Here is a 115,343-nt window from a genome sequence, read left to right on the forward strand (position 1 = left end):
TTTTTTTTTTTTTTTTTTTTTTTTCTCCCCCCCCCCCCCCCCCCCCCCCCCCCCCGAAACACAGGGAAAAGAGCTCAAACATACCGCTCAATCCGGGCTAAGAAACGACAACTAAAAAACGTCACAGGTTACAAAAACCTGTGACGTTTAACTTATAAAGTTTGTCAGAAAATGACAATCGAAACTACGAAATCACTCCGCTGCCAATTAACTCTTCGCCAATATACCACGAAGCAAATTGTCCTTCTGCAATAGCAGATTGTGGTTGGTCAAATTCCACGTAAAACCCTTCCTCAAATTGGTATAAAGTCGCTTTCTGCAACGGTTGTCTGTATCTGAATCTTGCCATTACTTCCATCGATTCTCCGTTTTGTAACTTCAGGTCTTCACGTACCCAGTGCAATTCAGAATTATCAATTTTAAGGGCTTTTTTTAGCAGTCCCGGAAACTGATGACCTTCTCCCACGAAGAGAATGTTATTTTCCATGTCTCTGGAGATGATAAAGCAGCTTTCTTTATGTCCGCCGATTCCAAGTCCTTTAGACTGTCCGATCGTGAAAAATTGGGCACCTTGATGCTTTCCTATTGTTTTTCCGTCAGATTTTTTGTAATTGATTTTTCTGCTTAGATATTCAAGTTCCTCTTGTTTTGAAGAAAAATTGGGTGCTTCTTCAGAAAAAAGTGGGGAATCTTTGAAAATCTCAACAATTTCTCCTTCTTTCGGAACCAATTGTTGCTGCAAAAATTGGGGTAAGCTCACTTTTCCGATAAAGCACAATCCCTGAGAATCTTTTTTGTCTGCGGTTACCAAACCAATTTTCTTTGCGATTTCTCTTACTTCAGGCTTCGTCAATTCACCAATCGGAAATAATGCTTTTGACAATTGATCCTGACTCAACTGACATAAAAAATATGATTGATCTTTATTATTATCTTTTCCGGCCAAAAGGTGGAAAATTTCTTTTCCGTTTTCATCGAAAGTAGAATCCACTCTTGCATAATGTCCCGTTGCCACTTTATCGGCACCCAAAGACATAGCGGTTTTCATAAAAACATCGAATTTTACTTCTCTGTTGCACAAAACATCAGGATTCGGAGTTCTTCCTTTCTGATATTCATCGAACATATAATCAACGATCCTTTCTTTGTAAAGTTCACTCATATCGATCACCTGAAAAGGAATTCCAAGCTTTTGAGCAACCATTAAAGCATCATTGCTATCTTCAATCCACGGACATTCATCTTCCAGAGTTACCGATGCATCGTTCCAGTTTCTCATAAAAAGAGCCACGACTTCATGGCCTTGCTGTTGCAGCAAATACGCTGTAACACTCGAATCTACACCTCCGGAAAGGCCTACTACTACTTTCATTATATTCAATTTTACGAAACTCTTAACGGGAGTTCTTAGTTTGACGCGGCAAAATTACGATAATCCTGTTCTCAAAAAAAATGATAATTTTAAGGATTGATAAAAACGATAGTATTAATTAATCAATATTTAAAATTAACTAAACAAAATAGATAATTATGAAAAAGCTATTTATTTCTTCCTTTATTTTAATTTCTATTCTTTCATTTTCTCAGGTTGCAGTGGGAACGCCTCCCCAAAACAACAATCGGTGGACTTTCGGTGGAGGAATCGGCTTCGGCTTTGGAAGTAATTCGATGTTCAATTTACAGGCTTCACCAAGAGTAGGTTATCGGGTAACGGATGATCTGGAAGCAGGAATAACGGGAACAGTGATGTGGCAGACTTCGGATTTTTATAATTCTACGATGTTTGGAGTTGGACCTTTCGTGAACTACTATTTCGCAAGGTCTTTTTATGTAAGCGGAAATCTCCAGCATTTTTTCATCAATTATAAAGATAAGTATTACGATTTCAAATCAAGCGATGAAGAAACAGCTCTATACTTAGGAGGTGGTTATTTACAGAGAATTGGCAATAATTCTTTTCTGCAGTTAGGTATCATGTACAATGTTTTATATAAAGAAAACAACAGTATTTTTGCAAGCGGATTGGTTCCGAGTATTGGGTTTGTCGTGGGTTTGTAAATAGAGATCAATATGATCTTCAGATTGAAATTTCTGTTTAAATATGTGATTCTATTCTCAATAATCTGTGAAAATCCGTAAGATCGGTGGGTGGTAAACAAAAAAGCATCGGGAATTTTCCCGATGCTTTTGATTTATAAAAAATTTGTTATTCTAAGATTGTGACTTTTCAGCCGATTTTTTTGGCTTTGAAGTTTTTCCAACTAATCCGTCTTTAGCTTCATTAAGGTCTAAAGTAACCGTCTCGCCTTCAGATAGCTGTTTGTTCACTAACATTTCTGCCAATAAATCTTCAATATATTTCTGAATAGCTCTCTTTAACGGTCTTGCTCCAAAATCTTTATCCCAGCCTTTTTCAGAGATGAAATCTTTAGCTTCAGTTGTTAATTCAACTTTATAACCTAATTTTTCAAGTCTTCCATAAAGCTTAGTCAGCTCAAGGTCGATAATTCTCTTAATATCGTTTTGCTCAAGAGAGTTGAAGATCACAATGTCATCAATTCTGTTTAAGAATTCCGGTGCAAAAGCTTTTTTAAGAGCATTTTCAATAGTACTTCTCGCTCTTGAATCTGCTGTTGTTTTCTTCGCTGTAGTTCCAAACCCAACACCGTCACCAAAGTCTTTAATATCTCTCGTTCCGATGTTTGATGTAAGAATAATGATGGTATTTCTAAAATCAATTTTTCTACCTAAACTGTCTGTAACATGACCTTCATCCAAAATCTGAAGCAAAATATTGAATACATCCGGATGCGCTTTTTCGATCTCATCCAGAAGTACAACAGCATAAGGTTTTCTTCTTACTGCTTCCGTTAACTGACCACCTTCTTCGTATCCAACGTATCCCGGAGGCGCCCCAACTAATCTTGAAACTGCGAATTTTTCCATATATTCACTCATATCAATTCTGATCAAAGCTTCATCAGAATCGAAGAGTTCTCTTGCCATTACTTTTGCCAATTCGGTTTTACCAACTCCGGTTGTTCCTAAGAAAATGAATGTACCAATCGGACGATTCGGATCTTTCAGCCCGGCTCTGTTTCTCTGAATTGCTTTCACAACTTTTTTTACAGCATCTTCCTGACCAATCACTTTTCCGTTCAGCAATCCATCCATTTGAGCTAATTTGTCAAGCTCGTTTTTACCCACTTTCGTTACTGGAACACCACTCATCATCGAAACAACTTCTGCTACATTTTCCTCAGAAACAGTTTCTTTTTTCTCTTTTACATCTTTATCCCATTGATCCTGAGCAGAGTTTAATTCCATCTGAAGTCTTTCTTCTTCATCTTTTAGCTTTCTCGCTTCAAGATAATCCTGAGCTTTTACCGCTTTTTGCTTTAATTCTTTGATGTCTTCGATTTTCTTTTCGAAATCAATGATCGCAGTAGGAACTTTCATGTTTTTAATATAAACACGAGAGCCTGCTTCGTCCATTGCATCAATTGCTTTGTCTGGTAAAAAACGGTCTGTAATATATCTCGATGTCAAATTGACACACGCTGCGATTGCTTCAGGCGTATAAACAACATTGTGGTGTTCTTCATACTTATCTTTAATCTGATTCAGAATCTGAATCGTTTCATCGATAGAAGTAGGCTCCACCATTACTTTCTGGAATCTTCTTTCTAAAGCACCATCTTTTTCAATATATTGACGGTACTCATCCAAAGTAGTTGCTCCGATGCATTGAATTTCACCTCTTGCCAAAGCTGGTTTGAACATATTAGAAGCGTCTAAACTTCCCGTAGAACTTCCTGCTCCAACAATAGTGTGAAGCTCGTCGATGAACAAAATTACATCACGGTTTTTTTCTAATTCCGTCATGATGGCTTTCATTCTTTCTTCAAACTGACCACGATATTTTGTTCCGGCAACCAAACTCGCCAAATCTAGAGTGATTACTCTTTTACCAAAAAGAACCCTCGAAACTTTTTTCTGCTGAATTCTTAATGCCAAACCTTCAGCAATGGCAGATTTACCAACGCCCGGTTCACCAATAAGAAGCGGATTGTTTTTCTTTCTTCTTGATAAGATCTGAGAAACTCTTTCAATTTCTTTCTCACGACCAATGACAGGATCTAATTTTCCGTCTCTTGCCAAAGAAGTTAAATCTCTACCGAAGTTATCTAAGGTAGGAGTTTTACTTTTTGCAGAACCCAGATTTCCTGTTGGTTTTCTCATCTGCTCAAATTCTTCTCTGTCGTCATCATCATCGTAAGCAGAATTCTGTGGCGCCTGTCCGGAATTTTTAAGCATCGTCTGATACTCTCTTGAAACTCCTTCATAATCGATATCATAAGCTCCCAAAATATTCGAAGTAGGATCTTCATATTTATATAGAATGCCTAAAAGCAGGTGAACGGTATTAATTTCATTGCTTTTGTATTGTCTGCATTCAAGTTCAGAACGTTTTATGGCATGATCTGCCATTTTCGTGAACGAAATATTGGTAACCTCTTCAGAAATAGGATTTAGACTTGCTGTATTTAAAGTTTCAATTTTTCTTCTGATTTGTGTTAAGTCCGCATTGAGGTTTTGAAGGATTTCTTTCGCAGAGTTTTCTGTTTTTATAATACCTAAAAGTAGATGTTCTGTATTAAGAAATTCACTTTTCAGCCTTTTAGCTTCGCTTTTGCTTTGTTTGAACACCTGGCTCAAACCTTGTGAAAACTTATAATCCATAATTTAACTCATTAGAATAAAAGCAGAATTGCTTTATATTCACAATCTAAATTACAAATATTTTACCAAAAAACAAATAATGACTTTATGGCAGAAAATAGTTTTTTATCTTATTGAAAATGACTAAGTTTGTCTTCCTCAAATATTCCTCATGAGTTCCGAGATTGTCAATTACATTGGTTATGCTGCTTCAGTTTTCATAGTTTTAAGTTTTATCCTTAAAGATTTAACCAAAATTAGAATTGTCAATTTGATTGGCTGCATCTGTTTTGTAACTTATGGTTTTTTAAACGGAATGCTTTGGCCGGTCATCATCCCGAATGCGATTATTTGTTTTGTACAGGTTTATCATTTAGTGACAGCAAAGAAAAAACAATGAGCAGGAAAAAAATCATTACTTCTGCATTCAGTAATCTTTATACAGACCAAAGAATTGAGAAAGTATGCCAAACGTTACATGAAAACGGCTACGAAGTTGAGTTGATTGGAAATAATTGGGGTGGAGCTGAAAATATGGAACGACCTTATCTGTTTTCCAGAATTCCTCTTGTTTCTAAAACTTTGAAAACCGCATACTTTGAATTTAACTGGAAATTGTATTGGGAATTATACGGAAAAGTGAAGGAAAACAAAAATGTTATTCTTCATGCCAATGATCTGGATGCGCTTTTGCCAAATTATCTGATTTCAAAAAAATATAAAATTCCTTTGGTTTTTGACAGTCACGAAATTTTTTCTGAGATGCCTGCTGTTCAGGGAAAAATGTCACAAAAATTGTGGCGTTATTTACAGGATAAGATTGTTCCGAAATTGGAATTCATGATGACAGCAAGTGGGAGTTATGCTAAATGGTTTCAGAATAAGTACGGACTTCAGCCGGTTGTGGTACAAAACGCTCCGAGAAAAATAGATTATCCTATTGAAATTCCGGATAATCAGCCAAAAATAGTATTATATCAAGGTGCGATAAATCCTTTTCGTGGAATCGATAAAGCCATTTTGGCAATGCATCATCTTGAAAATGTTATTTTTAAAATTGCAGGAGACGGACCGAGAAAAAAAGAATACGAAGATTTAGTGATTAAAGAAAATCTTCAGCATAAAGTTGAGTTTTTAGGGAAATTGTTGCCGGAAGATTTAAGAAAAATTACCGTTACCGCAGATTTAGGAATGAGCATCGAAGAAAATGGGGGTGAAAGCTATTTTTACTCGCTTCCCAACAAAGTTTTAGACTGTATTCAGGCTCGAGTTCCTTTAATTATGGCAAATTTGCCGGAAATGACGCATATTAAAAATCAGTTTGATGTAGGTGAAATTATTGAAAATCATCAACCGGAAACAATTTCTTCGGCTATTCGAAAAGTTTTAGATAAAGGCAGAAAAAATTATCAGCCGGAACTTGAAAAAGCTGCAGAGGTTCTTTGTTGGGAAAATGAAGAACTAAAATTGCTCCAAATCTTTGAAAAAGCGTCTCAGAAAATTATCAACTAAGTTTCTCTTCAAGCTTGGTTGATTTTTCTTAATTAAACTTAAAAACTTTAATACTCTTAAAGTTTCAAAATATTTCAGCAAAAAATTAAGTTTCTAAATTTAGTATCTTTGCGGAAATTAATTGTTTAGAATGACCATTAAAGAAAAACAGCAGGAAATAATTGACGAATTTGCCTTTTTGGAAGATTGGGAACAGAAATATGAATATATTATTGATCTTGGTAAAGAATTAAAAGGGCTTTCTGACGACAAAAAAACCGATGAAAATTTAATTAAAGGTTGCCAAAGTAAAGTTTGGATCGATGCTGAATTTAAAGATGGAAAACTGTTTTTCAATGCCGATTCAGACGGGATCTTACCAAAAGGAATCGTTTCTCTTTTAGTAAGTATTTACAGCGGTCATTCCACAAAAGAAATTCTTGATTCTGATTTCGAATTCATTTCAGAAATTGGGCTCCAGGAGTTTTTATCGCCTTCCAGAGCCAATGGTTTAATGGCGATGACCAAGCAAATCAAATTTTACGCTGTTGCATACCAACTGAAATCTTAGTGGTGACCAGAATTTTAGCATACCGTTTTTCCGCTTTCGGTGACGTCGCTATGACAGTGCCGGTTTTTCGTGAGTTTTTGGAACAAAATCCCAATGTAGAAATTGTAATGGTTTCACGAAATAATTTTGAGAGCTTATTCGCTGATATTCCGAACGTTATATTCCATGGAATTGATCTTGATGAATATAAAGGATTTTTGGGAATCAGAAGATTAGGGAAAGAACTTCTTAAAAAATATAACCCTGACTATGTTGCTGATTTGCATGATGTTATCCGTTCTAAGATCTTAGATAAAATCTATGTAAGAAAAGGGTTGAAAGTTTTCAAAATAAATAAAGGCAAAGAAGAAAAAGAAAATCTGACGAATGTCTGGAATCTTGAAAAATTTCAATTAAAAAAAACGGTAGAACGCTATGCGGATGTTTTCCGTGATATGGGTTTTAAAGTTGACCTTTCGCATCAATTACGACCTCAAGCGATTCAGAAGTCAGGAATTGGTTTTGCGCCATTTGCTCAACATAAAGGAAAAATGCTTCCTCTCGAAAAGTCTTTCGAGCTCGTAAAAATTTTAGCACAAAAAAACACAATCTACTTTTTTGGAGGTGGAAAAAAAGAAACAGAAACCCTTGAAAGTTGGGAGCAACAAATTCCAAATACCAAAAGCTTAGCTGGAAAACTTAATCTTTCTGAGGAGCTTAATAGAATTGCTCAACTTGAAGTAATGATTTCGATGGATTCGGCTAATATGCATTTAGCCAGTATTGTAGGAACAAGATGTGTTTCCGTTTGGGGAGCTACTCATCCGTACGCAGGATTTTTAGGATTCGGACAAAGTGAAAATGATGTGGTACAGATTAAAGATCTTACGTGCAGACCTTGCTCGGTTTTTGGCGACAAAGAATGCTATCGTGGTGATTGGGCTTGCCTTGAAGAAATCAATGTACAGCAAATCATCGATAAAATATAACAGATGAAAATTTCTGTCTGTATTCCCATTTATAATTTTGATGTAAGAGAATTGGTTGATGATCTTAAAAAAGAAATTAAAAACCAATCAATCGACGCAGAAATTGTTCTTATTGATGATGCTTCAGAAGAAAATTTCAGACAAATTAACAATGAACTTCAAAATAAAGTAGAGCAGTTTGTTTTACTTGAAAAAAATATCGGTAGATCCAGAATCAGAAACTTATTTTTAAACTATACAAAAGGCGATTTTTTGCTTTTTCTGGACTGTGATGTTAAAATAGATGATAAAAATTTTCTGGCTAATTATTTAAAGGAAATAGATCAGAATAGAGGAGTGGAGGTACTGTATGGCAATTTCAAAATAGATCCGGCTCATTCCGAAACCCTGCGAAACCGATATTCTATTGAAAAAGAAATTTTTTCTGTGGAAAGATCATCAGACTTTGCACTTTTAAAAACAGTCAATTTTATTATTAAAAGAAATGTGCTGGAGAAATTTCCATTTAATGAAGTTTTGCTAAATTACGGTTACGAAGATTTTGTTTTTGCCAAAACGCTTGAATTCTCAAAGGTGAAATTTTCTGCGATTCAAAACCCTGTGATACATTTTGATGATGCTTCTAATGAAGTTTTTTTAAATAAAACAAAAACGGCAATAGACTCTCTTTGTTTGTTGTTGCAAAAATCTGATAACGAAAAATTTATTAAAGATATTAAAGTTTATAGGGTCGCTAAAAAGATAAAGAATATAAAAATGAAAAGTACATTTTTGTTTCTTTACAGTTTGCTGGAAAAAAAGATCGTAATGAATTTACTTTCCAAAAATCCCAATCTGAAATATTTAGATCTATATAAATTGGGCCTGCTTTTAAGAAAAATGCAATAATCAGAAAAAATCTATTAACTTACTGAAATTTATTGTTTTACGATATTTCTTTACAATCTTTATTTTTTTATAAATTTTTCAGTGATGGTCGCTTTTGCTGTTTTAATTTTTATATAATAAACTCCAGTATTTAAAGAAGTTGTATTGATAGAAGATTGAGAAGAATTTAAACTGCCTCTTGTGACAAGCTGTCCCGTAGAAGAATATATTTCAAAAGCCTGAAGGTTTTCTTTGCTGTTGATGTTTAAAATTTCCTGAACCGGATTGGGATAAATCTTTATTCCTGCTTCAGCGGCTGTTTCTTCCACAGAAAGCGCACTACAGGCAGATTTTGCCAATTTTGCCACAAAAAACTGAGATTTCCCACTGTTTCCCGTTGCGGTTAAAGTATTTATTCCGTCTGCCGGATCTGTAAATTATTGATTATGGAAAAAGCCTCCGACAATATAATTACCATCGTTATCAACAGCCACGGAAGTCAATTCGTCCTGAAAACCAAAATTGCTCTGAATTTCATTGGTGCCTAATACGGTTCCATCATTTTTATTAAAACGAATCAAAAGCGGATCGGCAAGATCATTCTGGGGTCTTGTCATGGCAAAATTTCCCCAAATGTCGGATCGGCTTCCTTTTACAAAAGCTAATTCATTTCCGTTAATGACCAGATTGCCTTTCATAAAACGGTACCCAACATTATTATTCGGAGATAAGCTTTCTGCTATTTTTGCCCACTGAACGTTTCCGCCAGAACCCAATTTCATCACAAAAGGATTATATCCTGTATTCAATGGTAAAGGAAAATTATAGTTGCCAAAAGTTGCGATATCATTGGCTGTACCTCGGTAATAAAATCCGGAAAGGTAAATGTCAGAGTTGCTGTCTTTTACAAGACCAAAAATCTTGTCATCCTGAAGAGAAATGTTCGGAGTATAGAGCTCTCTTCTCCAAACTTCATTACCATTGGCTCCGTTGATGGCTAAAATAAATCCGTCATTATTAACCGGATTAGAATTGTATGAAACACTTGTAGGGGTTACTGGATTCAGGTTTTTAGATCCTGCGATATAATATTGGTTCAGGGTTTCATCATATAACATTTGTATTTTTCCTGCAGTCATTCCGGCTGTTAGATTTCCTGTGATCGGCAACAGCAAAGGATTTGCTTCCGGTGTCATGCTTCCTCCGGCAAAAGAAAATTTCACGAGGTAATACTGAAAAGTACTCACAAATGTGGAAGGCACTGTAATAAGTCCGTTTAAATGGGTACCCGCTGTAAATCCTATGATGGCGTGTATATTCTTGGCATTGTCTAGGCACCAGATTCCGTTGTCTGAAGATCTTAAAGCATAGTTTACAGCACCCTGTAAAGGTTTTTGCCATGCTAATGAACCATCTGATGTATTATATTTCAGGAGAAATGCCGTATTAATCCCCGGGTCAGGATCAGGACTATTATATCCGACTGCAACGACAGGCATTGAAATGTTGGTATCAAAGTGTATTGGCGTGTAATTTGACGGTGCGCTGACGTTAGCCTGATTTACAACATTTACCATAATATATAACCCTCCGCTGTTATCAACCTCAAGTTTCCAGGCATGTTCCAAACTTCCATAACCTCCGATCGTCTTGCTCCACCGTAGATTTCCCTGACAATCTGTTGAAAACAACACAAGATCTCTTGCATTATAGCTCGTCACGGCTTGTCCGTCTATGGTTGGGGAACCTTCGAAAACAGTGCTCAGATAGTAATGATTGTTTTGATTATCCACAACAACACTTCTTATCATTTCGTCGGTAGTATCCGTAAAGCCCGTCCCATTCGAACCACTGTTGCCGCCTCCTTGCTTGGCCCATTGCCATTGATAAGTCTGAGAAAATATGGAAAAGGGAATAAAAAGAAATAAAAGTTTAGAATAGATTTGGTTTTTCATATTAATAATTTGTTCGTGAATTTATAAAAATATAATGATTTTTCACTATGTGTTGATAAAAACTAAAGAACAGTCTTTAGAATAATTTAAAAGATTGTTTTCTGAGAAGGTTTACTTGTAATGACTTATCTGGTTGTTATGATAAAATTTATGTAATCTGTTTTAAAGATGGCTTCAATTTAATCTTGATTGGTAAATGTCTCAGCAAGGCCTTTCAAGGTTAAAATCAGGAGATTTCAGACTTCAGCTGTGTGGTATAGTAGATAATCTTTTTTCCAACAAAAATTTTGCATGGTTTCCCAAACTTTAGATCCGATCGACCCTTATGAATAGAGTGAAATAGTAAAACAAAAAAAATCTCCCTTAAAAAAGAGAGATTTTTTGTGGGTCCTGAGGGATTCGAACCCCCGACCCTCTGGGTGTAAACCAGATGCTCTGAACCAACTGAGCTAAGAACCCGAATTTTTTTGAAAGGTTTCGTCTCCTTTTTGTGGGTCCTGAGGGATTCGAACCCCCGACCCTCTGGGTGTAAACCAGATGCTCTGAACCAACTGAGCTAAGAACCCTCTATACTTGTTTTCTCGTTTAGAGTGGTGCAAATATACAACTTATTTGATTATCTCCAAATTTTTTTCTAAAAAATCTCCCACTACAAAGTTGCTTCCGCCAATAAAAATCATTTCTCCCTCTGTACATTCTTGTTTTGCAGAAAGATAGGCTTCCTGTACAGAATCGAAAATTTTATAAGAAATTTTTGCATTAATCAGCAAATCTTCGTAATCCTTGGGATGTCTTCCTCTGTTAATAGAAGGTTTTGCAAAATAAAACTCGGAATTTTCAGGAAGTAATGTAATTACTTCATCAATTTTTTTGTCATTAACAAAACCTAAAACAATATGTTTGTGCTTTTCCATAGAATTTAACTGTGAAAAAACATATTCAAGACCAGCCTGATTGTGTCCCGTGTCACAAATTGTCAAAGGATTTTGAGAAAATTCAAACCAGCGACCGATAAATCCGGTATTTTTATGAACGGTTAGAAGTCCGGTTTCAATATTGTCATCAGAAATGGGAAAATTTAATTTTTTTAATTCCTCAATTAAGCTTAAAACGACCTTAATATTTTTCTCCTGATAATTTCCTTTCAAATCGGATTTTAAATCCGTATACAATAGAGTAGCGTCAATAAAAGGAGCGTTTTCTTTATCAGCTTTGGTTTGGATGATATTTTTTACCACTTCATTTTCGTCCCCGGAAATGATCGGTATATTATTTTTAATGATTCCGGCTTTTTCTCCGGCAATTTCTTCAATGGTGTTTCCTAAAATATTTTGGTGATCCAATTGTACATTGGTAATTGCCGCTACAATAGGAGTGATAATATTGGTTGAATCTAATCTTCCGCCTAAACCAACTTCAATAATCGCAAAATCTACATTTTGTTGATGAAAATACTCAAACGCCATAATGGTGGTAAATTCAAAAAAAGAAGGACGAATATCTTCCGGCAGATTCTTTAATTTTTGAATGAAATGATAGACAAACTCTTTATCGCAATTTTTACCATTTACTTTAATTCTTTCGGTAAAATCAATAAGATGCGGAGAATTATAGAGACCGACTTTGTAGCCTGCTTCCTGAAGAATAGAAGACAACATATTGCTTGTAGAACCTTTTCCGTTGGTTCCTCCAATGTGAATGCACTTTATCTTGTCTTGTGGATTTCCGAAAAAACCGCAAAGTCGTTTTATGTTGTCTAGTCCCGGTTTATACGCTTTTTGGCCATCAATCTGATAGTTTGGAGCCTGAACGAAAAGCCATTCTACAGCTTCCTGATATTGTTCGTTTGTCATACCGCAAAATTCTCAAAACTTTCATTAAAATAAAACAATAATTTTCTAATTCTGTAACTTTTTTATAATCTCAACGTCTAATGGTGAAAAAGCAAAATTTAAATCGTACTTAATTGAAATAAGGAACGGTTTAAAATGCTTAAAAACATAAATATTTCCTTATGAAAAAAGTTTTGACGGTAGTTTTGGGATTAGCCTTTGCAGGAATCAATGCACAGGAGAAATGGTCTTTGCGGGAGTGCGTAGATTATGCGGTAAAGCACAATCTTCAGGTGATTCAGAATGAATATTCAAAACAGATTCAGGATTCTAATCTTCGAATGGCTCAGAAAAATTATCTTCCGACAGTAAGTGCAAGCATGGGAAATAACGTAAGTTTTGGGCAGGCATCTTTGGGAACGACCAGTATCCGAAACGATCAGTTCAGTAATTCGGCAAACATTGGAGCTGATATTTTAATTTACAACAATGGAAGACTTGAAAAGACTGTCAGAAAAACACAGTTTGATGTAGAAGCGAGTCAATATGATATCGAAACGATTAAAAATGATATTTCGTTACAAATCGCAAGACAATATTTAACGACTTTACTGAATAAGGAAATTGTGAAAATTGCTCAAAGTGCTGCTGAAAATGCAAAAAAGCAATTTGACAGAGCGAAAATTACAACAGATGTAGGAACAACTGCTCAAACTGTTGTGGCAGAAGCAGAAGCAGCGTGGGCGAGAGAAAAACAGAATTTAAAAACAGCGGAAATCAATGTAGACCGAAGTTTATTTGCATTGGCGCAATTGCTCCAGTTAAAAGATTATAAAAGTTTTGATGTAGAAGACGTTGAAATTTCTGAGCAACTTGCACCGCAGATGATTTCCGTAGATGAAGTTTTAAATACTGCTTACGAAAGTCAACCTCAGATAAAAGCAGCAGAAAGCAGAATAAAATCTGCAGAAGCTCAGACAGAAGTTACGAAAACAGCTTTTTGGCCTACGCTTACTGCGAGTGTAGGAGTAGGAACTTTTTATAGGAATCTATTGAATACAGCCTATTCAGGATACGACCAAATGGGGAATGCTACTAAAGAACCCGGTTTTTTCCAGCAGTATAAAGATAATTTCGGTCAACAAGGCGGATTGAATTTAAACATTCCGATTTTTAATAAAGGAATTACCAAACTTCAGGTGGAACAATCGAAAATCAACGAGAATATTGCTAAAAATTCTTTAGAACAGCAACAGCAGGCGGTAAGGCAGAATGTTCAACAGGCTCAGTTTGATGTTGATGCGAATTACGAAGTGTATCTTTCTGCACTGGAAGCAGCGAAAAGCTCAAAACTGGCAATGGAATTCGCAGATAAAAGTTATGCCGCAGGACGTACTACCATTTTTGATCTGAATATTGCCCGAAACAATTACGCCAACGCTCAAGGTTCTGTGGAACAGGCAAAATATAATTATGTTTTCAGCCTTAAATTATTGAATTTCTATGCAGGAATTCCTTTAAGTTTGTAAAATGTCTATTCATTCTTTAGAAAAATATTTACCGCAAAATACACTTTCGCATTTAAAGAAATGGTTTTCAGATTACTATATTCATATAAAAGTTACTAAAAACCGCAATTCGAAGCTCGGAGATTATCGAAAACTTTGTGACAGTTCTCACGAGATTACCATTAATTCTACCTTGGTTCCGCAGCTTTTCTTTTTTGTTCTGACCCATGAGTTAGCGCATCTCATCGCTTTCGAAAAATATGGAAGGAAAATTTCTCCACATGGTAATGAATGGAAACTCACCTTCAGAGAAATGTTGCTTGAAAGCCTTGATGTCTATAAAGAAGATTTAAAACCGATTATTATTAAATTTTCGCATTCTCCAAAAGCCAATTTTATGGCGAGTCCCGATTTGGTAAAGTATTTTCATATTGAAAATCATGAAGATAATCTTCAATATATTGAAGAACTCTCAAAAGGAGATCAATTCGTTTACAGAAACCAAACGTATTTATTGGAAGGTCTAATCAAAAAAAACTATCTTTGTATGAATCTGGCTACAGGAAGGAAGTATTCTTTCAAACCTTTGGCGAGAGTGAAAAAATGCAGTTAAATATGTCAATATCAGATAAATACTGTGTAATTATGGCAGGAGGAATCGGCAGTAGATTCTGGCCTTTAAGCACGCAGAAGTTCCCAAAACAATTTCAGGATATTTTAGGTACGGGTCGCACGATGATTCAGCAAACCTATGATAGAATCAGTAAAATCATTCCCAGCGAAAATATATTTGTCATTACAAATAAAGAATATGTAGCCTTATCTCATCAGCAATTGCCGGAAATTCCTGAGCAAAATATTGTGGGAGAACCTTTGATGAAAAATACGGCAGCCTGTAATCTTTATATGGCAAATAAGATTGCAGAGATCAATCCGAATGCAACGATGATTGTGCTTCCAGCTGATCATTTGATTTTAAAAGAGGATGTTTTCTTAGAGAAGGTGGAATTGGCGTTTAGTTTGGCTTCTTCACACGATTATTTGGTAACTTTAGGAATTACCCCGACAAGACCCGATACAGGTTACGGGTATATTCAGTTTGTTGATAAGAAAGATTCTGATTATTATAAAGTTAAAACGTTTACAGAAAAACCTATTCTGGAAATTGCCAAAAGTTTCTTAGAAAGCGGTGACTTCCTTTGGAACGCCGGAATTTTTATCTGGAATGTAAATTCTATTCACAAAGCATTTGAAACTTTCCTTCCTGATATGACACAACAGTTTACGGCTTGCGAATACAATGCTGAAGCTGAAGTTAGCTGCATTGAACTAATTTATCCTAAAATTCAGAAAATTTCAATCGATAACGGAATTTTAGAAAAAGCAAAAAATGTTTACGTCATTCCTGCAGATTTAGGATGGAGTGATCTTGGCACATGGACTTCCGTTTTCGAGAACAGCGAAAGAGACGAGAACGAGAATTCCATAAATATAAAAACGGCTCTTACATACGATTCGACAGGAAATATCGTTCATGTAAAAAATAACAAGGCAGTTGTTATAGACGGCTTGAAAGATTTTATTGTTGTAGATACGGACAAAGTTCTTTTAATCTGCCCGAGAAAACACGATCAGCAGATCAAAGACTACGTTCTGGATTTAAAAAGCCTGAAAAAAGGCGAAAAGTTTATGTAAAATATTGGCAAAATTCTGCCGCATTTGAGCTATGAGAAAAAGTATGAACCCTGATTTTCTTTTTGTTTTTCTGTTTTTGGGAATTTCAGTTTTTTCCCAAGACAAGAAAAAATTCTCAAATATCGACGGTGTTATGTCTAAAATAATTCCGGACCATAAAATTGATTTCTGGGTGCTTGTTCACAACAGCTATGGCAAAAATAAAGAAGTAAAAATTTCGGGAACAAAACAGGATTATGTTCCGCAGTTTTCAGGGTTTAATCTTAGACCGGGAGAAGAAAGCTTTTATTATATTGTCTATTCTGTTGGAGGAAAGATCAGTTATATCACCGAAATTAAAGATCTTAAAGACTTCATGGGTAAAGCTGATAATGTAGAAGAAGCCGCTTTATCTGCTGTTTTGGAAGGCTATATGATCGATGAACAATTTGTAGACATTGCCGCAAATTATTACGAAGATTCTTCGAGCTATTATTTGGATCTGGGCAAGATTACTTCAAAAGAATGCCCTTATCAGAAAACACACTATACTTTAACGGTCAATAAGTCTACAGGCGTAATCTCTAATGTGAAAGACAATGGGCCGTATATGGAGGTTTATACCAAAAAATGCCCAAATAATCCGAGACTTTTAAAAATAGAAAAGAAAGAAGAACCAAAAGATGAGCCTAAAAAGCAACCTGTCAAAAAAAGAAAATAACATCTACGAAACCGAAAGACTTTTGATTCGTCCTATATCTGTGGATGATGCAGATCTTATTCTTCAGCTTTACAATATGCCTAATTTCATTAAATATATAGGCAACCGAAACATCAATTCTCTTTCTGATGCCGAAAATTATATAAAGTTTAAATTTTTACCGCAATTTGAAAAGCTGGGCTTCGGAAATTATCTGATTATTCTAAAAGAAGGAAATCAAAAGATCGGTGGTGTAGGAATCTTCGAAAGAGAAGGGCTGGATGTGGTAGACATCGGCTTTTCTGTGCTTGAAAAATTTGAAGGGAAGGGATTAATGTTTGAAGCTGCTCAAAAAATAAAGTCTGTCGGAATGGATGAATTTGGCTTAAAGAAAATTTCAGCAATCACTTCAAAAGATAATTTATCATCTCAAAAATTAATCGAAAGATTAGGCTTAAAATTCCAGAAATATGTGACTCTCCCGTATGAAAATGAAGAGTTGATGTATTACGAAACAGAATAACAAGCATAGTTCTTTGTTAATACCTAGTTTGTCATGCTGAAAGCATCTCAACAGTGCTTATTATCAGTTTAGATTCTTTCAGAATGACAAACGTATTACTTAAATAAAAATTAAACCTCAAGAATCTGCGCGGCCGCCGTTTTAGAAGTTACTTTTTCAATCACTCTCGTGCAAATACCTTTTTCGTCGAAAATAAAAGTCGTTCTTACAATTCCCATATATGTTTTTCCGAAGGTTTTTTTCTCCTGCCAGACTCCAAACTTTTCGATAATATCTCGATTTTCATCTGCAATTAAATCATACGGAAATGCAAATTTACTGTGGAAATTTTTCTGTTTTTTCACCGTATCACCACTGATTCCCAACAATTGAAATCCTGCTTTCTCCAACTGTGAATAATTGTCGCTCAGATTACAGGCTTCCACAGTACAGGTTGGTGTATTGGCTTGTGGATAAAAGAAAATAATCAGTTTTTTACCAATTAAATTTTTAGAATCAATTGTTTGTCCGTCCTGATTTGTTCCTTTAAATTGTGGCAGTTTATCTCCAACTTTCAGCATAATGACTTATTTTTGTTCAAATTTAATGGTTAAATGACAAAAAAGCAAAGAGCCGAGCTTGTTCAGACAGAATTAGAAAAATTATATCCGCAAGTTCCTATTCCTTTAGATCATACAGATCCTTATACTTTGATGGTTGCGGTTGCTCTTTCTGCACAGACAACCGATAAGAAAGTCAATCAGGTTACACCCGAGCTTTTTGCTGTCGCGGGAACACCGCAAAGAATGGCAAAACTGGAAGAATATCAAATCAAAGAGCTGATTAAAGAAATCGGGCTTTCTAATACAAAAGCCAAAAATCTGAAAAGAATGGCAGAACTTTTATTGGAAAGACATAATGGAGTAGTGCCGCAAACATACGAAGAACTCGAAGCGCTTCCTGGAGTTGGCCACAAAACAGCTTCCGTGGTCATGAGTCAGGGTTTCGGATTTCCTGCTTTTCCCGTCGATACGCACATTCACAGGTTGATGACGCAATGGAAGCTTACTTCCGGGAAAAACGTTGTAGAAACCGAGAGAGATGCTAAAATTCTTTGGAAAGAAGAGGTGTGGAATAAGCTTCATCTTCAGATAATTTTCTACGGAAGAGAATATTCTCCCGCAAGAGGAAAAGGCGAGAAAGATTTTATCACAAAAATGTTGTTCGAAGAAAAAGAAAAGTAATTTAAGGATACAAAATTCCCTCCTTTGGAGGGGGGAATTTTCTTTGAAAATTTAGAAGGGTGGTTTAAGAAATAAATGGTTTCAATTTTATTCCACATCCAACAACCTTCTGTGATAATTAATCTGTCCCAAGTGATACCCGAAATGTCCAAACAAATGAATCAGAAAATATTCTGTCGTCATTGGGTAGCCTAAAGCTTCAATAGAATATTCTTTTTTCAGATCTTCTTCTGTTAATTGATTAATGGATGAGTGTACAGTTTCAATTGTTTTTTCAATTTTCTTAATCAATTCAGCTCTCGGAATATTTTTTAATGAAAATTCAAGTTCTCTGTTTCTTACATATCCTGAATTTCCCAAAATAGATCCGATATAATGATTGATATTTCCAACTAAATGAAGCGTTAAATTTCCTCCTGAATTCAAAATGTCTTTGTCAATTTTCCAGATTGCGTCTTCGTTCCGGTAAGATTCTATTTCTTTTTTTAATTGGTTTAAATCTCTTGTAAAAAGAGATTTTATACTTTCTGTCATAATTTTAAGATTATAATTTCTTGATTAAAATTAATACGTTTTTATTTAATAACTGCTTTAAAGTATCCCCTGAAATATTTTGTGAATTTTTCTACGCTTGTATTGTAATCGATGAAAACCATAAACATCTCCGAACCAGCCAAATCTTATAAACTTTGGAAGCTTCTTATTTTCCTGTTCTTACATCAAGAATCATGAGGTTTTTACTCGGAAGTTTTTTAAATTCTTGTGATGAAATAATTGGCTGCATATTAAAATTAAATAAAAAAACGCAGAAATTTCTGCGCTGATTGTTTATTCATAAGTAAAAGTAAAAATCTGTTTCAGGTCCGGGTGCAGACTTTTTGCAACAGGGCAATTGTGCGCCGTGGCTTCAATAAACTCTTTTTCCTCTTCCGTAAACTGATCAGGAAATACAAATTCACAGAAAATTTCAGCAATTCTTCTGGGATTTGGAGCCGTTATTTTCTGAAGATTACAATAAGCCCCTTCAATGTTGATGTTTTTATCTTTTCCCAAAATCGCAATGGTTGTCAATGCACATTCAGCTAAAGAAGTTGCGCAAAGATCGGTTGGTGAAAATTTTTCACCTTTACCGTGGTTGTCTGTTGGGGCATCGCTTTCAATGATTGTTCCTGATTGTAAATGTTCAGCAGAGCATCTTAGATCTCCTATATATGTTATTTTTGAAGTCATAATTTTTAATTAAAATAAAAGAGACAGTGTCTCAAAAATGAAAAATATCTTTCGCTCTGTTATAAGAACTTTCGAAATTGAGTAAATTCAATTTGTGTTCCGCTTTTTCGACACTCATAAAATTGATGACTTGCTCAGTAGGCATATTTCCTACAAGATCATCTTTCGCCATCGGACAACCACCAATTCCTTTAATTGCAGAATCAAACCTTCTGCAACCCTGATCATAAGCTGCCTTCAATTTAGAATAAGAATCTTCGTAGCGGTTATGAAAATGAGCGCCAAAATTCATTTCAGGATAGCTTGATGGGATTTTCTCAAAAAGAAGTGTGATTTTTTCAGGAGTTGCCACGCCAGTTGTATCAGACAGAAGAATGTTTTTTATACCTATTTCCGAAAAACGGTTTGCCCAAAAATCGACATCTTCCCATTTCCATACCTCGCCATAAGGATTTCCAAATGCCATTGAAAAATAAAGGTTAAACTCTCTGTTTTCAGCTTTGGTAAGTTCTAGGATCTTTACAATATCATCGAAAGCTTGCTCCTGATTCTTATTGGTATTCCTGTGCTGAAAAGTTTCAGAAATAGAGAATGGAAACCCCAAAATATCTACTGACTGGTGTTTTAATGCTTTCTCTGCACCACGGAAATTTCCGATAATAGCTGAAACTTTCGTATTCGAAAGAGATTTATCGATATTTTCTGCCACCTCTGCAGAATCTGCCATCTGTGGAATGGCTTTCGGAGAAACAAAACTCACACAATCTAAGACATCAAAGCCTACTTCCATCAGCGAATTGATGTAATCTATTTTTTTTGCGGTAGGAATAAATTCATCCCAACCCTGCATTGCGTCTCTAGGACATTCGGTAAGAAACATTTTACTTTTTGATTTTCTCAAATATAATAAAACTAAACTATTTAGTTCTGAAGAAAACAAAGCTAATATTAAACTGACAACCAGTAGATTATTTGTGATTTAAAATTTCGATCTTTACTATTTAATAACAATAATTTACAGTCATTTCCAAAAATGAGAAGAATAAAATTTAATAATAAGAGGAAACGTATAAGCTTAAATCCTCACAAACGTAGTATGGAGGTAGTGACATTATTTATCTTTAATCATTTTTCCTGTTTTTTAAGCGTACAAAACTTTGATTAAGCCCAATACAACATATTAAATAATTTTACCGTTTTGGTGTTCTTTTAGATCCTTAAAAAAGTAATAACTAATGAAATTTTTAGCTCTATTTTTAATCTTTATACCAAGTCTATTATTCTCGCAAAAAATAGACAGCTCTTTTATTGAATGTAAATATTTAGCCAAATTTCTGGTTGATACCGCTAATACAAATACATTAAGGAAAGAACTGGTTTATTTAAGAATAGGGAAAAATTCTTCTTTGTTCAAGAGTGATTTTAAAGAAAAAGCAGATTCTATAACTTTAGCCGAAATCGATAAAAGCAACAAAAATCCCGTTAACGGTATTGCTGTTATGAAAATGGAAAATTGGGCATCTGCCAAATATGTTCCGGAAGTGTTTTCTAACAACGGTAAGACAATTTTATATGACAAAATACTAAATGTCACTTATAATTATGAAGCACAGGAAAAAGCCAAGTGGGATTTTGTAAATGAAAGCAAAATTATTCAGGGTTACACTTGCAAAAAGGCGGTTGGAAAATATCATAATAAAACAATAACTGTTTGGTATACGGAAGAAATTCCAATTTCAGAAGGACCTTATACCTTCAAAAATTTACCCGGTTTAGTTTTAGAAGCGTATGATTCTAAAGATTATTTTCATTTTACTTTAGAAAGCTTAAAAAGAATAGCAAAACCCATTCGTCCGTTCGAAGGTACAGTTAATACTGATTACGACAAGTTTTCAAAGAAAAGAGCGCAGGTTTTCAACGATCCTGTTGGAGCTTTTGTAGGAATATTTGGTAAAACACCTTCTAAGGCTGACCAGGAAACAATGATCAAAAATATACGAAGTATCAACAATTACTTAGATTAATAGGCAAGCCTTCATTTTTTGAAGGTTTTTTTGTTGGCTTCATTTAACAGATGCATCGTATATTTGTAAAAATATAAATTTAAGAATGAGTACAATAGAATTCAACGCCATGTGGAGAGAAAAACTGCTGAACCGTTTTCTCAGCTATGTAAAAATATATTCGACAAGTGATGCAGAGAGCGAAGCTACACCTTCTACCGAAAGACAATGGGATATCGCCAATTACATTGTTGAGGAGCTGAAAACGATCGGTCTGGAAAATGTGTCGATTGATGAGAATGGTTATATCATGGGGTATGTTCCTTCTAATCTGGATAATGATAATCAGCCAACGATTGGATTCATTTCGCACTATGACACTTCGCCGGACTTTAGTGGCGAAAATGTAAAGCCACAGGTTTGGGAAAATTATGATGGTAATGATCTGGTACTAAATCAGACAACAGGATTTACTTTATCTTCTTCAAAATTTGAAAGTTTAAAAAAATATATCGGTCAGACTCTCATTACAACCGACGGAAATACACTTCTAGGCGCAGATGATAAAGCAGGTTGTGCAGAAATCGTAACCGCTGCAGAATATCTGATAGCTCACCCTGAAATCAAACATGGAAGAATTGCCGTAGGATTTACTCCAGACGAAGAAATCGGAAGAGGTGCTCATAAATTTGATGTCGCAAAATTCGGTGCGGAATTCGCTTATACGATGGACGGCGGAGAAGTTGGCGAATTAGAATATGAAAACTTCAACGCAGCCGGAGCTGTTGTGAAAATCCACGGATTGAGTGTTCATCCGGGTTATGCTTTCGGAAAAATGGTGAATGCAAGTCTTTTGGCTGCAGAATTTGCGCAGTCACTTCCTGCAAACGAAACGCCATCTACAACAAAAGGTTTTGACGGATTTTATCATTTAATGGATTTAAACGCAGATGTTTCAGAAGCTAAACTTCAATACATCATCCGTGATCATGATGAAGAAAAATTTGAAGCGAGAAAGAAATTCATGGAAGAAAAAGTAGCTGAATTTAATGAAAAACATGGCGAGAAAACCGCTGAAGTTGAAATTAAAGAACAATACCGCAATATGAAGCAGCAATTTGAAGGAAAAATGCATATTGTAGATCTTGCTGCAAAAGCAATGAAAGAAGCAGGAATTGAGCCTAAAATCAAAGCCATCAGAGGAGGAACAGACGGGGCTCAGCTTTCTTACATGGGATTACCTTGTCCGAATATTTTTGCGGGCGGAATCAACTTCCACGGACCTTACGAATATGTTGCTCTGGAAAGTATGGAGAAAGCGGTTGAGGTGATTGTGAATATTGTGAAGGCATAAAGATAATTTTAAATTATATTAATATCCCCTCTGCTTTTGTAGTGGGGATTGTTTTTTCAAATAGAACTCACCTCTCATCAAATCATCCTTACCATTCATCAAATAAAATTTCAAATCATCTTTCACAGTTGTTGTTTTGCATCAGATTTTTAATAACATCTTATGAAACAACGTTTTTTAGCATTAAGCTCACTATTTGTATGTATTACTTGCTCGGTTGAAGCCAATGCACAACAAACTCCGGCTCTTCACATCGGGATCAAAGGAGGAACTAATTTTACAAAAACAACTACCGAATCTTCCGGAATAGAGGGAAAATATGGCTTGGGATATCAGGCTGGAGTGATGACGAGAGTAGATTTTAACCGTTTATATCTACAGGGAGAGGCTTTATTCAACAAAAGAAAGACTTCTTATGAAATGAAAGACGGGAGTTCTTCAAAATTAAAATGGAATTCCATTGATGTACCTGTTGTCCTTGGTTACAAAATCGTCAACAACAAAGATTTCAATATCAGAGCATTTGCAGGTGGTGTTTACAGTTATGCTTTTAATGATAATTTATCTGCAACAAAAGCTCTTCAGGAAGGATTTAAAAAAATTGATAAATTCAATGTAGGGATTACAGGAGGTGTTGGAATGGATTATAAAAACTTCACTGTTGATCTTCGTTATGAGACAGGATTATCCAATATTAGTAAGGAATTCAAGTCTAAACCTCACAGTTTTTCGCTGGGAATCGGATACTTCCTGTTCTAAAAACTTAAATTATCTTTACGTATTAGAAACTGCAGTTTTGCGGTTTCTAATTTTTTATAAATCTACCCTCCCCATCTATGACAAAACCTATAGTTTTAAAAAAACATATATTAATCATTATTTTCTGGCTTGTTTTCGGGATGGCGCTCTGGATGCAGATTCAGGTTGATGCCGGAATGTATAATGCCTTTATTCAGACTTCCATCATTCTGATAAGTTCTTTTATTTTTGCCCATTTCTTAACCGACAAGCTCCTCCCAAAAGCACTGATTTCCAAAAAAATGAATCAGTTTTTAGTAGAAGCAGCAATTGTAATTATTTTACTGAGTTGTATATTCTCTTTTGTATTTACTTATATCTATATCGACTCACAGACTCCTCTTCCAACAAGTTTCTCCGGGCATTTGGCTGTGTTATGGAAAGGTTTTTATTTATCAGTTCCGGCAGCACTTCTCATCATAGGAACTGCTTGTGGCATCAGGTTTTATCTGGAACACGGAAAAATAGAACGGGATCATATTTTACTGCAACAGGCACATTTAGAAAGTCAGCTCAAATTTTTACAGGATCAGATCAATCCGCATGTAATGTTTAATGTCTTGAATCACATTCATATTTTAATGAAAACCAATACGGAGCTTGCTTCTTTTCTATTATTGAAATTCTCTGACATTCTGCGGTATCAATTGTATCACTGCAATAAAAATCAGGTTATGATCAACCAGGAAGTTCAATACCTTCAAGATCTTGTGGAAGTTGAAAAATTGAGATGGGGAAACGAACTCGGCGTAAAAGCGACCTGGGATATCAATAATAAAAATGCTTTCATTGCACCTCTTTTACTTGTTCCATTTATAGAAAATGCTTTTAAATACGTTTGTCGCCTTCCCGGACACAGAGGTTATATCATTATTTCATGTAAAGAAGAGGATAATACGCTTTCCTTTTATGTTGAAAATTCTTATTCCAACATCTCCACTTACAAAAAGAAAGAAGACGCCCACGGAATTGGCCTTCAAAATGTAAAAAAACGCTTAAATCTTCAGTATCCGGATTCCCACATATTAAAAATTGAATCTAATAATGATATTTACAAAGTCTCTCTAACTTTAAAATTATCCCAAGAAAATGATGAACAATAGTCTTCCAAAAATGAAATGCTTAATTATAGATGACGAGCCTTTAGCAAGATTTCATCTGAAAGAAATGGCGGATCAAATTGATTTTTTAGAAGTTGTAGACACTTGTGCAACTGCTTTGGAAGCCAATTCTAAAGTACAGGAAAAACAGATCGATCTCCTTTTTCTGGATATTAATATGCCCTATTTAACAGGTCTTGAGTTTTTAGAACAATTGGAAACTCCGCCATTATGCATCCTCACAACGGCCTATTCGGAATATGCTTTGGAAGGATACAGACTTCAGGTGGTTGATTATTTGCTGAAACCTATTGCTTTTAATCGTTTTTATCAGGCGGTAAATAAAGCACAGCAACAATTCATTATGAGTGAAAAAATAAAAAAGAATACACCTTTCGATGATCCTTTTTTGTATGTACGACAATCTGATTCTTTTATCAAAGTGTCGTGGGTAGATATTTTATATATTGAAAGTATGCAGAACTATACGAAACTTCATTTTAAAGACAAATCGCTTGTCATACATCAAACAATGAAAGCTATCGAAGAATCGCTTCCTACGGAGCATTTTTTTCAGGATTCATAAGTCGTTTTTAATCAATATCACTCATATCGATATGATCTCAGGAGGGCGTTTGTTTATCAATAAAATTGAGCTTCCTATTTCCAGAACCCGAAAAGAAGAATTACTTAATCAGGTTGTATATAAGAAGCTCATCAGCAAATAGTTTAGGGTAAATTCCAACGCAGGGCTATTGCTGCATAAAATGTGCTTGAAAATCGGGGATCTTCGCCTTTTTTCATCTTAAAAATGCTTTTTATTTTGCGTTCGTTTTCATTAAAGCTTCTCAGCAAAGCTGTTCCTCCCGTTAATTTCAGGCTTAATGATTCATTGATTTTAATTTCAGGTCTTAAGCCTGCTGTGATTTGCTGATATCCCAGTAATACAGATTTTCCAGCCTTGTTTCTTTCTACGGTCATTCCGTTTAAACCAACAACAGCTTTTAATGCAAATTTATCCGTGAACTGATAGCCGGCTTCCATTCCTTCCGGGAAATTGATGTTAAACTTAATTTTATTGCCTGTTTTCCAATCAAAATAAATCCAGGGCATAATGATCGGAACTCCAAACGCAGTGGTGAGAACAGGCCCTAAACCAAGAGCCACATTAGGTTTAAAATTTTTAATAAAAAGTATCCCGCCTTGTTCCAAAACATCATCAAAATCTACATTTTCAAGATCTGTATAAACGCCGACTGATGCCGTCATCATCATGCTCCATTTTCCGCCTAAAGGTCTTAAGTGCTGTAATCCGACCTGAGCGTTCAGCATTTGATCAGGAAATAACTGGGTTTCGTAGTTTCTATGAGACATTTCAGCATAAGAGCCGTTGGCGAGCAAAGACCATGACTTTACCTTACCATCCTCATTTTTTTTCATAGACAATGGAAGATTAAAGCTTAGATCCACCCTTTTAAAATCACTCTTAGAATCCGTTTTCACACTATCTTCCGGACGAATATAGTTAGAGTGCGGAATATATTCTGTTTTAAGTTCCCCGGAAATTCCGGTCTGTGCGTTTATCCAACAACCAAAGTGAGATAAACAATAAAAAACAGTCAAAAGACCTTTCTTCATAATTAAAAAATTTATGCAAAGAGAAACCTTCGTTGCTTTTTTACAAAAAATACTTGATTAAGTGTCGAGATATTATGATGAGTTGGAATATTGGAAGGATAAGATAAAACTGATATTGCTTTTAATCTGTTTTCTTCTGAATTCTATTCTCTGGATTATTTTCAGAAATTTTGATTAGTTTTTTATAAAATATTTTAAACAAATAAAAAACTTAAGTATAAAAGAACATCAAAAATTTTTAAGAAAAACTTATTCAATATTCGTTACAGTAAATAAATTCTGCCTATTGTAAGACATACTACGAATGTACCTTTGCAAAGGCAACGGAAATCCTAATAGTATTTAGCTGGAAGGAATAGGAGGGGTACAAACGTATCACCTTTATAAAAATAATTGTAAGATGGAACAGCTTTTTTAATGAGAAAAACCACTACAAAAAAGCAGTGGTTTCATAATATTTAAAATTAAATAAAATTTTATCCGTTTGGTTGATTTCCTAAAAAAGCATCCCAACCTTGAGCTGTTAAAGCAATCAATTGGTTAGAACCTCTTGCCACCATATAATTTCCTTCCTCTTTTTCCACAGCATGACCGATAATTGTAAAATCCGGGTGATTTTTTATCTTATCAAAATCATTCGGAGAAATAGTAAATAATAGCTCGTAATCTTCGCCACCGCTTAAAGCAGCCATTACGGGATTTAAATTGAAATCATCCGCAGTTGCAATCGTCTGATTATCCATCGGAATTTTTTCTTCATATAATCTGAAACCAACTTTAGATTGGTCAGAAAGATGCAGGATTTCTGAAGCCAGACCATCAGAAATATCAATCATTGATGTCGGTTTGATATCCAATTGTTCTAAAATACCTTTAACGTCAGTTCTTGCTTCAGGTTTTAACTGTCTTTCCAGAATATAATCGAAACCTTCCATTTCAGGCTGCATATTGGGGTTGGCTAAGAAAACAGCATGCTCTCTTTCCAAAATCTGAAGTCCCATGTAAGCTCCGCCTAAATCTCCGGTTACAACCAATAAATCATTTGGTTTTGCACCGCTTCTTTTGACAATATTTTCTTCATTTTCAATTCCGATAGCTGTAATGCTCATCACTAAGCCAGCGTTGGAACTTGTTGTATCTCCGCCAATTAGGTCTACTTTGTATCTTGTGCAAGCGGTTTGAATTCCGGCATACAATTCTTCCAAGGCTTCCACCGGGAAACGGTTGGAAACCGCTAAAGAAACCAAAATCTGTGTCGGAGTGGCATTCATCGCTGCAATATCACTAAGATTCACAACAACAGCCTTATAGCCCAAATGTTTCAAGGGAACATAGCCTAAATTGAAATGAACCCCTTCCGCCAGAATATCTGTCGTTAAAACAACTCTTTTATTGTTAGGATTAATGATTGCAGCATCATCACCGACTCCCAATTCCGAGGATTCGTTGGATAAAGGGAAAAATTCTGTAAGATGTTTTATTAAGCCAAATTCTCCGAGCTTTGAGATTGGCGTTAATTCTTGTTCTTTATCTTCAAACATACGTTAAATTATAAATGATGTTTGATAATTAATAAGTGACGACCAAAATCAATCATCACTTATCAACTATCATTTATTAATTAAAAATTGCCGGGTCAATATTTTCCGGACGGAAAGGAAGGTTTTTAAAATCTTCTCTCGTCATCAATTTTGTTTCTGTCGTTTTATATTTATTCATTGCTTCAACAACATCATCTGGTGGAGAAGTCATTTTTCTTAGCATGGTGTCAATCCAGACTCCGGTTGCTTCTGAAGTTGCACAATGTGAACCATCTGGAAGATAAAATTTATGTACAAAACGATAGATTGAAGCATCTTCGGCACATCCGTCGATTTCCAGACTAACAATTACTTTTTGGTCTGCGAAAATCTCCTTGAAAAAAGAAAATCTTTCATGCATAATCACCGGACCTATTCCCCAACGGCTCATTTGGGTAACACCCATTTTTTCTTTTTTCATAAAAGCCATTCTGGTTTGTGCACAATATTGTACATAAGATGAATTGGCAAGATGTTTATTGGCATCAAGATCGCTCCAGCGAACTTCAAAAGTATGGTAGAATGTCATTTAATAATAGTTTAAAATTGAACTTATAATTAACCACAAAAGTCACAAAATAATTATTCGAAATATTCAAAGCTTAGAATATTCATATCTAAAGCTCACAAAAAATGAAATCTTATTTTCAAAAACTAATGAGCTCTTTTTATAGCGTTAATTAAAACTTAAATACCTTATGGGTTAAAAAAGCTTTTGTGACTTTTGTGGTTTAAAAATCCAAAAATTATAATCCTCAAAATTACTCAAATAAGATGGTTTATAAAAATTGTAGTTTTGTAAAAATAATCTTGAGCATAAGATTAAATTATTATGAAGCAAATTATCATTATCGGAGGTGGCGCAGCAGGATTTTTCTGTGCAGCCAATCTTGACGAAAAAAAATATAAAATTACCATTCTCGAACAGAATTCTGATGTTCTTCAGAAGGTGAAAATCTCAGGCGGTGGACGATGCAATGTAACACACGCTTGCTTTGATCCGAAAGAGTTGGTTCAGTTTTACCCTCGTGGAAATAAGGAATTATTGAGCGTTTTTACTAAATTTCAACCGGGAGATACGATGGAGTGGTTCGAAAACCGAAAAGTTTCGTTGAAGATAGAAAACGACAACAGAATATTTCCGCAAAGCAATTCTTCACAGACAATTATCAAAACTTTTCTGAGTGAGATTCAAAAGAAAAATGTTGAGGTCAAAACAAAATGTTCGGTGAAAGAAATTGAAAAATTTGATGAAAAATACGTTGTTAAAACGAGTTTAGGTGATTTTGAGGCTGATTTTATAGTTTACACTACGGGAAGTTCACCCAAGTCATTAAAAATGATTCAGAATTTAGGACATAAAATCATTGATCTTGTTCCTTCTTTATTTACTTTTAATATTAAAGATGATTTGCTGAAAGATTTATTGGGAACAAGTTTTGAAATGGCAGAGATTTCCATTCCAAAGTTAAAAACAGATGAAAGCGGACCTTTATTAATTACACATTGGGGACTTTCGGGGCCTGCAATTTTAAAAATTTCTGCTTGGGAAGCCATCAATCTGGCAAAAGTGAAGTATAATTTTGAAGTTGAGGTAAATTTTATTTCTAAAGATTTTGATGATGCAGAAGATTTATTTCAGAGTTTCAAGCAGTCCAATCCAAAGAAAACCATCGGACAATCGAAAATTTTTGAGGTGACGAATCGTTTTTGGCAGAGAATTTTAGAGGTTTCAAAAGTTGATCTGAATAAACAGGTTGCCAATATTTCGGGGAAAGAAATGCATGCGATTATTGAAAATTTATGCAAAAGGAAATTTAATGTAACCGGAAAATCGACATTCAAAGATGAGTTTGTAACGGCAGGAGGTGTTGATTTAAAAGAAATTAACTTTAAAAATATGTCTTCGAAAATTTTGCCCAACTTTTACGTTGCCGGAGAAGTTCTGAATATTGATGCGGTTACGGGAGGATTTAATTTTCAGGCTTGCTGGAGTGAAGCATGGCTGATTGCGCAGGATTTGAATTCGAAATTAAATTAACCACAAATGAAACAAATTTTTACACAAATATTCACAAACACATTGTGTGATTAGTGAAAACATTTGTGTTGTTCGTGGTTAAAAAATAAAATATAAAGATTGCTTTTAGTCAAAAAAAATATTTCGAATATTCTGAAAATCCTTTTAATCATGGGATTTGGCTATTTCTTTTGGCTCATGCTGAAAATTACATTGGAGTATGTTCCTCTCAAAACTGACGTAAGTTTTCTAATGATAAAACAAACCGAAGTAGAGCACAGACCGGAATATCTTTATTTTTTTTACACCCATGTTTACACGAGTATTTTTGTTTTATTATCGGGGTTTTTAGCGATTCTCAGAAAAGATTTTGGCTTAAAAAATTTCCATAGAAACTTAGGGAAGATCTATATTTTTCTCATTTTGTTTTTCGCTGCTCCGTCGGGAATTTACATGGGAATTTTTGCAAACGGAGGATCGTTTTCAAAAATTTCTTTCGTGATTTTAGGCTGTTTGTGGTGGTTTTCGACATTTAAAGCCTATCAGTTGGTACGACAAAAAAAAATTAATCAACACAAGCAATGGATGTGGCGGAGTTTTGCCCTCACAATTTCTGCCATTACCTTGAGAATGTGGAAGGTAATTATTGTATATTTATTCCACCCGAATCCGATGGATGTTTATCAGATCATTGCGTGGCTCGGTTGGGTACCCAATATTATTTTAATAGAATATTTAATCACAAAAAAGCACATTTAATCGATATGAAAAACTTAAAATTTATTTTACTCGTTTTGGCTGCATTGGGTTTAGCAAGCTGCAAAAAAGATGTATCAACAGAAAAAAAATCGAAAGACAGCTTAGTAGCAAAGAAAGATTCTGCCGTTGTTCCGGAAATTCATAAGGAATATTATGGAATTTATATGGGAGATTTTGCCGGAAAAGAAATGATTACTCCTGAATTTGGAGAAGAATATGAAGGAAATGTCTATAAAAAACTTTCGCTGAAGATTAACAGGATTACTAAAGACAGTGTTTACGGACAAAGCATTGTAAATGGAAACCAAAGACCTTTCCGTGGCGTTTTTAATGAATCTACACAATCTTTTATTCTTGATGAACCCGGAAATGATAAAACTGACGGAAGATTTGAAATAAAACTTAAAAACGACAGCATTACCGGAAAATGGACGGCCTTCAACAAAGCTGCGGTAAAAGCTCCTTTGAAAAATTTAAAGTTGATTAAAAAAGAATTCGCTTACAATCCGAATTTTATGCTGGATGAAAATTCTGACCTGATCGACTGGGAAAATCCGAAAGATTTTAAAGAAAAATATACCGACGAAGAAACAGGCAAAACAGAAACCTATACTGAATCGAAAAACAGAATTGCTTCTGATGCCGTTTTCAAAATCAATGCTTCCAAGCAAAAGCTGACTGAAAAAGATCTCAAAAACCTACGCAAACTCGACATGGAAATTATAAAAAATGCAGTTTTTGCAAGACATGGTTATGCATTCAAAAAGCCAACGTACAGATACTTTTTTGAGCAGACCGATTGGTACATTCCGGTTTCAAACAATGTAGACAATGAGCTTTCACCTATGGAAAAAGATAATGTTGCACTGCTAAACCGTTTCATCAAGTACGCTGAAGATAAATATGATTCTTTTGGAAGATAAACGATTATGAAAAAACACTTTGCTTTTTTACTGATCTTATTTTGTATTGTTTATATCAATGCTCAAAAAGATTCGATAAAATCTCCTGAAATAACAGCAGGATCTGATTATACAAAAAAGTCATCTTTAGATAAAATTCCTGAATTCCCAGGAGGTCACTCTGTATTTATGAATCTGATTATCAGTAATTTCAATACCACTCCATTATGGAAACAAAACATTACCAAAGCAAGAGCTATTGCTATTTTTGATGTTGATCCCGATGGAAATATGATTAATCTGAAAATAGAATCTTCTGATAACGAGCTCGTAAAAAAAGAGTTTCTAAATGCGCTTAACAAAATAAAAACAAAATGGATTCCCGGTGAACAAAACGGTGCGAAAGTTAAAACCCGAATGCGACAACCCCTCCAATTTAATTTGGAATAATTATATTACTTTTTTATTTTTATGAAAACATATAAAACTAAGCGTCCAACTGCATAACACAAAATATCAATCCACGAAAAAGAATTTCCGATCACGATATACATCAGGCTTCCTTCGCGGAAGCCTAATTTGTCTGCAATTTTAAAAAACTGGGCAAACTCTACAAGACAAGAAAAGGTTAAAATTCCGAGAATAAGTTTCGTATTATTCAAAACAAAAAAGCTTTTCATAAAAGTAAAAATCAGCATAACGACAATAACGTCTCCCAGATAAGCTCTGATAAAGAAAATATCTTTTAAAACGGTTGCAATTAAAACTTCGATCAAGAAGATCAGAATAGTTAAAAGTAAATATTTCAGGTTAAATCTAAATTTCATCAAATGATTTTGGCTAAAGCCGTTGATTTTTTGTGTTAAAATGAGCGGACTAAAGTCCGCCCAATTACTTTTCTATGCTAAAATAAAATTATTTTTTCACTTTGATCGTACAGCCAATGGCAACGGTTTTTGTCATTTTTATGGGCTCATTTTTAATTAAAGCATCCACTGCATCTTCTACGTAACGTTCAGAAACATCATTCGGATCTTCGTAATTATTATCAATTGCTCCGATGTATTTTACGATATTTTTTGAGCCTTCTTTCTGAAGAACAAATACATGCGGAGTTTTTGTAGCGCCATATTGAGGATAAATTTTCTGACCTTCATCCACCAGATAAGGAAATGTAAAACCCTTTTCTTTGGCTCTTTCGATCATTTTCTGGTAGCTGTCTTCAGGCTGTACATTCGGATCATTCGGATTGATCGCAATCACAGGATAACCCTGAGATTTATATTTCTTGTCAAGAGCCACAATTCTGTCTTCGTATTTTTTTGCATACGGACAATGGTTGCATGTAAAAACCACGATGAAACCTTTAGCTTTCTTGAAATCGCTTAAAGAAACCATTTTTCCATCGGTATTTTTCAGCTTAAAATCTGTTGCTTCATCTCCGACTTCATAGCCTTTTGAAGAAACTGTTTTAGATTTCGGGTCTTCATTTTTATCACGGTTTGTTTTTGTAAAACTCAGTAATGCGAGTCCTATAAAAAGCGCTGTTATTACAATTTTAAAATTTTTCATTGTATTTAGTTTAAATTCTTGGTAATCGTGTTTTCTAATTCCTCTTTGCTCATTTCACCATCATTGAAATGTATTTTTTCGCCGTTTTTATAGAAAATGGTTACCGGAATATTTCCGTCCCAATTTTTTTCAAATTTCGGAATCCAGGTATTCATTCTTTTAATATCGTCCAGCAAAACAACTTCTGCAGTCAGTTTTTTATTTTTAATGAACTGAATAACGCGGTCTTTGTCTTTTGCACGGTCTAAGGAAACCAAAAGCATTTTAAACTTAGGATTTGCTTTAAATTTTTTGTTGACTTCCATAAAATCGGGAAGCTCTTTTACACAAGGAGCGCAGGTTGTCGACCAGAAATTGAGCACCAGAAAAACATCTTTTTCTTCTTTGATTTTCTGTTCCAGCAGTTCGTACTTGATCATCGGAATGTCGTTTACCAAAATCATCTCTTCGTTCTGATGAGGAATTTCTTTGTAAACAGGAGAGCTCTCCTGAGAAAAACACACAGAAACACTGAAAATCAATGCAATTAAACTTAAAAAATTCTTCATACTCAAAATTAACGAATGATTTTTATGAGATTTAATATGATGCTGTTAAACTTTGTTAATTATTTACTATAATTCTATTTTATGGAAATTACCGCTTATCCTTAAGAAGGATAGTTTGCAATTGGTATTAAGTTTGCTGCCCTCAATGAATAATAATTGGTTTGAAAAGATTTTCATTCACCAATATAAAATTAAATTAATGAAAAAAGCAGTTGTATTGCTTGGTTTATTTTTCGCATCATTTGGATTTGCCCAGCAAAAAGAAGCAAAAAGTGCTGTTGAAAATTTTGTTCCCGATGTTTCAGCCTTGCCCGATTATCAGATTATTAAAAATAAATTAGACCTGAAACAGGTTGTTACAAAGGCAGATACCATTCCGGAATTTCCCGGCGGAATGATTGCTTTCAAAAAGAAATACTTCGAAAATATAGAAACATTAGACCTTAAAAACAATGAGAAAGTTGATATAAGACTTTACTTTATCGTTGAAAAAAATGGGTATGTAAGAAATGCAACAGCCGTTTCAAAAAACAAGAAACATGCTGAAGAAGCAGAGTTGGGCGTCCGAAGAATTTTTGTACGCTGGAAACCTGCAAAACTGAATGGTCAGCCGGTGCGGTACTTATTTTACTTCCCCTTAACAAGTAAAAAATACAACTAAAAAAATATAATCGATCAATGTCAGTTTTTTGGCATCGATTTTTTATTTTTGAGAAAATTTAATTATGAAAAAAATTATTGCTATTATTTCACTTGTTTTCAACGGATTTATCTTCGGACAGGTGACTACATCACCCGTTCCTCCTCCAATTGAAAAAGAACACAAAAATGTCCAAGCCGACGTTAATAAAGTTTACGAGCAACCTGATGAAATGCCTTATTTTCCTGAAGGAATTTTAGCTTTCAGAACTAAATTTCAAAATGCCATTGTTTTGGATTCTTTTCAGTCTGAAAATGGAGACAGTACGCTCAAAGGACTCATTAGTTTCGTGATCGAAAGAGACGGAAGTATGACTGATGTAAAAGTTACCGGTTCAAATGAAAAATTTAATGCTGAAGTAAAAAAAGCAGTTCGAAGCATCAAAGAAAAGTGGAATCCGGGTAAAATTAAAGGCGAAAATGTACGAACCCGTTATAGAATTCCTTTAACGATGAAAATCGGCTAATTATTATCCACCAATCATCTTTTTAATCGAATTCAGCTTTATCAACGCTTCAATCGGCGTCAAAGTATTGATGTCGATTTTCGTTAATTCTTCTCTGATATTTTCTAAAACAGGATCATCCAACTGGAAGAAAGATAACTGCATATTTTCTTCAGTCACTCTTTTAATGCTTTCAGAAGAACTGCTTTGAGAACGGCTTGCTTCCAGCGTTTTCAGAATTTCATTGGCTCTGTTCACTACTTTTGAAGGCATTCCAGCCAATTTCGCTACATGAATACCGAAACTGTGCTCACTTCCACCTGGAATTAATTTTCTTAAAAAAATAATATTTCCTTTGTTTTCCTGAATGGATACGTGGAAATTTTTCACTCTTTCAAAATTAACCGTCATTTCATTAAGTTCATGATAATGCGTAGCAAATAAAGTCTTTGCTTGAGTCGGATGCTGATGAAGATATTCAGCAATTGCCCAAGCAATAGAAACTCCGTCATAAGTGGAAGTTCCACGACCGATTTCGTCTAATAAAATTAAACTTCGGTCTGAAATATTATTCAGAATATTTGCTGCTTCATTCATTTCCACCATAAAAGTAGATTCACCCGCAGAAATATTGTCACTTGCACCGACTCTTGTAAAAATTTTATCTAAAATTCCGATTTCTGCGTGTTTTGCAGGAACAAAACTTCCGATCTGAGCCAGAAGACAGACAATCGCAGTTTGACGTAGAATCGCCGATTTACCCGCCATGTTCGGTCCGGTCACCATGATAATCTGCTGAGAATCTTTATCTAAGAAAATATCGTTCGGAATGTATTTTTCGCCTAAAGGAAGGGCGTTTTCGATGATGGGATGTCTCGCTTCTTTTAAATCAATCGCAAAAGTTTCTGTTAAAACAGGTTTCGTATAACTTTCAGAAACAGCCAATTCTGATAAACCAACCGCAACATCAAGTTGTGCGATGATATTGGAGTTTTCCTGAATTCTGTCGATGTATATCATGGTTTCAGAACAAACCTTTCTGTAGAGCTGGTTTTCCAAAACAGAGATTTTTTCTTCAGCTCCGAGAATTTGATTTTCGTATTCCTTTAATTCTTCTGTGATGTAACGTTCCGCATTTACCAACGTTTGTTTTCTCAGCCAATCAGCCGGAACTTTATCTTTATGGGTATTTCGGACTTCAATAAAATATCCGAAAACATTATTAAAATCGATTTTTAAACTGGTAATTCCTGTTCTTTCGATTTCTCTTTGGCACATTTCATCCAAAAATCCTCTACCTTTCGATTGTAATCCTCTCAATCTGTCTAATTCTTCGGAAATACTTTCTTTGATGACATTTCCTTTGGCAAGATTTACCGGAAGCTCTTCATTCAAATGAGTTTCAAGCAGAACGATTAAATCATCCAAATTATTAAGCGGTTCAATCCACGCCAAAACATCAGCATGAGGATGAAGCAATGCTTTAATTTTCTGAATATTAATCAAACTTTGACGTAGATAACCCAATTCTTTCGGGCAAATTTTTTCTGCCGCCAATTTTCCCATTAATCGGTCTAAATCTGAAATCGATTTTAATAATTCTGAAACTTCATATTTCAACTGATCGTTTTCGTTTAAAAAATCAATCAGGGAAAGTCTTCTGGAAATTTCGTCAACCGATTTTAAAGGCAAAATGATTCGTCTTCGCAACAGTCTTCCTCCCATCGGCGTGGAAGTTTTATCGATAATATCTAAAAGTGATTTCCCTTTCGGATGGCTCGGATAAACGATTTCTAAATTTCTCAGCGTAAAATGATCCATCATCAGATAATCTTCCTGCGGAATAACCTGAATTTTGGTAATATGTGCCAGTAAATTGTGATGGGTATCTTCTACAAGATAAGCGAAAATGGCTCCAGCTGCAGTAATTGCTAAATTTAACCCTTCAACGCCAAAACCTTTTAATGAATTGGTTTTAAACTGATTCGTTAATTTTTCGTAAGCAAAATTGTATTGATAAGCCCAATCTTCAAGCTTGAAAACATTTTTATTTTTAAGCTGTTCCGGAATCTGAACGCTTCGCTGATAAATAATCTCACTCGGATCAAACGTATTAACGATATGAAGAAGCTTATCGAGATTCCCTTCACTCACCAAAAACTCTCCCGTGGAAACATCCACTAAAGCAATTCCATATTTTTCTTTTTCTTTATGAAGCGAAAGAAGAAAGTTATTCTTTTTTGAACTTAAAACCTGATCGTTGAAAGTTACTCCGGGAGTCACCAGTTCGGTAACGCCACGTTTTACAATTCCCTTGACCATTTTCGGATCTTCAAGCTGATCGCAAATCGCCACCCGAAGTCCGGCTCTTACCAATTTTGGTAAATAAGAATCTACCGAATGATGCGGGAATCCCGCCAATTCGATATGACCTTCTCCGTTGGCTCTCTTTGTTAAAACAATTCCCAAAACCTGAGAAGCTCTAATGGCATCCTGCCCGAAAGTTTCATAGAAATCTCCCACTCTGAAAAGTAAAAGCGCATCAGGATATTTCGCCTTGATGGTGTTGTACTGAGTCATTAACGGGGTTTCTTTCTTCGCTGCCTTTGCCATTAAAAAATTGTCTTAAAATTGGGTTGGTAAAAATAGGGAATTTAATTTTGGAGGCAAATGGTTGATTTTAAAATCTCCCACAGATTGCACAGATTTTCACGGATGATTGGGAATAGATCTTTCATAAAAGTGCCATGAAAACACAAACTAATGTAAATGTCTTAAAAACATATAACTATAAAATTCGTGTATTCGTGGCAAAATAATCTGTGAAAATCTGTGTCGTCTGTGGGAGTTTAAATTTTTCTCTTCCTTTCATATTTCTCCAATGCTTCCGCCGCTTTTTCATACGCCCATTTTTGTTTATGGTCTACCCATTTTGCTTTAAAAAGTTTACGAAGAACTTTATCCGTATATCGCATGATAAAAACATGATACAGCATATTGGCAAAAACTTTAGGCTTATTGGGCAAAGCCCTCAAAGACATCGAAAAACCAGGCTCCAGATATCGGTTGAAATGCCAAAAAGCACCAGGGATAAATAGGGCATCGCCGTGTTCCATAAAAATTTCGTAACCTTTGGCATATTTTAAAGCAGGAAATTTTTCGTAATCTGGATTTTCATAATCTAAATCATAAATGGTATGAACCGACAGTGGAACTTTATATAAAAACTTCGACTGCTTTTGGTCAAAAAGCAGGATTCTTTTCTTTCCTTCAAAATGGAAATGCATAAAATCTCCCAAATCAACATCATAATGCATTAAAACATGAGCCTCACTTCCACCAAAAAACAAAGTGGGAAGTCTTTTGAAAAACTTAATTCCCAAATCGGGATAGGTAAAGTTTTTTAATAATTCCGGAAGGCGGTCTGTGATGATATAGAAAAAAATTCTAAGGTCCGAAGGTTTCGATTTTATCGTGTCGATATAATCTTTCATTTTCATTTTGGTGACCGGAGCGTCTGAACTTTTTTTAGAATCTGCAGGTTTGTTATCGTACAAAGGAACTTCCTGTTCACCGGCTTTTTCTTTAATAAAATCAAAATTCCACTTATCGAACGCATCCCATCGCTGAGAATAGTTTTTAATGAGAAGTGGTTTTTGTTTTTTAAAGTAATTTTTCTGAAATTCTTCCTTGCTTATATCAGTGACAACATCTACGTTTTCTAATATCATGCGTTTCTATTTTTAATGCGAAATAAAAATAGTGTTTTTTTTGAATTTTATAAAAATTTATCTTTGCAAAAGACACGCGATCCATGAGAGTTTACAATACGAAACATTTCCTGAAAATACTGGTCAGCTTACACAAAAGCGATACGCTGAAAATCCTTTTTCCAACGATGATTCTGGTGGGAATTTATTCTTTTGGAGTACAATATTTGGAAATTGAATATCTCCACCTCACTTCAAAATCAAAAGTGAGCAATGTGGGAATGATTCATTCTCTGCTTGGTTTTGTTTTGTCTTTACTGCTGGTTTTCAGAACGAATACAGCTTACGACAGATGGTGGGAAGGAAGAAAACTTTGGGGAAAACTGGTGAACGATACAAGGAATTTTGCAATAAAAATCAATATTATCCTTGCTGATGACAGACAGTCTGCCGACCAAATTGCGAGATATTTAAAATATTTCCCACACTTTTTAGCCAAACATCTTTCGCAGGAATCGACAAGACTTGCTTTAGATGAAGATTATTCTGAAATTGAAAAATCACTGAGAAGTCATGGACCGACCGATATGGTTGTTCATCTCACGCACAAACTGCATCAGCTTAAAAAAGAAGAAAAAATTTCGGATGTTGAAATGCTGTACTTAGATGCACAGATTTCAGGCTTTCTGGATGTTTGTGGTGGTTGCGAAAGAATAAAAAATACTCCTATTCCTTATTCTTATTCTTCATTTATTAAAAAATTTATCATTTTGTACGTTTTAGCATTACCGATTGCTTATGTTATCAATCTCGGATTGTTTATGATTCCACTGACGGTTTTTGTTTATTATGTTTTGATGAGTCTTGAATTGATTGCTGAAGAAATAGAAGACCCTTTTAATAATGATGAAAATGATATTCCTATGGAAACTATTGCTCAGAATATCGAGAAAAATGTGCATCAGATTATGGGTGCAAAAAAATAAATGATTCGGTTGTTTTAAAAACCGGTGTGAATCTGCATAAAATTTTGCGCCATTTGTGAAAAACATTTGTGTAATTGGTGTTAAGAATATCCCACAGATTACTCAGATTTACACAGATAAATATTTAATGGAAATCAAAATCCATAGTAAAGAAGAATTCGTAAATTATAATAAGAAATAAATTATTTTGGTACATAAATTAAAACTGGAAGAACTTAACAGAATCGATGTAGAAACATTTAAAAAAGTTGAGAAAATACCTTTGGTTGTTATTTTAGATAATATCAGAAGCATGCACAATGTGGGCGCTACATTCAGAACCGCGGATGCATTTTTGATTCAGAAAATTGTTCTTTGCGGAATTACACCTCAACCACCACATCGTGAAATTCACAAAGCGGCTTTAGGTGCAACGGAAAGTGTAGATTGGTCGCATGAAGCAGACATAAATGTTACCATTAACGATTTGAAAAGTCAGGGTTTTGAAATTTTAGGAATCGAGCAGACTTCAAATAGCAAAATGATTTCAGATTTTATGATTGATAACACAAAGAAATATGCTGTTATTTTAGGAAATGAAGTAGAAGGAATCAGCGATGAAGCATTACCGAATATTGATACATTCCTTGAAATTCCACAATTGGGAACAAAACATTCTTTAAATGTAAGTGTTTGCGGCGGAATCGTGATGTGGGAATTTGCAAAAGTTTTGGGTTTAAAATAAAAAACTGTTGTTAATAAACTCCAATTAAAAATTTTTGAGGTCTTTGCTGAGTGAAACGCCTTTGCGAACCTAAAAGCAGTTAATAGTTAAAAAAAAAGACTTTGCGAACTTTGCGTTTAAATAAAAGCAGCAAAATTCAGTTTTGAAAATAAGAATACGCTCTAAAAATAAAAAACTGCATGTGCCTAAAAGACAGTGCAGTTTGAAATAAATCTAATAAAAAGTAAAAATGAAAGGCGACAAAGGTACACTTTTTTTGTACGCCAACAAATTTTTTTGATTGAATTTTCAATTTCTTCAAAAAAAACTTGAGTTTTAAGAAAAAGATTCGTTTAATTTTTTATAAATTAGCACAATGTTTATCAAGGACTATATCTCAAAAGATTTTCCGTGTTTTCACTTGACTGACTCTGTAGAATCGGCTAGAGAGATGCTCGAAGCTTTCGGATATACACATATTTTCATTAAAAAATCACATCATTTTTATGGAGCCATCGCTAAAGATTTTCTTTACGAAGAAGAAGGCACTTTAAAAGACCTTGAACATCAGATCGAACGCTTTGCGATTTTGGAGGATAATAATATTCTCGACAGCATTCGTTTGTTTTATACATTCAACACCAATGTGATTCCAGTCATCAACAAAAACGAAAAATATTTGGGATATATCGGTTGCGATGATGTGTTTCAGAATCTTTCGCTATACCCTTTATTTTCGGAGTCGGGAGCGACTTTAACAGTGGAAGTTCCTGCAAGAAAATATTCCATGACCGAAATTGCCAATATTGTGGAGAGCAACAACTCGAAGTTTTATGGCGGGTTTATCAGTTTCATGTCGGATGAGGTGATTCAGGTTACAATAAAAATCAGCAATGAAAATCTGGCGTCTATTGATGCAACATTCGACAGATACGATTACAGAATCGTTGAAAAATACTATTCTGATGAAAAGACCGACATGTTTAAAGACCGATTTGGCTTTTTACAAAAATTTATAGAAATCTAATATGAAGGCAGCCATTTATTCTCAGAAAAAAGATCTTGATACTTTTTTATATTTAAGCAAATTTATTTCTGAACTGGAAAGCAGAGGCGTAAAATCTGTTTTGTTTGATGAAATGGCCGAAGCACTTCAATTTTCAAAAATATTTGAAACTTTTGCCAATAAACAGGATCTTGTTGAGAAAAAAGTAGACCTTTTCTTTACGTTTGGCGGCGACGGAACCATCGTAAATTCATTAACGTTTATTGAAGATTTGGAAATTCCTATCGTGGGTGTAAATACCGGAAGATTAGGATTTCTGGCAAGTTTTACCAAAGAGGAAGCTTTCAAAGAATTAGATTCTATCTTAAAAGGTGATGTAAAAACGAGCCGTCGTTCTGTAATTCAGGTGGTTTCACCTGTGTTGGAAGATTTTTTTCCTTATGCATTAAATGATGTTACTGTTTCAAGAAAAGAAACAACTTCGATGGTAACGGTAGATTCCTATATCAATGACGAATTTCTGAATGTTTTTTGGGGAGACGGTGTTATTGTTTCTACGCCGACTGGTTCAACAGCTTATTCTTTAAGTTGTGGTGGCCCGATTATTTCCCCCAACAACGAAAACTTTGTCATTACTCCGATTGCACCACATAATTTAAATGTAAGACCTTTGGTAGTAAACGATAAGGTTGAGATCAAGTTTAAAGTAGAAAGCAGGGTCTCACAATATTCTCTTTCCTTAGATTCAAGATTAATTCACATCGAAACCGATAAGGAAATCGTTATTAAAAAAGCAGATTTCCAGATTTTACTGGTGCAGCCCAACAATTTAAGTTTCTACGAAACCATTCGCCAGAAGCTGCTTTGGGGCAGAGATAAAAGAAATTAATAATTTCTCAAAAATCATTACCTTTACAAGAATTTTTAAAATATACCCTAATATTATATAAAAGCTAAAATATGAGCAGAATTTTCCCGGCAGGAGTTGCCACAGGTCAGTTAGTTACAGATATTTTCCAGTATGCAAAAGAAAACAAATTTGCATTACCTGCAGTAAACGTTATCGGTTCTAGTAACGTAAATGCTGTTATGGAAACTGCGGCGAAACTAAATTCACCGGTAATTATTCAGTTTTCTAACGGTGGAGCTTCTTTCAACGCTGGAAAAGGATTGAGTAATGATGCTCAGAAGTCTGCTATTGTAGGAGGTATCGCAGGAGCTAAACATATTCACACTTTAGCTGAAGCTTACGGAGCAACAGTAATTCTTCATACAGATCACGCTGCAAAAAAATTGTTGCCTTGGATCGACGGATTGCTTGATGCAAGTGAAGAATTCTACAAGCAGACCGGTAAATCTCTTTACTCGTCTCACATGCTTGATCTTTCTGAAGAACCATTGGAAGAAAATCTTGAGATCTCTGCAAAATATTTCGAAAGAATGGCAAAAATGCAGATGACTTTAGAAGTTGAAATCGGTGTTACAGGAGGTGAAGAAGATGGTGTAGATAATTCTGGTGTAGACAACTCTTTATTATATACTCAGCCTGAAGATGTAGCTTATACGTATGAAAAATTAAAAGCGGTTTCTGATAACTTCACGATTGCAGCTGCTTTCGGAAACGTACATGGAGTTTACAAACCGGGTAACGTAGTATTGACTCCGAAAATCTTAGATAACTCTCAGAAATTTGTTCAGGAAAAATTCGGAACTGCTGAAAAACCAATTAATTTTGTATTCCACGGTGGTTCAGGTTCTACTTTAGAAGAAATCAGAGAAGCGATTGATTATGGGGTGATTAAGATGAATATTGATACTGACCTTCAGTTTGCTTACACAGAAGGAATCAGAGATTATATGACAGAAAATATCGAATACCTGAGAACTCAGATCGGAAACCCTGAAGGAGAAGAAAAACCAAACAAAAAATTCTATGACCCAAGAGTTTGGATCAGAAAAGGAGAAGAAACTTTCTCTAAGAGATTGGTTCAGGCATTTGAAGATTTAAACAACGTAAATACTTTAAAATAAATTAATTTGAGATTTGAAGTTTGAAATTTGATCTTGTCTGAGATGAAAAATTTATACACAAATCAAAATTTCAAATCTCAAATTTATAATTTCAAATCAACAATATGGCATTCGAAAATTGGTTTAAAAGAAAAGCACAGAATATTACCACTTCTACTGACCAGAAAAAAGATGTACCAAAAGGACTTTGGCATCAGACTCCGTCAGGAAAAGTGGTAGAACACGACGAATTAAAGAAAAACAATTATGTTTCTCCTGAAGACGGATTTCACGTAAGAATCGGAAGTGCAGAGTTTTTCGACATTCTTTTCGACGAAGGAAAATTCACTGAGCTTGATGCGAATGTTGAAAGTATTGACATCCTTAATTTTAAAGATACTAAATCTTACACAGACCGTCTGAAAGAAGTAAAAGCGAAGACAAAACTTACAGATTCTATCAGAAATGCTGTAGGAACGGTAAACGGAACCGAAATGGTGGTTTCTTGTATGGATTTTGCATTCATCGGCGGATCTTTAGGGTCGGTAATGGGTGAGAAAATCAGAAGAGCAATCGATTATTGTATCGAGAAAAAACTTCCTTATATGATTATCTGCCAATCGGGTGGAGCGAGAATGCAGGAAGCTACTTATTCTTTGATGCAGTTGGCAAAAGTTCAGGCTAAATTGGCGCAGCTTTCAGAAGCTGGTCTTTTATACATCGCTTATCTTTGTGACCCTACATTTGGAGGAATTACGGCTTCTTTTGCTATGACAGCAGATGTTATCATGGCAGAACCAAAAGCTTTGATCGGTTTTGCAGGACCAAGAGTTATCCGTGAGACCATCGGCAGAGATTTACCGGAAGGATTCCAGACCTCTGAATTCCTACAGGATAAAGGTTTTGTAGATTTCATTGTAAAAAGAACAGAAATAAAAGATAAAGTATCTAAAACAGTAAATCTTTTGACTGCAAAAGCTTAAATTTTAAACTAAAATAAACAGTCTCTCTCAATTTGGGAGAGATTTTTTTATGAGAACTTTTAAAGTGATTTTCAATACGATAAAAAGCATGAGTCTGAAAAAGATCCTCAGGCTTTTATCTGCTGTTTTACCACATCCTCTTTTTTCGGTTTTAAGCTTTTATGCAACGGCAAAAGCTTTTTCTATTGCTCAGAAATTATATCCTGAAACGGCTTCAAAAAATGGTGAAGGGAATGCTTTCAGACACGCTCTTTGGTGTTGCCTGATCATGATGTATTGCTGCAAAATTTCGTCGCCTGAAAAAGCATTAAACTTCTGCAAAAAAATTACAGATCTTCACGAAGAATTATTTCCGAACGAACCTTTGGAAACCAAGATGGATCTTCACAACAACAAAATAGGAATGGATTATTTCATGGAACTTCTTTCCGGAATTCACCGTCAGTTTTTTGAGAAAAGTTTTTTTATTAAAGAATTACAAAAGAAAACAGCCAACGCCAAAATTTTGAAAAGTCTGGATGATAATTTTGAAGGAGATTTGGTTTATCTTGATGAAAAATAACAACTTTTTTTTGTCATTCCGCAGGAATCTAGATTCGAATCTTTAAATCATAAACTTAGATTCCTACTGAATGACAAACATTGTGGAAATTTATTTTCATCCTTTTTGTAATCTGAAGAATTTTTAACTAAGTTTAAACAATTAATTTAATCAAATGGTTCTCAGCAGAATTTGGTCGGCTTTCATCATCATCGCCATTACTATTGCAAGTATAAAATATATCTCGTCAAGCCATTACAAAACCATTTTCAATGATATGGTTGTAGGAAAAGGAGGTGATACTGTACAGATTGCAACACAAAAAATTGGAGATCTAGAACCCAACATTAGGTACAGCCTGATGGAAAAAAGTGAATTTAAAGATAACAGCATCCACTATGTAACTGATTCCCTAAAATATAATGCAAAAATTTATCGTATTCAGGAAGCAGACGGCGTCATTGGAACGTCAGAAACTGCAGTAAAAATCTGTCTTGGTTTAATTGGAATTATGACACTGTTCATGGGATTCATGAGTATCGCTGAAAAAGCAGGAGGAATCAATTTATTAAGCAGATTAATTCAGCCATTTTTCTCAAAATTATTTCCTGAAATTCCTAAAAATCACCCTTCTTTCGGACACATGCTGATGAATTTCAGTGCCAATCTTTTAGGTTTGGATAATGCCGCCACACCTTTTGGCCTGAAAGCCATGGAAAGTCTACAGACGTTAAATCCGAATAAAGATACCGCAAGCAATTCGCAGATTATGTTTCTCTGTCTTCACGCAGGAGGAATGACGCTGATTCCGGTTTCTATCATTGCTATCCGTGCTTCTATGGGCTCGAAAACACCCACCGATATTTTCCTTCCGTGTATGATTGCGACTTTTGCAGCGACTTTAGCGGCAATGATTATCGTTTCAGCATATCAGAAAATCAATTTGTTAAGACCCATTGTTATTGCTTATGTAGGAGGAATTTCAGCCATCATCGGACTTTTGGTAGTTTATCTGGTTCAGCTTAGTAAAAATGAACTTGATGATTTCAGCAAGATTTTAAGTAATGGATTAATCCTTTTCATTTTTTTAGCGATTGTTTTGGGAGCAGTTTATAAAAAAATCAATGTTTTTGATGCTTTTATTGAAGGTGCAAAAGAAGGTTTTACTACGTGTGTTAAAATTATACCGTATTTAGTGGGGATGTTGATTGCGATTTCACTTTTAAGAACTTCCGGTGTTTTCGAAGTCATCATTGACGGGATGAAATGGGTTGCGAATGCATCTAATCTTGACGCAAGATTTGTCGACGGACTTCCGACAGCTTTAATTAAACCATTGTCCGGTTCCGGAGCGAGAGGAATGATGGTTGATACGATGACGACTTTCGGAGCCGATAGTTTCCAAGGGAAATTGGCAGCCGTTCTTCAGGGAAGCTCAGATACGACGTTTTATGTGATAGCTGTTTATTTTGGAGCAGTAGCTGTGAAAAACACAAGATATACCGTAATTGCCATGCTTCTGGCAGATTTGGTAGGGATTATTACTTCTATTGTATTGGCGTATTTGTTTTTTGCATAAAACTAAATAATGAAAGCCTACATACAAACTGACATAACAGGGGAGTTCTATAATGTGAATGCCTTTATAGCATACGAGGGATTCAAAAACTTTGGTTATGAAATAGAAAAATTTATTGATGCAGACGAAATCTCAGATATCAATTCGGAAAATATAATTATCGGAGGAATCGGAAATGTAAGAAAGAGACTTAAAAACCTAAACATAACTCGTCCCGATAAGGAAATTGATTATCCTGAGGAATTAAAACCTTTTTTAAAAAGAAAAATTTGGGAATCAACAATAAATCAAATTTTCTCAGATAAAAACAGCTGGAATATTTTCATTAAGCCTAAAACAGAAACAAAATTGTTTGCCGGAAAAGTTATTCAAAATCAGATGGATTTTGTAGGCATTATTAATGAAGAAAAAGATATTGAAGTACTTTGTTCCGAGCTTATTGATTTTAAAACAGAATGGAGGTGTTTTATTCGATATAAAGAAATCTTAGACATTCGAAGATACAAAGGAGACTGGGATACAAAAATAGACGTAAAAATTGTTGAAGCCGCCATAAATTCATTTACATCACAACCCAATTCATTTGCTTTAGATTTTGGTGTCAATGCAAAAGGGGAAACAATATTAGTTGAAGTGAATGATGGATATTCTTTAGGAACTTATGGTCTTTCATCTATTAATTACGCGAAGTTTCTTTCCGCCAGATGGAGTGAGCTTACTCAAACAGAAGATTATTTAAACTTTTAACAAATAAAAATCAACAATGATTACAGATAAAGAATTTACATTGAGGCTAATACGTCAGTTATCTCAAGCATTAGAAAAACTGATTTTAGACAAACCGGAAGAAAGTTTGATGCAGAAAGACCTGGACTTCGATTCTTTGATGAAGGACATTTTTAAATTTGATTTTGTTGTACTTTCATCAAAATCAAAAGAAGAAATTATTGAAATTGTAAATGATAGGCAGGAAAGAGATCATAAAGATTATTACGAAATGCTTGGGAATCTTTTCTACTACAACGGAAAAGTTTTAAACAATAATGATTTCTTAGACAAAGCAAAAACATTCTATGAATTGTATCTGCAGACCAGCGGAATTTTTGCACTACCTGTGATCAACAGAGTTAATGAAATAAAAAAAGCACTTGAATAAAGTGCTTTGTATTTTTAGAATGTAATGTTATAAGTTCCTGTGGATGAGACACTGGCTTTTTCAGCTTTCACGTATTTCTTAACCCATCCAATAGAAGTAGAAACGATACACGGGTCTGAAATCCCTCCGGAACGTCTTGCAGAAACAATATTCCCTGCTTTATCTACGGTATAAGCTATCGTAATTGATCCGCTTGCTGAGCAGTTGTGGCTTGGTTGTGCGCCCCCTCTTCCCATTGTTCCGGGAATGTAGCCAATCAGTCTTCGGTCTATACCAACTTTGCTGTCACCATTTCCATCTCCGCCTAAAGGGTCACCATTATTTCCGATTCCGTCACCTGTACCTTGGCTGCCTGGTTTTGTACCACGCCCTTTAATCAGATTTCCGATTGCTGCATTTCCTTTGCCATCGCCGTTTCCGGTTTTAGAATTGGCAGTTGTTGCAGAGCTTTTTGTGCTTTTTGTAGTAGAACTTGCAGCAGATTTTTTATTTGTTTTGGAATCTTCTTTTTTAGGAGCTGTAATTTTGGTATTCGTTCCTGTAATGATTTTGTCCTTAGCTTCCGTTTTTTTAGCTTCAGGTTTAGGATCGGGAGTAATCACCGTTTTGGACTCTGAAACAACATTTTCAACCGGTTCGGGAGCGGTTTCAACAGCTTGTGCAGCTAGACTTCCTTCCTGGTTTGCAGGTTCTTCAATACCGGAGCCATTTCTGTTGTCACCAAAGTTTACAAGCATTGTAGTAATGACTTCAGGTTCTTTCGGCTGCTCAGTGGGAGACATTTTATAAATAAAAACAAACAACAAAATAGCAGACCAGATCATGATAGAAAGCGCTGCACTTTTTATCTTATCCTTATTTTCTTCGTCTCTATTTATGGAGTAACTTCTCATTCTGTTTATTCTTTAACCGTCGCAATGGCAATGTTAAATTTATGCTTTTCTGCAATCTCCATTAAAAAAACAACGTCTTTATGCATGGTGTTTTCATCTGCTCTGATGGTAAATGATTTTGCAGATTTACTTTGAAGATCACTTACAATCGTTTGTTCTACCAATTCTCTGCTTACTGGTTTATCATTTACATAATAAGACCCGTCCGGCTTTACGCTTACCGTCATCGGATTTGGAATATTATTATCTACACTTCCTGTTTGGGGAAGTTTTACATCAATTGCACTTTGATTGGCCGCTGAAGAGGTAATCATAAAGAAAATCAGCATCAGCAAGATCACGTCTGTCATCGCTGCTAAGCTGAATTCCGGGTGCGCCTTATTTCTTCTCTGTATTTTCATTGATGCAGATTATAAAGGTTTATTAATGATGTCTAAAAATTCACCGGAAATATTCTGAGCTCTTAGCACAAACTTATCAATCTTGGTTAACAGCAGGTTGTAGAAAAAGTTAGCCGGAATTGCCACTGCCAAACCAACTGCCGTTTGTCCTAGAGCCGTATAAATACCTTCAGAAAGGGTTTTGGGAGAGAAAGCTCCTTCCGCATGAGATAAATCAAAGAATGCAATAATCATCCCAATAACGGTTCCCAAAAGTCCTAACATGGGGGCAATACTCGGAACTACTGCTAAAAGATTCAGATTTTTCTCCATATTGGCAACCTCAATCTGAGCCTGAGATTCCATGGCACTTACAATGTCAGAAACGGGTCTTCCCAATCTTGAAATACCTTTTTCTAAAATTCGTGATTCCGGAGAATTCTGCGTTTTACAGTAATCTGCTGCAGCTTCAATTTTGCCGTCTCTTATGAAATCTTCAATATTGTTCATAAAATTGGAGTCGGTTTTTGAAGTCACTCTACGGATGAAGAAAAATCTTTCGAAGAAAAGATAAACAGACAAAACCCCGATCGTAAGAACGGTGATCATTACTATTTTGGCAAAAGCACCACCATGAAAAAGGATATCCCAAAAAGAAAATTCGAGTTTTTCTGCAGGTACAACAGGTACAGCTGCCTGAGCAAATAAAATCTGAGTAAGTTCCGTTAACAGCATTAATTGTTATTTTATAATGGTTTTAAACGACAAAAATAATGGAATATTATCAATCTATATCTTAAAATAAGCTTAAAAAATACATTCCAAAATTTAATAATGTCACAAAAAAGCAAATTTCTTTCCAAAAAAGATTGAAAAGAAATTAAAAGTACTATTTAAGATACGATCAGTCTTCGTCTACAATAATTTCGTCAGGCGTAAATTCGCACTTAAGTCTGAACGGAAGCGGAGTTTCTGAACCGGTGTAAAAATCATCAATCGTTCCTTTCCATACGACCTGAAGTTCATCCTGCTCATTTTTCTCAAAGCAGAGCTCATTATCATAAATGAAAGCATCTTCATCATCAAACAGGTTTACTTCGGTGTAAACCTCGTCTTCAGAATCATTGATTTCAAATGTTTTACCCTCAATTTCTGCAGAATCTATCGGAAATTCAATTACTTCAAGCGAAAGCTGAGGAAAATTATATTGTAACGAATCGTCATCCACATGGTCCAAACCGTCGTCTGTAATGACTTCTACTTCCAAAAAGTGTTTTTGATTGCTATAAACAGCCTTGCAGTAAGTGCTTTTTATATTGTATTTTAGAGTTTCGTCCGGATGGTAAATTTTTAAAATCCCTTTCATTATTTCCTAAAAAAGAACTTGTAATACTATGATTGTTAAACGTTTTAAGCAAAGATAAAAAATTGTACGAATGTGAAAACTATTTTCAAAACTATTTTTACTAAAATCTGAATTTAATACTACATTCAAAGTCTCAATATTAGTATTTTTGTTTTTTATACGATATTAAATTTAAAGTAAGTTATCAAACGATATATGAAAAATATTATTTTAAAAGGAATTCTCGGGCTCGGATTGGCCGTTAGTGTTGTATCCTGCAAGAAGACAGATTCTCCGCTCACCAAAGTTACACCTACAAATATTGATTCTATTGCTGCCAATTATTATGAGCAGTATTTAAAGCTGTATCCACTGGAAGCGACTTCACAGGGAGATTTAAGGTATAACGATCAGCTTCCCATCAATATCGATAAAGATTTTATTTCTGGTGAGATTGCCTTCTACAATTCGGTACAAAAGCAGCTTGAAAATGTAGATTACAAAAATCTCTCGGATGAAGATAAAGTTGTTTATGACGTTCTGGACTATACTTTAAAAGATAAGATTGAAGCGTATGCCTATCATCCTGAATATATTCCGTTCAGTCAGTTTACAGGATTGCCGTTGAATTTTCCTTTATACGGAAGCGGGCAGGGAAGTCAGCCTTTCAACACCGAAAAAGATTATGAAGACTGGCTCAAAAGAATGGAAAAATTTCCAGAATGGATGACTGCTGCTACAGAAAACTTCCGTGAAGGGATCAACAATAAAATGGTTCTTCCAAGAAAGTTGGTGATCAAAATGATTCCACAGATGAGAGCTGAAGAAATTACAAGTTCTGATTTTGAAAAAAATATTTTCGCAGGCCCGATAAAAAATTTCCCGAAAGATTTTTCTAAAGAGCAGAAAGAAAAATTCACGAAACTGTATAAGGAATCTATTGCGAAAAATATTATTCCTGCTTATACTAAAATGGGCGATTTTCTTGAAAAAGAATATTTGCCTAAATCCAGAGAAACAGATGGTTATAATGCTTTGCCAAATGGAAGCAGCATCTATAAGTTTTATGCTAAAAGCTGGACGACGACCAATAAAACTCCGGATGAAATCAATAAAATCGGATTGCAGCAGGTGGCAATGCTACGCTCTGAAATGGAAAAAGTAAAACAGCAGGTTGGCTTCAGCGGAACGCTTGAGCAGTTTATTAATTCTGTCAAAAGCGATCCGAAAGCAATGCCTTACAAAACATCAAAAGAGGTTCTGGATGGTTTTAACGGAATTTTAGCTAAAATAACTCCGAAGCTTAAAACCATGTTCAGTGTAACTCCGAAAACGAGGTTTGAGATCAGACAAACCGAAAAATTTCGTGAAGCGAGCGCAAGTGCGGAATATATTCAGGGAACACCGGACGGAAAAAGACCCGGAATTTTCTATATGCCAATTCCTGATCCTGCAAAATTCAACGTTACTTCCGGAATGGAATCTTTGTTCTTGCATGAAGCAATTCCGGGGCATCATTATCAGGTTTCTCTGCAACAGGAAAATATAAAACTTCCGAAATTTATGAGGTTCGGCTGGTTCGGAGCGTATGGTGAAGGTTGGGCACATTATTGTGAAACTTTAGGTCCGGAATTCGGCCTTTATACAGATCCTTATCAAAAAATGGGATATTTAAGTGATCAGATGCTGAGAGCGGTAAGATTAGTTGTAGATACAGGAATTCACTCCGGAAAAATGAGCAGGGAAGAAGCGATTGCCTATTTTTTAAGTAACATTGCTTATGATGAAGCGGGTGCAACTGCGGAAGTAGAACGATATATGGCGATGCCGGGACAGGCTTTAGGTTATAAAATTGGTTCTTTAAGAATCCGGGAATTAAGAGAGAAATACCAAAAAGATCTGGGTAAGAAATTCAGCCTTGCGAGTTTCCATGATGAGATTTTAAGTCAAGGCTGTCTTCCATTGGATGTTTTAAACAGAAAAATGGAGTTGTGGTCAGAGAAGCAGAAGTAAAATTTAAATTTTATAAAAAATTGAAACCTTCCAGATTTTGGGAGGTTTTTTTATACAAGATTGTTATAAACTATTGGCTTAAATTTCTTTCATCAAAATATTTCGATATTGATATATAATAATTAGGATGACATACGTCAACTTCTGTCGCTTTGGTGGACTACATTTGGTTTTCAGGTTAAAAATCAACAGATTATGAAAAAAATAAAGGAATTATTTGCAGTGAATTTAAAATATTTTAGATTTGCGGTATCCGACTAACACAAAATAGATGAAAAAATAGATGAAAAAAACGATTAACCTTCCAACAGATGCATTTCTCATGATGCCCAACAAACTATTCTCTCAGTCTTTAAAATCATTTTACGATTTTAAAAAGATTTCCATAAAATTTTAAACTTAATAATAAAACCAGATCATGAAACAACTCTACATGAGTGCAGTATTCCTTTATACTGCCGCAGTATTTTCTGCACAGGAAGTGGTATGGCAGAAAGATATTAAATCTTCGACACAGGATTTTCTTTCGCAGGTTACCACGACAGTAGATCAGCAATACCTAATTACCGGAAGTTCTATTCAATCGAAGAAACTTACCACCGAAAACAAACAAAACAACGGCTACGATTTCCATTTGGTCAAGCTTAATCAACAGGGTGAAGAAGTCTGGGAAAAATATTTTTCAGGACAGAACCATGATTTTCTTTCAGCAACGGTTTCCACACAGGAAGGCGCATTTTTGCTGGCTGGAACTTCGTATTCAGGAAAAGGATTGGATAAGAAAGATGATTCTAAAGGAGGATCTGATATCTGGCTGATCAGAATCAATGAATTCGGAGATGAGCTTTGGCAGAAAACATTGGGAACAGCTCAGGATGAAGAAGCAAGATCGGTGATTCAGACGGCAGACTTAGGCTTTATGGTGGCAGGAAATGTTCAGAATTCATCAAACGGTTTCGGTTCAAAAGATGTGATTATCTCGAGATTGGATAAAAACGGAAAAGTACTCTCAGAAATAATTTTAGGCGGAAAAGGTCTTGATGAAGTTGAGAAGATGATTCCTACTCCCGATGGTGGGGCTTTGCTTGGAATTTATTCGAGAAGCGGGCTTACTTATATGAATGATAAAAGATCATTAATAAATGATACGAAAAAAGCAAAGAATCCTTCGGAATCAAAAATCGATCATCAATTATCAATCATCACTCATCCAAAATCTACTGAAAACTATGGCGAGGGCGATTACTGGATCGTAAAACTCAATAAAGAAGGCAAAGTAGAATGGGAGAAGAACTTCGGCGGTAAAGGAGATGACCATGTAAGAACAATGGCGTTTACTTCTTCGGGATATATTATCGGCGGAGAATCAAGATCAGAAAGATCGGGCAATAAGACGGTAGGAATAGAGGAAGGAACAGATCTGTGGTTAGTTTCACTCAACACAAAAGGTGAAGAGCAGTGGCAGAAATCCTACAATTTTAAAAACCGCGATATTCTGATGGGAATGAATGTGATGAGCGGGATGTGGGATGCAGGAAGCGGGGTGAAAGGAGTGACTCCATCCAAAGGCATTTTACTGGGCGGATATACTCAGGCTGAAGGAAGAATTGAGGCTGATGATGAAACATTCTGGATGTTGTATATAGATAATAACGGTAATGAACAATGGAGAAAGCACGTGAAAGGAGAATCGAGAAAGAAAGAAGAAAGGTTATCTGATCTGAAGATGAATAAAGACGGTTCGATTGTTTTGGCAGGAACAAGCGCGGAAGAATTAGGCAAGGAGAACTGGAAAATCGTGAAATTAGGCGACAGCCAGATTGACCAGTTGATCGAGAAGCAGGATATGAAGATCTATCCTAATCCGGTAAGTGATTACTGTTATGTGGAGATTGGGTTTGAATTTAAGGAAGCGGATATTACGCTGTATGATATGGATGGTAGACAGCTTCAGAGTTTGAAGACGAAGAATAAAATAACGAAGATTAATACACAGAATTTGATACAGGGAGCGTATCTGATCACTATAAAAACCAATGATAACCAAACTGCTAATGCTAAACTGATTAAAAAATAAGATACATGAAGAAAAACATTATAATCATAAAGACACTATGTTTAATGAATATATTGTCCGCACAATCACAGACCCCAACTATTGATATAGGTACTCCGCAAATTGTTCCACCTTCTCCATCCGTTAGCTCATTAATGAAATTTGAAGAAGTGCCTGTAAATAACTATACAGGAATTCCCGATATTTCATTACCACTTATAAATGTTCCAACCTCGTCAAAAGATTTCAGTATAGACGTTTCATTAAAGTATCATGCATCGAGTACAGCAGTCAGTGAAATTGCAAGCGATGTGGGTTTAGGTTGGAATTTGTTTGCTGGAGGAACAATTTCAAGAACCATTAGAGGACTTGCCGATGAAGTATTCAAACTTGATGGTTCAACTGAGCCGGGTAATGTAGGTATTTACCATAATACCAATGTTAATTATCACCATAATTATTACTATGATAAAATAGCTAATTTGTCACAGTTTGCATATAATCAGCCTAATGAAGCAAATAGATATTATTGGGATACCGTAAAACGTGGTAAGTTTGATACTGAACATGATCTTTGGCAATTTAACTTTATGGGACATACAGGTCGTTTCTATATAAAAAAAAATGCTCAGGGACTATTACAGGTAGTACCACTCTCTGATCATAGACTCAAAATAATAAATCATTATTCTGCTGTAAACAATAATCCATATGTACCATCGGGATTTACAATTTATGATGAAAAAGGGTACAGATTTGAATTTAATATTAAAGAGGTATCAAACGGAATGACAGCAACACGAACCTCGGATATAGCGAATTCTAATGATGTATTTTCCCCTCAAGAAGAATATATAAGTGCATTTCAGTTAAGTTCAGTATATGATAATAATGGTAATCAGATTCTTGGATTTGAATATGAAACGCAATACAAAGAGGGGTACAGCAAAGCAACTTATACAAAAAGATATTATTCAGATCTGCAAATTGAACAGAATGCCAACTGCATGGGAGAACTGCCCAGGGAAATCATACGAAACCAAACAAATGTTACACAGGTCAGAAAGTTAAAAACTATTTCAATAACAGATAGGTAAAATATATTTTGGTTATACGCCGGGTAGAAGTGATACAAATCTTAATATCGGTAATCAGGCTCCTCGTCTCACAAGTATAAGATTGGTTGACAATGGGAATAATGAGATTAAAAAATATTCTTTTAGTCACGATTATTCTACAGGCAGTATATACTCACGAATGTTGCTTAAAAAAATAGAGTTAAGCAAAAACGGAAATTACATTAATAAATATGAATTAAGCTACAAAGCAGTTGATGGTTCTGCTATGTATAACTTTAAAAAAGATAACTGGGGGTATTTGGGCATCAGTGATGATGGAGATTGTGGTTATAAACATACAGAATCTGTAAATCCCTTCAGTGTTGCTACAACAGATGTCTTATTAGGTATAAAATATCCAACCGGAGGTGCTGCACTTTTTAATTTTGAAAGTAATACATATTCATTCGTAGGAGATCAGGAAATTACAGATTTTAGCAAAAACCATGAGAATCTTGTAAAGTTTAGAAACCTATCATATGATTTTACAAGTAATGGGTCAGTATTCCTTCCGCCAATCACGACAGAGACAACAGCAATATTTAGACCTTCAATTGTTGTTCCTTCTGATCAGACAACTGCACCTGTTCATATGATGCTTCAAGCTTATCAAAATGGACAACTTGTAGAAACTACAAATCTCTTATGTCATTACAATAATCCTATTTGTTGTGTGGAAATAACTTTAGATCCCAATAAAAGTTACAGGATCGTTAGAACAGCATTTGATCTCAACTATAATGGCATAGATGGAGTTATAATTGATTTTTATAAAAAATCGATTCCACAAAAAAAATATCTTTATGGTGGTGGTATAAGAGTAAAGGAAATTCAATATTATGAATCGCCTGTAAATATTGAATATTTTGACTTCAGTAATTTAAATTTGAATTCATATCCATCAAGAGTTAAAAGATACGACTACAATGATTTTTCTGATGAAAATAAAAGTAGTGGCGCTTTGGTTCACCAGGCTCCTATTTTTGAAACCGAGGGAACTGTTAACCTTGATACAAATTGTTTCAATATTTACGGAAACTTTGTTACCACTACAGGAGTAGCATTTTACACTGAAGTCAAAGATTTCAGTGAAATGCCTGTAATGAGTACTCAGGGAGCTCATGTTGGATATAAAAATGTTAAGGTTTTTGAAACGGATAAGGGATATAAGCAATATACATACACTTGTCCCATCGATTATCCGGAATCTGACTATAATATTGGAGTACCCTATATTCCCTCAAAGAATGTTGATTATAAAAGAGGCTTATTACTAAATGAAAAAAACTATGACAGCAGTAACAGAAAACTTTCGGAAATAACAAATTCATATAGTTTTGTGGATTATGAGGAAATATCGGGACATAAGTTCTGGCAAAGTTCCGATTATAAAGGAAATATATGGAATAATTATGATAACTATCTTATCACCTTAAACCAATATGGAATGACATTTCCGGCATGCTTTTCAATTTGTAACAGTAAGAATTATTCATCGATTCCGGGTTACCCAATCAATTTTACTTCTAATCAACAGCTTGTAGAAGCTTTTGGTTGGGCTAAACTTGATTCTACTCAAACTAAAAATTATTTTTACAAAAATGGGATTCAAACAGTTCTGCAAAAAAATGAACTGTTTGAATATAATCCGACTAATAAAAAAATATCTTCATACACTACAAATACAGAAGAAGGAACAGAATTAAAATCTCTTTATTTCTATCATTCAGGAAATTCTGTTTATTCTCAAAATAGAATTTCTGAAATAGAGAAAATTGAAAGCTTTAAAGATGGTAAATTAATAGAAGCGAAGAAAATCAATTATGCAAATAATTGGAACGGGAATTTATCCTATCTTCCAAATCAGATACAATCTTCTTTTGGGAATGCAGCTTTAGAAACAGCGGTTACCTATGACCAGTATGACGCAAAGGGCAATCTATTGCAGTATACGACTAAGGATGGGATAGTGGTCTCAATAATCTGGGGTTATAACGGTACGCAGCCTATTGCAAAGGTGGCTAATTATCCCTATTCTGCGGTGAGTGCTTTGGCATCATCGATAGTGAGTGCTTCGGATCAGGATGCTTTGAACCCTTCAAATGAAGCTAACCTGATTGCTCAGCTTAACGCCTTCAGGCAGCTTCCGGATTTATCCGAAGCTCAGATCACGACGTATACTTACGATCCCTTGATCGGGGTAACCAGCATTACGCCACCCTCAGGAATCAGGGAAGTTTACCTTTATGATACGGCAAACCGCTTAAAAGAGATCAGGGAGAACAGTGCGTCAGGTAAAATCTTAAAAGAGTTCAAGTACAACTACAAGCAATAAAACCAAACCATGAAAAAAATAATCATACCCATCAGTGCTTTGTTTGTAGCCGGGTTTTCCCATGCACAGACTTTAAATTTAAGCACGAATGAAAACTACGTTTACACTAAAACATATCTGACCGATCCAACAGGCTCTACGCCAAAAAGTGTAGAGAGCGTACAGTATCTTGACGGCTTGGGCAGACCCAAGCAGGCAGTGAACATCAAGGCTTCCCCGCTGGGAAGGGATGTCGTTACGCACTTTGTATATGACCAGTACGGGAGGCAGGCTATGGATTACCTTCCTGTGCCCCAAAGCGGGACAGCTAACGGAGCCATAGTAACGAGTCCTTTGACCAATGCCACTCAGGCAGATATTTACGGATCAGAAATAATATTTTCCAAGAAAGAATTTGAAGCTTCTCCTTTGGACAGGGTCTTGGAGCAAAGACAGGTTGGTACGGCCTGGAGCAGTAAACCTGTAAAGTTTGGCTATGAAGCCAATGAAAACGGAGAAGTCAAAAAATATGTGGCAACATTTGATTACGCCAGCTTCAGTTCTGAGATAACATTGTCTCCGACTCCTTATGGAGCGGGTCAGCTGTATAAGAATACGGTAACTGACGAAGACGGCAATAAAACGATAGAGTTCAAGAATGGCCAGGGGCAGGTTGTCCTGGTAAGGAAAATGCTTGATGCAACCACTGAAGCAGACACATACTATGTTTATAACGATTACAACCAATTGGCATATGTTATCCCGCCATTGGCAGTGGCAGCGAATGCTGTTGATCCTGTCACATTAAGCAATCTTTGCTACCAGTATAAATATGACAGCCGCAACCGTTTGGTTGAGAAGAAGCTTCCGGGTAAGGGCTGGGAGTTTATGGTTTACGATAAGCAGGACCGTCTGGTTGGGTCGCAGGATTCTAATCTGACAGAAAAAGGACAGTGGCTTTTCACGAAGTATGACCGTTTCGGGAGGGTTGCCTTCACGGGGCTCAGCACAGGAGGTGATCGTTTAACAGAACAGGCAGATGCCGATTTGAAAGGGAGCAACAATATGAACCGTATTGAAAGCTCAGGTTTTATGCATGAGGGGATGGAGGTTTTTTACTCGGGCAGGGCTTACCCGTCGGATTATAAGTACGTAAAGATTTTGAGCATCAACTACTATGATACGTATGCATCTTACAGCTTTAATCCCGCTTTCCCTTCCACGGTTTTCGGTGTGGCTGTGATCAGTGACAACAGTACGGGCAACAGCGTAAGCACCAAAAGCCTGCCTGTCATGACGCTGATCAAAAACATAGAGGATGACAACTGGACGAAGAACTATACGTGGTACGATTCCAGGGGGAGGGCTTTAGCGACGCATTCGGTTAACCATTTGGGAGGCTACACAAAAACAGAATCTGAGCTTGATTTTTCGGGTACTCCAAAACAAATGATTACCCGACATAAAAGGCTGGATACTGATACGGAACGTGTAATAACAGAAACGTTTGAATATGATCATCAGAACAGGCTAAAAGTTCACAAACATCAGGTTGACAATAATCCTGTTGAATACCTTGCACAGAATACCTACAATGAGCTTTCACAGCTTGAAACCAAAAAGGTAGGAGGTATAGTTGCGGGCAGTGGGCTTCAGGCTGTAGATTATCTGTACAACATTCGGGGGTGGGTTACCAAAATCAATGATCCGGCAAATCTTAACGGAAAGTTTTTCGGTTACGAGATTAAATATCATAATCCGGTTTACTCAAATGTCTCCTCCGGAAAATTTAACGGGAATATTGCTGAGATCGACTGGAAAAATTCCTCGGAAAATATTCTGAAAAGATACAATTACACTTATGACAATTTAAACAGGCTAAAAACTGGTCTTTACGCAGAACCAAATGCTACGAATCCTCATAACGGCAATTTCGATGAATACCTTAGCTATGACCTCAATGGAAACATAATCAATCTTCAGCGCAAGGCTGTTCCTTTATTTGGGCTTACTTCCACACTGGTTGACAATCTAGACTATCAGTATACAGGTAATCGTCTTAACAGGATTGTTGAAAATGCACTAAATCAGACTGGATATGAAGGCGGTAGTAACTTAATCAATTACGATTCAAATGGTAATATGATCGACATGATGGATAAGGGTATTCAAAGTATTATATATAACCATCTCAATTTGCCTAAAACTTTTCACCCGTAGATACTTACACGAGTTTAAATTATTTGTATAGGGCAGATGGAGTTAAGTTAAGAAAAATATATTCAAACCAGAAAATTGGAAGAGGACAACCCACCAGTGTTATATCAACTGATTATCTGGATGGATTCCAATATTCGCAGATCGAAAACTTAGCTCCATGCCCCTGGTGCAGAACAGAATTTGCGTATGAGCAGCAAGCTTTTGAAAAAGGAATTACTATCGATCCATGGGATCCTACTGGTCCCCCTCAATCCCAGCCATGGAAACTTGATTTTGTTGCTACAAATGAAGGCTTCTACAGTTTCACTGAAAATCGTTATATTTACCAGTACAGGGATCATTTGGGAAATACAAGGATAAGCTTTGCAAGAAAAACAGATGGCTCTGTGGAAATTACAGATACAAATGATTATTACCCGTTTGGACTCAACCATATCGGAACAGAATATAAAGGTTATCTTGGGAGTTATTATAACTACAAGTACAACGGTAAAGAGTTGCAGGAGACGGGAATGTATGATTATGGAGCGAGGTTTTATATGCCGGATTTAGGAAGATGGGGTGTGGTAGATCCGTTGGCGGAAGCTCATCCTGATATGACACCTTTCAGATACAGCTTTAATAATCCTATCAATGCAACTGATCCAACAGGAATGTTAGAAGGTTGGGTTGAGCAAGAAGTTGATGGTAATAAATCTTACACCTATGATGCAAGCGTAAATACGACAGCTGAAGCATCTGCAGCTGGTTACAGCAATGTAACCAATGTTTATGAGAGTGCAACTATACAGGGTTCTACTAGTGTTGCAGGAATTGAAACAAGTAATTATAGTTATTCTTTACTTGGCGATGGAACTGTAATGGATCATAACGGAAGATTTCAAAACTCTGCTTTTGAGACGAGTAAAGGAACTGTTATTCAAGGTATGACAGCTGGAGCATCCCAATTACCTGTAGGAGGTATAAAAATGATGGGAGGATTTGGAGATCCTTTTGGTATTTGGGAGGGATTAGGAATAATGGCAGCAGCATCTGATTCTAATGCTAAATACGCTATACTTCCTTTAATGGTTGTAAAAGGACAGGGGGACGATGCGCTTAAAATATTAAATGCAGAAAAAGGAGCGTTTTCAGTAAACAAGCATGGAAATTTAACAGATGGCATGTTTACAGTTTCAAAAGATGCAATGCTCAAGCATAAAATGGATTTGGGAATAGGTGGGAAGAGTATTTTTTATCCAACGATAAATGCTGATGCAGCGGTTCTAAAAGCAGCTCAATATGCTGAGAAAAACAATCTTTGGCTTTATAATGGGGGCACTAAAGCAAAAGTTCCAGTATTAAATACAAATGTAGGAACTTTAAGTAATGGTCAGCCAACCAATTTTATTAATGTTTATAAGAGTGCTAACAACTTAATTCACGGAGCTCCAGGAACCCCAAAATAATTTCATAATATGAATATAACAAACTTTATAGAGAAAGCAATTAATTTAGATGTTAATTGGAGACATTATGATTTTTTTGATATCATTGATGAATTAAAAATATTATTTAAAGTAAGCTACGAACCAAGTGTAGAGAAGATTGCCATGATTGAACTTTCGAATAATATTGTAGGATACATAAATTCTAATTATCCATTCGTTTTTATAGAAGATAAATTTCTTACAGAATTGAAAAATATATTATATAAATACGATTATATTCAATATATAAGTATTGACTCAGTTAATCATAAATATTTGTCTATTGACAGAACTTTATATGATAAGTATTTCAATTATCTAGAAAATACAGATAGATTTTCAGCTGAAGATTTTTATTTTTATAATATTACTTAGATCATCTGCCGCGGATTTGTAATCCGTGGCTGATATAATAAAAACCCTCCTCGCTCCCGCACGATTATATCGTGTGGTGATAATAAAAAAACCTCCCATCGCTGGCGCAAGCGTCACGCTTGTGCCATGATGACAATAATAGATCCACTGCAAATGCGGTGGTTTTCTTGTTCTATTTTGTATTAGGAAACAGAACTAAAGCATCAATATTTAATTTTCAGAGCCTGAATAAACCCATCAACTACCGAAAGCAAATGTTTTTAAGGATACTCAAAAAATAATCTCGTTACAATTTTAACGACACAAAAAAAGCTTTATGAACAAACTCATAAAGCTTTTATATAGGTATTTTTTTAACCGGATCTTAAAGCATTCCCAATTCAAACTTCGCTTCTTCGCTCATCATGTCTTTGTTCCAGCTTGGTTCGAATGTAAGCTCCAGCTCGACTTCATTCACATTTTCTACAGCTTTTACTTTATCTTTTACTTCCTGAGGTAAAGTTTCGGCAACCGGGCAATTAGGTGTTGTTAAGGTCATGATGATTTTCACATCGGCTTCATCAGAAATCTGGACGTCATAAATTAACCCCAATTCATAAATATCTACCGGAATTTCCGGGTCGTATACCGTTTTTAATACGCCTATAATTTCTTCTCCTATATCGGCAATCTGGTCGTCTGTAAATTTCATTTTATCGTTTTACTTACCGTCAAGCGGTATTTTTTAATCTAAATTGATGTTTCTCTTTAATAAATCTTCCTGACGCATCCGTCTGAAAATGTTTGCCAAAGTTAAGACATCTTTTTCACAATAGTCAACTATTCGTTGCAAGTCTTTTTCTATGTAGTAGATTGATGAAACCATTGATCCGTCGATATCATCTTTCGGAGTCGGAATTCCAAAAACGTGAGCCAATAATTCAAGTGAAACATAGCTCTTGTAATCACCGAATTTCCACAGTTCCATCGTGTCGATATGTGGGATTTCCCATGGTTTTTTCCCAAACATCTGAAAAGGAGTAGGAGGCATTATTCCGTTAATGAGAAATCGTCTTGCAATCCACGGAAAATCAAATTCTTTTCCATTATGGGCACAAAGAATTACATCCCGAAGTCTTGGGCTGTTGAATATTTCCCCAAATTCTAAGAGCAGCTTTTTTTCATCATGACCGTCGAAGCTTTTTATTTTTAAAGTGTCGTTTTTCTCAAGCATTCCGATGGTGATGCAGATAATTTTTCCAAATTCTGCCATAATTCCGGCTCTGTCATAAAAATCTTCAGCCGAGATCTCATCCTTTCGCTGATGTTTTGTTTTTTTATCCCAAAGTTTTTGTTCAGTTTCGGATAAGTCCTCCCAGAAGCCGGCGTTTGGAACCGTTTCAATATCAAGGAATAAAACCTTTTCTAATGGAATATTTTGTATCATTTGCGTTAAAATTTAGATTATAATTATCCGACCTGAAGCCCATTTTTCACGGTTAAAGACGGACTCAGAAGTGTTACATCCTGATGATTTTCTCCATAAACTCCCAAAACCAGGCATTCGCTGAAAAAATTGGCAATTTGTTTTTTAGGAAAGTTTACTATGGCCAGAATCTGTTTTCCTAATAAATCTTCTTTACTATACAGCGACGTAATTTGTGCTGAAGATTTTCTTATTCCTAAATCTCCAAAATCAATTTCCAGCTGATAAGAAGGATTTCTTGCCTTTTCGAAATCATTTACAGAAATGATTGTTCCGCTTCTGATGTCTAATTTTTCAAAATCTGCCCAGGATATTTCAGGTTTTACGCTCATAAATAAATATTGAATGTTTTTAAAAGAAGTCTCTTATAGCAAATGTATCAAAATTTAAAAAAAGCTAAAAATGATTTTTTCTGATTAAATTTTGTATTTGAAAATCAGTGAGTTGTCAATGTGTTTGATTTTTTTTTCCTTTTTTAATGCAGGATTTTTCAGAATCGTTATTTACTTATTGAGTACTCAAAAGAAAATGTGTAACAAGTAATTTAAAAAAATGAAAAAAATAACGGTACTTAAAACAGTTTTAATCATGTTGGCAATCATGATGGTTTCTTGCAACGACAACTATGAGCCGACTCCGGTGGCGATTAAAGATGTTAACGGAAATTATAAAGCAAAGCAGATCGTGTCACAAGGAAATACAGGAACAGAGAGAATTAATGAATTTACGGCAAAAGATTCGGTGATTACTTTTAAAGATTTTCCGGTGAAGGAAATTGTGCAGGCTGTAGTAAAAAATCCGGTGAAGGTAGAAACAGCATTGGCTGAAATGGGTAAAATAGAATATAAACTGAATTATACGTCAAAATTAAATTTAAATAACAATACTGTAGAGCTTACTTTTTTACCGAAAAGCTTAAACCTTAAAATTCCTGTTGACGGAACGATGAAAAATACCGTCGTAACACTTGCAGGAAAGCAAAAAGGATACTTTGTAGGACAAGACTGGTCGCTTAGATTTGGCATTATTGCAGAAAAAATTACGGTAGACGGAGCTGCAATAAGTCCGTTCGAAATCATCAAATATGATTTTCCGTATTGTCTGAAGAATTAAATGGTTATTGGTGAAAATAGGCTGTAGTTTATAAAGGCAGCCTATTTTTGCATGATGTAAGCTCGTCTTACTGTGTAGAATTAATGGAATTAAACAAAGAACAGATTTTAATCGACCGTCTTCTGTTGAAGGAAGAAGCTGCCTGGAAAGAACTTTTTGAAGTGTATTCCGGGAATCTTACGTATATCTGTTCGCGTTATATTATTGATAGAGATAACGTTCATGATGTTTTACAAAACAGTTTCATAAAAATGTTTCGATCCATAGAAAGCTTTCAGTATAGAGGAAGTGGCTCGCTCAGAGCCTGGATGAGCAGAATTGTGGTGAATGAATCTTTAACATTCCTAAAGAAAAACTCTGATTTTAAAAATTGTATTGATGATTCGGAACTTCCGGATATGACCGTAGAGGAAGAACCCGATATTCAGCATATACCTGAAGCCGTAATTATGGAAATGATAAGAGATCTACCCGAAGGTTACCGAACGGTTTTTAATCTTTTTGTATTTGAAGAAAAAAGCCATAAAGAAATTGCAGAAATTATGGGAGTCGCAGAAAATTCTTCTGCTTCACAATTTCACAGAGCAAGAGCGGCTTTGGCTCAGAAAATCAGGGAATATAAACGATTAAAAATAGCGCAATATGAGTGAAGAGTGGTTTAATAAGATGCGCAATAAAATGGAGGATCATACAGAAGAACCTCCGGAAGGGTTGTGGGATGATATTAAAAAAGAATTGTTTGATGATGATCAGGATAAAATGATTGTTCCTGTAGACGGAATCAAAGCTCAAAAGAAAATCGTTCCTGAAAAAAGCTTTAAAAATTTATTCTATAAAGTGAGCGGAGCTGCAGCTGTTCTGGCTTTTATCATTTTTGGAGGAGTGAAGTTTTTTGAAGATGATCAGACAGAAAGTGTTTCAGTGCTTACAAAAGTGCCCGAAACAAAGAATTCAGCAGAAGATTATTTAAATAATAGTATCAAAAATAATATTTCACAAGACGAAAGTTTCAGTAATTCAAAACCTGCGATTACAGATTTAGATAAAAGTTTTAAGGTCTCAAATTTTAATGAAAAGATTGAAAAATATCAGGAAGAAATTTTAAAACCGTTTAATAATAATCTTTCTGGAAATCAGGTTAATAATGACTTGTTTTTTCCGAATGTTTCGATTAGAAAACAAGATATAATATTTCCGGATTTTAATCATGAAATTATCTTCGAAAAAAACCATGCTCTGATTTCTAAAAAAGAAAAAGCGGATAAAACGAAACTTACGAAGAACGAATCAAAAAAAGATTGGATGTTGGGAATGATGACGGGAAGTACTTCTCAAAATGCAACAGAGCAGTTTCCCGGATACGCTACTTTAAACGGAGCAAGTATGAGCTTAAGCGATGAAATCTGGACTGCAGGTTATCAGGATAATCCGCTTACAGCTATTTTACTGGCCAATCAGGATAAGCCTATTGACGCAAAAATCAGACATAAAGTTCCGGTAACATTTGGGCTTTCCGTTTATAGGAACTTAGGAAAAAGATGGGGAATCGGTACCGGAATTAATTATACCAAACTTTCTACAGAACTTCGTTCTGGTAGCGAATCTGATTATATAAAAAGTGATCAGTCTGTTCATTATATCGGCATTCCGGTGCAGGTTAATTATAATGTGATCAAGAAAGGAAGATTTACCGGATATGTAACAGCAGGTGGAATAGCAGAAAAAGCTGTTTCAGCAGATATTAAAACGAAATATGTTGTAAACAACGAAGTAAAGGAAGAAGCTAATGAAGAAATAGATAAAAAGCCAATGCAGTTTTCGGTAAACAGTGCAGTAGGGCTTCAACTTAAGATTGTAGATAAAATTGCGGTATACGCAGAACCCGGTGTCGGTTATCATTTCAAAGACAATAGTCCGCTGAATACGGTTTATAAAGACAAACCTTTCAACTTTAATGTAAAATTCGGGCTGCGTCTCACCATTGACTGAAAATATGAATCACTAAATATATTTTAATATGAAAACAAAACTAATTTTTCTTACGGTTTTATTTTTAAACCTTCTAAGTTTAAATGCACAATGCAATCCAACCGTTACAAGTCCAAGACTTGGTACCATGTTTCCGGAGAAAGTGGTATTTTGTAACACAGAAACAGAAACACTTACCGTATCGCAGACGTTCAGCAGCTACCAATGGTACAAACAGGAATGGGATTGGCAGACTCCCAATACAAATCCTTGGGTGGCTATTTCGGGAGCAACTTCGCAAAGTCTTACGATCAACGGAACAGCAGATATGCTTTATTATTTTAAAGTACAGGTTTCAGAAGGCGACTGCACTGCCGAAAGTACGCCAATTCTTGCCGATGGTTATGCTTACGGGCTTCCTTTTATGATTGCCAATTTTACCCCCGGAACTTTTGAAGAAATTGCTCCCGGGGAGTATAATGTTTGTGAAGGAGCATCGGTACAGCTCGAAAATGGCTTTCCTGTTTTATATGGGAATCATACATGGTTCAAATGTCTTCCGTCCAGCAATCCGCCTTCACCAACTGAGCCATGTGCGATCAGCGGGGCAACAGGCGACGTTTACCAGGCAACAACAAACGGAGAATACGGGTTTTATGCCTGTACAGAATATTGCCCGGATCAGTGCGAAATGCTAAGCTCCTTTGCATTTATTAAACTTAACTTCGGGAATTGGAATTTCTGTAATCTTGGAACAGGAGAAATAAAGAAGTCTGAAAACGATCTGAGCATCTATCCCAATCCGACGACACAGCTTCTATATATTGGTAAAACTTCGGACAAAAATTATAAAGAAATCTCTATTATTGATATATCTGGTAAACTGATCAGACAAATAAAAGATCATGCTCCCGGTAAGGCAATTGACGTAAGCAGCCTTACTCCTGCAACTTACATGATTGTTTCTAAAAGTGCCGAAGGAAAAGTTTACAGAAATAAATTCATTAAAAAATAAATATCCTTTTTCATCCATTTTTATACCTCTGATCGGTACAGTTTTCTGTGCCGATTTTTTATGATTGAAAGAAAAAAATTATTAATTTTACATAAAGCACAAATATGTTGATTAAAATTTACGGAAGTGCCATCCATGGCGTATCAGCACAAACCATCACCATTGAAGTAAATATCGATACCGGAGGAGTTGGGTATCATCTCGTAGGATTACCCGATAATGCGATCAAAGAAAGCAGCTACAGAATTTCTGCTGCCCTCAAAAATGTAGGCTATAAAATCCCAGGGAAAAAGATAACGATCAACATGGCTCCCGCAGATTTGCGGAAAGAAGGTTCGTCCTATGACCTCAGCATAGCTATCGGAATTTTAATTGCTTCGGATCAGATTGTGGCTGAGAATGTTCACGACTACATCATTATGGGAGAGTTATCTCTCGACGGAAGTCTTCAACCTATAAAAGGAGTTTTACCAATTGCAATCCAGGCTCGTGAAGAAGGCTTTAAAGGAATTATTTTGCCGAAACAAAATACAAGGGAAGCTGCCATTGTTAATAATCTTAATGTTTATGGTGTTGAAAATATCAAAGAAGTTATTGATTTCTTTAATGACGGAAAACCTCTTGAGAAAGTAGTTTTAGACACCAGAAAAGAATTCCAGGAAAAAATTAATCAGTTTCCGTTTGATTTTTCTGAAGTAAAGGGCCAGGAAACTGCTAAAAGAGCGATGGAAGTTGCCGCAGCGGGAGGTCACAACATTATTCTCATCGGCCCGCCCGGAAGCGGCAAAACAATGCTAGCAAAAAGAGTTCCGAGTATTTTGCCGCCACTCACTTTAAAAGAAGCTTTAGAAACTACAAAAATACATTCTGTTGCCGGAAAAATGGGCGCTGAAACTTCTTTAATGACCGTTCGCCCGTTTCGTTCACCTCATCATACGATTTCGGACGTAGCGCTTGTGGGGGGTGGAAGCTATCCCCAACCGGGAGAAATTTCTTTGGCTCACAATGGTGTTTTATTCCTGGATGAAATGCCTGAATTTAAACGAACGGTTCTGGAAGTGATGAGACAGCCTTTGGAGGATCGTGAAGTGACGATTTCCAGAGCTAAATTTACAGTAAATTATCCCTCAAGTTTTATGCTGGTTGCATCAATGAATCCCAGTCCGAGCGGATATTTTCCGGATGATCCCAATAATACTTCGTCTCAGTTTGAAATGCAGCGATATATGAATAAACTTTCAGGTCCTCTTTTAGACCGGATTGATATTCATGTAGAAGTTCAGAAGGTGGAATTTGAACAGTTAGCTGAAAAAAGAAAAGGCGAGAAAAGTGAAGATATCCGTAAGCGGGTTTTGATTGCCCGCGAGATTCAGAATGAGCGATATAAAGATTTGAAAATCAGTTATAACGCGCAAATAGGTTCGAGAGAAATCGAACGGTTTTGCGAATTGGATAATGCCTCATTTAATCTTATTAAAATGGCAATGGAGAAGCTGAATCTTTCGGCAAGAGCTTATGACAGAATCTTGAAAGTGGCGAGAACAATTGCCGATTTGGAAGAGTCTGAAAATATTCTGTCACATCATATTTCGGAAGCGATACAATACAGAAGTTTAGATCGTGAGTTTTGGAATGTTTAGTTTAATAATAGGGACTGAAACTTGACGATTTTAACAATAAAAAACCGCAGAATAAAATTCCGCGGTTTCTGATTTGTATATAAGAAAAAATTATTTCTTTTTCTTTTTTGCCGGAGTAGCTGTTCTGATTTTTGATGCACCTGTATCGGCAGGAGTATTTTCATCCTTTACCAATTTCAATTCATCTACCAATCTTCTTGCGCCTGCAAATTTGTCGATCGTCCAAAGTACGAAACGGATGTCTACGTTAATTGTTTTCTGCCATTCTTCTTCGAAAACGATGTCTCCACTTAACGCTTCACTGTTTCCGTCGAATGCGATACCGATAAGGTTTCCGTCTGCATCGATTACCGGAGAACCAGAGTTACCCCCTGTAATATCGTTGTCTGAAAGGAAGTTTACAGGCATATATCCTGCTTTATCAGCATACATACCATAGTCTTTAGCATTGTGAAGAGCAATAACTCTCTGTGGAAGGTCAAATTCTTCGTCACCTGCTTTGTATTTTCCTACAAGACCGGTCATATCTGTATAATAATTATCGGTAATTCCGAAATAATTTCTGTCGGTTCTGATTGGTAAAGTTGCCACAGTTCCGTATGTTAATCTCATCGTAGAGTTTGCATCCGGATAGAATTTTTTCTCAGGCATTGCTTTCATCAGACCAGCTAAGAAAAGACGGTTATTTTTCGCAAAATTATCATCAACTTTCACAAATCTTTCACTAGAAGCTTTCTGATCAGCAGAAATACCTCTTGCGATTTTTAAAAGTGGGTCAGAATCAAGTTTCAAGCGATCAGGATTTGCAATATAATTGCTTACCGATGTTTTGTTAGCGAACAGAGAAGAGTAAGCTACTGTAGAAAGATTTTTAGCATCCAAAGCCATTAATGTAGGCGAAGCAACATCTTTATTTACTTTAGTTTGATAAAGATTTACCAAAGAATTAAGCATTTCTCCTTCAAGATCTGTATTGATATTTTCATACGTATTTTTTACGGCATCTTCCAATTTAGATTTCATGGCTAATCTTCCTGCCAAATCTTGTTTTGCATAAGAATCCAACATTGGAGCAAGCTGGTAAGCAATAGAGATATACTTTGCGTTTCTGGTTAATATAGACGCATAGTTTCTTTCTACGTTTCTGTCAGAAACTTGTTGGTAATACGTCTGAATTTGTTCTAAAACACCATCATACATTTCATTACCCGGCTCATAAGACCAGTCTTTGTATCTTTTCTCAATTTCTCTTTTGTCGGTAATTGTTCCGTTTTTTTCAACGGCATCGATTGTGCCCTGTCTGTTCTTCCAGTAGTTTGCAACACTTGCATATTGAGAAGCATAGTTAAGCTGAGTCGCTTTATCTTTATCCATAAATCTCTTCATCACGTCCATCGCCATTTTAGAAGCTTCTACCCAAGCCGGATAGTCTTTAGTAACCATTTGCTCAATTCCGTAAGAAGTCAGATAACGGTTTGTTCTTCCGGGATATCCTAAAATCATTGAGAAATCTCCGGGTTTTACACCTTTAAGAGAAACAGGTAAGAAGTGTTTAGGCTTCAAAGGAACATTTGTAGGCTTAAATTCGGCAGGGTTTCCTGCTGCATCAGCATATACTCTGAATACGGTAAAGTCTCCTGTATGTCTTGGCCACTCCCAGTTGTCTGTATCTCCACCAAATTTTCCGATTGATGATGGCGGTGCGCCTACCAATCTGATATCTTTATAATCCTGATAAACGAAATAGTAGAACTCGTTTCCATTGAAGAAGTCTTTTACTACTACGGTATATTTTCCGTTTTCAGAATTTTCTGTCTGAATTGCTTTCGTTTCAGCTTCAATTACAGCTTTTCTGTCAGCTGCAGACATATTTTCGTTTAATTTTGAATTGATTCTTTGTGTAGCATCATCCATTCTTACCAAAAATCTTACGTAAAGATCTTTAGCATTAAACTCATCTTTGTCTTTCATTGCCCAGAAACCGTTTTTCAGGTAATCCTTTTCCGGAGTTGAAGCAGCTGCAACAGCACCGTAACCACAGTGGTGGTTGGTGAAGATCAATCCTCTGTCTGAAACAATTTCTCCTGTACAGAATCCTCCAAAGCTTACGATCGCATCTTTTAAGCTTGAATTATTTACAGAATAAATCTCTTCAGGTGTAAGATGCAGACCTTCTTTCTGCATATCAACACCATTAAGTCGTTTGATGAGCATCAACAGCCACATCCCTTCGTCTGCCCTCATTTGGGCAAAGCCTAGTAAGAAAGTGAATAGTAAAAATATTCTTTTCATTTTTTAAAATAATTTTAGTGGGGCTAATTTACTAATTTTTACGGTATTTAATATTCAAATGGTACGAAAATGGGTGTCGGTGAGTTATGAATAAATTTTTAACAATATTAACTGGAGCTATTTGTTTGCTTTTGATCTCAAATTGCTCCTCGGTGAAAATGAAAGACGAGCATATCCAAAGACAATGGATGATGGTTTCTTTTGATTCGTTTACGAAAGAACAGCTTATGAAAAATAAGGCTGAAATCAACCTTACTGCAGAGATAAAGGATAAGAAAATAAGAGGAACTGCATTTATGGGATGCAACAGAATGTTTTTTAATTCTGAATTTAAATCTAAAAATAAAGTGAAAATTTCCGGAGTAGGGAGCACTTTAATGGCTTGTCAGGATATGGAACTGGAAACAAAATTTGTAAAAGCCTTTGAAGCTATGACGAATTATCAAATTGAAGGTCATTTTCTCACGCTTTTCGATGATAAAGGAAATAAAATGAAATTTATTGCGGCAGACTGGGATTAAAAAAATAAAGCCTGCAAAAAATGCAGGCTTTATCAAAATTAAAAAATCATTATTAGTTTTTAGGAATAGTTTTTTTAATTTCTTCTAACGTCGCGGTATTTGGTATTCCTGCTACATTAGGTTTTACGTTGCTTGTTACGCTGTTTCTTCTGGGTTGTCGACCTGGAATCGATGCTAAAACTTCTTGCAACGAAACCGTGTTTGGTAATAGTTTACCGGAATTATTGACTTCAGATTGAGTTTGAGATGATTTGTTTTTTACCTCAAGTCCCTGCTCAGATGCCAATGTTGTTGATCTTTTTTCTGCTGATCTGGCTTCGGCTTCCTTCATCATTTTAGCTTCAAATTCCTTTGATTCTTTAAGATATACAGCTTCCTGCAGTTCTGTTTTTTGCTTTGAATCCTGAGCGTATGCATTTATACTTAATGTAAATAATGCGATGATATATAGTGATTTCATGAGATGGTTATTTAATGTTGACTAATACTTTTATTTTTCCGATTCCGTTTTGGTCATAATCCTGAAGTGCTTTCCCGATTACCTGTCCGATTTTTACTTTTTTAAGATTGGCTTTCATGGCAACACCGGATTGGGATGAGGTAACAATAAGATCTCCTCTTTCTATTTTTCCTCCTTCCAGACAAACTTTAGTGGGAATCACACCGATTACACCCATTGGAACTTTTCCGATTAATTCTGATTCGATGTTTTCCTCGGTAAGAAGAACTCCCGGTTTGGTAGCGTAAACTCCGGCTACAAGATTAGAGTATGGTTTTGAAGATTTTTCAACTGTTCTGTCCGAATCTGTCGAAATAATTAAAATGTCTCCCGGTTCGTATTCAGCAGAGTTTCCTTCCACATCAAAAGCTTCTGCAAGATCGGCTCCGCTATTTTGAGTTCCTCCGTTGAAGAATCCTTTTCCGGTGGCATCTATACGGGCTACGTTTGCCGGTGTACTTCCTGCTCTGAAAATGGCAATGCTTCCTCCACTTCGTTGTTCTGCGGTAATTACAGGGTTGGTGTTGCTTGTATTAAAATTCGTAAATCTTGCTGCTCTGCCTGTTGCGAAGTTAGGCACCCATCCATAAATAGCATTACCGGATCCATCTATCGTTGCTTCTATGCCGTCACCACCATTTGATGCATTAGCTGTAATTGCATTTCCGTTTCCGTCAGCTATTGCAAGTAATGCAGGTCCGTTTCCGGTAGTATTAGAGGCGTGAAATAAACCTGCGTATCCTCCTGTTCCGGAAGAAATTCCGTAAATACCTGCTGTTCCGAAATTGGCAAACTGAGAATTTACTTCACCTTTTACTGCGGGTGATGTTCCTGTCGTTCTGTCTACTTTGAAGTTTCCTGCAATTCCGTTTCCTACGGTGGTTACAGTGATTACGTCGCTTGTATTTGAGGTATTAAAAATATTGAATTTTCCTGCACGACCTGTGGCAAAACTAGGAACCCATGCGTAAAGTGCATTTCCGGCACCGTCGATATTGGTTTCGACACCATTTCCGTCTTTACTGGCATTGGCTGTAATTGCATTTCCGTTTCCATCGGTAATAGCAACTAATGCATTTCCGTTTCCGGCAGGATTGGAAGCGTGAAATAATCCTGCAAAACCTCCAGTTCCGGAAGAGACACCAAATATACCTGCAGCTCCGAAGTTTCCGAAAATAGTTTTTACTTCTCCTCGTACCGCAGCTGCAACACTATTCGTATTATCAACTAAAAAGGATGAGGCATTGCCTTCTGTATTGTCCGGAATATTACCATTACTGTTTGTTTCTACCTCAAAAGTGTTTTTGTTGTTGGATGAATTTAAGTTTTGAAATCTTCCTGCACGACCTTTGCTGCCGCCGATACCTACTTGTCCCAAAACACCTACTCCGGTTCCTGTTGTATTGGTCGCAATAAAACCTCTTACGCCATAAGCACCACCATCATTTCTTCCGACTACCGCTCCTGCAATATCACTTGTTGTTCTTCCTACAACAGCTTCTCCTGCACTGTTGTTATCTCCAATTATCCCTGCAGAAGATTGAGCGCTGGTTATTCCGTGTACTGCAAAACCACTTTCTGTTGAACTCAAAACTCCGGTTCCGTTTCCTGTCGTAGAGACGTTTACTACAGTTCCGTTACCTACAGAGTTCACATTAAGTGCGTTATTGTTGTTGGCGTTGTTGAAAATTGAAATTGAAGCAGGAATTCCGTTTGTGCTTGTTGCTGTTAAACCTGTTCCTGTATTACTATTTGCGTAAACTCCCGTTCCTGCACCTGAAGCATTTCCGTAAACTCCAAGTCCAGCAGGAGTTACACCATACACTCCCCATCCGCTTCCGTTTTGACTTCCCCAAGTTCCGATTCCTAAACCTCCTGTTCCGTTATTGATTCCACGAACTGCAGAAGAAAATCCTCCAGGAGCAGTTTGGCTTACAATTCCTCTTACTGAAGCTATACTTGATGTAGTTGTGTTGTTAGTTCCCTCTAAAGAAGTTCCGTCTCCGTCATTGTTAATTGAAAATAATGTGTTTGCATTATTTACTGATGCAATATAAGGCAAAGTAAAACTTCCGCCCGAGCTTCCCGAAGTTTTTGCATACATTGCATACGGAACGCTTAACAGTTGGCTGGTTCCTGCAATGGTATAGCTAGTTCCACCTGTAGGATCGGTTTCTGTTTTTAAATAATAATTTCCCGATGCCCAGTTTATGGTTGAAAAAGTTCCAGAAAGTACTGTTCCTGAGCCTATTTCCAGACTTACCAACCCGTTTGTATTGGTAGTGCCTGTTAATCTCTCTGAATAAACTGCAGTTCCTGCCGGTGACCCCTGAAGCACACTCACTTTCACGCCAATATTCTGGTTGATTAATAATTGCCCGGAACTGTTTCGCATTACTGCCTGATAACTCATTTTTTCCGGAGTCTGAGCTGAAACCAAATGACAGCCCAACAAAATTCCTACGGTTAGTAAAATTTTTTTCATGATATTATTTTTTAATTATTTTAAATGTTTTTAGGTTTTTTCCATCCCTGTTTACTCTGATGATGTACATAGCTGATGGAAGTTCAGAGAAATTGAATTCCGATTTCGATTCTTTTATTTTTTCTTCTTTTAATAGTTTTCCTGAAGAATCAAAAAGCTGATATTCAGAATTTTTGTAATCGTTTGTAGTAAAATCCAGAAAAACAAAGTCTTTAAAAGGATTCGGGTACAATAAAATGTCATTTCTGTCTGCTGCTGAAGTTTCGGTGGTAGAAAGAGTAATAATTTCATAAGCCTGTTGTACACCTTCCATCACTTGGCTGTTGCTTCCTTTATTGTAGTAGTCGATTTGTCCTACACTGTAAGAAAGAGAGCCATTGCTTCCTGTTGCATTTGATCCTGTGGCAAGAACTGCTTTTTGGGCACTTATCGTAAAGCAAATCCCGGGAATCAAAAAGAAACAGTAGGTAAAAGTTCTTTTCATGTTATTTATTTTAGGTTATTAAAAATTGTTTTTGAGTTTATACTCTGTAAATGAATTTTTTACGATGTAAAGGTAGTGTGGAAGGAGAGGGATTTGTAAGAGGTAAAAAACTGAATTTAAAAAGGTGTTTTTCCTGTTTTTGGATCTTAGTTTGCATTTAACCTATAAAAATGTTATCTTGTAAATCTCATAAATTATATAGACTTTAATGTTAGAAAAGAAACAGCATAATTACGAAAGAGCAGTTTTGGTAGGCGTTGTGACACAACAACAGGATGAAGATAAACTGACAGAATATATGGACGAGCTTGAGTTTCTTGCTTACACAGCCGGAGCTAGCGTAGATCGCCGTTTTACTCAGAAATTAACCCAGCCCGATTCCAAAACATTTGTAGGAAGCGGAAAGATTCAGGAAATAAAAGAATACGTCAAAGAAAACGAGATCGGAACCATTATTTTCGATGACGAATTATCTCCTTCCCAGCTTAAAAATATTGAAAGGGAAGTTGAGGTGAAAATTTTAGACAGAACCAACCTTATTCTTGATATTTTTGCTCAGAGAGCACAGACTTCTTACGCAAGAACTCAGGTTGAATTGGCACAATACCAATATTTACTTCCCCGACTGACCAGAATGTGGACTCACCTTGAGAGACAGAAAGGGGGAATCGGTATGCGTGGTCCCGGAGAAACAGAAATTGAAACCGACAGAAGGATTATTCGCGATCGGATTACTTTGTTGAAAGATAAGCTTAAAACCATCGACAAACAGATGGCTACTCAGCGGAATAACCGCGGAAAAGTTGTTCGTGTAGCTTTAGTGGGTTATACCAACGTAGGCAAATCAACTTTAATGAACGCTTTATCTAAGTCTGAGGTTTTTGCTGAAAATAAACTGTTTGCGACTTTAGATACCACCGTGAGAAAAGTGGTTATCGGGAATTTACCGTTCCTTTTAACCGATACGGTTGGTTTTATTAGAAAATTACCAACACAATTGGTAGAATCTTTCAAATCTACATTGGATGAAGTTCGCGAAGCTGATCTTTTGGTTCACGTAGTAGATATTTCACACGAAAGTTTTGAAGATCATATCGAGTCGGTAAATCAGATTTTAATGGAAATCAATGCGCATCAGAAACCGATGATTATGGTTTTCAATAAAATTGATGATTTCAGCTACGAAAAGAAAGATGAAGATGATCTTACCCCAAGTACGAAGAAAAACGTTTCTCTGGAAGAATGGAAAAAAACATGGATGGCAAAATCAAAACATCCTACTGTTTTTATTTCCGCTTTAACAAAAGAGAATTTTCCTGAGATGAAAAAGCTGATCTACGATGAGGTGATGAAGATTCATATTTCAAGATTTCCTTACAACGATTTCCTTTTTGAATATTTTGATAACGACGAAGAGGAAAACGATAAATAAAAGTTAATGAAATGTAGAGTCTTATTTTTTATTCTGATGATTCCGTTTTTGGGATTTAGCCAGAAACTTGATTTCAAGGAGATTGAGAAGAATCTGAGCAACGAAAAATCAAACTACAACTACGAAAAACTTATTTTCAAGTTTAAAGGAATGCCTAAATCTATAGACAGTATCGAAGCACGACATCTGTATTACGGCAGAAATTTCAGAAATGATAAAGTTTCGACTTTAGATGATGATTTTAAAGATCTTGCAGACTCATTTAAAGCGGGATATTTTGAAGAGTGCATCAAAAAAGGAAAAATTCTTTACACAAAAGATCCTACTAATCTTGACGTAATTCTTATTCTGCTCAGAGCTTATGACCAGACTAAAAAAGTAGATGATTTTGTGCATCACCTTTCGCAATTGAGAATTCTCACCAATGCCATCAGAACTTCCGGGGACGGAAAATCTGAAAAAACTGCTTTTATCGTCAATTCTGTCGGTGACGAGTATATTTTTCTCAATATTCTGAATGTCGGTCAGGATTATTCCAGACATTCAAAAACGTACAGGGATTCGGTAATTGATGTCTGGACAAAAGACAGCAATTCAATTTATATCAAAGTTCTTTACATGGACTTTTAATTTTTATAAAAAACTTAATTTTGGAGTTATACTATTCATTTTCAGCGTTAATCGTATTAGCATCTATTTTCGCCTATATAAATTACAGATTTTTAAAGCTTCCGAGTACCATCGGGATTATGGTCATTGCAATTGTGGTTTCTATCATTCTTGTATTTTTTGGAGAGAAATTTTTACCTAAAACTTTCACTCATTTGCATGATTTGATGAGCGGAATTGATTTTACAGAAGTTTTAATGGGAGCAATGTTGAATTTCCTGCTTTTTGCGGGAGGAATTCACATTAATATTAACGATTTAAAAGAACAGTTCCGGCCAGTTCTCATCTTTTCAACGGCGGGAGTTATTATTTCAACTTTTATTGTAGGTTTCGGAATGTTTTATTTGCTTCCCTTTATAGGATTGCATATTCCGTTTATCTACTGTCTGGTTTTCGGAGCGTTGATTTCTCCTACGGATCCGGTTGCAGTGTTAAGTGTTTTAAAACAGGCAAACGTTTCAAAGTCATTAGAAACAAAAATTGCTGGAGAATCTTTATTTAATGATGGTATGGCGGTTGTCGTTTTTACGGTTGTTCTGCAATTGGCAATCGGGAAAGAAGTAGATCTCGGAATTGAAAATATCGCCATTTTATTGGCAAAAGAAGCAGGAGGAGGCCTGTTGCTGGGAGTTGTGTTAGGGTATGTAACTTCCAGATTGATGCGTGAAGTCGATGATTACATTATCTCGGTTTTGGTAACGCTTGCCGTTGTAATGGGAGGTTATCTTGTAGCGAGACAAATGCACGTTTCCGGTCCGTTGACGATGGTTGCAGCGGGATTGTTTATGGGTAATTTTAATGTTAAATTTAAAATGAAATCCATCACGCAGGATTATCTGATTAAATTTTGGGAACTGATTGACGAAATTTTGAACGCCGTGTTGTTCCTTTTTATCGGGTTTGAATTATTGATGATTAAAGAATTAAATCATTACATCGTTCCGGGAATTGTGGCAATTATTGTGGTTTTAATAGCAAGATTTATTTCGATTTGGGGGCCAACAAAATTTATGTCTTTCCGTACAAGATTTAGTCCGCAAACCATAAAAGTATTATTCTGGGGCGGAATTAGAGGCGGCGTTTCCATCGCTTTGGCGATGTCTATACCGAAAAATGAATATAGTGATTCTATTTTAAGTATTACTTATTGTGTGGTTGTGTTTTCAATTATTGTTCAGGGACTTACGATTGCAAAAGTGGCAAACCCGAATCAGATCGCTCAGGAAGAAAAAGAGCAGGAAAGTATTGCTTTAGAAGAAGGTTATTAACTATCTATAAATCAATGAAGACAATTCTAAAAGATATTAAAGAATCATTAGCTGTTTTGTCGATTCCCGAAAAAGCAGCTTTTTTTCCTAAATTTTTCAAAACAGGAAAAGGAGAGTACGGCGAAGGCGATTTGTTTTTAGGGGTGAAAGTTCCGGATCAGAGAGCCGTTGCCAAAGAATTTTACGCTAAAATATCCTTGGAAGAATTGGGCGAGTTATTGTCTTCTCCTTATCACGAGCACCGTTTGACTGCCTTAATTATGCTTATTCACAAGTTTGAAAAAACAAAAGAGCCAGCTATAAAGGAAGAACTCATTAATTTTTATCTGAAAAATCTTGATTTTGTTAATAATTGGGATTTGGTTGATACGAGTTGTTATAAAATTTTAGGTCGGTATGCTTTTGAAAATCAGAAAGAAAGCCTTTTGCGGGATTTAGCGGCTTCCGATAAAATGTGGTATAAAAGAGTAGCAGTTGTCGGAACAATGCATTACGTGAAAAAAGGTTCGTTTGAACTGACAAAAGAATTTGTTACCCAAAATTTATATCATCCGCATGATTTGATGCACAAAGCAAACGGTTGGCTTTTAAGAGAAATGGGAAATAAAAATGAAGCAGAACTGATTTCTTATCTCAATCAATATTACAAAGAAATGCCGAGAACCTGCCTTCGTTACGCCATTGAAAAATTAGATGAAGATCTTCGTCAGGATTATCTGAAAGGAAGAATTTAAATATAAACATCATTGATTTCACTTTTGGAAGCGGTCAAGCTAAAAATAAGTAAATTTGTTTCTCAACACTAACGTATGAAAAAATACTTCAGGCAGATTTTCCTGCTGATTCCTTTATTTCTTTTAACGAGCTGCTTTGATATTTTAGATAAAGTCAATGTAAAAGCTAATGGAAGCGGAGAATATTCCATAATTGTGAATGCCAGTAAAAGCAAAACCAGATTAGCTTCCATTTCAAAAATGGAAACCATAAACGGTAAAAAAGTTCCTAAAAAAGCTGAGATTGAAAGCAAGATCAATGAAGCAGCGAGAATTTTCAAAAACGTTCCCGGAATTTCCAATGTAAAAACTTCAATGGATTTTGATAACTATATCATCAAACTGAGTTGTAATTTCAAAAAAATTGAAAACATCAATACCGGTTTAGAAATGTTAAAAACTAAAAATATTTTAGGCAAAATGGTTCCTACGCAGATTTACAATCAGAGTTCCGACAAAAAAACTTTTACGAGAAACAAGATCAATACTTTTAAAAGCGATTACGATAAACTAAGTAAAGCCGATAAAGAAGTTTTCAATGATGCAAAGTATACATCGGTTTTGCAGTTTGAAAATACCATAAAATCCCAATCGAATTCTGCTTATCAATTATCTCCCAATAAAAAAGCTTTAAAGCTGGATGGAAATATTCTGGACTTCATTCTTCAAAAAAAGCCAATTCAAAATAACATTACCTTTCAATAATCATACTTAATATGAAATCTATTCTTTTAAAAACACAAATTGTTCTTCTTCTTTTTACCGCACTTATGCTTGTTTCTGCTCAAAACAGTATGAAAATTCCACAAGATGCTGTTTTTTATATGGAAATCAACGGAAAACAGCTGAATTCAAAAGTCAATTGGGAAAAGTTCAACCCGTTCCTGAAACAGATTAACGAAAAAGAGAAAAAAGCATCCTGGAATGATTATTCCAAAACAGGAATTAAGTATGATGCGATTCAGTATCATTATGCAACAATTAATGATTCTGTAAAGTCTTACAATACCCATTTTACTTTAGAGAATAAAGAAAAATTTCAGGAATTTATCAGTTCTGTAAAGAAAAAAGGACAGGAAGTAACCCGAAAAAACAATTATTCATATGTTGATATTGACAACGATATTTTCGTAGCATGGAATGAAAAACACGCTGTTTTAAGCATGATCAGTTATCAGAAACCTTATAAATGGGATGGCGATTATGCAATTGATAGTGCGGTTGTGGCAATCGATAGTTCGGCAACAGTTGCAGTAGACAGTGCTTATGTTGAAGAAGCCAGACCTTTTGATTACAAAGAAGAAATTCAATATTTAAAAGACGATATTAAGTATTTAAAACAAAACATTAAAGATAATAATGCAGAAATTCTGAAGCTTCAGAAAGATATTAAATACTTAGAAAAACATCACAAATATCCTGAAGAAAAGAACGAAGCAGCAGAAGCAGTAAAAGATTCTACTTATGCTCCGAAAGTGGAAGTGATGCCGCCTCCGATTTCTCAGGATGATTATTATGAAACAGAACCCTACGAGGTTGATTCGGCATTTCAGAAAGAAATGGATTCGCTGAATATTGAAAAGTTTAAAATCGTAAAAAAACTGGCTGAAGATTCTTTTAATCGATATTTCAGTTCAAATCTTAAAATTAATGTACCGGAAGATATGTTGAGTTTCAGAGATGCCAGCTCAGATGCTTTCATTTATGCCGATTATGAGAAAATTTTTAATCAGGGAATTTATAAACAGCTTTACAGAGGGTTTAATTTCAGCAGTGTTTTAGGGAAAATGTATAATTCCAACTCGGCTTACAATCTTTATTTTGATAAAGACAAAGTGAGATTGGTGAATAATTATCAGCATAAGAATCAATCTACCCAAAAGAGTATTTCTGAAGTTTATAAAGGAAAAAAGAATAAAAAATTAGCAGCGCTTATCAATGATAAAAGTGTTAGTTATTATGTGATGAACGTCGATGGTTATAAATATTTCGATATGATGTACAGCATGATGAAGGAAGCCGGAGAAGGTGAGTATCAGAAAGAACTGGAGCTGATCGTAGAAACAATGAAGATTGCACTGGATGAGGAAGCAATTGCCAAAATTGCTCCCGGAAACGGAATTTTTGTTCTGAACGAATTAAAATCTAAAAACGTAGAATACACCGATTACGATTACGACGACAATTACAATGAAAAAGAAATCAAGAAAACCAAAGATGTAATGGTTCCTGATTTTACTTTCGCATTTGCTACGGAAAACGAAGGCTATTGGAAACGTATTTTTGATATGCTGATCAGCAATAAGGAAATGTCTAAAAAGTTCTCTAAAGATGGCGACTTTTTGACTTTCAAAGACGAAAAAAATAAAAACGGATATCTGGACCAGATTTTTTTCACGGTAAAAGGTGGAGTCGTATATCTTACAACATCTAAAGAGAATATTAAGGCGCAAAATCAATCGGATATTTCTAAAGACTGGATAAAAGATTCTACAAAATATCCTTTGTCGGGAAGACTGAATATTCAGAAACTTTTAATAGGCTTAGATAAAGAATTCAAAAGCAAATCTGAAAGAGGAACTCTTGATATTCTGAAAAAATATGTGGGTGAAATGTATTTTAAAACGGAAGTGAAAGGACAAAGTATTCAGACGGAAATGAATTACAACATCAAAACCAATTCTGAAAACAGCCTGATGTATTTCTTCGATTTGTTTGATGAAATTTATCAAACATCACTTACTCACAAACCATCTAATACATTATAAAAATTCAACAGAAACGGGCTTTAGCCCGTTTTACATTATTTGTATTCAAAATTGGCTTAGCCAAAACATATCGTAAGAAATTCATGAAGAAAAAATATATTGCTTTTGCCATCACAATTTTGTTTTCAGCAGGTATTTATTTTCTGTTTTTTCATAAAGATAAAGACTTAAAATACGTTCCTGAGAATACAGATATGCTGGTTTTGATTGATGTAAAAAAAGCAACCAATCAATATATTTCCAGTGTTCTGAAGCATCCTTCGAAATGGTTTGAAGACAAGACAAACGATAAAAAAAGCATTTCTATTTCAGATTCAGGGTTGAAAATTCCGGATTTTGTGCAGATCTTCCATCTTAAAAACACAAAAATTTCCGAATGGTACTGTGTTTTCGAAATCAATGATCAAACGAAATTTTCAGCATTTTTAAAAAATAGAAAGTTTATTAATGCGGGAAATGGGAAGTTTAACAATAATCAGCTTTTTATTAAAATTGAAGGTGAAAAATGTATTATAGGAACTTCAGATTTACATTTTAACAACATCGGAAAACCTCTTGCTCAAAAGTTCAGAAATAAAGTTCTGAATGCAGATTCTTTTGTGAGTGATGGTTTGGGAAGTATTTCTTTTATTTCAGAATTGCGGACTCAGAATTTTTCAATCGACTTAAAAGATGATGAGATTGAAATTAAAAATGAGCAAAATACTACAGATTTTTCATCACTTATTTCAGATTTGCTAAAAAAGACAGAGTTTTTAGAAGCTGAGTTGAATGAAGATAATGTCAAAAAAATAGCAGCAGTTTTTAATAAAAATTTAAATGATTCTCTATCTGTTAATTCTCTGAAAATGAATGCTAAAATCGCAGAAGTTAGCGATACGATTATCAGCTACGGTTACGACGATAATTTTAATGAAATTGAAAAAATAAGCTATCAGAAAATCGTTCAGCCAAGTTATCATATTCTTTTGCAGACTTCAAATTCTGAAAAAACCTGGAATTATTTTCAAAATAAAAAATGGATTAACAAACAAAATCAGTTTACAGCAATTCCTTTTCAGCCTAATTTAATCAGTAAAAACGGAAAAGAGATTTCAATAAAATCAAAAATGAACAATTTAAAGTTGAACGAAAACAGAAATCAGAATTATATTTTTATTAAAAATAATCCTTTACTATATTCTTCGTTTAAAACTTTAAGCGATTCAGATAAAAAGTTTCTCAACAGGCTTGAATATATTTTCTACGGAAATAAAAACTTAGATTGCACTGTGAAAATTAAGTTTAAAAAAGATCAATATCCTTTAATTCTCAGATAAATAATGTGTCCTCCTGAAATCGCTTTACTCAAAACATGTACGCATTACTTTTTACATTTGGCTTTTCCTGCGGTCATTGCCCTAGTCTTTTACCGCAATCAATGGAAAAAAGTATATCTGATTCTTTTGGCAACCATGCTTGTTGATTTAGACCATTTATTTGCAGACCCTATTTTCGATCCGAACAGAATGAGTATAGGTTTTCACTTTTTACATTCTTATTATGCGATTGCGGTCTATTTTTTATTGCTGTTTTTTAAAGGAAATTTAAGAATTATCGGAATTGGCTTGCTTTTTCATATGCTTACGGATTTTCAGGATTTTGAGCTGTGGTGTCATTAAATTTCTTCTCATTTAAATCACTTCAAAAATTTCATCGGTAAAATAAAGGTTTCCGTCGGTAAAGTTTTCAAAAGCTTGAATCGGAGTATATTTTTGACAAAAAATTAACAGTTATGTCATTATTTACACCGTTTATCTGGATTCTTATTGTGTTGCCTATCATTGTTTTAGCTTTATTTAAATCTAAGAAGGTCAACTACAAATATCTCTTCTTTTTCATTCTTTATTTTTTAGCAGATTGTTATATTCAGCATTTATCAAGGCTTTATTTTGATTTAAATTTTTTAGGCTTAAAGTTCGCCTGGATAGGAAAAATATTAAGTTTATGTCTTTCCTTGGCAGTTATATTTTCGGTTTCAAAACCGGAGAGAGAAGCAATCGGTTTTACAACAAAAATCAATTCTAAAACCCAGTTAAAATCAGGGATTTTTATTTTTCTCGGCTTTTTGGCTTTTGATTTTATTTTTAAAATGATCTTATTTCCAAAAGGTGCCGATTTCGATTTGGAAACTTTTGTATTTCAGATGACGATGCCTGGTTTAACGGAAGAATTGGTTTTTAGAGGGATTTTGTTTTGGATGCTTGATAAAGCTTTTGTTCCAAACTGGAATTTTAAAGGGGTAAAGTTTGGTTGGGGATTCATAATCATTACCGTACTTTTTGCAGTAGCTCATGGTGCTGTGTTAACTGAAAATCATGAGTTTAAATTTGATTTAATTACAATTCTCTATTTAGCCGTTATTTCTTCTCTAAGTGTGGGAATTCTGCGAAAACTTTCCGGAAATCTGATATTTCCAGTTTTAGGTCATAATGCCATCAACACAATAAATGCAATTATCAGAATTTTATAATAAATAGGAGTCAGACAGCTTCAAAAAACTATCTTTGGGGCTTCTTTTTTATAGATTAAATCATGCAAAAGAGAAAAATATCAGGCTACTTTACAGCGAAAATCGGAGAATTTAATTTTGAAAAATTTTATACTCCTCAAAAACGGATAGTTCTGCATTCTTTAATGTGGTTAAGTTTTGCATTTTTGTTGTTTTTAAGTTACCGATTGGCTTATCATCTCACGTATTTCAACAGTTTTATTCTTACAGCTCGAATGTCTGTCGTCAACATGATTGTGTTTTACATTTTCTTCTACGGATTGCTGCCTAAAATTTTAAAAAAGTCATTAGGTTTCGTGGTTGTAAGCTTAATTGTCAGCTTTCCGGTGTTCGTTATCATCTGGCTTTTGTCAACTTATTCTTTTTCATTGGTCTATCATTATTTTGGATTTGAGATTTTAAATGGCGAATTGAAAGGAGCGATTGCAGCAAGTGCTAATCAAACATTTTGGGAAGCGATATCTTTAAAAAGAATGGTTTCTCAGGCAATAATTATCATCTCGATTTTGTCGCCATTTTTCTTTGTGAAAATTTTGTTTGAAATTTCTAAACTTTACAGTCGTACCATTCAGATTCAAAAACAGAAATCTCTGTTGAAAATTGAGAATATTAATATTGAAAAAGATTTTTTGAAGTCGCAGCTTAATCCTCATTTTTTATTTAATACGCTGAATAATTTGTACAGTTTAAGTCTGAAAAAAGATAATGTCGTTCCGGAAGTGATTCTCAATCTTTCAGATACGATGAGCTATACTTTATATGAATCGAACACGGAAAAAGTAAAGTTGTGGAAAGAAGTAGAATTTATAAAAAACTATTCTGAGCTTGAAAAAATGCGTTATTCAGCCGATAAAAATATTCAGTTTGAATTTCCTTCTGAGAATGATTGTAGGAGTTTAAGAATTGCACCGCTGTTAACTTTTACTTTTATTGAGAATGCTTTTAAGTATGGTTTAAAGTCAAGTGATTCAGCATTTTTAGAGCTTAAAATAAGCATTGAGAAAGGAAGTTTTATTTTTGAAGTAAAGAATGATTTCAGTGTGGATGAAAAAAAGAAAAGTCATGGTGGAATCGGTCTTGAAAATGTAAAAAAACGGCTACAGCTTTTGTATCCTTCAGGTCATAAATTAGAAATTTCAGACTCTGAAAATGTTTTTTTTGTGAAATTAAATATAGATTTAACCCAACAATGGAAAAGATAAACTGTATCATCATCGATGATGAGCCACTTGGAAGAGATGTGGTAGAGTCATTTGCAAAAGAAGTTTCTTACCTCAATATTCTCGGGACTTTTGAAAATCCCGTTGAAGCCATGATATTTATTAAAGGAAATCCGGTAGATCTTATTTTCAGTGATATTGAAATGCCAAAGATAACCGGACTTGAGCTTTTGAAAACTTTAGAAAATCCTCCGGGTTTTATTTTTATAACGGCGTATCGTGAATTTGCTTTGGATGGTTTTGATACAGGAGCAACAGATTATCTTGTAAAACCAGTTCGATTCGACCGGTTTTTAAAAGCGGTTCAAAAAGCTAAAGATTATATTGATTTAAGAAGAAATTCCAGAATTTCAGAAAGCAAAAGTGATCAGATTTTTATAAAATCAGAAGGAAAAATTGTTAAAATTCTTTTATCTGAAATTGTATATATTGAAGCTCAAGGCGATTATCTGAATATTGTTGCAACTTCAGAAACATTTTCTACACAGATGACACTTTCGTTGATGGAGGAAAATTTAACCTCAAAAAAGTTCTTTAGAGTTCAACGTTCATTCATTATAAATCTTGATTTTGTTCGGAGTATTAATGGGAATATGGTTGAATTATTAATCGGAAAATCGATTTCTGTTTCTATAACTAAAAAAGATGAGCTTTTCAGATTATTGGGAATATAGTTTGTTGCGGTGTATTTTTTGCTGTTAATTTTTTGAAGAAAATCAATAATATTAGAGTAATTCTGAGCTTGAATTCAATTAAAATATTATTAATGTTTTCTTTTAAGATTGCAAATTCCATAGATTTTTTGTATTTTAGGGACACCATGAAGCTAAAAGACTTTTTACATTATACTTACATTTTTCCTGTATTGGCAGTAATTTACTACTTCCTGAATTTAATGGGAACAGGTGTTGTTTTCGATGTTATTGCAGGGATTCTTTTAACGGGAAGCGTCTTATCTGCAGTGCATCATGCGGAAGTTGTTGCCCATAAAGTTGGAGAACCCTACGGAACCATTATTTTGGCGCTCTGTATCACTATTATCGAAGTGGCTCTGATTATCTCTTTGATGGTTGCAGGAGGCGAACAGGCTATTACTTTAGCCCGAGATACGGTTTTTGCCGCCGTCATGATAATTCTTAACGGAATTATCGGAATCTGTGTTTTGGTGGGTGGTGTAAAATATTACGAACAGTTTTTTGCCCGTACTTCTGCCACAACCTATCTTGTAAGTATTGTTTCTATTTTGGTGATTACTTTGGTACTTCCTAATTTTACCTCAAGCGTAAACGGACCTTTTTATAATGATGCTCAATTAATTTTTGTGTCGATTGCATGTTTGGTTATTTATGGCGTTTTTCTGATGGTTCAGACAGTAAGACACCGAAACTATTTCATTGTTCCTGATGAAGAAAGTGGGGAAGAGCATTATACTCCCAACAAAACTCAGGCGATTTTCAGCTTTTTCTTTTTGGTAATCTGTTTAATTATTGTGGTTTTGATGGCAAAAGGACTTTCGAAAACGATCGAAGATATGGTTCAGAGTGTCGGAGCGCCAAAATCGCTTGTCGGAGTGATTATAGCGGCGGTTATTCTTTTACCTGAAGGTTTGGCGGCAATCAGAGCGGCAAGAAACAATCAAATCCAGTCGAGTTTGAATCTGGCTTTAGGCTCGGCTTTGGCGAGTATCGGATTAAGTATTCCTGCGGTTTCTGTGGTGTGTATTATGTATGATATTCCGCTGGTTTTAGGTCTGGATAAAAAAGATATTATTCTGCTTACTTTATCCGTTTTTATTGTAATGCTTTCATTAAGCCGCGGAAAAACAAATATTCTTTATGGAACTGTTTTGCTTGTGAATTTAGCAGCTTATATTTTTACAGTGATTGTGCCATAACTTTAAATTTTACACTTTGAACATTGGAACTCGAAACGCTAGAGTTTTCTCGCCATTTCCATTTTATAAGCCATTAAATTGGCAATATTTTCAGACTTTGTAATGGCCATCGAGGCATTATAGCCGGTGAAATTTTCCTCGACGGTCTGTTTCCAGAGTTTAAGCCATTTTTCAAAATGTCTTTTTTCCATTGCTTCCATTTGGTTGATCGGGAAGTGTACTGCCATCGGATTTCCTTTATAGCTCATCTGTCCGAATAAAATGGTTTCCCAGAATGAATACATTTTGGGTAAATGTTTGTCCCAATCTACTTTCACAATATCATTAAAGAAAAAACCGATTGTTTCATCTTTAATTACTTTATTATAAAAAGAATTAACAAGCAATTCTATGTCTTCTCTCGATTCTAAATTTTTCATTTTTTGAAAATCTTTAATTTAAGCTAAAAATTATACATCAAATTTAGTTTAATTCTAAATCCAAAAGAAGATAATAGGATTGATAAGATTCATGAAAACAATATTTTATCTTTGCATTCTGCTTTCTTAGCTTTTTAAGCTAAAACAAACAACACAATTGATCTAATTAAAGAATGTCAAAAGGTTTCAAAAAAAGGATTCGACAGGAAAACACCGAAAACAGTGGCTTCGGAAATCGTGCGTCGGGAAGATTTATCAATAAAGACGGTCTTCCGAATGTAAAAAGAAAAGGCGTAAATGTTTTCAACAGGCTAAGCTGGTATCACACCATGCTGAATCTGTCATCATTTCGTTTTATTACCTATTTGGTGGTGATGTATATTTTTATTAACCTTATTTTTGCCTTTATTTATTATCTGATTGGGGTAGAGCATCTTACCGGGATTGATAAAAGCGACCCTGTGAATGAATTTATTGATGTATTCTTTTTCAGTTCGCAGACTTTTACTACTGTTGGTTACGGAAGAATTGCTCCCGTTGGATTTTTGGCAAGTTTAGTGGCCACTTTTGAAGCGTTTTTAGGTTTGCTTACCTTTGCCATTGCAACAGGTTTGTTTTATGGAAGATTTTCAAGGCCGAGAGCATATCTTAGATTTTCAGATATTGCGTTGGTTGCTCCTTTTCAGGGTGTTACGGCATTGATGTTCAGATTGGCTCCTTATAAAAATAATGCTTTAACCGATGCTGATGTTACACTTTCTGCTGCAATAGAAATTAACGATGGAGAAATCCTGAAAAGTAATTTTTACCGGTTAGAGACTCATTTGAGTAAAATCAGTACATTGGCTCTGAACTGGACAGTCGTACATAAAATTGACGAAAATTCTCCCTTTTTCGGATTTTCGGCAGATGATTTTAAGAATACCAATATCGAAATTATTGTTCATGTAAGAGCATTTGATGAAGTATTTTCAAATACGGTTGTCCAGAGGTCGTCTTATGCAACTGAAGAAATTATTTATGGGGCAAAGTTTGTCCCGATGTATTATCCAGACAAAGAGAAAGATTCAACTGTTTTGGATCTTGATAAAATTAATGCATATCAGAGAACCGAAATGCCGGTTTTTGATACGGAAAAACTGTAATGAATTTAGAAGCATACAAAAAGCAGGCTTTACAAAAGCAGAAAGAGCATAAAAAATTCTTGGATGGTTTAAAGAAAAAACCACCTAAAAATCTCGATTACATTACTCAGGAAACGCATGCGGAGGTTTTTGAGAAAATAGATTGCCTTCAATGCGCTAATTGCTGCAAAACAACAGGACCGCTTTATACTGAAAAAGATATTGAGCGCATTTCGAAGCATCTTCGTATGAGACAGGCTGATTTTGAAGCTAAATTTTTGCGGACGGATGAAGATAATGACAAAGTTTTGCAGAATCTGCCTTGCTTTTTTCTAAATGACGATAATACTTGTTCTATATACGATGTTCGCCCCAAAGCTTGCCGTGAATATCCACATACAGATCGGAAAAAGATCTATCAGATCAATCATTTAATGGTAAAAAATACGGTGATTTGCCCGGCTGCGTTTGAGTTTGTGGAAAGGATGATGGAAAATGTGAATAAGTAGATAATTAAATATTCTTTCGAAAGTTATTACATAAATTTCAAGATGAGATCTTTTATAATTCTTTGTTTAGGATGTATTATGTTTATGAGCTGTAAAACAAAAATACATCCATCTAATCTAGAAATTAAAACTAAAGAAGTTGCTGAAAATTCATTTGTGCTGGAAAAAGAATCAGATTTTGATAGTATTGAGAAAAGTTATATCATCTATATAAAATTGAATTTTGGAAGCAGAAACATTAATAAAGATTGTAATTGTCCTGAATTAGAAGAAAAATATATTTTGTTTAAGAAAGATAATATATCTTATATTCAAAAAGTTGTTGGCGATGCTGTTTATTATCCGATTAAGTTGAAGTCAAATCATATTATCAGTTTCTATGTTCGCTCATTTTCAGAATTTAGGAATGAAAAAATTGATAAATTTAAAACGATAGAAGGTAATCAAGTTTATGTCTTTCATCATGTTCTGAAAAAATATATTTTGGCACATGAATTTAACAAGCCAATTACAATTAGCTTTCATGAAGAAGATTTTCAAAAAGATGGCTTTGGTGAAACTAATCAGAACTACGTTCAAAATAAGAAATTAATATTTTATAAAATTGATAGTTTGCTTAATGCAGAGATTGATAATCTAAATAAAAAAGATGCTTTCATATTTAGAAAATGTCGCAAAGAGTAATTTATTATAAATTTTCAATTTCTCTAATTCTCCATTTTACAATTTTTTTAATCAAATCCAATGGCAAATCTTCTTTTAACGGAAACTGTACTGCACCTTTCGAATATTTATATTTTCTTTCGATAGAATCTTTTTCAAATTCTTTTAATGCTTCAGGAAGCGGATAAAAACCAATGTGATTTTTGTAGGTAGCAAAGTACACCAAAGGTTTGTTTTTGTATTTAAAAGCAGGCATTTGGTAACCAATATATTCTTCAAAGTCAGGATTTTGAGATTGAATGGTTTGTCTTAAAACTTCAAGCTTCATCTGTATTTCTTCCGGAAAAATAAGAAAATACTCTTCAAAATTTTTGACTATATTTTTCATTGTGAATGTTTTAATAAAAATAGAAAAAAGCATTGAACTGGACATTCAATGCTTTCACTTTCACTATTACTTTTTTCCCATTTAAACCCCGGGAACAGGCTTTATGAAAAAAGGCCGGGGAATTTCCCGACCTTTATATTTTATACTACTCCTTGAGCTAACATTGCTTCTGCTACTTTTACGAAGCCAGCGATATTTGCACCTTTTACGTAGTTTACGTAGCCGTCTTCCTCTTTACCGTAGTCTCTACAAGCTTTGTGGATTCCGATCATGATTTCTTTTAATCTTGCGTCAACTTCTTCTGAAGTCCAGTTTAGTCTGATTGAGTTCTGGGTCATCTCTAAACCTGAAGTTGCAACACCACCTGCGTTTGAAGCTTTTCCTGGAGAGAATAAAACTTTATTTTCCAAGAAATAATTGATTGCATCTAATGTTGAAGGCATGTTCGCAGCTTCAGTTACACAAACACAACCGTTTTCTACCAATAATTTAGCATCTTCAAGGTGAAGTTCGTTCTGGGTTGCAGAAGGAATTGCCACGTCACATTTTACTTCCCAAGGACGTTTTCCAGCGTGGAATTCTGCAGACGGATATTTTTTAGCATAATCTTCAGCTCTGTTATTTCCAGAAGCTCTCAGCTCTAGTAAATAATCAATTTTTTCTCCGTCGATACCATCTTTATCGTAAACATATCCATCTGGTCCGGAAAGTGTAACCACTTTTCCACCCAATTCGTTTACTTTTTTGATAACTCCCCAAGCTACGTTTCCAAAACCTGAAACGGTAACAATTTTATCTTTGAAAGTCTGTCCGATTGTCTTTAACATCTGCTCAGCGAAGTACACAACACCGTAACCTGTAGCTTCAGGACGGATTAATGAACCTCCGTAAGCAAGACCTTTTCCTGTAAGAACTCCGGTAAACTCGTTTCTGATTTTCTTGTACTGACCGAATAAATATCCGATTTCTCTTGCTCCAACACCGATGTCTCCTGCAGGAACGTCTGTTTCAGGACCGATGTGTTTGCATAATTCTGTCATGAAGGCCTGGCAAAAGCGCATCACTTCCATATCAGATTTACCTTGTGGGTCAAAGTCTGAACCTCCTTTTCCACCTCCCATCGGAAGAGTAGTCAGAGAGTTTTTGAAAACCTGCTCGAAAGCAAGGAATTTAAGTACTGAAAGGTTTACAGTAGGATGGAAACGGATTCCTCCTTTATAAGGTCCAATTGCAGAGTTCATCTGAATTCTGAAACCCCTGTTTACCTGAATTTCTCCTTTGTCATCTACCCATGGAACTCTGAAAATAATAATTCTTTCAGCTTCAGCCATTCTTTCAAGCAGCTTCATGCCGGTATATTCTTTTCTTGTCAAAATAAACGGAATTACAGTCACGGCAACTTCTTTTACTGCCTGTAAAAATTCCGGTTCATTAGGATTTTTCGCCTCAATTTTAGCGATAAATTCCTGAATTTTCTGGTCAATATTATATTGTTCCATATTAGGTAGGGTTGAATATTATGTCAACAAATTTAATTTTTTTTTCAAGATTCACAATAGCTTATTTATTATTTATGGAAAATTGAATAATAATGCACGGTAATATTATTGAATTAATAATTTTGAATTAAATTTTATTAAAAATTAAATGTTATTTGTGAAATAATGAAATATTAAGAAATCGTTAATTCTTAAATTGCTATAAATTGTCTCCCGGAAAGTGATTTTACTTTACCCAAAAGTTCGAGTTCAAGAATTATCGGTAATATTTTGTGTGAGGAGAGCAAAATCTTCTCTACCAAGTCATCTAAGTTTATGTTCGGATTATCTTTAATGATTTTATATATGGCTTCCTGATTTTCAGTTAATTGAATAGAAATTTCACTGGACGAAAAAAGCTCTTCAATTTTACTTGAACTTTGATTAAAACCTAATAGATCAACTAAATCTTTTAAGGTCGAAATGACAGTAGCCTTGTTTTGCAAAATTAGTTGATTGCACCCCTGGCTGTATTTATCGGTAATTCTCCCGGGAAGTGCATAAACTTCCCGATTGTAATTGTTTGCAAACGTTGCGGTAGAAATTGAGCCGCCTCCAAAAGCAGTTTCTACTACGATGGTGGAAGGAGAGAGCCCTGCAACAATTCTGTTTCTTTGGATGAAATTTTCGCGGTCAGGTTTTTGTGAAGAATTAAATTCAGTGAATAAGACTCCGTTTTCTTCTAATATTTTTTCTGAAAGTTTTTTATTTTTAGATGGATAAAGGGTATGAAAACCATGTGCTAAAACACCAACGGTAGGAATTTTATTCTGAATAGAAAAATCATGAACCTCTTTGTCAACTCCTAAGGCCAATCCACTTACCGATTGAAACTTACAATCTTTGGTTTCTGAAAAAAAATCTTCAATGAATTTTTTTCCATAAGGAGTACTATTTCTCGTACCAACAATACTTACTGCTTTTAAATTCGAATTAAAGTTTCCTTTTTGGTAGAGAATGGCAGGTGCGTCATCGCATTCATTCAGCAAATCGGGAAACTCATTCTGATGACGGAGTTTTATCTGAACCGAATTTTTTTCACAAAACAGAATTTCTTTTTCAGCGAACTTCAGATGTTCCGGATTTCCGATGTCGGCAATAATTTTTTTTCCGATTCCGTCGGTTTTGTTTAGCTCTTTTTTTGATGTTTCCCAAACAGCTTTGGCACTGCCAAAAGTTTTTACAAGTTTGTAGAAGGTAATATCACCAATCAGGCTGCATTTTCGTAAAGCAATAGAATATAATTGTTCTTCAGTGTACATCTGTGTTTATTTTATTCAAATGTACTCATTTCAGTTTTTATTTTCTTCTTAATTCTTCAAGATGATCCCAAATATCATCTCTTTTTTTATAGGGTAGTTCCATAAAGTCTTCTGGATGGTTCTCTTTGTAATCCTGCCAAAGTTTATCGTCTTTTTCGCTATAATAATTCGGAAATTCCCAAATAAACTTTTTCTTTTTCTCTCCGGAACTCTTAAAAATATAAGCCATTGCACTTCCCATTAAAGCTCCCGATAAATGAGCCTGCCATGATATTTTGCTTGGTTCTTCCATAGTATAAAATAATTCTTCGGGAAACATTCCCCAAATTAAACTTCCATAATAAAGAACAACCAAAAGCGAAATGGTAAGAAGTTTCATATTCCATCTGAAAACACCACTGAAAAACAGGAAAAACGCCAAAACATACACAACACCGCTTGCTCCGATGGTACAGGTGTAAAGGTATTCTCCGGTCATCATATCAATCGGTGGAAGAAGCCAAAGCAGAAGCCCTGTACTAAGCCAGCCCATGATAAAAACTTTCGTGGCAACTTCGGAATAAAACTGATAAAGCAAAAACATCAGAACGGTAATAGGTATGGAATTTCCTACAATATGATCAATACCTCCATGTAACAAAGGAGATGTTATAATTCCAAGCAAACCTTCAGGGAGAAGCGGAATGATGGCACCAAAGCAACTTGAGAAAAAACCAATGGACTGTAGAAGAAAACCGAGCCACATGGCAGCCAGCATAATAAGCGGCGCAAAAACCGCTTTTTTATGAATTATATTTTTAATCATATATAAATTTCGTCAAATCAAAAGCCAAGTATAAATTTCGGAAATTTTGGCGATGATTTCATATTACGGTTGTCTTTTGAGACAAAAAGTAATACATTTGGTTTTGAATAGAATCTGTTTGATTCGAAATGGAGTCAAAAGATTCAGTTTTATATCAATCCTATGAAGAAAAAAGGCTTAATGAAAAAGATTCTTGTATTATTTTTTATGTATTTAGGTTTCGGTTCTTTTGCTCAGGTTGTTATCAGTGACTCCGCAGCAGTTGACACCATTAAGAAGCCGCGGCACTGGTCCGTAATTGCAAAAAACAGTGTTATGTTTAATCAAGCTGCTTTTTCCAACTGGGTTGGCGGTGGGGCTAATAACGTAGGCTGGCTTGCCAGTGCCAACTATAATTTGGTTTACGAAAAAGGCAGAAACCTTTGGGAGAATATTATTATATTAAATTACGGACAAAATACAACAAAGGGAGTAGGCACAAGAAAAACACAGGATGTTTTGAATATTTCCACCAACTACGGTCTTCAGTTTTCCAAAAGTTGGTATGTTTCTACGGGAGCGAGTTTGCTTTCTCAGTTTTCAGGAGGTTTTGAGGACGGTAATAATCCTGAAGCAAAAAAAATATCTAATTTCATGGCCCCGGGATATGTAAATGCCGGTGTCGGGATCACTTACAGACCTGATGAGAATCTTACTGTTACTTTAAGACCTGCCAATGGAAGGTTTACGTTTGTACTTGATAAAGAGCTTCAGCTCGCAGGAAATTATGGTCTAAAATCTGATGGAGATTTTTTCCTGATGCAAATGGGTTTTCTTGCGTCTGCAATTTACAAAGTGAAACTCATGGAGAATATCGAAATGACCAACACCGGATCTATATTTTCAAATTACTTAGAGAATCCGGATCATATGGTTTTGTCCTATAATATGCTCCTGAATATGAAAATCAACAGATTTGTATCGTCAATTGTCACTTTAGATTTAATGTACGATCATAACCAGATTCAGAAAACGCAGCTGAAACAGACGCTCGGAATTGGTTTTGCATACAATATTGATAATGGTGTAAAACGCTCTGACCGTAAAGACAGCCAGTGGTGGCAGAAAAAATAATAAACAAAAAATAATGGGCGATCGCAAAAAGTGATCGCCCATTATTTTATTATGATTCTTAAGACTAAAACTCAATACTTACTTCCAATTTTTCTGTCAGAAGTTTTGAAATTTTTTCTTTCAAAGGCTCGATGTCGATATTCTGCATAGCATCATTTGCGAAGGCAAATAATAATAAAGCCTGCGCTTCTTTTTTAGAAATTCCTCTTGCTCTTAAATAGAATAAAGCATCTTCGTTAAGCTGACCAACGGTACAACCATGAGAACACTTCACATCATCAGCAAAAATTTCCAGCTGGGGCTTTGTGTCGATGGTTGCCCCTTCGCTTAAAAGAACGTTGTTATTCTGCTGATAAGCGTTTGTTTTCTGAGCAATCTTATCCACGAATACCTTTCCGTTAAAAACTCCGTGAGATTTATCTTTAAAAATACCTTTATAATTCTGATAACTTTCACAGTTTGGCTGATTGTGGTGAACCGCAGTATGATGATCTACCAGCTGTTCTTTTCCGATAATTGTGATTCCGTTCATGAAAGAATTGATATTTGATCCGTTCTGAATGAAATCCAAATTATTTCTGACGATTTTACCTCCGAAAGAGAATGTATTGACCGTTGTTAAACTGTCTCTTTCCTGTTTTGCGAAAGTATGGTCGACCAAATACGAAGTATCGTTATCATTCTGAAGTTTATGCCAATCTGCTTTTGCATTTGGATATGTGAAAATCTCAGTCACAGAGTTTGTGAAAACATACGTTTCATCAAAATTATGGTGACTTTCAATGACTTCCACTTTTGCTCCGTCTTCTACAATTAATAGATTTCTTGTGTTATAGAATGTGTTTTCTTCCTGATTTTGTGAAAGATAAAAAACATGTATTGGTTTTTCAATGACCACATTTTTAGGCACTTTCAGGAAAAATCCATACTTACAATATGCCTGATTTAAATTGGTGAAAGCTAAATCTTTTGCGGCAATCGTATTGAAGTATTTATCGAAAACATCTTTATGATTCTCATCATTCAATGCATAATTGAAGGATAAAAACTCTGCGTTTTCAATAGAAATCTTAGAAAGCTCTTTGTGAAGTACACCGTTCACAAAAACAATCCAGTCAAAATTTTCTTCTCCCAAATGCAGCTCATCAAGCTGTTCTTTGGTAATATTGTGACTTTCTTTCGGGAAAAAATTATAATCTTTCTCGATGATTTCTTTGATGTTGGTGTATTTATATTCTTCGTCTTTCTTTGTAGGAAAGCCAATCTGAGCAAATTTCCCCAATGCTTCCACTCTCGTTTCATCTAAAAAACGATGGCGAAGGGTACTAAGAAATTCGCTGTGATTGTTTAAAATTTGTTCTGATAACATATTTGAAATTTGAAGTTTGAGATTTGAAATTGTGGATGGCAAGACTCGTCCTAATCATCATTTCGGTTAAATTTATTTCCTTTATGAGTTGAATTTTTCAAATAAGTAATAAATCCCGAAAGTTTTTTTGAAATCTCAATACTTTCATTTTTAAGTTTTATAAATGTTTCACTGTCTAAATATTGTCTGTCGTAAGCTCTTATCAACTGAGATCGAACTTCAGCAGCAGACCCTTTAGATATTGTCAAGAAATTGACAAATTCACGATTTCCTTCTCTTTCAAAGCCTTCAGCGATATTATCCATTATTGAAGCAGCAGCTCTGTCGATTTGTGATTTATCGTGATTAAGAAATTTTTCATTCTGTAGGCAATTTTGATATATTAATTGGCAAAAGCTTCTTGAACTCTTCCAAATTTCTAAATCCTCAAAATTATTTATTGTTCCCACAATGTCAAATTTCAAATATCGAATTTCAAATTAATTCAAAAGCCAGTCGTAACCTTTTGCTTCTAATTCTAATGCTAAAGATTTATCGCCAGTTTTAATGATTTTTCCGTTTGCTAAAACGTGTACAAAATCAGGCTGAATGTAATTTAACAATCTTTGATAATGCGTAATCAAAAGAACGGCATTTCCTTCATTTTTGAAAGCATTTACACCGTCTGCAACGATTCTTAAAGCATCAATATCTAATCCTGAATCCGTTTCATCCAAAATAGCCAATTTAGGATTCAGCATCATCATCTGGAAAATCTCATTTCTTTTTTTCTCACCTCCCGAAAAACCTTCGTTCAAAGATCTTGAAAGGAAATCTTTTTTAATACCTAATTTCTCCGATTTTTCACGAATCATGGCCAACATTTCTTTGGCAGGCATATCTTCCAATCCGTTTGCTTTTCTGTTTTCATTTAAAGCAGCTTTAATGAAATTGGTCACAGAAACTCCCGGAATTTCTACCGGATACTGAAACGAAAGAAAAATTCCTTTGTGAGCTCTTTCTTCAGGAGCATCTTCGATGATATTTTCGCCTTCGAAAATAATTTCGCCTTCAGTTACTTCGTAATCTTCTTTTCCTGCAATTACAGATGAAAGCGTAGATTTTCCGGCTCCGTTTGGTCCCATGATTGCGTGAACTTCACCCGGCTTTATTTCAAGATTGATACCTTTTAAAATTTGAGCGCCATCTTCAATTCTGGCGTGTAAGTTTTTAATATTTAACATTTTAATTTATATAAATTATCGCAAGGTTAGCAAAAAATCTAACACTTAGCGAGGAAATATTATTTTTATTTTAAAACATTAAGAATTTAAGTTTAATCTTAATGTGTTATTTTTCTTTAAGTAAATCAATAAAATTGATTTTAATTAAGTTTTTTAAGTCATTTCTCTTTACTTCTGAATTTTAAAATCATTCTGGAAGTTTAGAAAAATATTCATTAATTAAAGGAATCATTGACTTTGTGATGTTCTCTGTATAGAAATTAATCAAAAGTCCTTGAGGTTTTTTCAAAATCTTCATATAAGTCATTAACTGAGCTTGATGAACAGGTAATAACTTTTCAACTGTTTTAATTTCTACAATAATAGTTTCATTTACAAGCAGATCTACTTTTAACGGAGTTTCAATTTCTATTTTTCCGTAATTGATTTTTGTAGTAATTTGTTGATCAACTAAATATCCTTTTTCCTTTAATTCATATGCCAAACACAATTCGTAAACACTTTCCAACAAGCCAGGTCCTAATTCCTTATGAACTTTGATAGCATATCCTACAATATCGTAAGAAAGCTGGGTTACTTCTGTTTTGGTCATCTGTTAACTTAATTTTTTAAACAGAATTAATTTATTAATTCCTTAAACTTTAAACATTAAAAAGTTTAGGTTTTTCAGGAACTTAAATTCTTAATGTTTAATATAATTATCCGACACTTCCTTCCAAAGAAATTTCCAATAATTTCTGGGCTTCAATAGCAAACTCCATTGGAAGTTTATTTAAAACCTCTTTACTAAAACCATTTACAATCAATGCGATTGCTCTTTCTGTATCAATCCCTCTTTGATTACAGTAGAAAATCTGATCTTCACCGATTTTTGAAGTTGTAGCTTCGTGTTCCAACTGTGCAGTCGGATCTTTAATTTCAATATAAGGGAAAGTATGTGCGCCACATTCATTACCCATCAACAAAGAATCACACTGTGAGAAGTTTCTCGCTCCTTTTGCGGAAGGCATTACTTTTACCTGTCCTCTGTATGAGTTTTGAGATTTTCCCGCAGAAATTCCTTTAGAAATAATCGTTGATTTTGTATTCTTTCCGATGTGGATCATCTTCGTACCCGTATCGGCATACTGATGATTGTTGGTTACTGCGATAGAGTAGAACTCACCAATCGAGCTGTCTCCTTTCAAGATGCAAGAAGGATATTTCCATGTTACGGCAGAACCCGTTTCAACCTGAGTCCAGGAGATTTTTGCTTTGTACTCGCAAAGTCCTCTTTTCGTTACGAAATTGAAAACCCCTCCTTTTCCTTCTTCATTTCCCGGATACCAGTTCTGAACAGTAGAATATTTAATTTCAGCATGATCCAAAGCAATTAATTCTACAACGGCAGCGTGAAGCTGGTTTTCGTCTCTCGACGGGGCGGTACAGCCTTCAAGGTAAGAAACATAACTTCCTTCATCAGCAATAACAAGCGTTCTTTCAAACTGACCTGTTCCTGCCTGATTGATTCTAAAATAAGTTGATAATTCCATAGGACATCTTACCCCTTTTGGAATATAGCAAAAACTTCCGTCAGAAAATACTGCGGAATTCAGAGCTGCATAAAAGTTATCTCCTCTCGGAACTACTTTTCCAAGGTATTTTTTAACTAAATCAGGATGATTTTTTATTGCTTCGGAAATTGAACAAAAAATAATTCCTTTTTCTGCCAATGTATCCTGAAATGTTGTTTTTACAGAAACAGAATCCATCACGATATCGACAGCAACTCCTGAAAGTCTTTTCTGTTCTTCGATGTTGATTCCTAATTTCTCAAAAGTCTTCAATAATTCAGGGTCTACTTCATCTAAACTAGCCAGCTCAGATTTTACCTTTGGTGCTGCATAATAACGAATTGCCTGGAAATCTGGTTTTTCGTACTTAATGTTTGCCCAGGTTGGCTCAGTCATTTTCAACCAGATTCTGTAAGATTCCAAACGCCATTCTGTCATCCATTCCGGCTCTTCTTTTTTTGCAGAAATTGCACGGATGATATCTTCGTTTAAACCTGTCGGAAAATCTTCGTAATCAATTTTGGTTTCCCAACCAAATTCATATTTTTTATTTTCTAAATCGACTCTAAGGTCGTCTTCAGTATATTTACTCATTTTAATAGATTTTAGAGTAAGATTTTAGATTTAAATTTAAATCTAATTTCCGACGTCTAATTATAAGCTAAAACTCTCTCCACAACCACACGTTCTGGATGCATTCGGATTGTTAAAAACAAATCCTTTTCCATTCAAACCTCCGGAATATTCTAAAGTAGTACCCGCCAGGTAAAGTATTGATTTTTTTTCAACGATAATTTTAATACCATTGTCTTCAAAAATCTGATCTGTCTCGTTTTGCTTATTATCGAAGCCTAAAACATACTCTAATCCTGAACAACCACCGCTTTTTACCCCAACTCTTATATAATCTTCAGCAGGGTTAAAGCCATCTTCTGTCATCAGCTGAACTGCTTTTACCTTTGCCTGATCTGAAACCTTTATCATTGTATTTATTTAGAATGATTTATCATGCAAAAATACGAACAATAATCAGTATATAAAAATCGGTGTTTTTATTTTATCAATTTTTATCATCGATGGTTTAACTTTGAGTATTATTTAAAATCAAAACTATAAATCAGGAAAATAATGAAAAAAATTGGTGTTTTTATAACGGTCTTATTGGCTCAGGTTACTTTTGCACAGGTCAATAGATTTGTATATCAGGTTACTATGAAACCAAATGCAGCTGATAAGAGCGATATTAAGACTGAGAATGCTTATTTGGACATCTCAGCAGATAAATCCATGTTTTATTCTGAAAACAGAATAAAAAGAGATTCCGTAATGCGTGCGAATTTCCAGAGTGGTGGAGCACGAGGCTTCAACAGGGATCAGATGGAAAGTTTAAGATCTGTGATTAATTATTCTATCGAAAAAAATAAAAAGGATCAGAAAACGGCTTACAAAGACAGAATCGGAAGAGATATTTATACTTACGAGGAAGAACGTCCTTTAAACTGGAAAATTTTATCTGAAACTACGAAAATAGGAGATTATAAAGTGCAGAAAGCTGAAGCGGATTTTGGCGGAAGAAGATGGACGGCTTGGTTTACAACAGATCTTCCTTATCAGGATGGTCCTTATAAATTCAGCGGACTTCCCGGTTTAGTGGTGAAAGCGGAAGATTCTACGGGAGATTATTCTTTTGATTTAATGAAAAATTATAAAATCGCTGATTTTCCTGAAATGAATACTTTCGGAAATGTAATGAAAGTAAAACGTACGGATTACATAAAACAACAGGAAAAATATAAGTCTGATCCGACAGCTTTTATGAACAGTCAGCGCGGAAGTGGAGGAATTAATGCACCAAGAAGCAGAAACGGGGGAGGAGATCAAAATCCTGCGGAAATGCGAAAAAGAATGGAAGACAGGATAAAAGAAGAGGCTAAAAACAACAGCAATCCCATTGAGTTAAAATAAGTAAAAAACCTGAAGAATTTTCTTCAGGTTTTTGTTTTATCTTAAAAGCTGACTGAACGTATCGCCCTGTTTAATATCTGTTGCATTATATCCTTTCATGAACCATTCTTTACGCTGTGCGGATGAACCGTGCGTAAAGCTTTCCTGATTTACATATCCCTGCGATCTTTTCTGAATGTTATCATCTCCGACTGCTTCCGCTGCTTCAATGGCAGAATCTAAATCTCCCGGCTCAAGAAAATGCTCTCTTTCATTAGAATATTTGGCCCAAAGTCCTGCATAAAAATCTGCCTGAAGTTCTGTAGCTACAGAAACCTGATTCAATTGGGCTTCCGAGTATTTTCCGCTTCTTCTCAGTTGGTCTGTTTTATCTAAAGTTCCCAAAAGATTTTGTACGTGATGTCCCATTTCGTGAGCCATTACATAAGCAATCGTAAATTCTGTGACTTTAGCTCCAAAATTTTTCTGCAATTCCTGGAAAAAACTCATGTCCATATACACCGATTGATCTGCCGGACAATAAAATGGTCCCATGGCTGATTGAGCGGTTCCACAACCCGAATTTGTAGCACTTTCAAATAAAACTACTTTCGCAGGTCTATACTGTAAACCATTATCTTTAAAAATCTGAGCCCAGGTCTGCTCGTTTTCTGCTGTAATCATTTTAATGAATTCGCCAACCTGCAATTCGCCCTGAGTTAGCTCTCTTTGTTCGGTCCTTTGCGGGCTTCCGCCACCGGAAGAAAGAATAGCAGAAGGATCTCCTCCTAAGAAAAATACAATTGCTGCGATAATAATTGTTCCCAATCCACCGCCCACAATTGCACCACCGCCTCCGGAGCCACGTCTGTCGTCTACGTTGCCGCTTCTGTCGTCAGTCCATTTCATATTTTGTATTTATTTTTATGTAAATTTAAAATTATTATCATTATCAATTCTTTTATTTCTAAAAAAAAATATGATAAAAGAAATTTACTAAAGTTATGTCAATAAAAAAGGAGCATTACAGCCCCCTTTACCTCTTTAAATGTATTGGAATTTTATGAATGTCCAAAGCCGATATTTCCTTTTTTGTCGGAAAGACTTCTTTTGAAATTAATCATACTTAAAGCCGTTACAGCCGCTTCGACACCTTTGTTTCCTAAATTTCCACCACTTCTTGCAATTGACTGTTCTTTAGTGTCGTCCGTTAACACACAAAAAATAGTCGGAGTGTCTGTTAAGATATTGCAGTCCTTAATTCCCTGTGCAACGGCATCGCAAACGAAATCGAAATGTGGAGTTTCTCCTCGGATTACACATCCGATAGCAATTACTGCATCAAACTTCCGTTCCTTGCAGAGCTGCATACTCGCATAGTTTAATTCGAAAGCGCCGGGAACGGAAAACTGTTTTATGTTTTCAGCTTTTACTCCTTCTTTTTCAAGGATTTCCAAAGCTGCGTCACGCAGATTGTAGGTTACAAAATCATTCCACTCAGAAAAAACAATGCCGATAGAAAAATCTTCGGCATTGGTAATATGAAGTGGCTTGTAATCTGAAAGATTAACTGTTGCCATATTTTAGTTTAAATATTTAGACATTTCGATATAAGAATCAGACATTCCGTTGTCGTAATCCTGGTATTTTTCGTCGATGGTAGTAAAGTATTTTTTAGCTTCTGCATTTTTCTTCATTCCTAATGCCACAATACCCGCTTTTCTTGTAAAGTAGTAAGAAGTATAGGGATCGTCTGAAGCTGTTGCCGCTTTGTCTAATAAAGATAAAGCTTCATCATTTTTGTTAAGACCAGATTTTGCATCTGCCATTACTCCAAACTTCATTGCCATTAAGGTTTTATTGTCTGAAGAAAATTTATCTAAAAGATCATAAGCTTCCTGGAATTTTCCTTCTTTAAATTTAAGCAAACCTGCATTGTAAGCAGAAAGTTTACCCACTTTGGTTGAAGAATACTCGTTATAAGTTCCCAAAAATCCTGGGTTAGCTGCAGATTTCCCACCTAAAGCTTCTTTATCTTTACCTTCCGTAAGGTTTTTCTGTGCTGCAAGATATGTCTTTACAGCTTCCGCATTTTTAGGAGCAACCACAAACTGCTGGTATCCGAAATAAGCCAAAACTCCAACAACCAAACCTATAAATACGGCACTTAATGGTTTTTGATATTTTTCCAGGAATCTTTCTGTGTTTAAAGCCTCTCTGTCAAGGTCTTTAAAGAATTCCACTGTTTCTTTGCCTTCTTGCTCGTTTTGAGCATTCTTTCCCAATTTTGCCATAAATTTTTAAAAAATTGAACTGCAAATTTAATTGTTTCTTAGTGATTTACAAAATCTTTCTCAGAATTATTGTGAAATGAGAATAAAGATGTGCAAATCATTCGAAATATCAATTCTGAATTGTTATTGTTTGATTTTTGTTGAGCTCCGTAGGAGCGACACAATTTCTGTTTAATATTCTAAAGTGTGATAAATTTCAGCGTTGAATTTTTTCAACTTTTCATTGCCATTCAAACCTTTTAAGCCGATTAAAAAACTAAACTGTACCACTTCTGCTCCCTGTTTCTGAACTAATTTTGCCGCCGCTTCTGTTGTTCCTCCGGTTGCCAAAAGGTCATCATGAATTAAAATTCGCTGTCCTTTTTGTATTTGTCCTTCCCTGGTTTCTATTTCTGCGCTTCCGTATTCCAGGTCATATTTTTCTGAAATGATTGGTGGAGGAAGTTTTCCTTTTTTTCTGATTAAAATAAACGGCACTTCTAAAGCAACTGCGATTGCAATTCCGAAAAGATAACCACGGCTTTCAATTCCGCAGACTGCATCTACTTTTCCTTTGCTGAACTTTACCAGATCTTCAATGACTTCTTCATACAATTTAGGGTCAAGAAAAATCGGAGAGATATCTTTAAACTGAATTCCGGGAATCGGAAAATCAGGGATATTTTCTATGGTTGATTCCAGTTTTGCAATAAGTTCCTGCGATGCCATTTGTTAAGGATTAATCTTATAACTTGAAATTTTCCATTCTCCGTTAACATTTTTAAGACCAAATGTTGCTTTTAGAGAGGTTGTTCTCCCATTTTTATCCGTAACATCATAAGTAGCACTTACACTTGATGAATTTGCTGTAGAAGCATTCGTCGTCACATTTTTTACACTTACATTTTTAATCGCTCCAAAACCTGAAGTAGGATTTGAAAACGATTCATAGCTTCCCCAACTTGGATTACTTGATGCGTCGAATGCCGCTTTTAAGTTTTGAGAACTCACATTGCTTAAAAACTTGTTTACCGTTGCTTTTGGATCTGCAGTCGGCTGTTTTGGTTGAGCCGGAGTTGTAACTGTAGGATCAGTGGTTGTTGGTGGAACCGGATTACTAGGATCAATTGCAGCAGGATCCTGAATAACCATTGTAGAATCAGTTTTTGGCGCTTCCGGAACTTTTAAAGCAGAAGGATTTACATCCAAACCGATTTTAGACATTTTAAATGTTTTTGCTGTTGTTTTTACGGAAACAGTTACATCAATTTTATTATCAAATATTTTTGAAGCTAACAAAGAAGAAAACTTGACACTGAAACCTTTAAAATTATTATCCTGCATCAAATTTTTAGCCGTAGAAAGCTTTACTCCGTTACTAAATACTTCTAAAGTTGTTTCAAGAGCTGCACCTGTAAAAGCAATAGGGTTGCCTGCATTATCAACCAATCTTGGTACAATCTGAATAGAAGTCGGGCCATTTCCTTCGTCACCGCCAAGTCTCGTAAGAATGCTTAATGAGCTTGCTCTTACATCATTCGGATCGCTTTCTTTGGCTTTTTCGTCACCGAAAATATTCATCTCTCCTAATGAAGGCGGAGCAGTACTTGCCCACTCAATCCCATTTTTTTGTGCTACTTCGTCGGCCATTGCCAAAATTTCGGGTACTTTTTTACCGTTGATCAACTGTCCTAAAGCTTTTAGTTCGTTCACGTCGCCTTCAGCTTCTACGCCGAAAGTCTTCAGAATATAAAGCGCTTCATTGAATTTGATCTGCTTAATGGTGGTAAGACTGGATGCCATATCGTTGATACTCGACTGTAAAGTCTGGGTAGTCGTAGCATCTACGCTGTCTTTTTTACACGATGTAAAAAGTAACAGGCTGAACATGAGTAGCAAAGAAAACTTTTTCATTTTAATAATGGTTTATGGCAAATTTAGTAAAACCTTTATTAATACCGATTTTTTATTTTTTGTTTTCTTTTTCTTTTAAATCTTCTTTAAAAAATGAAGCAAAAATTGCCTGCATATTCGGGAAAGAAGAATCCTGCCAGTAATTTGAAGAATAGTTGCTGTTGTTTTTGTTCAATTTAACCTTTCCTTCGATATCATTGTCATCGCTGAAATCCAATTCTGTAGGATAAAAGTTTTTATAGGAAATAAGCTGGTTATATTCCGGTTCACTTTTGTGTTTAAATTTAATGTAACCAATTTCGTTAGATTCAAGGAAGTCTCTTAAATCTTTTTTTGAGTCTTTTTCATAAGAATGATTGATCAATGCTTTTATATCATACAGTCTGTAACCGAAAAGAGCCATCTCTTTTTCCTGTAATGCACTACCGCTGATTTCTATTTCGTCTTTTATATTTCCTTTCAGTTCTTTAATGGTTGCTTTTCTGTTTTTATATTCATCAATGTTTCCAACATTCGGAAGTTGAGGAAGGTCTAAAAATGCGTTGTAATCCAAAAGACTTGTTTGCTTTCTGTCAGTTGATGGATTTTCTAATCTGAATACTCTGTATTGTTCTATGTTTTTGCTTTTCAGTTTCTTTGTTTTATTATCAAAAATATAAGTTGCAATTCCGTCTACGTAGCAATTCAGTTTACCATTTACGGTCACATAAGCATTAAAATTTCCTTTTACAAAAACATATTTTGCAGGTTTACTGTTTTTAATGACTACTGCTTCAATGTCTTTTACACGATCATTCAGCTTTACAACATCTTTATTAATTTCATCAAATGAAAGTTTTGCAATAGCCATATTATCATAAACCAGCTGAAATTTTTCCTGATCAGCATTTAGAGAGGACTTTTCAATTTTTCCGTCGATATCGGAAGTCGCCAGAATATTTCCATCTTTTCCGAAGACCACAACTTTTGGCAATGGCTGTCCGGTTTTTTCAGAAACAAAACTAATGGTCTGTGCATTGAACAAGCCGAATAAAATGATAAATAGGAAGCTTAACAGATAAGTTTTTTTCATGGTTTTTAAATTATTTTGAAAAGTTAGTTGTTTTATGTCTATTATTAAGACAACAGATTTTCGAAAAGGTTGCCTGTTTTATTTTTTAAATTGAGTTTAATGAAAAAAAAAGAGACTGAATATAAAAATCAGTCTCTTTTAAGATTATTTTGTTACAAGTCCTTAGAAAGGATACTCATAAATTTCAGATTCGTGTAGGTAAGGGTTTCCTGTAGGAATTAGTTTCAATTTAGCTAATGCTGAAAGCACCGTAAACATGAACAATCCGGCTACAAATAAGATAGAACCAAGAACTAACAATAATACTTCAGGAGTATTCCAGTAAGGTCCTACTGTTCCCGGCATTACCATATTGAAATAATCTAAGATGTGACCACAGATTACTACAATTGCCATAACTGTTACTACTTTGTAGTTTCTTTTGATGCTGCTGCTCACTAAAACCAATAGCGGTAATAAGAAGTTTACAATAAGCATTGGTAAGAAAGTAGAAGAGTAATGCTGGAATCTTCCGAAGAAGTAATTAACTTCTTCCGGTACGTTGGCATACCAATATAGCATGAACTGAGCAAACCATGTGTACGTCCAAAGCATACTTGTAGCGAAAAGGAAAACTCCTAAATCGTGTAAGTGGTTATCATTGAACTGTGGTAAGAAACCATTTTTCTTAAGGAAAACACTTAATAAAATGATAACAGCAATTCCACTTGAAAGGCAGCTCACCATAGAGTACCAGATATACATCGTAGAGTACCAGTGAGGGTCAATAGACATCAACCAATCCCAAGCCCAAGCTGCAGATGCAAATCCGAAGAATGCAATATATCCTACCGCCCATCTGTAAAGGAACTGATAATCTACTTTTGATTTTGTCTCGTCAACTTTTTTAGACATTGCCTTAAGTTTCCAAGCGAAGAACGAAGCACCTACTACATAGATAATTGTTCTGATGGCATAGAAAGGAATGTTTAAGAATCTTTTCTTTTCGAATAAGATTACGTCGAAATGTGCAGATTCAGGGTCTGTCAATTCAGGATCCATCCAGTGGAAAAGGTGACCGTTATGAGTAATATTTAAAATCATAATGATGATCAAAATAGCACCACCCCAAGGAATATATGAAGCAATAGCCTCCATTACTCTCGTAATGATGATTGGCCATCCTGCATGAGCAGCATGTTGAATACAGTAGAAGAACAATACACAGCAGCTAACTCCGAAGAAAAATACTGCTACAAAATGAATTGATGCTAATGGCGAATTGTGAACCTGTAATTTTGCATGCTCCAGGTGAGAATCATGATCCTGCGGTCCAACCATTTCGCTTGAGTGCGTAGGAGCGGTGTGACCGGAAGCATGAACAGCATCCATCATTGCACTGATCTTCGCATCATCCAAACCATGGTTCATAAAATAACCTGCAGCAAATAAAACTAAACCTGCAACAAGAAGGATTATAGAAGCTGATTTTAATTTTGGTGAAAAACTATACATTTCTTTTCTTATTTTTTAGTTTCGGTAGTTTCTGTTTTCGCATCAGAAGTTGCAGGAGTTGCAGCAGCAGCCGGAGCCGCATTCTTTTTGAAAGCATTCATTACATACATTGCAACTCTCCATCTGTCACCAGCACTTAACTGACCAGCATAAGATCCCATCGCATTTCTACCGTTCGTTAATACATAGTGTACAGATCCTACAGTGATTTCTCTGTCTGCATAATTTGGTACACCAGAATAAGCTCCACTCTGTACAATTGGTCCCTGACCGTCACCACCAGTTCCGTGGCAGGCTGAACAAGTACGATCAAAAAGCATTTTACCTCTCTCAATATCTTTTGCTGCGTTTGCAGGGTTTAACGGAGATGCAGTAATTCCTTTTGAAGCATCGTAACCAGCGTTGTACTCATCCGGTGTCTTTGGAAGTTTACTTTCCTCAAACACACCATCTTTATTTTGAGCCACCGAACCTTCTACAGGAGAAAGACCAGTTGCACCGTTATTTTTTACGAATGCAGGAATTTCATTTTCATGATCTGAATAGGCATCCTGAGCTTTCATCAAAGGATCGTATGCCACTGGGAAATACATATCCGGGAAGTAAACTAAAGGTGCATTTTCATTCGGTCCGCAAGAATTAAGTAAAACTGTAGTTAAACCTAAAACCGCTGTAATTTTTAAAATATTTTTCTTCATTTTAAGCATCTTTAACGGTTATTTCTTCTACTCCTGTTTCTATTAGCAACTGTTTTACAGATTCTACATCATCAGTTACAAATTCCATAAGGAATTTATCATCAGTAGTTCTCGGATCAGGATTCTGAGCCGGAGCACCCGGATACATTTTGTTTCTAACCAAGAAAGTTAAAGACATCATGTGTGCTGCACAGAATACCATTAATTCAAACATTGGAACTACGAATGCGGGCATATTGTGTGCCCAGTCGAAAGCCGGTTTACCACCTATATTCTGAGGCCAGTCGTGGTTCATTACGTACCAAGTAACTGTAGCACCGATACTCACACCATATAAAGCATAAATAAAAGCAGCATCAGAAATTCTGGTTTTCTTTAAACCTAAAGCCTTGTCAAGTCCGTGAACCGGAAACGGAGTATAAACCTCGTTAATAGCGATTCCTTTATCGTTGAATGCTTTAACGCCGTTCATCAAATCGTCGTCGTCAGCATAAAGTCCGTATACAATTTTAGTGGTGCTCATCTCCTTCTTTTGCTTTATAAGTTTCACCTGAGATTTTCAAAATCGATTTTAATTCGGCCTGCGCAATTACAGGGAATGTTCTTGCATATAATAAGAATAATACAGAGAAGAATCCGATTGTTCCTAAATATACACCCACGTCAATGATTGTTGGCTTAAACATCGTCCATGAACCTGGCAAGTAGTCTCTTGAAAGGTTGATTACGATGATATCAAAACGCTCAAACCACATACCGATGTTGATGATTAATGCAACGATGAAAGTCCAGATAATATTTGTTCTTAATCTCTTGAACCAGAATGAAGCTGGAACAACAAGGTTACAGATAATCAACGACCAGAATGCCCACCAGTAAGGTCCAACAGCAGCACCTGGAGAAAGATACGTAAAGTCTTCATATCTTGAACCAGAATACCATCCGATGAAATATTCAGTTGCATAAGCTACAGTTACCATACCACCAGTCAAGATGATTACGATGTTCATAATTTCGATATGATACATGGTGATGTAGTCTTCAAGGTGACATACTTTTCTAGCAACTAACAATAGTGTTTGTACCATTGCAAATCCTGAGAAGATCGCACCGGCAACGAAGTAAGGAGGGTAGATTGTAGAGTGCCATCCTTTAATAACCGACGTTGCGAAGTCAAAAGATACGGTCGTGTGTACTGAGAATACAAGTGGCGTTGCCAACCCTGCAAGAACCAAAGAAAGTTCTTCGAATCTTTGCCAGTGTTTTGCTTTACCACCCCAACCGAATGCAAGGAAAGTATAAATCTTCTTAGTCCAAGGAGTTTTTGCTCTATCTCTGATCATGGCAAAGTCAGGGATTAATCCCATGAACCAGAATACCGTTGATACTGAGAAATACGTAGAGATCGCAAATACGTCCCAAAGTAGAGGAGAGTTGAAGTTCCCCCAAAGAGAACCGAATTGGTTAGGAAGAGGAAATACCCAATATCCTACCCAAACTCTACCCATGTGAATTACCGGGAAGATTGCTGCCTGTACAACCGCAAAGATTGTCATTGCCTCTGCAGATCTGTTTACAGACATTCTCCATCTCTGTCTAAATAATAATAATACTGCGGAGATAAGTGTTCCGGCGTGACCGATACCTACCCACCATACGAAGTTGGTGATATCCCAACCCCAGTTAATAGTTCTGTTAAGCCCCCATGCTCCAATACCTGTTCCGATAGTGTAGGCGATACATCCGAATCCATAGATGAATAGAACTAAGGCTGCGTATAGTGATACCCACCATAATTTACCTGCTCTTTCTTCGATAGGTCGTGCAATATCTTCTGTGATATCGTGATAAGTTTTGTGACCAATAATTAGAGGTTCCCTTATCGGAGCTTCGTAATGTCCTGACATTTTTTACCTATTTATTATTTAAACTTTATTTTTCTACTCTGTTTCTTACTTTAGTGTGATAGAACACGTTTGGCTTGGTTCCGATCTCTTCAAGTAAATGATATCTTCTGTTGTCAGAATATAATTTTCTAACGTGAGATTCTTTGTCATTCATGTCTCCAAACTGAAGTGAACCTGTAGAACAAGCTTTCGCACACGCTACCTGGAACTCTCCGTCTTTCACTACTCTGTTCTCCTTTTTAGCCTCAAGAATTGTAGCCTGAGTCATTTGGATACACATTGAACATTTCTCCATAACCCCTCTTGTTCTTACAACAACATCCGGATTAAGAACCATTCTTCCAAGATCGTTATTCATATTGAAATCGAAACGATCGTTCAGATTATATGTAAACCAGTTGAAACGTCTTACTTTGTACGGACAGTTGTTAGCACAATATCTTGTACCGATACATCTGTTGTAAGCCATATGGTTTTGTCCCTGCTTACCGTGTGAAGTTGCCGCTACCGGACAAACTGTTTCACATGGAGCGTGGTTACAGTGCTGACACATTACCGGCTGGAAGATTACATCCGGATTCTCGGCAGGATTATTTAATGCTCCTTCGCCGCCAAATGCAGTTCCGTAAAGTTCAGGCACCGCCATTCCTTCTTTTAATCCATCGTAAGTAGTCACTTTCTGAGTAGCAGAATAGTAACGGTCGATTCTCAACCAGTACATATCTCTAGACATTCTGATCTCTTCTTTACCTACTACAGGAACGTTGTTTTCTGCCTGACAAGCAATAATACATGCTCCACAACCCGTACAAGAGTTCAAGTCTACAGATAAGTTGAAGTGAGGACCGTCAGTATCATCAAACGCATCCCAAAGATCAATTTTACCTGCCGGAAGAGCCCCGCTGATTGTATGATATTCCAATGGCTTGTTCCAACCTTTATGCTCGTCATCAAACGGTACATTAATAAAGTCAGATAAAGGAACTTCTTTAGCAATATCATAACGACCCATTAATGTATTCTGAAGCTGAATACCTGCAAACTCATGATCTTCACCAGTTTTTTCAATAGAAACATTTGAAACTACCAAGTTTGAACCATCAAATAAAGGATAAGCATTTACCCCAGTTTCTGCAGTTGCTCCCGAATCTTTTTTACCGTATCCTAAAGCAAGGCCAACAGATCCGTCAGCTTGTCCAGGCTGGATGAATACAGGAACGTTTTCTATTTTAACTCCGTTTACCGTAAGATTTACAATAGAACCGTCCAACTGCATTCTTGCATTTAGATCGTTTTCTATTCCTAATCTTTCAGCATCTTTAGGAGAAATTGTAAGGTAGTTGTCCCAAGACATTCTTGTCAATGGATCTGGTAATTCCTGCAACCATGGGTTGTTTGCCTGAGTTCCGTCTCCTATTGAAGTTTTGGTATAAAGTACCAATTCTAAGTCTGAAGCCTTGAAGTTTGCCAATTCCGCAACAGCTTGTTGAGCGTTTCCACCAGCGTAAGATAATGTTGTTGCATTAGCAGAAGCTACCACACCATTATATAAAGCTTTGTTAAAAGATGTTCCTCCAAGTAATGTGGAAGCGTTGGCTTTTAAATAATCATAATAATTGTTGGCAGCATTGTTTTTACCATTTTTCCACACCAATAAAGATTCTTCAATCTGTCTTGATTTGTAGATTTTCTGGATTGTTGGCTGCATTAATGTATAAACACCTGTCTGAGGTTCCATATCACCCCAAGATTCTAGCCAGTTGGCTACAGGAATTACAGCTTTCGCTGCTTTATACATGTCATTCTTTTTATCTGTAATTGCAATTACATAAGGAACTTTAGCAATTGCTTTTTTGAAGTCCTGACCTTTGTGGTGAGAATAAATCGGGTCTACATTGTTGGTAATCAAAACACCAACCTGTCCGCCGTTTACCCATCCTAAAAATTCCTGGAATCTTGCTTTATCAAATTCTTTTAGGAAGTTAGCTTTACCCGTGAAAGCTACTGAACCTAATTTTTGGTTAATTAAATGTGCTAAAACCTGTGCACCTTTAGAACCGTCAGCAAAAACAACCGCTTTGCTGCCTTTAGCCTGTAATTCTTTAGCGATTTCGTTAGCTGTTTTATCTGAAGAACCACCTCCGACGATTGCATTGTAAACTTCAACCAAAGTTTTGTTTACTGCACTTGGCTTTAATCTGATTCTTGTATCAGCGTTTGCACCTGTTAAAGACATATTAGATTCAACCTGAATGTGTCTCAACATTGTTGCTCCCGGAACTCTTGCCGCTGCATAAGAAGTTTCTAAGCTTGCAGCATTGTAATCTCCTAAGAAATCAGCCTGGAAAGCTACAACCAATTCAGAACCTTTAAGGTCGTAAACAGGTAAAGCTCTTGTTCCGAACACTTCCTGAGCCGCATCTAACGCTGCAGAATATGGGAAAGCATCGTAAGTTACCAGTTCAGCGGTAGGATATTTTGCTTTAAATTCAGCAAACAATTTTTTGAATGTAGGCGAAGCGAAAGACTGAGATAAAAGAACAATTTTTTTACCTGAAGCCTGAGCTTCGTTTAATCCTTTAATAACGAAATCATCTACTTTATCGAAAGTTTCGTCTTTCCCGTCAAGTTTTGGCTGCTTCACTTTATCGTTATCGTAAAGTGAAAGTACAGCTGCCTGAGCTCTTGCGTTAGTTTTACCTAAATCACCAGCTGCCGGGTTTGGTTCGATTTTAATCGGTCTTCCTTCTCTTGTTTTAACCAAAACACTTGCAAAGTCGAAACCGTCAAAATATGTTGAAGCGTAGTAGTTAGGAATCCCAGGAATAATATCGTGAGGTTTTACTACATAAGGAATTGTTTTAATTACCGGAGCTTCACACGCAGCCAGAGTAACTGCTGCTGTAGAGAAACCTAATAACTTTAGGAAGTCTCTTCTGGAAGTGCTGGATTCTGTTTTCTCAGCACCCTCTAGGAAATCTTCTACCGGAATTTCTTCTTGGAACTCTTTAAGAGCCAGCTTACCGTTTAAGGCAGGGTCTTTAAGTTCGTGAATACTTCTAAATTGTATTTTGTTTGAAGCCATTTATACTTCTAATTTTTTAGTTATTAATAATGACATTTACCACACTCAAGACCTCCAATTGCATCTACAGTGATCTTACCACCATCTTTCGGGTATTGCTTTTTAAGCTTCTCGTGTAGATTTTTGAAGTATTCTTTATTATAACCGTTGTTCATATCAACTTCAGTTGTTCTGTGACATTCGATACACCATCCCATAGTGAAATCGTTTGCCATTTGTACAACATTCATTGTATCGATTTTTCCGTGACAAGCTTTACAAACTACGTCGATTTTGTTGTCAGGGTTTTTCTTGTTGAATGAGTTGATAATTGCTTGTTCACCAGCAACTACGTGTTGAGAGTGGTTGAAGTAAACGAAATCAGGCATATTGTGGATTCTTGTCCATTCAACCGGCTGAGTTTTTCCTGTGTACTGTTGTTTTGCAGGATCCCATCCTGTTGCAGCATAGATTTTCTGGATTTCTCCGTCGTAGAATGCTTTATCTTTTCCTGGCTCCATGTAATGATCTGCATTGTACTCAGAAATAGTTCTGTGACAGTTCATACAAACGTTCATAGAAGGAATTTCAGATACTTTACCGTATTTAGCACTTGAGTGACAAAGCTGACAGTCGATTTTCTGTTCTCCAGCGTGAATTTTGTGAGAGAAGTAGATAGGTTGCTCAGGCTTATATCCTTTGTAAACACCGATCCACATGATCCAGTTCCAGATACCGTAAGTTGCTAAGATAGCCAGAATTGCAAGCAATCCTTTTCCGATATAATGGTATTTTGCATAGATTTCGCTGAAAGATTTAACTCTTGTTTCATTAAGCCCTGCCAAATCTTCTGACTGACCCAATTTTACCAATTGTCTAAGTTTGATTAAAATCCAAACCAATAAACCAGCAATAGCAATAAGTGAAATGATTACAATACTAGAAGTTGTATTGTTGTTTTGTGGCGCTGCAACAGTGTTCGCAGCCGTTGCTTTAGCATCAGTTTTAGGCTCTTCAGCAGGAGGATTTGTTGTGTAAGCTAAAATGTCATCAATATCCTTATCTGTAAGATTAGGAAAGACCTGCATTTCAGTCTTATTGAATTTTTCAAACACCTCATTAGCATACTTATCACCTGAAGCTCTAAGTGCTTTGTTGTCTTTAATCCACTTATGAAGCCAGTCTGTATCAAGTCCCTGCTCAGTTTTCAGCCTGTCTACCACACCTTTCAGTGCCGGTCCTACAACCTGTTTGTCTAAAGCGTGACATGCCGTACAGTTTGCCTTAAAAAGTTTCTCACCATTTTTAGGATCGCCGTCTTGCCCGTAAATTGAAGCACTTGTTGATAGCAATAAACCTATCGCAATCAGCCCTTTTTTATAATGCTTTCTCCAACTAATCATTTAAATTATCT

At 35.4% G+C, this 115,343-nt stretch carries 113 protein-coding genes, 2 tRNA genes and 1 pseudogene; 63 read left to right on the top strand and 53 right to left on the bottom strand.

The window, feature by feature from the left end; translation table 11 throughout:
• Positions 1 to 184: 184 nt before the first annotated feature.
• Positions 185 to 1,372, bottom strand: a complete 1,188-nt coding sequence (mnmA, locus tag ACR1PN_RS07600) for a tRNA 2-thiouridine(34) synthase MnmA (protein ID WP_433979538.1) — start codon at positions 1,370 to 1,372, stop codon at positions 185 to 187.
• A gap of 158 nt (positions 1,373 to 1,530) precedes the next feature.
• On the opposite strand from mnmA, the gene ACR1PN_RS07605 reads away from it, so the two are divergent.
• A complete protein-coding gene (locus ACR1PN_RS07605) occupies positions 1,531 to 2,058 on the top strand; it encodes a hypothetical protein (protein WP_433979539.1) in 528 nt (175 codons plus the stop codon).
• 153 nt (positions 2,059 to 2,211) lie between these two features.
• Here the strand turns inward: ACR1PN_RS07605 and ACR1PN_RS07610 are convergent, their stop codons facing one another.
• Entirely contained in the window at positions 2,212 to 4,743 is a 2,532-nt protein-coding gene (locus ACR1PN_RS07610) for an ATP-dependent Clp protease ATP-binding subunit (RefSeq protein ID WP_433979540.1), read from the bottom strand.
• 151 nt (positions 4,744 to 4,894) lie between these two features.
• Here ACR1PN_RS07610 and ACR1PN_RS07615 point away from each other — a divergent pair, with 151 nt between their 5' ends.
• The 5 genes from ACR1PN_RS07615 (at position 4,895) to ACR1PN_RS07635 (ending at position 8,640) form a co-directional block, all read left to right on the top strand.
• Positions 4,895 to 5,122, top strand: a complete 228-nt coding sequence (locus tag ACR1PN_RS07615; protein WP_433979541.1) for a uroporphyrinogen decarboxylase — start codon at positions 4,895 to 4,897, stop codon at positions 5,120 to 5,122.
• On the top strand, positions 5,119 to 6,234 hold the full coding sequence (locus ACR1PN_RS07620; RefSeq protein ID WP_433979542.1) for a glycosyltransferase: 1,116 nt from the start codon (positions 5,119 to 5,121) through the stop codon (positions 6,232 to 6,234). The genes ACR1PN_RS07615 and ACR1PN_RS07620 overlap by 4 nt, the downstream gene beginning before the upstream one ends.
• Before the next feature lie 130 nt (positions 6,235 to 6,364).
• Positions 6,365 to 6,784, top strand: coding sequence for a SufE family protein (locus ACR1PN_RS07625; protein WP_034672812.1), 420 nt, complete (start codon positions 6,365 to 6,367; stop codon positions 6,782 to 6,784).
• A 2-nt stretch (positions 6,785 to 6,786) separates the two neighbouring features.
• The gene (locus tag ACR1PN_RS07630) at positions 6,787 to 7,752 is read left to right on the top strand and encodes a glycosyltransferase family 9 protein (protein WP_433979543.1); all 966 of its coding nucleotides are present in this window, start codon (positions 6,787 to 6,789) and stop codon (positions 7,750 to 7,752) included.
• Between the two features lie 3 nt (positions 7,753 to 7,755).
• A complete protein-coding gene (locus ACR1PN_RS07635; RefSeq protein WP_433979544.1) occupies positions 7,756 to 8,640 on the top strand; it encodes a glycosyltransferase family 2 protein in 885 nt (294 codons plus the stop codon).
• Positions 8,641 to 8,699: 59 nt separating this feature from the next.
• Here the strand turns inward: ACR1PN_RS07635 and ACR1PN_RS07640 are convergent, their stop codons facing one another.
• The 5 genes from ACR1PN_RS07640 to ACR1PN_RS07660 form a co-directional block, all read right to left on the bottom strand.
• The gene (locus ACR1PN_RS07640) at positions 8,700 to 8,987 is read right to left on the bottom strand and encodes a T9SS type A sorting domain-containing protein (protein ID WP_433979545.1); all 288 of its coding nucleotides are present in this window, start codon (positions 8,985 to 8,987) and stop codon (positions 8,700 to 8,702) included.
• A 69-nt stretch (positions 8,988 to 9,056) separates the two neighbouring features.
• The gene (locus ACR1PN_RS07645; RefSeq protein WP_433979546.1) at positions 9,057 to 10,574 is read right to left on the bottom strand and encodes a hypothetical protein; all 1,518 of its coding nucleotides are present in this window, start codon (positions 10,572 to 10,574) and stop codon (positions 9,057 to 9,059) included.
• A 384-nt stretch (positions 10,575 to 10,958) separates the two neighbouring features.
• A tRNA-Val gene (locus ACR1PN_RS07650) sits at positions 10,959 to 11,033 on the bottom strand.
• A 32-nt stretch (positions 11,034 to 11,065) separates the two neighbouring features.
• Positions 11,066 to 11,140 (bottom strand) — tRNA-Val (locus tag ACR1PN_RS07655).
• Between the two features lie 42 nt (positions 11,141 to 11,182).
• Positions 11,183 to 12,427, bottom strand: coding sequence for a bifunctional folylpolyglutamate synthase/dihydrofolate synthase (locus ACR1PN_RS07660; protein ID WP_433979547.1), 1,245 nt, complete (start codon positions 12,425 to 12,427; stop codon positions 11,183 to 11,185).
• A 161-nt stretch (positions 12,428 to 12,588) separates the two neighbouring features.
• On the opposite strand from ACR1PN_RS07660, the gene ACR1PN_RS07665 reads away from it, so the two are divergent.
• The 5 genes from ACR1PN_RS07665 to ACR1PN_RS07685 are packed head-to-tail and all read left to right on the top strand — an operon-like array spanning position 12,589 to position 16,811.
• A complete protein-coding gene (locus ACR1PN_RS07665) occupies positions 12,589 to 13,935 on the top strand; it encodes a TolC family protein (RefSeq protein ID WP_378182554.1) in 1,347 nt (448 codons plus the stop codon).
• 1 nt (position 13,936) lies between these two features.
• Complete coding sequence (locus ACR1PN_RS07670) at positions 13,937 to 14,527, top strand: SprT-like domain-containing protein (protein ID WP_433979548.1); 591 nt, start codon at positions 13,937 to 13,939, stop codon at positions 14,525 to 14,527.
• Between the two features lie 2 nt (positions 14,528 to 14,529).
• Positions 14,530 to 15,609, top strand: coding sequence for a mannose-1-phosphate guanylyltransferase (locus tag ACR1PN_RS07675; protein ID WP_433979549.1), 1,080 nt, complete (start codon positions 14,530 to 14,532; stop codon positions 15,607 to 15,609).
• 43 nt (positions 15,610 to 15,652) lie between these two features.
• A complete protein-coding gene (locus ACR1PN_RS07680; protein ID WP_433979550.1) occupies positions 15,653 to 16,309 on the top strand; it encodes a hypothetical protein in 657 nt (218 codons plus the stop codon).
• Entirely contained in the window at positions 16,272 to 16,811 is a 540-nt protein-coding gene (locus ACR1PN_RS07685) for a GNAT family N-acetyltransferase (protein ID WP_433979551.1), read from the top strand. Before ACR1PN_RS07680 ends, ACR1PN_RS07685 begins: the two co-directional genes overlap by 38 nt.
• Positions 16,812 to 16,921: 110 nt before the next feature.
• Here ACR1PN_RS07685 and bcp read toward each other — a convergent pair whose 3' ends face one another.
• The gene (gene bcp, locus ACR1PN_RS07690; protein WP_433979552.1) at positions 16,922 to 17,371 is read right to left on the bottom strand and encodes a thioredoxin-dependent thiol peroxidase; all 450 of its coding nucleotides are present in this window, start codon (positions 17,369 to 17,371) and stop codon (positions 16,922 to 16,924) included.
• A gap of 33 nt (positions 17,372 to 17,404) precedes the next feature.
• Here bcp and ACR1PN_RS07695 point away from each other — a divergent pair, with 33 nt between their 5' ends.
• The gene (locus tag ACR1PN_RS07695) at positions 17,405 to 18,034 is read left to right on the top strand and encodes an endonuclease III domain-containing protein (RefSeq protein WP_433979553.1); all 630 of its coding nucleotides are present in this window, start codon (positions 17,405 to 17,407) and stop codon (positions 18,032 to 18,034) included.
• An 87-nt stretch (positions 18,035 to 18,121) separates the two neighbouring features.
• Here the strand turns inward: ACR1PN_RS07695 and ACR1PN_RS07700 are convergent, their stop codons facing one another.
• The 3 genes from ACR1PN_RS07700 to ACR1PN_RS07710 all read right to left on the bottom strand — a co-directional run bounded on the left by ACR1PN_RS07700 (position 18,122) and on the right by ACR1PN_RS07710 (position 20,144).
• Positions 18,122 to 18,568: a DinB family protein gene (locus ACR1PN_RS07700; protein WP_433979554.1), complete on the bottom strand. Its 447-nt coding sequence runs from the start codon at positions 18,566 to 18,568 to the stop codon at positions 18,122 to 18,124.
• A gap of 294 nt (positions 18,569 to 18,862) precedes the next feature.
• Positions 18,863 to 19,264: an OsmC family protein gene (locus tag ACR1PN_RS07705; protein ID WP_433979555.1), complete on the bottom strand. Its 402-nt coding sequence runs from the start codon at positions 19,262 to 19,264 to the stop codon at positions 18,863 to 18,865.
• Between the two features lie 31 nt (positions 19,265 to 19,295).
• Entirely contained in the window at positions 19,296 to 20,144 is an 849-nt protein-coding gene (locus ACR1PN_RS07710) for a hydroxymethylglutaryl-CoA lyase (protein ID WP_433979556.1), read from the bottom strand.
• A gap of 355 nt (positions 20,145 to 20,499) precedes the next feature.
• Between ACR1PN_RS07710 and ACR1PN_RS07715 the strand changes: the two genes are divergently transcribed.
• From ACR1PN_RS07715 to ACR1PN_RS07735, 5 genes and pseudogenes are all read left to right on the top strand, one after another.
• The gene (locus tag ACR1PN_RS07715) at positions 20,500 to 21,288 is read left to right on the top strand and encodes a GLPGLI family protein (protein WP_433979557.1); all 789 of its coding nucleotides are present in this window, start codon (positions 20,500 to 20,502) and stop codon (positions 21,286 to 21,288) included.
• A gap of 85 nt (positions 21,289 to 21,373) precedes the next feature.
• On the top strand, positions 21,374 to 22,621 hold the full coding sequence (gene pepT / locus ACR1PN_RS07720) for a peptidase T (protein WP_433979558.1): 1,248 nt from the start codon (positions 21,374 to 21,376) through the stop codon (positions 22,619 to 22,621).
• 162 nt (positions 22,622 to 22,783) lie between these two features.
• On the top strand, positions 22,784 to 23,380 hold the full coding sequence (locus tag ACR1PN_RS07725; RefSeq protein ID WP_433979559.1) for a porin family protein: 597 nt from the start codon (positions 22,784 to 22,786) through the stop codon (positions 23,378 to 23,380).
• A 77-nt stretch (positions 23,381 to 23,457) separates the two neighbouring features.
• On the top strand, positions 23,458 to 24,522 hold the full coding sequence (locus tag ACR1PN_RS07730) for a sensor histidine kinase (RefSeq protein WP_433979560.1): 1,065 nt from the start codon (positions 23,458 to 23,460) through the stop codon (positions 24,520 to 24,522).
• A pseudogene (locus ACR1PN_RS07735) lies at positions 24,512 to 25,247 on the top strand (LytR/AlgR family response regulator transcription factor). Before ACR1PN_RS07730 ends, ACR1PN_RS07735 begins: the two are co-directional and overlap by 11 nt.
• A gap of 1 nt (position 25,248) precedes the next feature.
• Here ACR1PN_RS07735 and ACR1PN_RS07740 read toward each other — a convergent pair.
• The 3 genes from ACR1PN_RS07740 to ACR1PN_RS07750 form a co-directional block, all read right to left on the bottom strand.
• Positions 25,249 to 26,157, bottom strand: a complete 909-nt coding sequence (locus tag ACR1PN_RS07740; RefSeq protein WP_433979561.1) for a DUF6268 family outer membrane beta-barrel protein — start codon at positions 26,155 to 26,157, stop codon at positions 25,249 to 25,251.
• A gap of 476 nt (positions 26,158 to 26,633) precedes the next feature.
• Positions 26,634 to 27,698, bottom strand: coding sequence for a thiamine-phosphate kinase (gene thiL / locus ACR1PN_RS07745; RefSeq protein WP_433979562.1), 1,065 nt, complete (start codon positions 27,696 to 27,698; stop codon positions 26,634 to 26,636).
• Positions 27,699 to 27,774: 76 nt separating this feature from the next.
• Entirely contained in the window at positions 27,775 to 28,266 is a 492-nt protein-coding gene (locus ACR1PN_RS07750) for an acyl-CoA thioesterase (protein WP_378175779.1), read from the bottom strand.
• Positions 28,267 to 28,569: 303 nt separating this feature from the next.
• Here ACR1PN_RS07750 and ACR1PN_RS07755 point away from each other — a divergent pair, with 303 nt between their 5' ends.
• From ACR1PN_RS07755 to ACR1PN_RS07770, 4 genes are all read left to right on the top strand, one after another.
• A complete protein-coding gene (locus ACR1PN_RS07755) occupies positions 28,570 to 29,778 on the top strand; it encodes an NAD(P)/FAD-dependent oxidoreductase (RefSeq protein WP_433979563.1) in 1,209 nt (402 codons plus the stop codon).
• Between the two features lie 99 nt (positions 29,779 to 29,877).
• A complete protein-coding gene (locus ACR1PN_RS07760) occupies positions 29,878 to 30,516 on the top strand; it encodes a DUF2306 domain-containing protein (protein ID WP_433979564.1) in 639 nt (212 codons plus the stop codon).
• A gap of 5 nt (positions 30,517 to 30,521) precedes the next feature.
• Positions 30,522 to 31,439: a YARHG domain-containing protein gene (locus tag ACR1PN_RS07765; RefSeq protein WP_433979565.1), complete on the top strand. Its 918-nt coding sequence runs from the start codon at positions 30,522 to 30,524 to the stop codon at positions 31,437 to 31,439.
• Positions 31,440 to 31,445: 6 nt separating this feature from the next.
• Positions 31,446 to 31,868 carry an energy transducer TonB gene (locus tag ACR1PN_RS07770; protein WP_433979566.1) on the top strand — a complete coding sequence of 141 codons (423 nt, stop codon included), beginning with the start codon at positions 31,446 to 31,448 and terminating at the stop codon, positions 31,866 to 31,868.
• 5 nt (positions 31,869 to 31,873) lie between these two features.
• On the opposite strand, the gene ACR1PN_RS07775 is transcribed toward ACR1PN_RS07770, so the two are convergent.
• The 3 genes from ACR1PN_RS07775 to ACR1PN_RS07785 form a co-directional block, all read right to left on the bottom strand.
• Positions 31,874 to 32,245 carry a DUF2809 domain-containing protein gene (locus tag ACR1PN_RS07775; RefSeq protein WP_433979567.1) on the bottom strand — a complete coding sequence of 124 codons (372 nt, stop codon included), beginning with the start codon at positions 32,243 to 32,245 and terminating at the stop codon, positions 31,874 to 31,876.
• Between the two features lie 88 nt (positions 32,246 to 32,333).
• On the bottom strand, positions 32,334 to 32,990 hold the full coding sequence (locus ACR1PN_RS07780; protein ID WP_433979568.1) for a thioredoxin family protein: 657 nt from the start codon (positions 32,988 to 32,990) through the stop codon (positions 32,334 to 32,336).
• Positions 32,991 to 32,995: 5 nt separating this feature from the next.
• A complete protein-coding gene (locus tag ACR1PN_RS07785) occupies positions 32,996 to 33,538 on the bottom strand; it encodes a TlpA family protein disulfide reductase (RefSeq protein WP_433979569.1) in 543 nt (180 codons plus the stop codon).
• A gap of 199 nt (positions 33,539 to 33,737) precedes the next feature.
• Between ACR1PN_RS07785 and ACR1PN_RS07790 the strand changes: the two genes are divergently transcribed.
• Both ACR1PN_RS07790 and ACR1PN_RS07795 read left to right on the top strand, forming a co-directional pair.
• Positions 33,738 to 34,199, top strand: a complete 462-nt coding sequence (locus ACR1PN_RS07790; RefSeq protein ID WP_433979570.1) for an energy transducer TonB — start codon at positions 33,738 to 33,740, stop codon at positions 34,197 to 34,199.
• Between the two features lie 64 nt (positions 34,200 to 34,263).
• Positions 34,264 to 34,704 carry an energy transducer TonB gene (locus tag ACR1PN_RS07795; RefSeq protein WP_433979571.1) on the top strand — a complete coding sequence of 147 codons (441 nt, stop codon included), beginning with the start codon at positions 34,264 to 34,266 and terminating at the stop codon, positions 34,702 to 34,704.
• A gap of 3 nt (positions 34,705 to 34,707) precedes the next feature.
• Here ACR1PN_RS07795 and mutS read toward each other — a convergent pair whose 3' ends face one another.
• Both mutS and ACR1PN_RS07805 read right to left on the bottom strand, forming a co-directional pair.
• Positions 34,708 to 37,296, bottom strand: a complete 2,589-nt coding sequence (gene mutS, locus ACR1PN_RS07800) for a DNA mismatch repair protein MutS (protein WP_433979572.1) — start codon at positions 37,294 to 37,296, stop codon at positions 34,708 to 34,710.
• Between the two features lie 236 nt (positions 37,297 to 37,532).
• Positions 37,533 to 38,414 (bottom strand): cupin-like domain-containing protein, encoded by an 882-nt coding sequence (locus ACR1PN_RS07805; RefSeq protein WP_433979573.1) that lies wholly within the window; start codon positions 38,412 to 38,414, stop codon positions 37,533 to 37,535.
• Between the two features lie 83 nt (positions 38,415 to 38,497).
• Between ACR1PN_RS07805 and ACR1PN_RS07810 the strand changes: the two genes are divergently transcribed.
• From ACR1PN_RS07810 to ACR1PN_RS07855, 10 genes are all read left to right on the top strand, one after another.
• Positions 38,498 to 39,379, top strand: a complete 882-nt coding sequence (locus ACR1PN_RS07810; protein ID WP_433979574.1) for a bestrophin family protein — start codon at positions 38,498 to 38,500, stop codon at positions 39,377 to 39,379.
• Positions 39,380 to 39,566: 187 nt separating this feature from the next.
• Positions 39,567 to 40,103: an RNA methyltransferase gene (locus tag ACR1PN_RS07815; protein ID WP_433979575.1), complete on the top strand. Its 537-nt coding sequence runs from the start codon at positions 39,567 to 39,569 to the stop codon at positions 40,101 to 40,103.
• A gap of 355 nt (positions 40,104 to 40,458) precedes the next feature.
• Complete coding sequence (locus tag ACR1PN_RS07820) at positions 40,459 to 41,109, top strand: CBS domain-containing protein (RefSeq protein WP_433979576.1); 651 nt, start codon at positions 40,459 to 40,461, stop codon at positions 41,107 to 41,109.
• Between the two features lies 1 nt (position 41,110).
• Entirely contained in the window at positions 41,111 to 41,977 is an 867-nt protein-coding gene (locus tag ACR1PN_RS07825) for an NAD kinase (RefSeq protein WP_378175826.1), read from the top strand.
• Between the two features lie 71 nt (positions 41,978 to 42,048).
• Positions 42,049 to 43,119 (top strand): class II fructose-bisphosphate aldolase, encoded by a 1,071-nt coding sequence (gene fbaA / locus ACR1PN_RS07830; RefSeq protein ID WP_378175830.1) that lies wholly within the window; start codon positions 42,049 to 42,051, stop codon positions 43,117 to 43,119.
• Positions 43,120 to 43,223: 104 nt separating this feature from the next.
• A complete protein-coding gene (gene accD / locus ACR1PN_RS07835) occupies positions 43,224 to 44,081 on the top strand; it encodes an acetyl-CoA carboxylase, carboxyltransferase subunit beta (RefSeq protein ID WP_433979577.1) in 858 nt (285 codons plus the stop codon).
• A 49-nt stretch (positions 44,082 to 44,130) separates the two neighbouring features.
• The gene (locus tag ACR1PN_RS07840; protein ID WP_433979578.1) at positions 44,131 to 44,643 is read left to right on the top strand and encodes a DUF6973 domain-containing protein; all 513 of its coding nucleotides are present in this window, start codon (positions 44,131 to 44,133) and stop codon (positions 44,641 to 44,643) included.
• Between the two features lie 154 nt (positions 44,644 to 44,797).
• Positions 44,798 to 46,201, top strand: a complete 1,404-nt coding sequence (locus ACR1PN_RS07845; protein WP_433979579.1) for a nucleoside recognition domain-containing protein — start codon at positions 44,798 to 44,800, stop codon at positions 46,199 to 46,201.
• A 9-nt stretch (positions 46,202 to 46,210) separates the two neighbouring features.
• Entirely contained in the window at positions 46,211 to 46,948 is a 738-nt protein-coding gene (locus ACR1PN_RS07850) for an ATP-grasp domain-containing protein (RefSeq protein WP_433979580.1), read from the top strand.
• A 16-nt stretch (positions 46,949 to 46,964) separates the two neighbouring features.
• Positions 46,965 to 47,357 carry a hypothetical protein gene (locus tag ACR1PN_RS07855; protein WP_433979581.1) on the top strand — a complete coding sequence of 131 codons (393 nt, stop codon included), beginning with the start codon at positions 46,965 to 46,967 and terminating at the stop codon, positions 47,355 to 47,357.
• A 14-nt stretch (positions 47,358 to 47,371) separates the two neighbouring features.
• Here the strand turns inward: ACR1PN_RS07855 and ACR1PN_RS07860 are convergent, their stop codons facing one another.
• The 4 genes from ACR1PN_RS07860 to ACR1PN_RS07875 form a co-directional block, all read right to left on the bottom strand.
• On the bottom strand, positions 47,372 to 48,250 hold the full coding sequence (locus ACR1PN_RS07860) for a ferric siderophore ABC transporter substrate-binding protein (protein ID WP_433979582.1): 879 nt from the start codon (positions 48,248 to 48,250) through the stop codon (positions 47,372 to 47,374).
• 5 nt (positions 48,251 to 48,255) lie between these two features.
• On the bottom strand, positions 48,256 to 48,651 hold the full coding sequence (locus tag ACR1PN_RS07865) for an ExbD/TolR family protein (protein ID WP_433979583.1): 396 nt from the start codon (positions 48,649 to 48,651) through the stop codon (positions 48,256 to 48,258).
• 9 nt (positions 48,652 to 48,660) lie between these two features.
• Positions 48,661 to 49,365, bottom strand: a complete 705-nt coding sequence (locus ACR1PN_RS07870) for a MotA/TolQ/ExbB proton channel family protein (RefSeq protein ID WP_433979584.1) — start codon at positions 49,363 to 49,365, stop codon at positions 48,661 to 48,663.
• 169 nt (positions 49,366 to 49,534) lie between these two features.
• Positions 49,535 to 49,996 (bottom strand): hypothetical protein, encoded by a 462-nt coding sequence (locus ACR1PN_RS07875; protein WP_378175858.1) that lies wholly within the window; start codon positions 49,994 to 49,996, stop codon positions 49,535 to 49,537.
• Positions 49,997 to 50,191: 195 nt separating this feature from the next.
• Between ACR1PN_RS07875 and ACR1PN_RS07880 the strand changes: the two genes are divergently transcribed.
• From ACR1PN_RS07880 to ACR1PN_RS07910, 7 genes are all read left to right on the top strand, one after another.
• The gene (locus ACR1PN_RS07880; RefSeq protein ID WP_433979585.1) at positions 50,192 to 51,988 is read left to right on the top strand and encodes a DUF885 domain-containing protein; all 1,797 of its coding nucleotides are present in this window, start codon (positions 50,192 to 50,194) and stop codon (positions 51,986 to 51,988) included.
• Positions 51,989 to 52,406: 418 nt separating this feature from the next.
• Positions 52,407 to 54,065 carry a T9SS type A sorting domain-containing protein gene (locus ACR1PN_RS07885; RefSeq protein ID WP_433979586.1) on the top strand — a complete coding sequence of 553 codons (1,659 nt, stop codon included), beginning with the start codon at positions 52,407 to 52,409 and terminating at the stop codon, positions 54,063 to 54,065.
• A gap of 5 nt (positions 54,066 to 54,070) precedes the next feature.
• Positions 54,071 to 55,141 (top strand): hypothetical protein, encoded by a 1,071-nt coding sequence (locus ACR1PN_RS07890; protein WP_433979587.1) that lies wholly within the window; start codon positions 54,071 to 54,073, stop codon positions 55,139 to 55,141.
• A gap of 160 nt (positions 55,142 to 55,301) precedes the next feature.
• Positions 55,302 to 57,497, top strand: coding sequence for a hypothetical protein (locus tag ACR1PN_RS07895; protein WP_433979588.1), 2,196 nt, complete (start codon positions 55,302 to 55,304; stop codon positions 57,495 to 57,497).
• A gap of 9 nt (positions 57,498 to 57,506) precedes the next feature.
• A complete protein-coding gene (locus ACR1PN_RS07900; RefSeq protein ID WP_433979589.1) occupies positions 57,507 to 59,696 on the top strand; it encodes a DUF6443 domain-containing protein in 2,190 nt (729 codons plus the stop codon).
• A 23-nt stretch (positions 59,697 to 59,719) separates the two neighbouring features.
• Positions 59,720 to 61,144 (top strand): RHS repeat-associated core domain-containing protein, encoded by a 1,425-nt coding sequence (locus tag ACR1PN_RS07905; RefSeq protein ID WP_433979590.1) that lies wholly within the window; start codon positions 59,720 to 59,722, stop codon positions 61,142 to 61,144.
• Between the two features lie 9 nt (positions 61,145 to 61,153).
• Entirely contained in the window at positions 61,154 to 61,540 is a 387-nt protein-coding gene (locus ACR1PN_RS07910) for a hypothetical protein (RefSeq protein ID WP_433979591.1), read from the top strand.
• Positions 61,541 to 61,904: 364 nt separating this feature from the next.
• Here the strand turns inward: ACR1PN_RS07910 and ACR1PN_RS07915 are convergent, their stop codons facing one another.
• From ACR1PN_RS07915 to ACR1PN_RS07925, 3 genes are read right to left on the bottom strand one after another with little or no spacing between them, the layout of a single operon-like run.
• Positions 61,905 to 62,231: an SUF system Fe-S cluster assembly protein gene (locus ACR1PN_RS07915; protein WP_433979592.1), complete on the bottom strand. Its 327-nt coding sequence runs from the start codon at positions 62,229 to 62,231 to the stop codon at positions 61,905 to 61,907.
• A gap of 33 nt (positions 62,232 to 62,264) precedes the next feature.
• Positions 62,265 to 62,966: a 3'-5' exonuclease gene (locus ACR1PN_RS07920; RefSeq protein ID WP_433979593.1), complete on the bottom strand. Its 702-nt coding sequence runs from the start codon at positions 62,964 to 62,966 to the stop codon at positions 62,265 to 62,267.
• Between the two features lie 23 nt (positions 62,967 to 62,989).
• Entirely contained in the window at positions 62,990 to 63,337 is a 348-nt protein-coding gene (locus ACR1PN_RS07925) for a tRNA-binding protein (RefSeq protein WP_433979594.1), read from the bottom strand.
• A 220-nt stretch (positions 63,338 to 63,557) separates the two neighbouring features.
• On the opposite strand from ACR1PN_RS07925, the gene ACR1PN_RS07930 reads away from it, so the two are divergent.
• From ACR1PN_RS07930 to ACR1PN_RS07950, 5 genes are all read left to right on the top strand, one after another.
• Positions 63,558 to 64,118: a DUF4840 domain-containing protein gene (locus ACR1PN_RS07930; protein WP_433979595.1), complete on the top strand. Its 561-nt coding sequence runs from the start codon at positions 63,558 to 63,560 to the stop codon at positions 64,116 to 64,118.
• Between the two features lie 83 nt (positions 64,119 to 64,201).
• Positions 64,202 to 64,768 carry an RNA polymerase sigma factor gene (locus tag ACR1PN_RS07935; protein ID WP_433979596.1) on the top strand — a complete coding sequence of 189 codons (567 nt, stop codon included), beginning with the start codon at positions 64,202 to 64,204 and terminating at the stop codon, positions 64,766 to 64,768.
• Complete coding sequence (locus ACR1PN_RS07940; protein ID WP_433979597.1) at positions 64,761 to 66,107, top strand: outer membrane beta-barrel protein; 1,347 nt, start codon at positions 64,761 to 64,763, stop codon at positions 66,105 to 66,107. The genes ACR1PN_RS07935 and ACR1PN_RS07940 overlap by 8 nt, the downstream gene beginning before the upstream one ends.
• 28 nt (positions 66,108 to 66,135) lie before the next feature.
• Positions 66,136 to 67,101, top strand: a complete 966-nt coding sequence (locus ACR1PN_RS07945) for a T9SS type A sorting domain-containing protein (protein ID WP_433979598.1) — start codon at positions 66,136 to 66,138, stop codon at positions 67,099 to 67,101.
• Positions 67,102 to 67,205: 104 nt separating this feature from the next.
• Positions 67,206 to 68,741 (top strand): YifB family Mg chelatase-like AAA ATPase, encoded by a 1,536-nt coding sequence (locus tag ACR1PN_RS07950; protein ID WP_433979599.1) that lies wholly within the window; start codon positions 67,206 to 67,208, stop codon positions 68,739 to 68,741.
• Between the two features lie 90 nt (positions 68,742 to 68,831).
• Here the strand turns inward: ACR1PN_RS07950 and ACR1PN_RS07955 are convergent, their stop codons facing one another.
• Positions 68,832 to 71,033 (bottom strand): S46 family peptidase, encoded by a 2,202-nt coding sequence (locus tag ACR1PN_RS07955; protein WP_433979600.1) that lies wholly within the window; start codon positions 71,031 to 71,033, stop codon positions 68,832 to 68,834.
• A 158-nt stretch (positions 71,034 to 71,191) separates the two neighbouring features.
• On the opposite strand from ACR1PN_RS07955, the gene ACR1PN_RS07960 reads away from it, so the two are divergent.
• Positions 71,192 to 71,554, top strand: a complete 363-nt coding sequence (locus ACR1PN_RS07960) for an META domain-containing protein (RefSeq protein ID WP_378175901.1) — start codon at positions 71,192 to 71,194, stop codon at positions 71,552 to 71,554.
• A 52-nt stretch (positions 71,555 to 71,606) separates the two neighbouring features.
• Here ACR1PN_RS07960 and ACR1PN_RS07965 read toward each other — a convergent pair whose 3' ends face one another.
• Genes ACR1PN_RS07965 through ACR1PN_RS07975 form a run of 3 tightly spaced genes read right to left on the bottom strand, consistent with a single transcriptional unit; the run spans position 71,607 to position 75,022 of the window.
• Complete coding sequence (locus ACR1PN_RS07965) at positions 71,607 to 72,014, bottom strand: hypothetical protein (protein ID WP_433979601.1); 408 nt, start codon at positions 72,012 to 72,014, stop codon at positions 71,607 to 71,609.
• Between the two features lie 7 nt (positions 72,015 to 72,021).
• Positions 72,022 to 74,538: a beta strand repeat-containing protein gene (locus tag ACR1PN_RS07970; RefSeq protein WP_433979602.1), complete on the bottom strand. Its 2,517-nt coding sequence runs from the start codon at positions 74,536 to 74,538 to the stop codon at positions 72,022 to 72,024.
• Positions 74,539 to 74,542: 4 nt separating this feature from the next.
• Positions 74,543 to 75,022: a T9SS type A sorting domain-containing protein gene (locus tag ACR1PN_RS07975; protein ID WP_433979603.1), complete on the bottom strand. Its 480-nt coding sequence runs from the start codon at positions 75,020 to 75,022 to the stop codon at positions 74,543 to 74,545.
• Positions 75,023 to 75,230: 208 nt separating this feature from the next.
• On the opposite strand from ACR1PN_RS07975, the gene hflX reads away from it, so the two are divergent.
• From hflX to ACR1PN_RS08035, 12 genes are all read left to right on the top strand, one after another.
• Entirely contained in the window at positions 75,231 to 76,454 is a 1,224-nt protein-coding gene (gene hflX, locus ACR1PN_RS07980; protein ID WP_378175914.1) for a GTPase HflX, read from the top strand.
• Positions 76,455 to 76,460: 6 nt separating this feature from the next.
• Positions 76,461 to 77,084 carry a DUF4919 domain-containing protein gene (locus ACR1PN_RS07985; RefSeq protein WP_433979604.1) on the top strand — a complete coding sequence of 208 codons (624 nt, stop codon included), beginning with the start codon at positions 76,461 to 76,463 and terminating at the stop codon, positions 77,082 to 77,084.
• Positions 77,085 to 77,104: 20 nt separating this feature from the next.
• Positions 77,105 to 78,391 (top strand): cation:proton antiporter, encoded by a 1,287-nt coding sequence (locus ACR1PN_RS07990; protein WP_433979605.1) that lies wholly within the window; start codon positions 77,105 to 77,107, stop codon positions 78,389 to 78,391.
• A 14-nt stretch (positions 78,392 to 78,405) separates the two neighbouring features.
• Complete coding sequence (locus tag ACR1PN_RS07995) at positions 78,406 to 79,125, top strand: DNA alkylation repair protein (RefSeq protein WP_433979606.1); 720 nt, start codon at positions 78,406 to 78,408, stop codon at positions 79,123 to 79,125.
• 75 nt (positions 79,126 to 79,200) lie between these two features.
• Entirely contained in the window at positions 79,201 to 79,869 is a 669-nt protein-coding gene (locus ACR1PN_RS08000) for a hypothetical protein (protein WP_433979607.1), read from the top strand.
• Positions 79,870 to 79,880: 11 nt separating this feature from the next.
• Positions 79,881 to 81,932, top strand: coding sequence for a hypothetical protein (locus tag ACR1PN_RS08005; RefSeq protein WP_433979608.1), 2,052 nt, complete (start codon positions 79,881 to 79,883; stop codon positions 81,930 to 81,932).
• A gap of 83 nt (positions 81,933 to 82,015) precedes the next feature.
• The gene (locus ACR1PN_RS08010) at positions 82,016 to 83,251 is read left to right on the top strand and encodes a hypothetical protein (protein ID WP_433979609.1); all 1,236 of its coding nucleotides are present in this window, start codon (positions 82,016 to 82,018) and stop codon (positions 83,249 to 83,251) included.
• 3 nt (positions 83,252 to 83,254) lie between these two features.
• A complete protein-coding gene (locus ACR1PN_RS08015; RefSeq protein WP_433979610.1) occupies positions 83,255 to 83,593 on the top strand; it encodes a DUF6122 family protein in 339 nt (112 codons plus the stop codon).
• Positions 83,594 to 83,706: 113 nt separating this feature from the next.
• Positions 83,707 to 84,444 (top strand): CPBP family glutamic-type intramembrane protease, encoded by a 738-nt coding sequence (locus ACR1PN_RS08020; protein WP_433979611.1) that lies wholly within the window; start codon positions 83,707 to 83,709, stop codon positions 84,442 to 84,444.
• 62 nt (positions 84,445 to 84,506) lie between these two features.
• Positions 84,507 to 85,685, top strand: a complete 1,179-nt coding sequence (locus ACR1PN_RS08025; protein WP_433979612.1) for a sensor histidine kinase — start codon at positions 84,507 to 84,509, stop codon at positions 85,683 to 85,685.
• The gene (locus tag ACR1PN_RS08030; RefSeq protein ID WP_433979613.1) at positions 85,673 to 86,377 is read left to right on the top strand and encodes a LytR/AlgR family response regulator transcription factor; all 705 of its coding nucleotides are present in this window, start codon (positions 85,673 to 85,675) and stop codon (positions 86,375 to 86,377) included. Before ACR1PN_RS08025 ends, ACR1PN_RS08030 begins: the two co-directional genes overlap by 13 nt.
• Before the next feature lie 146 nt (positions 86,378 to 86,523).
• Positions 86,524 to 87,597, top strand: a complete 1,074-nt coding sequence (locus tag ACR1PN_RS08035; protein ID WP_378177597.1) for a calcium:proton antiporter — start codon at positions 86,524 to 86,526, stop codon at positions 87,595 to 87,597.
• 38 nt (positions 87,598 to 87,635) lie between these two features.
• Here ACR1PN_RS08035 and ACR1PN_RS08040 read toward each other — a convergent pair whose 3' ends face one another.
• A complete protein-coding gene (locus ACR1PN_RS08040) occupies positions 87,636 to 88,016 on the bottom strand; it encodes a group III truncated hemoglobin (protein ID WP_433979614.1) in 381 nt (126 codons plus the stop codon).
• 173 nt (positions 88,017 to 88,189) lie between these two features.
• Between ACR1PN_RS08040 and ACR1PN_RS08045 the strand changes: the two genes are divergently transcribed.
• The 3 genes from ACR1PN_RS08045 to ACR1PN_RS08055 are packed head-to-tail and all read left to right on the top strand — an operon-like array spanning position 88,190 to position 90,333.
• Entirely contained in the window at positions 88,190 to 89,161 is a 972-nt protein-coding gene (locus tag ACR1PN_RS08045) for an ion channel (RefSeq protein ID WP_433979615.1), read from the top strand.
• Entirely contained in the window at positions 89,161 to 89,649 is a 489-nt protein-coding gene (locus ACR1PN_RS08050; RefSeq protein ID WP_433979616.1) for a YkgJ family cysteine cluster protein, read from the top strand. Before ACR1PN_RS08045 ends, ACR1PN_RS08050 begins: the two co-directional genes overlap by 1 nt.
• A 42-nt stretch (positions 89,650 to 89,691) precedes the next feature.
• Positions 89,692 to 90,333 (top strand): hypothetical protein, encoded by a 642-nt coding sequence (locus ACR1PN_RS08055; protein WP_433979617.1) that lies wholly within the window; start codon positions 89,692 to 89,694, stop codon positions 90,331 to 90,333.
• A gap of 4 nt (positions 90,334 to 90,337) precedes the next feature.
• Here the strand turns inward: ACR1PN_RS08055 and ACR1PN_RS08060 are convergent, their stop codons facing one another.
• The 4 genes from ACR1PN_RS08060 to ACR1PN_RS08075 all read right to left on the bottom strand — a co-directional run bounded on the left by ACR1PN_RS08060 (position 90,338) and on the right by ACR1PN_RS08075 (position 94,305).
• Positions 90,338 to 90,700 (bottom strand): iron chaperone, encoded by a 363-nt coding sequence (locus ACR1PN_RS08060; protein ID WP_433979618.1) that lies wholly within the window; start codon positions 90,698 to 90,700, stop codon positions 90,338 to 90,340.
• 140 nt (positions 90,701 to 90,840) lie between these two features.
• On the bottom strand, positions 90,841 to 92,199 hold the full coding sequence (gdhA, locus tag ACR1PN_RS08065; protein ID WP_378175960.1) for an NADP-specific glutamate dehydrogenase: 1,359 nt from the start codon (positions 92,197 to 92,199) through the stop codon (positions 90,841 to 90,843).
• 191 nt (positions 92,200 to 92,390) lie between these two features.
• Positions 92,391 to 93,500 carry a DNA-processing protein DprA gene (gene dprA / locus ACR1PN_RS08070; RefSeq protein ID WP_433979619.1) on the bottom strand — a complete coding sequence of 370 codons (1,110 nt, stop codon included), beginning with the start codon at positions 93,498 to 93,500 and terminating at the stop codon, positions 92,391 to 92,393.
• Between the two features lie 37 nt (positions 93,501 to 93,537).
• Positions 93,538 to 94,305 carry a rhomboid family intramembrane serine protease gene (locus tag ACR1PN_RS08075; RefSeq protein ID WP_433979620.1) on the bottom strand — a complete coding sequence of 256 codons (768 nt, stop codon included), beginning with the start codon at positions 94,303 to 94,305 and terminating at the stop codon, positions 93,538 to 93,540.
• Between the two features lie 180 nt (positions 94,306 to 94,485).
• Between ACR1PN_RS08075 and ACR1PN_RS08080 the strand changes: the two genes are divergently transcribed.
• Positions 94,486 to 95,418 carry a DUF3078 domain-containing protein gene (locus ACR1PN_RS08080; RefSeq protein ID WP_433979621.1) on the top strand — a complete coding sequence of 311 codons (933 nt, stop codon included), beginning with the start codon at positions 94,486 to 94,488 and terminating at the stop codon, positions 95,416 to 95,418.
• A 64-nt stretch (positions 95,419 to 95,482) separates the two neighbouring features.
• On the opposite strand, the gene sufD is transcribed toward ACR1PN_RS08080, so the two are convergent.
• From sufD to ACR1PN_RS08110, 6 genes are all read right to left on the bottom strand, one after another.
• Positions 95,483 to 96,787 (bottom strand): Fe-S cluster assembly protein SufD, encoded by a 1,305-nt coding sequence (gene sufD, locus ACR1PN_RS08085; RefSeq protein WP_378175972.1) that lies wholly within the window; start codon positions 96,785 to 96,787, stop codon positions 95,483 to 95,485.
• A 50-nt stretch (positions 96,788 to 96,837) separates the two neighbouring features.
• The gene (locus ACR1PN_RS08090) at positions 96,838 to 97,251 is read right to left on the bottom strand and encodes a four helix bundle protein (protein WP_433979622.1); all 414 of its coding nucleotides are present in this window, start codon (positions 97,249 to 97,251) and stop codon (positions 96,838 to 96,840) included.
• Positions 97,252 to 97,266: 15 nt separating this feature from the next.
• Positions 97,267 to 98,010, bottom strand: coding sequence for a Fe-S cluster assembly ATPase SufC (sufC, locus tag ACR1PN_RS08095; RefSeq protein WP_378175979.1), 744 nt, complete (start codon positions 98,008 to 98,010; stop codon positions 97,267 to 97,269).
• A gap of 187 nt (positions 98,011 to 98,197) precedes the next feature.
• A complete protein-coding gene (locus tag ACR1PN_RS08100; protein WP_433979623.1) occupies positions 98,198 to 98,602 on the bottom strand; it encodes a GxxExxY protein in 405 nt (134 codons plus the stop codon).
• Between the two features lie 106 nt (positions 98,603 to 98,708).
• Complete coding sequence (sufB, locus tag ACR1PN_RS08105; RefSeq protein WP_433979624.1) at positions 98,709 to 100,157, bottom strand: Fe-S cluster assembly protein SufB; 1,449 nt, start codon at positions 100,155 to 100,157, stop codon at positions 98,709 to 98,711.
• Between the two features lie 60 nt (positions 100,158 to 100,217).
• Entirely contained in the window at positions 100,218 to 100,547 is a 330-nt protein-coding gene (locus ACR1PN_RS08110; protein WP_378175988.1) for a HesB/IscA family protein, read from the bottom strand.
• 144 nt (positions 100,548 to 100,691) lie between these two features.
• Between ACR1PN_RS08110 and ACR1PN_RS08115 the strand changes: the two genes are divergently transcribed.
• Entirely contained in the window at positions 100,692 to 101,528 is an 837-nt protein-coding gene (locus tag ACR1PN_RS08115) for a GLPGLI family protein (protein WP_433979625.1), read from the top strand.
• A 36-nt stretch (positions 101,529 to 101,564) separates the two neighbouring features.
• Here the strand turns inward: ACR1PN_RS08115 and ypfJ are convergent, their stop codons facing one another.
• The 12 genes from ypfJ to ACR1PN_RS08175 all read right to left on the bottom strand — a co-directional run bounded on the left by ypfJ (position 101,565) and on the right by ACR1PN_RS08175 (position 115,332).
• Positions 101,565 to 102,416: a KPN_02809 family neutral zinc metallopeptidase gene (ypfJ, locus tag ACR1PN_RS08120; protein WP_433979626.1), complete on the bottom strand. Its 852-nt coding sequence runs from the start codon at positions 102,414 to 102,416 to the stop codon at positions 101,565 to 101,567.
• A gap of 152 nt (positions 102,417 to 102,568) precedes the next feature.
• Entirely contained in the window at positions 102,569 to 103,087 is a 519-nt protein-coding gene (ribH, locus tag ACR1PN_RS08125) for a 6,7-dimethyl-8-ribityllumazine synthase (protein ID WP_378175997.1), read from the bottom strand.
• A 3-nt stretch (positions 103,088 to 103,090) separates the two neighbouring features.
• Positions 103,091 to 103,801: a tetratricopeptide repeat protein gene (locus ACR1PN_RS08130; protein WP_433979627.1), complete on the bottom strand. Its 711-nt coding sequence runs from the start codon at positions 103,799 to 103,801 to the stop codon at positions 103,091 to 103,093.
• Positions 103,802 to 103,972: 171 nt separating this feature from the next.
• A complete protein-coding gene (locus ACR1PN_RS08135) occupies positions 103,973 to 104,509 on the bottom strand; it encodes an adenine phosphoribosyltransferase (RefSeq protein WP_433979628.1) in 537 nt (178 codons plus the stop codon).
• Positions 104,510 to 104,512: 3 nt separating this feature from the next.
• A complete protein-coding gene (locus ACR1PN_RS08140) occupies positions 104,513 to 105,694 on the bottom strand; it encodes a hypothetical protein (RefSeq protein WP_433979629.1) in 1,182 nt (393 codons plus the stop codon).
• Between the two features lie 52 nt (positions 105,695 to 105,746).
• Positions 105,747 to 106,766 (bottom strand): hypothetical protein, encoded by a 1,020-nt coding sequence (locus ACR1PN_RS08145; RefSeq protein WP_433979630.1) that lies wholly within the window; start codon positions 106,764 to 106,766, stop codon positions 105,747 to 105,749.
• Between the two features lie 162 nt (positions 106,767 to 106,928).
• Positions 106,929 to 108,260, bottom strand: a complete 1,332-nt coding sequence (locus ACR1PN_RS08150; protein ID WP_433979631.1) for a quinol:cytochrome C oxidoreductase — start codon at positions 108,258 to 108,260, stop codon at positions 106,929 to 106,931.
• An 8-nt stretch (positions 108,261 to 108,268) separates the two neighbouring features.
• Entirely contained in the window at positions 108,269 to 108,967 is a 699-nt protein-coding gene (locus ACR1PN_RS08155) for a c-type cytochrome (RefSeq protein ID WP_433979632.1), read from the bottom strand.
• The gene (locus ACR1PN_RS08160) at positions 108,960 to 109,481 is read right to left on the bottom strand and encodes a DUF3341 domain-containing protein (protein ID WP_378176018.1); all 522 of its coding nucleotides are present in this window, start codon (positions 109,479 to 109,481) and stop codon (positions 108,960 to 108,962) included. Before ACR1PN_RS08160 ends, ACR1PN_RS08155 begins: the two co-directional genes overlap by 8 nt.
• Positions 109,468 to 110,865: an NrfD/PsrC family molybdoenzyme membrane anchor subunit gene (gene nrfD / locus ACR1PN_RS08165; RefSeq protein ID WP_378176022.1), complete on the bottom strand. Its 1,398-nt coding sequence runs from the start codon at positions 110,863 to 110,865 to the stop codon at positions 109,468 to 109,470. The genes ACR1PN_RS08160 and nrfD overlap by 14 nt, the downstream gene beginning before the upstream one ends.
• Before the next feature lie 25 nt (positions 110,866 to 110,890).
• On the bottom strand, positions 110,891 to 113,950 hold the full coding sequence (locus tag ACR1PN_RS08170; protein WP_433979633.1) for a TAT-variant-translocated molybdopterin oxidoreductase: 3,060 nt from the start codon (positions 113,948 to 113,950) through the stop codon (positions 110,891 to 110,893).
• 23 nt (positions 113,951 to 113,973) lie between these two features.
• Positions 113,974 to 115,332 (bottom strand): c-type cytochrome, encoded by a 1,359-nt coding sequence (locus ACR1PN_RS08175; protein ID WP_378176029.1) that lies wholly within the window; start codon positions 115,330 to 115,332, stop codon positions 113,974 to 113,976.
• Positions 115,333 to 115,343: the final 11 nt, after the last annotated feature.

The organism is Chryseobacterium sp. RLHN22 (assembly GCF_051011795.1).
Taxonomy (GTDB): Bacteria; Bacteroidota; Bacteroidia; order Flavobacteriales; family Weeksellaceae; genus Chryseobacterium; species Chryseobacterium zhengzhouense.

Bases quoted from the DNA above. Each gene is read 5' to 3' on its own strand.
- mnmA (WP_433979538.1), bottom strand. From the start codon at position 1,372: ATGAAAGTAGTAGTAGGCCTTTCCGGAGGTGTAGATTCGAGTGTTACA.
- ACR1PN_RS07605 (WP_433979539.1), top strand. From the start codon at position 1,531: ATGAAAAAGCTATTTATTTCTTCCTTTATTTTAATTTCTATTCTTTCA.
- ACR1PN_RS07610 (WP_433979540.1), bottom strand. From the start codon at position 4,743: ATGGATTATAAGTTTTCACAAGGTTTGAGCCAGGTGTTCAAACAAAGC.
- ACR1PN_RS07615 (WP_433979541.1), top strand. From the start codon at position 4,895: ATGAGTTCCGAGATTGTCAATTACATTGGTTATGCTGCTTCAGTTTTC.
- ACR1PN_RS07620 (WP_433979542.1), top strand. From the start codon at position 5,119: ATGAGCAGGAAAAAAATCATTACTTCTGCATTCAGTAATCTTTATACA.
- ACR1PN_RS07625 (WP_034672812.1), top strand. From the start codon at position 6,365: ATGACCATTAAAGAAAAACAGCAGGAAATAATTGACGAATTTGCCTTT.
- ACR1PN_RS07635 (WP_433979544.1), top strand. From the start codon at position 7,756: ATGAAAATTTCTGTCTGTATTCCCATTTATAATTTTGATGTAAGAGAA.
- ACR1PN_RS07645 (WP_433979546.1), bottom strand. From the start codon at position 10,574: ATGAAAAACCAAATCTATTCTAAACTTTTATTTCTTTTTATTCCCTTT.
- ACR1PN_RS07660 (WP_433979547.1), bottom strand. From the start codon at position 12,427: ATGACAAACGAACAATATCAGGAAGCTGTAGAATGGCTTTTCGTTCAG.
- ACR1PN_RS07665 (WP_378182554.1), top strand. From the start codon at position 12,589: ATGAAAAAAGTTTTGACGGTAGTTTTGGGATTAGCCTTTGCAGGAATC.
- ACR1PN_RS07670 (WP_433979548.1), top strand. From the start codon at position 13,937: ATGTCTATTCATTCTTTAGAAAAATATTTACCGCAAAATACACTTTCG.
- ACR1PN_RS07675 (WP_433979549.1), top strand. From the start codon at position 14,530: ATGTCAATATCAGATAAATACTGTGTAATTATGGCAGGAGGAATCGGC.
- ACR1PN_RS07680 (WP_433979550.1), top strand. From the start codon at position 15,653: ATGAACCCTGATTTTCTTTTTGTTTTTCTGTTTTTGGGAATTTCAGTT.
- ACR1PN_RS07685 (WP_433979551.1), top strand. From the start codon at position 16,272: ATGAGCCTAAAAAGCAACCTGTCAAAAAAAGAAAATAACATCTACGAA.
- bcp (WP_433979552.1), bottom strand. From the start codon at position 17,371: ATGCTGAAAGTTGGAGATAAACTGCCACAATTTAAAGGAACAAATCAG.
- ACR1PN_RS07695 (WP_433979553.1), top strand. From the start codon at position 17,405: ATGACAAAAAAGCAAAGAGCCGAGCTTGTTCAGACAGAATTAGAAAAA.
- ACR1PN_RS07700 (WP_433979554.1), bottom strand. From the start codon at position 18,568: ATGACAGAAAGTATAAAATCTCTTTTTACAAGAGATTTAAACCAATTA.
- ACR1PN_RS07705 (WP_433979555.1), bottom strand. From the start codon at position 19,264: ATGACTTCAAAAATAACATATATAGGAGATCTAAGATGCTCTGCTGAA.
- ACR1PN_RS07710 (WP_433979556.1), bottom strand. From the start codon at position 20,144: ATGTTTCTTACCGAATGTCCTAGAGACGCAATGCAGGGTTGGGATGAA.
- ACR1PN_RS07715 (WP_433979557.1), top strand. From the start codon at position 20,500: ATGAAATTTTTAGCTCTATTTTTAATCTTTATACCAAGTCTATTATTC.
- pepT (WP_433979558.1), top strand. From the start codon at position 21,374: ATGAGTACAATAGAATTCAACGCCATGTGGAGAGAAAAACTGCTGAAC.
- ACR1PN_RS07725 (WP_433979559.1), top strand. From the start codon at position 22,784: ATGAAACAACGTTTTTTAGCATTAAGCTCACTATTTGTATGTATTACT.
- ACR1PN_RS07730 (WP_433979560.1), top strand. From the start codon at position 23,458: ATGACAAAACCTATAGTTTTAAAAAAACATATATTAATCATTATTTTC.
- ACR1PN_RS07740 (WP_433979561.1), bottom strand. From the start codon at position 26,157: ATGAAGAAAGGTCTTTTGACTGTTTTTTATTGTTTATCTCACTTTGGT.
- thiL (WP_433979562.1), bottom strand. From the start codon at position 27,698: ATGTTTGAAGATAAAGAACAAGAATTAACGCCAATCTCAAAGCTCGGA.
- ACR1PN_RS07750 (WP_378175779.1), bottom strand. From the start codon at position 28,266: ATGACATTCTACCATACTTTTGAAGTTCGCTGGAGCGATCTTGATGCC.
- ACR1PN_RS07755 (WP_433979563.1), top strand. From the start codon at position 28,570: ATGAAGCAAATTATCATTATCGGAGGTGGCGCAGCAGGATTTTTCTGT.
- ACR1PN_RS07765 (WP_433979565.1), top strand. From the start codon at position 30,522: ATGAAAAACTTAAAATTTATTTTACTCGTTTTGGCTGCATTGGGTTTA.
- ACR1PN_RS07770 (WP_433979566.1), top strand. From the start codon at position 31,446: ATGAAAAAACACTTTGCTTTTTTACTGATCTTATTTTGTATTGTTTAT.
- ACR1PN_RS07775 (WP_433979567.1), bottom strand. From the start codon at position 32,245: ATGAAATTTAGATTTAACCTGAAATATTTACTTTTAACTATTCTGATC.
- ACR1PN_RS07780 (WP_433979568.1), bottom strand. From the start codon at position 32,990: ATGAAAAATTTTAAAATTGTAATAACAGCGCTTTTTATAGGACTCGCA.
- ACR1PN_RS07785 (WP_433979569.1), bottom strand. From the start codon at position 33,538: ATGAAGAATTTTTTAAGTTTAATTGCATTGATTTTCAGTGTTTCTGTG.
- ACR1PN_RS07790 (WP_433979570.1), top strand. From the start codon at position 33,738: ATGAAAAAAGCAGTTGTATTGCTTGGTTTATTTTTCGCATCATTTGGA.
- ACR1PN_RS07795 (WP_433979571.1), top strand. From the start codon at position 34,264: ATGAAAAAAATTATTGCTATTATTTCACTTGTTTTCAACGGATTTATC.
- mutS (WP_433979572.1), bottom strand. From the start codon at position 37,296: ATGGCAAAGGCAGCGAAGAAAGAAACCCCGTTAATGACTCAGTACAAC.
- ACR1PN_RS07805 (WP_433979573.1), bottom strand. From the start codon at position 38,414: ATGATATTAGAAAACGTAGATGTTGTCACTGATATAAGCAAGGAAGAA.
- ACR1PN_RS07810 (WP_433979574.1), top strand. From the start codon at position 38,498: ATGAGAGTTTACAATACGAAACATTTCCTGAAAATACTGGTCAGCTTA.
- ACR1PN_RS07820 (WP_433979576.1), top strand. From the start codon at position 40,459: ATGTTTATCAAGGACTATATCTCAAAAGATTTTCCGTGTTTTCACTTG.
- ACR1PN_RS07825 (WP_378175826.1), top strand. From the start codon at position 41,111: ATGAAGGCAGCCATTTATTCTCAGAAAAAAGATCTTGATACTTTTTTA.
- fbaA (WP_378175830.1), top strand. From the start codon at position 42,049: ATGAGCAGAATTTTCCCGGCAGGAGTTGCCACAGGTCAGTTAGTTACA.
- accD (WP_433979577.1), top strand. From the start codon at position 43,224: ATGGCATTCGAAAATTGGTTTAAAAGAAAAGCACAGAATATTACCACT.
- ACR1PN_RS07840 (WP_433979578.1), top strand. From the start codon at position 44,131: ATGAGAACTTTTAAAGTGATTTTCAATACGATAAAAAGCATGAGTCTG.
- ACR1PN_RS07845 (WP_433979579.1), top strand. From the start codon at position 44,798: ATGGTTCTCAGCAGAATTTGGTCGGCTTTCATCATCATCGCCATTACT.
- ACR1PN_RS07850 (WP_433979580.1), top strand. From the start codon at position 46,211: ATGAAAGCCTACATACAAACTGACATAACAGGGGAGTTCTATAATGTG.
- ACR1PN_RS07855 (WP_433979581.1), top strand. From the start codon at position 46,965: ATGATTACAGATAAAGAATTTACATTGAGGCTAATACGTCAGTTATCT.
- ACR1PN_RS07860 (WP_433979582.1), bottom strand. From the start codon at position 48,250: ATGAGAAGTTACTCCATAAATAGAGACGAAGAAAATAAGGATAAGATA.
- ACR1PN_RS07865 (WP_433979583.1), bottom strand. From the start codon at position 48,651: ATGAAAATACAGAGAAGAAATAAGGCGCACCCGGAATTCAGCTTAGCA.
- ACR1PN_RS07870 (WP_433979584.1), bottom strand. From the start codon at position 49,365: ATGCTGTTAACGGAACTTACTCAGATTTTATTTGCTCAGGCAGCTGTA.
- ACR1PN_RS07875 (WP_378175858.1), bottom strand. From the start codon at position 49,996: ATGAAAGGGATTTTAAAAATTTACCATCCGGACGAAACTCTAAAATAC.
- ACR1PN_RS07880 (WP_433979585.1), top strand. From the start codon at position 50,192: ATGAAAAATATTATTTTAAAAGGAATTCTCGGGCTCGGATTGGCCGTT.
- ACR1PN_RS07885 (WP_433979586.1), top strand. From the start codon at position 52,407: ATGAAACAACTCTACATGAGTGCAGTATTCCTTTATACTGCCGCAGTA.
- ACR1PN_RS07890 (WP_433979587.1), top strand. From the start codon at position 54,071: ATGAAGAAAAACATTATAATCATAAAGACACTATGTTTAATGAATATA.
- ACR1PN_RS07895 (WP_433979588.1), top strand. From the start codon at position 55,302: ATGTTGCTTAAAAAAATAGAGTTAAGCAAAAACGGAAATTACATTAAT.
- ACR1PN_RS07900 (WP_433979589.1), top strand. From the start codon at position 57,507: ATGAAAAAAATAATCATACCCATCAGTGCTTTGTTTGTAGCCGGGTTT.
- ACR1PN_RS07910 (WP_433979591.1), top strand. From the start codon at position 61,154: ATGAATATAACAAACTTTATAGAGAAAGCAATTAATTTAGATGTTAAT.
- ACR1PN_RS07915 (WP_433979592.1), bottom strand. From the start codon at position 62,231: ATGAAATTTACAGACGACCAGATTGCCGATATAGGAGAAGAAATTATA.
- ACR1PN_RS07920 (WP_433979593.1), bottom strand. From the start codon at position 62,966: ATGATACAAAATATTCCATTAGAAAAGGTTTTATTCCTTGATATTGAA.
- ACR1PN_RS07925 (WP_433979594.1), bottom strand. From the start codon at position 63,337: ATGAGCGTAAAACCTGAAATATCCTGGGCAGATTTTGAAAAATTAGAC.
- ACR1PN_RS07930 (WP_433979595.1), top strand. From the start codon at position 63,558: ATGAAAAAAATAACGGTACTTAAAACAGTTTTAATCATGTTGGCAATC.
- ACR1PN_RS07935 (WP_433979596.1), top strand. From the start codon at position 64,202: ATGGAATTAAACAAAGAACAGATTTTAATCGACCGTCTTCTGTTGAAG.
- ACR1PN_RS07940 (WP_433979597.1), top strand. From the start codon at position 64,761: ATGAGTGAAGAGTGGTTTAATAAGATGCGCAATAAAATGGAGGATCAT.
- ACR1PN_RS07945 (WP_433979598.1), top strand. From the start codon at position 66,136: ATGAAAACAAAACTAATTTTTCTTACGGTTTTATTTTTAAACCTTCTA.
- ACR1PN_RS07950 (WP_433979599.1), top strand. From the start codon at position 67,206: ATGTTGATTAAAATTTACGGAAGTGCCATCCATGGCGTATCAGCACAA.
- ACR1PN_RS07955 (WP_433979600.1), bottom strand. From the start codon at position 71,033: ATGAAAAGAATATTTTTACTATTCACTTTCTTACTAGGCTTTGCCCAA.
- ACR1PN_RS07960 (WP_378175901.1), top strand. From the start codon at position 71,192: ATGAAAGACGAGCATATCCAAAGACAATGGATGATGGTTTCTTTTGAT.
- ACR1PN_RS07965 (WP_433979601.1), bottom strand. From the start codon at position 72,014: ATGAAATCACTATATATCATCGCATTATTTACATTAAGTATAAATGCA.
- ACR1PN_RS07970 (WP_433979602.1), bottom strand. From the start codon at position 74,538: ATGAAAAAAATTTTACTAACCGTAGGAATTTTGTTGGGCTGTCATTTG.
- ACR1PN_RS07975 (WP_433979603.1), bottom strand. From the start codon at position 75,022: ATGAAAAGAACTTTTACCTACTGTTTCTTTTTGATTCCCGGGATTTGC.
- hflX (WP_378175914.1), top strand. From the start codon at position 75,231: ATGTTAGAAAAGAAACAGCATAATTACGAAAGAGCAGTTTTGGTAGGC.
- ACR1PN_RS07985 (WP_433979604.1), top strand. From the start codon at position 76,461: ATGAAATGTAGAGTCTTATTTTTTATTCTGATGATTCCGTTTTTGGGA.
- ACR1PN_RS07995 (WP_433979606.1), top strand. From the start codon at position 78,406: ATGAAGACAATTCTAAAAGATATTAAAGAATCATTAGCTGTTTTGTCG.
- ACR1PN_RS08000 (WP_433979607.1), top strand. From the start codon at position 79,201: ATGAAAAAATACTTCAGGCAGATTTTCCTGCTGATTCCTTTATTTCTT.
- ACR1PN_RS08005 (WP_433979608.1), top strand. From the start codon at position 79,881: ATGAAATCTATTCTTTTAAAAACACAAATTGTTCTTCTTCTTTTTACC.
- ACR1PN_RS08010 (WP_433979609.1), top strand. From the start codon at position 82,016: ATGAAGAAAAAATATATTGCTTTTGCCATCACAATTTTGTTTTCAGCA.
- ACR1PN_RS08015 (WP_433979610.1), top strand. From the start codon at position 83,255: ATGTGTCCTCCTGAAATCGCTTTACTCAAAACATGTACGCATTACTTT.
- ACR1PN_RS08020 (WP_433979611.1), top strand. From the start codon at position 83,707: ATGTCATTATTTACACCGTTTATCTGGATTCTTATTGTGTTGCCTATC.
- ACR1PN_RS08025 (WP_433979612.1), top strand. From the start codon at position 84,507: ATGCAAAAGAGAAAAATATCAGGCTACTTTACAGCGAAAATCGGAGAA.
- ACR1PN_RS08030 (WP_433979613.1), top strand. From the start codon at position 85,673: ATGGAAAAGATAAACTGTATCATCATCGATGATGAGCCACTTGGAAGA.
- ACR1PN_RS08035 (WP_378177597.1), top strand. From the start codon at position 86,524: ATGAAGCTAAAAGACTTTTTACATTATACTTACATTTTTCCTGTATTG.
- ACR1PN_RS08040 (WP_433979614.1), bottom strand. From the start codon at position 88,016: ATGAAAAATTTAGAATCGAGAGAAGACATAGAATTGCTTGTTAATTCT.
- ACR1PN_RS08045 (WP_433979615.1), top strand. From the start codon at position 88,190: ATGTCAAAAGGTTTCAAAAAAAGGATTCGACAGGAAAACACCGAAAAC.
- ACR1PN_RS08050 (WP_433979616.1), top strand. From the start codon at position 89,161: ATGAATTTAGAAGCATACAAAAAGCAGGCTTTACAAAAGCAGAAAGAG.
- ACR1PN_RS08055 (WP_433979617.1), top strand. From the start codon at position 89,692: ATGAGATCTTTTATAATTCTTTGTTTAGGATGTATTATGTTTATGAGC.
- ACR1PN_RS08060 (WP_433979618.1), bottom strand. From the start codon at position 90,700: ATGAAAAATATAGTCAAAAATTTTGAAGAGTATTTTCTTATTTTTCCG.
- gdhA (WP_378175960.1), bottom strand. From the start codon at position 92,199: ATGGAACAATATAATATTGACCAGAAAATTCAGGAATTTATCGCTAAA.
- dprA (WP_433979619.1), bottom strand. From the start codon at position 93,500: ATGTACACTGAAGAACAATTATATTCTATTGCTTTACGAAAATGCAGC.
- ACR1PN_RS08075 (WP_433979620.1), bottom strand. From the start codon at position 94,305: ATGATTAAAAATATAATTCATAAAAAAGCGGTTTTTGCGCCGCTTATT.
- ACR1PN_RS08080 (WP_433979621.1), top strand. From the start codon at position 94,486: ATGAAAAAGATTCTTGTATTATTTTTTATGTATTTAGGTTTCGGTTCT.
- sufD (WP_378175972.1), bottom strand. From the start codon at position 96,787: ATGTTATCAGAACAAATTTTAAACAATCACAGCGAATTTCTTAGTACC.
- sufC (WP_378175979.1), bottom strand. From the start codon at position 98,010: ATGTTAAATATTAAAAACTTACACGCCAGAATTGAAGATGGCGCTCAA.
- ACR1PN_RS08100 (WP_433979623.1), bottom strand. From the start codon at position 98,602: ATGACCAAAACAGAAGTAACCCAGCTTTCTTACGATATTGTAGGATAT.
- sufB (WP_433979624.1), bottom strand. From the start codon at position 100,157: ATGAGTAAATATACTGAAGACGACCTTAGAGTCGATTTAGAAAATAAA.
- ACR1PN_RS08110 (WP_378175988.1), bottom strand. From the start codon at position 100,547: ATGATAAAGGTTTCAGATCAGGCAAAGGTAAAAGCAGTTCAGCTGATG.
- ACR1PN_RS08115 (WP_433979625.1), top strand. From the start codon at position 100,692: ATGAAAAAAATTGGTGTTTTTATAACGGTCTTATTGGCTCAGGTTACT.
- ypfJ (WP_433979626.1), bottom strand. From the start codon at position 102,416: ATGAAATGGACTGACGACAGAAGCGGCAACGTAGACGACAGACGTGGC.
- ribH (WP_378175997.1), bottom strand. From the start codon at position 103,087: ATGGCAACAGTTAATCTTTCAGATTACAAGCCACTTCATATTACCAAT.
- ACR1PN_RS08130 (WP_433979627.1), bottom strand. From the start codon at position 103,801: ATGGCAAAATTGGGAAAGAATGCTCAAAACGAGCAAGAAGGCAAAGAA.
- ACR1PN_RS08135 (WP_433979628.1), bottom strand. From the start codon at position 104,509: ATGGCATCGCAGGAACTTATTGCAAAACTGGAATCAACCATAGAAAAT.
- ACR1PN_RS08140 (WP_433979629.1), bottom strand. From the start codon at position 105,694: ATGAAAAAGTTTTCTTTGCTACTCATGTTCAGCCTGTTACTTTTTACA.
- ACR1PN_RS08145 (WP_433979630.1), bottom strand. From the start codon at position 106,766: ATGAAAAAAACTTATCTGTTAAGCTTCCTATTTATCATTTTATTCGGC.
- ACR1PN_RS08150 (WP_433979631.1), bottom strand. From the start codon at position 108,260: ATGTATAGTTTTTCACCAAAATTAAAATCAGCTTCTATAATCCTTCTT.
- ACR1PN_RS08155 (WP_433979632.1), bottom strand. From the start codon at position 108,967: ATGCTTAAAATGAAGAAAAATATTTTAAAAATTACAGCGGTTTTAGGT.
- ACR1PN_RS08160 (WP_378176018.1), bottom strand. From the start codon at position 109,481: ATGAGCACCACTAAAATTGTATACGGACTTTATGCTGACGACGACGAT.
- nrfD (WP_378176022.1), bottom strand. From the start codon at position 110,865: ATGTCAGGACATTACGAAGCTCCGATAAGGGAACCTCTAATTATTGGT.
- ACR1PN_RS08170 (WP_433979633.1), bottom strand. From the start codon at position 113,950: ATGGCTTCAAACAAAATACAATTTAGAAGTATTCACGAACTTAAAGAC.
- ACR1PN_RS08175 (WP_378176029.1), bottom strand. From the start codon at position 115,332: ATGATTAGTTGGAGAAAGCATTATAAAAAAGGGCTGATTGCGATAGGT.